Source organism: Phenylobacterium sp. (assembly GCF_965229015.1).
Classification (GTDB): Bacteria; Pseudomonadota; Alphaproteobacteria; order Caulobacterales; family Caulobacteraceae; genus Phenylobacterium.
Genome location: NZ_CBDDIM010000001.1, coordinates 2173233 through 2281736, shown reverse-complemented (window position 1 = coordinate 2281736; position 108504 = coordinate 2173233). Strand labels below are relative to the sequence as shown.

At 69.7% G+C, this 108504-nt stretch carries 111 protein-coding genes and 1 other RNA gene (2 of these 112 running past the window's edge); 51 read left to right on the top strand and 61 right to left on the bottom strand.

Annotated features, from left to right (window positions below; translation table 11 throughout):
- The 8 genes from ACO06I_RS11490 to ACO06I_RS11455 all read left to right on the top strand — a co-directional run.
- Window positions 1-51, top strand: partial view of an NADH:flavin oxidoreductase/NADH oxidase family protein gene (locus tag ACO06I_RS11490; RefSeq protein ID WP_421932704.1) — the 3' portion only. The gene continues 1203 nt to the left of window position 1, outside the view; the window shows 51 of its 1254 coding nt (coding positions 1204-1254); its start codon lies beyond the left edge, outside the window; the stop codon is at window positions 49-51.
- Complete coding sequence (locus ACO06I_RS11485; protein WP_421932703.1) at window positions 51-506, top strand: VOC family protein; 456 nt, start codon at window positions 51-53, stop codon at window positions 504-506. Before ACO06I_RS11490 ends, ACO06I_RS11485 begins: the two co-directional genes overlap by 1 nt.
- Before the next feature lie 36 nt (window positions 507-542).
- Complete coding sequence (locus tag ACO06I_RS11480) at window positions 543-2168, top strand: long-chain fatty acid--CoA ligase (protein ID WP_421932702.1); 1626 nt, start codon at window positions 543-545, stop codon at window positions 2166-2168.
- Window positions 2169-2233: 65 nt separating this feature from the next.
- The gene (locus ACO06I_RS11475; RefSeq protein ID WP_421932701.1) at window positions 2234-3160 is read left to right on the top strand and encodes an alpha/beta fold hydrolase; all 927 of its coding nucleotides are present in this window, start codon (window positions 2234-2236) and stop codon (window positions 3158-3160) included.
- Window positions 3161-3222: 62 nt separating this feature from the next.
- Window positions 3223-3720 carry a hypothetical protein gene (locus ACO06I_RS11470; RefSeq protein ID WP_421932700.1) on the top strand — a complete coding sequence of 166 codons (498 nt, stop codon included), beginning with the start codon at window positions 3223-3225 and terminating at the stop codon, window positions 3718-3720.
- Window positions 3721-3825: 105 nt separating this feature from the next.
- A complete protein-coding gene (locus ACO06I_RS11465; protein WP_421932699.1) occupies window positions 3826-4272 on the top strand; it encodes a hypothetical protein in 447 nt (148 codons plus the stop codon).
- Between the two features lie 161 nt (window positions 4273-4433).
- Window positions 4434-5516: a Zn-dependent alcohol dehydrogenase gene (locus ACO06I_RS11460; RefSeq protein ID WP_421932698.1), complete on the top strand. Its 1083-nt coding sequence runs from the start codon at window positions 4434-4436 to the stop codon at window positions 5514-5516.
- A 165-nt stretch (window positions 5517-5681) separates the two neighbouring features.
- Window positions 5682-5825 (top strand): hypothetical protein, encoded by a 144-nt coding sequence (locus ACO06I_RS11455; protein WP_421932697.1) that lies wholly within the window; start codon window positions 5682-5684, stop codon window positions 5823-5825.
- Here ACO06I_RS11455 and ACO06I_RS11450 read toward each other — a convergent pair.
- The 6 genes from ACO06I_RS11450 to ctrA form a co-directional block, all read right to left on the bottom strand.
- The gene (locus ACO06I_RS11450; RefSeq protein ID WP_421932696.1) at window positions 5822-7351 is read right to left on the bottom strand and encodes a carboxylesterase/lipase family protein; all 1530 of its coding nucleotides are present in this window, start codon (window positions 7349-7351) and stop codon (window positions 5822-5824) included. The genes ACO06I_RS11455 and ACO06I_RS11450 overlap by 4 nt on opposite strands.
- Window positions 7352-7458: 107 nt before the next feature.
- Window positions 7459-8691 (bottom strand): TetR/AcrR family transcriptional regulator, encoded by a 1233-nt coding sequence (locus tag ACO06I_RS11445; protein WP_421932695.1) that lies wholly within the window; start codon window positions 8689-8691, stop codon window positions 7459-7461.
- 59 nt (window positions 8692-8750) lie between these two features.
- The gene (locus tag ACO06I_RS11440; protein WP_421932694.1) at window positions 8751-10136 is read right to left on the bottom strand and encodes a peptidoglycan DD-metalloendopeptidase family protein; all 1386 of its coding nucleotides are present in this window, start codon (window positions 10134-10136) and stop codon (window positions 8751-8753) included.
- 234 nt (window positions 10137-10370) lie between these two features.
- Window positions 10371-10721, bottom strand: coding sequence for an arsenate reductase (glutaredoxin) (gene arsC, locus ACO06I_RS11435; protein WP_421932693.1), 351 nt, complete (start codon window positions 10719-10721; stop codon window positions 10371-10373).
- Window positions 10722-10744: 23 nt separating this feature from the next.
- Window positions 10745-13141 (bottom strand): M20/M25/M40 family metallo-hydrolase, encoded by a 2397-nt coding sequence (locus tag ACO06I_RS11430; RefSeq protein WP_421932692.1) that lies wholly within the window; start codon window positions 13139-13141, stop codon window positions 10745-10747.
- A 165-nt stretch (window positions 13142-13306) separates the two neighbouring features.
- Window positions 13307-14002, bottom strand: a complete 696-nt coding sequence (gene ctrA / locus ACO06I_RS11425) for a response regulator transcription factor CtrA (protein ID WP_293494050.1) — start codon at window positions 14000-14002, stop codon at window positions 13307-13309.
- Window positions 14003-14516: 514 nt separating this feature from the next.
- Here ctrA and ACO06I_RS11420 point away from each other — a divergent pair.
- From ACO06I_RS11420 to ACO06I_RS11395, 6 genes are all read left to right on the top strand, one after another.
- Complete coding sequence (locus ACO06I_RS11420; protein WP_421932691.1) at window positions 14517-14921, top strand: hypothetical protein; 405 nt, start codon at window positions 14517-14519, stop codon at window positions 14919-14921.
- 167 nt (window positions 14922-15088) lie between these two features.
- A complete protein-coding gene (locus tag ACO06I_RS11415; RefSeq protein WP_421932690.1) occupies window positions 15089-17395 on the top strand; it encodes a TonB-dependent receptor in 2307 nt (768 codons plus the stop codon).
- A gap of 65 nt (window positions 17396-17460) precedes the next feature.
- Window positions 17461-18570: an alkaline phosphatase family protein gene (locus ACO06I_RS11410; protein ID WP_421932689.1), complete on the top strand. Its 1110-nt coding sequence runs from the start codon at window positions 17461-17463 to the stop codon at window positions 18568-18570.
- A gap of 68 nt (window positions 18571-18638) precedes the next feature.
- Complete coding sequence (gene fliI, locus ACO06I_RS11405; RefSeq protein WP_421932688.1) at window positions 18639-19976, top strand: flagellar protein export ATPase FliI; 1338 nt, start codon at window positions 18639-18641, stop codon at window positions 19974-19976.
- Window positions 19973-20386, top strand: a complete 414-nt coding sequence (locus ACO06I_RS11400) for a flagellar FliJ family protein (RefSeq protein WP_421932687.1) — start codon at window positions 19973-19975, stop codon at window positions 20384-20386. The genes fliI and ACO06I_RS11400 overlap by 4 nt, the downstream gene beginning before the upstream one ends.
- Window positions 20383-21426, top strand: a complete 1044-nt coding sequence (locus ACO06I_RS11395) for an endo-1,4-beta-xylanase (protein ID WP_421932686.1) — start codon at window positions 20383-20385, stop codon at window positions 21424-21426. The genes ACO06I_RS11400 and ACO06I_RS11395 overlap by 4 nt, the downstream gene beginning before the upstream one ends.
- Before the next feature lies 1 nt (window position 21427).
- Here ACO06I_RS11395 and ACO06I_RS11390 read toward each other — a convergent pair whose 3' ends face one another.
- The 11 genes from ACO06I_RS11390 to ACO06I_RS11340 all read right to left on the bottom strand — a co-directional run bounded on the left by ACO06I_RS11390 (window position 21428) and on the right by ACO06I_RS11340 (window position 33352).
- A complete protein-coding gene (locus tag ACO06I_RS11390; RefSeq protein WP_421932685.1) occupies window positions 21428-21811 on the bottom strand; it encodes a DUF4282 domain-containing protein in 384 nt (127 codons plus the stop codon).
- A 114-nt stretch (window positions 21812-21925) separates the two neighbouring features.
- Window positions 21926-24025 (bottom strand): flagellar biosynthesis protein FlhA, encoded by a 2100-nt coding sequence (gene flhA, locus ACO06I_RS11385; RefSeq protein WP_421932684.1) that lies wholly within the window; start codon window positions 24023-24025, stop codon window positions 21926-21928.
- Between the two features lie 65 nt (window positions 24026-24090).
- On the bottom strand, window positions 24091-25461 hold the full coding sequence (locus tag ACO06I_RS11380) for a sigma-54 interaction domain-containing protein (RefSeq protein ID WP_421932683.1): 1371 nt from the start codon (window positions 25459-25461) through the stop codon (window positions 24091-24093).
- 29 nt (window positions 25462-25490) lie between these two features.
- A complete protein-coding gene (fliN, locus tag ACO06I_RS11375; protein ID WP_421932682.1) occupies window positions 25491-25826 on the bottom strand; it encodes a flagellar motor switch protein FliN in 336 nt (111 codons plus the stop codon).
- Between the two features lie 5 nt (window positions 25827-25831).
- On the bottom strand, window positions 25832-26485 hold the full coding sequence (locus tag ACO06I_RS11370) for a flagellar assembly protein FliH (protein WP_421932681.1): 654 nt from the start codon (window positions 26483-26485) through the stop codon (window positions 25832-25834).
- On the bottom strand, window positions 26485-27516 hold the full coding sequence (gene fliG / locus ACO06I_RS11365; RefSeq protein ID WP_421932680.1) for a flagellar motor switch protein FliG: 1032 nt from the start codon (window positions 27514-27516) through the stop codon (window positions 26485-26487). The genes ACO06I_RS11370 and fliG overlap by 1 nt, the downstream gene beginning before the upstream one ends.
- Complete coding sequence (gene fliF, locus ACO06I_RS11360; protein ID WP_421932679.1) at window positions 27516-29177, bottom strand: flagellar basal-body MS-ring/collar protein FliF; 1662 nt, start codon at window positions 29175-29177, stop codon at window positions 27516-27518. Before fliF ends, fliG begins: the two co-directional genes overlap by 1 nt.
- A 164-nt stretch (window positions 29178-29341) precedes the next feature.
- Window positions 29342-31504, bottom strand: coding sequence for a serine hydrolase domain-containing protein (locus ACO06I_RS11355; protein WP_421932678.1), 2163 nt, complete (start codon window positions 31502-31504; stop codon window positions 29342-29344).
- Between the two features lie 93 nt (window positions 31505-31597).
- Window positions 31598-32377 (bottom strand): C13 family peptidase, encoded by a 780-nt coding sequence (locus tag ACO06I_RS11350; protein WP_421932677.1) that lies wholly within the window; start codon window positions 32375-32377, stop codon window positions 31598-31600.
- 1 nt (window position 32378) lies between these two features.
- Window positions 32379-32849, bottom strand: a complete 471-nt coding sequence (locus ACO06I_RS11345; RefSeq protein WP_421932676.1) for a PaaI family thioesterase — start codon at window positions 32847-32849, stop codon at window positions 32379-32381.
- A gap of 11 nt (window positions 32850-32860) precedes the next feature.
- Window positions 32861-33352 (bottom strand): SspB family protein, encoded by a 492-nt coding sequence (locus ACO06I_RS11340; protein WP_421932675.1) that lies wholly within the window; start codon window positions 33350-33352, stop codon window positions 32861-32863.
- A 166-nt stretch (window positions 33353-33518) separates the two neighbouring features.
- Here ACO06I_RS11340 and ACO06I_RS11335 point away from each other — a divergent pair, with 166 nt between their 5' ends.
- Together ACO06I_RS11335 and ACO06I_RS11330 are read left to right on the top strand one after the other, a co-directional pair.
- Entirely contained in the window at window positions 33519-34889 is a 1371-nt protein-coding gene (locus ACO06I_RS11335; protein WP_421932674.1) for an MBOAT family O-acyltransferase, read from the top strand.
- A gap of 13 nt (window positions 34890-34902) precedes the next feature.
- Window positions 34903-36006, top strand: coding sequence for an alginate O-acetyltransferase AlgX-related protein (locus ACO06I_RS11330; RefSeq protein ID WP_421932673.1), 1104 nt, complete (start codon window positions 34903-34905; stop codon window positions 36004-36006).
- A gap of 14 nt (window positions 36007-36020) precedes the next feature.
- Here the strand turns inward: ACO06I_RS11330 and ssrA are convergent.
- Window positions 36021-36383: a transfer-messenger RNA gene (gene ssrA, locus ACO06I_RS11325) on the bottom strand.
- A gap of 152 nt (window positions 36384-36535) precedes the next feature.
- On the opposite strand from ssrA, the gene ACO06I_RS11320 reads away from it, so the two are divergent.
- Complete coding sequence (locus ACO06I_RS11320; protein WP_421932672.1) at window positions 36536-37114, top strand: inner membrane-spanning protein YciB; 579 nt, start codon at window positions 36536-36538, stop codon at window positions 37112-37114.
- 3 nt (window positions 37115-37117) lie between these two features.
- Here the strand turns inward: ACO06I_RS11320 and ACO06I_RS11315 are convergent, their stop codons facing one another.
- The 4 genes from ACO06I_RS11315 to ACO06I_RS11300 all read right to left on the bottom strand — a co-directional run bounded on the left by ACO06I_RS11315 (window position 37118) and on the right by ACO06I_RS11300 (window position 40892).
- A complete protein-coding gene (locus ACO06I_RS11315) occupies window positions 37118-37783 on the bottom strand; it encodes a TetR/AcrR family transcriptional regulator (RefSeq protein WP_421932671.1) in 666 nt (221 codons plus the stop codon).
- Window positions 37784-38327: 544 nt separating this feature from the next.
- Window positions 38328-38876: an acetolactate synthase small subunit gene (ilvN, locus tag ACO06I_RS11310; RefSeq protein ID WP_421932670.1), complete on the bottom strand. Its 549-nt coding sequence runs from the start codon at window positions 38874-38876 to the stop codon at window positions 38328-38330.
- Window positions 38877-38910: 34 nt separating this feature from the next.
- Window positions 38911-40107, bottom strand: coding sequence for a glycosyltransferase family 4 protein (locus ACO06I_RS11305; protein ID WP_421932669.1), 1197 nt, complete (start codon window positions 40105-40107; stop codon window positions 38911-38913).
- Window positions 40104-40892 (bottom strand): hypothetical protein, encoded by a 789-nt coding sequence (locus ACO06I_RS11300; protein WP_421932668.1) that lies wholly within the window; start codon window positions 40890-40892, stop codon window positions 40104-40106. Before ACO06I_RS11300 ends, ACO06I_RS11305 begins: the two co-directional genes overlap by 4 nt.
- Window positions 40893-41151: 259 nt before the next feature.
- Here ACO06I_RS11300 and ACO06I_RS11295 point away from each other — a divergent pair, with 259 nt between their 5' ends.
- The 4 genes from ACO06I_RS11295 to ACO06I_RS11280 all read left to right on the top strand — a co-directional run bounded on the left by ACO06I_RS11295 (window position 41152) and on the right by ACO06I_RS11280 (window position 43312).
- Window positions 41152-41673, top strand: a complete 522-nt coding sequence (locus ACO06I_RS11295; RefSeq protein WP_421932667.1) for a DUF1993 domain-containing protein — start codon at window positions 41152-41154, stop codon at window positions 41671-41673.
- A gap of 36 nt (window positions 41674-41709) precedes the next feature.
- A complete protein-coding gene (locus ACO06I_RS11290) occupies window positions 41710-42315 on the top strand; it encodes an NUDIX hydrolase (protein ID WP_421932666.1) in 606 nt (201 codons plus the stop codon).
- A gap of 65 nt (window positions 42316-42380) precedes the next feature.
- Entirely contained in the window at window positions 42381-42878 is a 498-nt protein-coding gene (locus ACO06I_RS11285; protein WP_421932665.1) for an FAS1-like dehydratase domain-containing protein, read from the top strand.
- 11 nt (window positions 42879-42889) lie between these two features.
- On the top strand, window positions 42890-43312 hold the full coding sequence (locus ACO06I_RS11280) for a MaoC/PaaZ C-terminal domain-containing protein (RefSeq protein ID WP_421932664.1): 423 nt from the start codon (window positions 42890-42892) through the stop codon (window positions 43310-43312).
- Between the two features lie 41 nt (window positions 43313-43353).
- On the opposite strand, the gene ACO06I_RS11275 is transcribed toward ACO06I_RS11280, so the two are convergent.
- On the bottom strand, window positions 43354-45144 hold the full coding sequence (locus tag ACO06I_RS11275; RefSeq protein WP_421932663.1) for an acetolactate synthase 3 large subunit: 1791 nt from the start codon (window positions 45142-45144) through the stop codon (window positions 43354-43356).
- Window positions 45145-45314: 170 nt separating this feature from the next.
- The gene (miaA, locus tag ACO06I_RS11270) at window positions 45315-46244 is read right to left on the bottom strand and encodes a tRNA (adenosine(37)-N6)-dimethylallyltransferase MiaA (RefSeq protein ID WP_421932662.1); all 930 of its coding nucleotides are present in this window, start codon (window positions 46242-46244) and stop codon (window positions 45315-45317) included.
- Between miaA and serB the strand changes: the two genes are divergently transcribed.
- Together serB and ACO06I_RS11260 are read left to right on the top strand one after the other, a co-directional pair.
- On the top strand, window positions 46243-47136 hold the full coding sequence (gene serB / locus ACO06I_RS11265; RefSeq protein ID WP_421932661.1) for a phosphoserine phosphatase SerB: 894 nt from the start codon (window positions 46243-46245) through the stop codon (window positions 47134-47136). The genes miaA and serB overlap by 2 nt on opposite strands.
- A 49-nt stretch (window positions 47137-47185) precedes the next feature.
- Window positions 47186-47842: an HAD family hydrolase gene (locus ACO06I_RS11260; RefSeq protein ID WP_421932660.1), complete on the top strand. Its 657-nt coding sequence runs from the start codon at window positions 47186-47188 to the stop codon at window positions 47840-47842.
- Here ACO06I_RS11260 and ACO06I_RS11255 read toward each other — a convergent pair.
- Window positions 47839-49440, bottom strand: a complete 1602-nt coding sequence (locus ACO06I_RS11255) for an alpha-amylase family glycosyl hydrolase (protein ID WP_421932659.1) — start codon at window positions 49438-49440, stop codon at window positions 47839-47841. The genes ACO06I_RS11260 and ACO06I_RS11255 overlap by 4 nt on opposite strands.
- A 116-nt stretch (window positions 49441-49556) precedes the next feature.
- Between ACO06I_RS11255 and ACO06I_RS11250 the strand changes: the two genes are divergently transcribed.
- Together ACO06I_RS11250 and ACO06I_RS11245 are read left to right on the top strand one after the other, a co-directional pair.
- Window positions 49557-51626, top strand: coding sequence for a glycoside hydrolase family 65 protein (locus tag ACO06I_RS11250; protein WP_421932658.1), 2070 nt, complete (start codon window positions 49557-49559; stop codon window positions 51624-51626).
- An 83-nt stretch (window positions 51627-51709) separates the two neighbouring features.
- Window positions 51710-52153 (top strand): ArsI/CadI family heavy metal resistance metalloenzyme, encoded by a 444-nt coding sequence (locus tag ACO06I_RS11245; protein ID WP_421932657.1) that lies wholly within the window; start codon window positions 51710-51712, stop codon window positions 52151-52153.
- Here ACO06I_RS11245 and ACO06I_RS11240 read toward each other — a convergent pair whose 3' ends face one another.
- From ACO06I_RS11240 to hflK, 3 genes are read right to left on the bottom strand one after another with little or no spacing between them, the layout of a single operon-like run.
- Entirely contained in the window at window positions 52154-52714 is a 561-nt protein-coding gene (locus ACO06I_RS11240; RefSeq protein ID WP_421932656.1) for an arsinothricin resistance N-acetyltransferase ArsN1 family B, read from the bottom strand.
- 6 nt (window positions 52715-52720) lie between these two features.
- Window positions 52721-53611, bottom strand: coding sequence for a protease modulator HflC (gene hflC / locus ACO06I_RS11235; protein WP_421932655.1), 891 nt, complete (start codon window positions 53609-53611; stop codon window positions 52721-52723).
- Entirely contained in the window at window positions 53608-54801 is a 1194-nt protein-coding gene (gene hflK, locus ACO06I_RS11230) for an FtsH protease activity modulator HflK (protein WP_421932654.1), read from the bottom strand. Before hflK ends, hflC begins: the two co-directional genes overlap by 4 nt.
- A gap of 128 nt (window positions 54802-54929) precedes the next feature.
- Between hflK and ACO06I_RS11225 the strand changes: the two genes are divergently transcribed.
- Window positions 54930-56048, top strand: coding sequence for an Mrp/NBP35 family ATP-binding protein (locus tag ACO06I_RS11225; protein WP_421932653.1), 1119 nt, complete (start codon window positions 54930-54932; stop codon window positions 56046-56048).
- Window positions 56049-56107: 59 nt separating this feature from the next.
- Here the strand turns inward: ACO06I_RS11225 and ACO06I_RS11220 are convergent, their stop codons facing one another.
- The 4 genes from ACO06I_RS11220 to ACO06I_RS11205 form a co-directional block, all read right to left on the bottom strand.
- Window positions 56108-57538, bottom strand: coding sequence for an MFS transporter (locus ACO06I_RS11220; RefSeq protein WP_421932652.1), 1431 nt, complete (start codon window positions 57536-57538; stop codon window positions 56108-56110).
- Between the two features lie 117 nt (window positions 57539-57655).
- Window positions 57656-59059 carry an MFS transporter gene (locus ACO06I_RS11215; RefSeq protein WP_421932651.1) on the bottom strand — a complete coding sequence of 468 codons (1404 nt, stop codon included), beginning with the start codon at window positions 59057-59059 and terminating at the stop codon, window positions 57656-57658.
- Window positions 59060-59147: 88 nt separating this feature from the next.
- Window positions 59148-60572, bottom strand: coding sequence for an MFS transporter (locus ACO06I_RS11210; protein WP_421932650.1), 1425 nt, complete (start codon window positions 60570-60572; stop codon window positions 59148-59150).
- A gap of 179 nt (window positions 60573-60751) precedes the next feature.
- Window positions 60752-61657 carry an SDR family oxidoreductase gene (locus tag ACO06I_RS11205; RefSeq protein WP_421932649.1) on the bottom strand — a complete coding sequence of 302 codons (906 nt, stop codon included), beginning with the start codon at window positions 61655-61657 and terminating at the stop codon, window positions 60752-60754.
- 245 nt (window positions 61658-61902) lie between these two features.
- Between ACO06I_RS11205 and ACO06I_RS11200 the strand changes: the two genes are divergently transcribed.
- From ACO06I_RS11200 to ACO06I_RS11175, 6 genes are all read left to right on the top strand, one after another.
- A complete protein-coding gene (locus ACO06I_RS11200; RefSeq protein ID WP_421932648.1) occupies window positions 61903-63495 on the top strand; it encodes a flavin monoamine oxidase family protein in 1593 nt (530 codons plus the stop codon).
- A 2-nt stretch (window positions 63496-63497) separates the two neighbouring features.
- The gene (locus ACO06I_RS11195; protein WP_421932647.1) at window positions 63498-63905 is read left to right on the top strand and encodes a c-type cytochrome; all 408 of its coding nucleotides are present in this window, start codon (window positions 63498-63500) and stop codon (window positions 63903-63905) included.
- Between the two features lie 120 nt (window positions 63906-64025).
- The gene (gene bla, locus ACO06I_RS11190; RefSeq protein ID WP_421932646.1) at window positions 64026-64871 is read left to right on the top strand and encodes a subclass B3 metallo-beta-lactamase; all 846 of its coding nucleotides are present in this window, start codon (window positions 64026-64028) and stop codon (window positions 64869-64871) included.
- A 122-nt stretch (window positions 64872-64993) separates the two neighbouring features.
- On the top strand, window positions 64994-65389 hold the full coding sequence (locus ACO06I_RS11185) for a cupin domain-containing protein (protein ID WP_421932645.1): 396 nt from the start codon (window positions 64994-64996) through the stop codon (window positions 65387-65389).
- 132 nt (window positions 65390-65521) lie between these two features.
- Complete coding sequence (locus tag ACO06I_RS11180) at window positions 65522-66304, top strand: SDR family NAD(P)-dependent oxidoreductase (RefSeq protein ID WP_421932644.1); 783 nt, start codon at window positions 65522-65524, stop codon at window positions 66302-66304.
- A 228-nt stretch (window positions 66305-66532) separates the two neighbouring features.
- Window positions 66533-67033 carry a hypothetical protein gene (locus ACO06I_RS11175; RefSeq protein ID WP_421932643.1) on the top strand — a complete coding sequence of 167 codons (501 nt, stop codon included), beginning with the start codon at window positions 66533-66535 and terminating at the stop codon, window positions 67031-67033.
- Window positions 67034-67102: 69 nt separating this feature from the next.
- Here the strand turns inward: ACO06I_RS11175 and ACO06I_RS11170 are convergent, their stop codons facing one another.
- The 4 genes from ACO06I_RS11170 to ACO06I_RS11155 all read right to left on the bottom strand — a co-directional run bounded on the left by ACO06I_RS11170 (window position 67103) and on the right by ACO06I_RS11155 (window position 70525).
- A complete protein-coding gene (locus ACO06I_RS11170; RefSeq protein WP_421932642.1) occupies window positions 67103-67561 on the bottom strand; it encodes a hypothetical protein in 459 nt (152 codons plus the stop codon).
- A 113-nt stretch (window positions 67562-67674) separates the two neighbouring features.
- Entirely contained in the window at window positions 67675-68631 is a 957-nt protein-coding gene (locus ACO06I_RS11165) for an HlyD family secretion protein (protein WP_421932641.1), read from the bottom strand.
- Window positions 68632-68636: 5 nt separating this feature from the next.
- On the bottom strand, window positions 68637-69386 hold the full coding sequence (locus tag ACO06I_RS11160) for an ABC transporter ATP-binding protein (RefSeq protein ID WP_421932640.1): 750 nt from the start codon (window positions 69384-69386) through the stop codon (window positions 68637-68639).
- Entirely contained in the window at window positions 69383-70525 is a 1143-nt protein-coding gene (locus ACO06I_RS11155; RefSeq protein ID WP_421932639.1) for an ABC transporter permease, read from the bottom strand. The genes ACO06I_RS11160 and ACO06I_RS11155 overlap by 4 nt, the downstream gene beginning before the upstream one ends.
- A gap of 228 nt (window positions 70526-70753) precedes the next feature.
- Here ACO06I_RS11155 and ACO06I_RS11150 point away from each other — a divergent pair, with 228 nt between their 5' ends.
- On the top strand, window positions 70754-72829 hold the full coding sequence (locus ACO06I_RS11150; RefSeq protein ID WP_421932638.1) for a S46 family peptidase: 2076 nt from the start codon (window positions 70754-70756) through the stop codon (window positions 72827-72829).
- Between the two features lie 192 nt (window positions 72830-73021).
- On the opposite strand, the gene ACO06I_RS11145 is transcribed toward ACO06I_RS11150, so the two are convergent.
- The 4 genes from ACO06I_RS11145 to cysK form a co-directional block, all read right to left on the bottom strand.
- Window positions 73022-73453, bottom strand: coding sequence for a hypothetical protein (locus ACO06I_RS11145; protein ID WP_421932637.1), 432 nt, complete (start codon window positions 73451-73453; stop codon window positions 73022-73024).
- The gene (locus ACO06I_RS11140; protein WP_421932636.1) at window positions 73450-74667 is read right to left on the bottom strand and encodes a hypothetical protein; all 1218 of its coding nucleotides are present in this window, start codon (window positions 74665-74667) and stop codon (window positions 73450-73452) included. Before ACO06I_RS11140 ends, ACO06I_RS11145 begins: the two co-directional genes overlap by 4 nt.
- A gap of 121 nt (window positions 74668-74788) precedes the next feature.
- Window positions 74789-75034, bottom strand: a complete 246-nt coding sequence (locus ACO06I_RS11135) for a hypothetical protein (protein WP_421932635.1) — start codon at window positions 75032-75034, stop codon at window positions 74789-74791.
- Window positions 75035-75169: 135 nt separating this feature from the next.
- Entirely contained in the window at window positions 75170-76213 is a 1044-nt protein-coding gene (gene cysK, locus ACO06I_RS11130; RefSeq protein ID WP_421932634.1) for a cysteine synthase A, read from the bottom strand.
- Between the two features lie 81 nt (window positions 76214-76294).
- On the opposite strand from cysK, the gene ACO06I_RS11125 reads away from it, so the two are divergent.
- Entirely contained in the window at window positions 76295-76660 is a 366-nt protein-coding gene (locus ACO06I_RS11125) for a nuclear transport factor 2 family protein (RefSeq protein ID WP_421932633.1), read from the top strand.
- Window positions 76661-76774: 114 nt separating this feature from the next.
- Here ACO06I_RS11125 and ACO06I_RS11120 read toward each other — a convergent pair whose 3' ends face one another.
- Complete coding sequence (locus tag ACO06I_RS11120) at window positions 76775-77299, bottom strand: GNAT family N-acetyltransferase (protein ID WP_421932632.1); 525 nt, start codon at window positions 77297-77299, stop codon at window positions 76775-76777.
- A 236-nt stretch (window positions 77300-77535) separates the two neighbouring features.
- Here ACO06I_RS11120 and ACO06I_RS11115 point away from each other — a divergent pair, with 236 nt between their 5' ends.
- Window positions 77536-78330, top strand: a complete 795-nt coding sequence (locus ACO06I_RS11115) for an SDR family oxidoreductase (RefSeq protein WP_421932631.1) — start codon at window positions 77536-77538, stop codon at window positions 78328-78330.
- Window positions 78331-78378: 48 nt separating this feature from the next.
- Here the strand turns inward: ACO06I_RS11115 and ACO06I_RS11110 are convergent, their stop codons facing one another.
- A complete protein-coding gene (locus tag ACO06I_RS11110; protein ID WP_421932630.1) occupies window positions 78379-78801 on the bottom strand; it encodes a hypothetical protein in 423 nt (140 codons plus the stop codon).
- A gap of 178 nt (window positions 78802-78979) precedes the next feature.
- On the opposite strand from ACO06I_RS11110, the gene lepB reads away from it, so the two are divergent.
- Window positions 78980-79717: a signal peptidase I gene (gene lepB / locus ACO06I_RS11105; protein ID WP_421932629.1), complete on the top strand. Its 738-nt coding sequence runs from the start codon at window positions 78980-78982 to the stop codon at window positions 79715-79717.
- A 9-nt stretch (window positions 79718-79726) separates the two neighbouring features.
- Here the strand turns inward: lepB and ACO06I_RS11100 are convergent, their stop codons facing one another.
- A complete protein-coding gene (locus tag ACO06I_RS11100; RefSeq protein WP_421932628.1) occupies window positions 79727-80107 on the bottom strand; it encodes a hypothetical protein in 381 nt (126 codons plus the stop codon).
- Between the two features lie 149 nt (window positions 80108-80256).
- Between ACO06I_RS11100 and ACO06I_RS11095 the strand changes: the two genes are divergently transcribed.
- Together ACO06I_RS11095 and ACO06I_RS11090 are read left to right on the top strand one after the other, a co-directional pair.
- Window positions 80257-81366 (top strand): DUF3089 domain-containing protein, encoded by a 1110-nt coding sequence (locus tag ACO06I_RS11095; protein ID WP_421932627.1) that lies wholly within the window; start codon window positions 80257-80259, stop codon window positions 81364-81366.
- Between the two features lie 143 nt (window positions 81367-81509).
- On the top strand, window positions 81510-81875 hold the full coding sequence (locus ACO06I_RS11090) for a DUF2200 domain-containing protein (protein WP_421932626.1): 366 nt from the start codon (window positions 81510-81512) through the stop codon (window positions 81873-81875).
- Between the two features lie 75 nt (window positions 81876-81950).
- On the opposite strand, the gene ACO06I_RS11085 is transcribed toward ACO06I_RS11090, so the two are convergent.
- Complete coding sequence (locus ACO06I_RS11085; RefSeq protein WP_421932625.1) at window positions 81951-82577, bottom strand: glutathione S-transferase family protein; 627 nt, start codon at window positions 82575-82577, stop codon at window positions 81951-81953.
- A gap of 241 nt (window positions 82578-82818) precedes the next feature.
- Here ACO06I_RS11085 and ACO06I_RS11080 point away from each other — a divergent pair, with 241 nt between their 5' ends.
- On the top strand, window positions 82819-83517 hold the full coding sequence (locus tag ACO06I_RS11080) for a glutathione S-transferase family protein (protein WP_421932624.1): 699 nt from the start codon (window positions 82819-82821) through the stop codon (window positions 83515-83517).
- A 243-nt stretch (window positions 83518-83760) separates the two neighbouring features.
- Here the strand turns inward: ACO06I_RS11080 and ACO06I_RS11075 are convergent, their stop codons facing one another.
- The 3 genes from ACO06I_RS11075 to ACO06I_RS11065 form a co-directional block, all read right to left on the bottom strand.
- Entirely contained in the window at window positions 83761-84660 is a 900-nt protein-coding gene (locus ACO06I_RS11075; RefSeq protein ID WP_421932623.1) for an alpha/beta fold hydrolase, read from the bottom strand.
- Window positions 84661-84748: 88 nt separating this feature from the next.
- Complete coding sequence (locus tag ACO06I_RS11070; RefSeq protein WP_421932622.1) at window positions 84749-85240, bottom strand: MarR family winged helix-turn-helix transcriptional regulator; 492 nt, start codon at window positions 85238-85240, stop codon at window positions 84749-84751.
- A complete protein-coding gene (locus ACO06I_RS11065; protein ID WP_421932621.1) occupies window positions 85237-85656 on the bottom strand; it encodes an organic hydroperoxide resistance protein in 420 nt (139 codons plus the stop codon). The genes ACO06I_RS11070 and ACO06I_RS11065 overlap by 4 nt, the downstream gene beginning before the upstream one ends.
- Before the next feature lie 165 nt (window positions 85657-85821).
- Here ACO06I_RS11065 and ACO06I_RS11060 point away from each other — a divergent pair, with 165 nt between their 5' ends.
- Both ACO06I_RS11060 and ACO06I_RS11055 read left to right on the top strand, forming a co-directional pair.
- Window positions 85822-87099 (top strand): NupC/NupG family nucleoside CNT transporter, encoded by a 1278-nt coding sequence (locus ACO06I_RS11060; protein WP_421932620.1) that lies wholly within the window; start codon window positions 85822-85824, stop codon window positions 87097-87099.
- Window positions 87096-87602, top strand: coding sequence for a hypothetical protein (locus ACO06I_RS11055; RefSeq protein ID WP_421932619.1), 507 nt, complete (start codon window positions 87096-87098; stop codon window positions 87600-87602). Before ACO06I_RS11060 ends, ACO06I_RS11055 begins: the two co-directional genes overlap by 4 nt.
- A 54-nt stretch (window positions 87603-87656) precedes the next feature.
- Here ACO06I_RS11055 and ACO06I_RS11050 read toward each other — a convergent pair whose 3' ends face one another.
- The 3 genes from ACO06I_RS11050 to ACO06I_RS11040 are packed head-to-tail and all read right to left on the bottom strand — an operon-like array spanning window position 87657 to window position 89554.
- Window positions 87657-88655: an MsnO8 family LLM class oxidoreductase gene (locus ACO06I_RS11050; RefSeq protein WP_421932618.1), complete on the bottom strand. Its 999-nt coding sequence runs from the start codon at window positions 88653-88655 to the stop codon at window positions 87657-87659.
- Complete coding sequence (locus ACO06I_RS11045) at window positions 88652-89092, bottom strand: GNAT family N-acetyltransferase (protein WP_421932617.1); 441 nt, start codon at window positions 89090-89092, stop codon at window positions 88652-88654. Before ACO06I_RS11045 ends, ACO06I_RS11050 begins: the two co-directional genes overlap by 4 nt.
- Before the next feature lie 3 nt (window positions 89093-89095).
- The gene (locus ACO06I_RS11040; RefSeq protein WP_421932616.1) at window positions 89096-89554 is read right to left on the bottom strand and encodes a PaaI family thioesterase; all 459 of its coding nucleotides are present in this window, start codon (window positions 89552-89554) and stop codon (window positions 89096-89098) included.
- A 108-nt stretch (window positions 89555-89662) separates the two neighbouring features.
- Here ACO06I_RS11040 and pcaF point away from each other — a divergent pair, with 108 nt between their 5' ends.
- The 7 genes from pcaF to ACO06I_RS11005 all read left to right on the top strand — a co-directional run bounded on the left by pcaF (window position 89663) and on the right by ACO06I_RS11005 (window position 95891).
- Window positions 89663-90871 carry a 3-oxoadipyl-CoA thiolase gene (pcaF, locus tag ACO06I_RS11035; RefSeq protein ID WP_421932615.1) on the top strand — a complete coding sequence of 403 codons (1209 nt, stop codon included), beginning with the start codon at window positions 89663-89665 and terminating at the stop codon, window positions 90869-90871.
- A complete protein-coding gene (locus ACO06I_RS11030; protein WP_421932614.1) occupies window positions 90868-91482 on the top strand; it encodes a hypothetical protein in 615 nt (204 codons plus the stop codon). The genes pcaF and ACO06I_RS11030 overlap by 4 nt, the downstream gene beginning before the upstream one ends.
- A 17-nt stretch (window positions 91483-91499) precedes the next feature.
- Window positions 91500-92648, top strand: a complete 1149-nt coding sequence (locus tag ACO06I_RS11025) for an acyl-CoA dehydrogenase family protein (protein WP_421932613.1) — start codon at window positions 91500-91502, stop codon at window positions 92646-92648.
- Between the two features lie 2 nt (window positions 92649-92650).
- Entirely contained in the window at window positions 92651-92965 is a 315-nt protein-coding gene (locus tag ACO06I_RS11020) for a DUF3253 domain-containing protein (RefSeq protein ID WP_421932612.1), read from the top strand.
- Between the two features lie 185 nt (window positions 92966-93150).
- Window positions 93151-93735 (top strand): uracil-DNA glycosylase family protein, encoded by a 585-nt coding sequence (locus ACO06I_RS11015; protein WP_421932611.1) that lies wholly within the window; start codon window positions 93151-93153, stop codon window positions 93733-93735.
- On the top strand, window positions 93732-94754 hold the full coding sequence (locus ACO06I_RS11010; RefSeq protein WP_421932610.1) for an alpha/beta hydrolase: 1023 nt from the start codon (window positions 93732-93734) through the stop codon (window positions 94752-94754). Before ACO06I_RS11015 ends, ACO06I_RS11010 begins: the two co-directional genes overlap by 4 nt.
- A 60-nt stretch (window positions 94755-94814) precedes the next feature.
- Window positions 94815-95891, top strand: a complete 1077-nt coding sequence (locus ACO06I_RS11005) for a Glu/Leu/Phe/Val dehydrogenase dimerization domain-containing protein (protein ID WP_421932609.1) — start codon at window positions 94815-94817, stop codon at window positions 95889-95891.
- Here ACO06I_RS11005 and ACO06I_RS11000 read toward each other — a convergent pair.
- From ACO06I_RS11000 to ACO06I_RS10960, 9 genes are all read right to left on the bottom strand, one after another.
- The gene (locus tag ACO06I_RS11000; protein WP_421932608.1) at window positions 95888-96136 is read right to left on the bottom strand and encodes a hypothetical protein; all 249 of its coding nucleotides are present in this window, start codon (window positions 96134-96136) and stop codon (window positions 95888-95890) included. The genes ACO06I_RS11005 and ACO06I_RS11000 overlap by 4 nt on opposite strands.
- Window positions 96129-96386, bottom strand: a complete 258-nt coding sequence (locus ACO06I_RS10995) for a hypothetical protein (RefSeq protein WP_421932607.1) — start codon at window positions 96384-96386, stop codon at window positions 96129-96131. The genes ACO06I_RS11000 and ACO06I_RS10995 overlap by 8 nt, the downstream gene beginning before the upstream one ends.
- Entirely contained in the window at window positions 96386-97828 is a 1443-nt protein-coding gene (locus ACO06I_RS10990) for a radical SAM protein (protein ID WP_421932606.1), read from the bottom strand. Before ACO06I_RS10990 ends, ACO06I_RS10995 begins: the two co-directional genes overlap by 1 nt.
- Window positions 97734-98504, bottom strand: a complete 771-nt coding sequence (locus ACO06I_RS10985; RefSeq protein WP_421932605.1) for a prolipoprotein diacylglyceryl transferase — start codon at window positions 98502-98504, stop codon at window positions 97734-97736. The genes ACO06I_RS10990 and ACO06I_RS10985 overlap by 95 nt, the downstream gene beginning before the upstream one ends.
- A 19-nt stretch (window positions 98505-98523) precedes the next feature.
- Entirely contained in the window at window positions 98524-99861 is a 1338-nt protein-coding gene (locus ACO06I_RS10980) for an MFS transporter (protein ID WP_421932604.1), read from the bottom strand.
- A 160-nt stretch (window positions 99862-100021) separates the two neighbouring features.
- Window positions 100022-101203: an MFS transporter gene (locus tag ACO06I_RS10975; RefSeq protein ID WP_421932603.1), complete on the bottom strand. Its 1182-nt coding sequence runs from the start codon at window positions 101201-101203 to the stop codon at window positions 100022-100024.
- Window positions 101204-101314: 111 nt separating this feature from the next.
- Window positions 101315-101461 carry a hypothetical protein gene (locus ACO06I_RS10970; RefSeq protein WP_421932602.1) on the bottom strand — a complete coding sequence of 49 codons (147 nt, stop codon included), beginning with the start codon at window positions 101459-101461 and terminating at the stop codon, window positions 101315-101317.
- A 29-nt stretch (window positions 101462-101490) separates the two neighbouring features.
- A complete protein-coding gene (locus ACO06I_RS10965) occupies window positions 101491-102369 on the bottom strand; it encodes a transglutaminase family protein (protein ID WP_421932601.1) in 879 nt (292 codons plus the stop codon).
- A 52-nt stretch (window positions 102370-102421) separates the two neighbouring features.
- Window positions 102422-102703: a hypothetical protein gene (locus ACO06I_RS10960; RefSeq protein WP_421932600.1), complete on the bottom strand. Its 282-nt coding sequence runs from the start codon at window positions 102701-102703 to the stop codon at window positions 102422-102424.
- Between the two features lie 153 nt (window positions 102704-102856).
- On the opposite strand from ACO06I_RS10960, the gene ACO06I_RS10955 reads away from it, so the two are divergent.
- Entirely contained in the window at window positions 102857-105028 is a 2172-nt protein-coding gene (locus ACO06I_RS10955; RefSeq protein WP_421932599.1) for a transglycosylase domain-containing protein, read from the top strand.
- 2 nt (window positions 105029-105030) lie between these two features.
- Here ACO06I_RS10955 and ACO06I_RS10950 read toward each other — a convergent pair whose 3' ends face one another.
- Window positions 105031-105366, bottom strand: a complete 336-nt coding sequence (locus tag ACO06I_RS10950; protein WP_421932598.1) for a GIY-YIG nuclease family protein — start codon at window positions 105364-105366, stop codon at window positions 105031-105033.
- 106 nt (window positions 105367-105472) lie between these two features.
- Here ACO06I_RS10950 and ACO06I_RS10945 point away from each other — a divergent pair, with 106 nt between their 5' ends.
- Both ACO06I_RS10945 and ACO06I_RS10940 read left to right on the top strand, forming a co-directional pair.
- Complete coding sequence (locus ACO06I_RS10945; RefSeq protein ID WP_421932597.1) at window positions 105473-106699, top strand: putative DNA modification/repair radical SAM protein; 1227 nt, start codon at window positions 105473-105475, stop codon at window positions 106697-106699.
- Window positions 106699-108126, top strand: coding sequence for a UdgX family uracil-DNA binding protein (locus ACO06I_RS10940; RefSeq protein ID WP_421932596.1), 1428 nt, complete (start codon window positions 106699-106701; stop codon window positions 108124-108126). The genes ACO06I_RS10945 and ACO06I_RS10940 overlap by 1 nt, the downstream gene beginning before the upstream one ends.
- On the opposite strand, the gene ACO06I_RS10935 is transcribed toward ACO06I_RS10940, so the two are convergent.
- Window positions 108098-108504 carry the end of an MFS transporter gene (locus tag ACO06I_RS10935; RefSeq protein WP_421932595.1) on the bottom strand. It continues 763 nt past the right edge of the window, so the window shows 407 of its 1170 coding nt (coding positions 764-1170); its start codon lies beyond the right edge, outside the window — the gene reads right to left on this strand; the stop codon is at window positions 108098-108100. The two genes, ACO06I_RS10940 and ACO06I_RS10935, sit on opposite strands and share 29 nt — an antisense overlap.

Below are 108504 nucleotides of genomic sequence, written 5' to 3'. Positions count from 1 at the left end.
GCGCAGGTCCTGGCCAGACTGCTGGACCAGCGGGGGCGGAGGGCGGCCTGATGGAGGGCCTGAGACTGGCCCACTATGCGGTGCGGGCCGCCGATCTCGAGGCGTCCCGCCGCTTCTATGTGGAGGTCCTGGGTCTACGCGTCGGGCCACGGCCCGCCTTCGCCTTTCCCGGCCTGTGGCTATATGCAGGCCCGGACGAGTCCAGGTTCGGGGTCGTGCACTTGATCGGCGCTGGGGTTGGCCTTCAGGCCTATCTGGGCGACGGCTCGCCAAGCCAGGACGGAACCGGAGCCATGGACCATGTCGCCTTCCTGGCTGCCGACTGGCCGAGCCAGCGGCGGCGGTGCCGGGGCGCAGGAATCGACTATGTGGAGCGGACGGCGCCGGGACTCGGTCTGCTCCAGGTGTTCCTGCGCGACCCCGACGGCGTGACGGTGGAACTGAACTATCCCGCCGCCGAGACCTTCGCCGCGTCCCCTCTGGCGCGCTCCCGACCTCCGTCCTAGAACCGCCCCAACAACGGTATCGGGGAGGGGACAGCGATGCTGGCCTTGATGATGGACCGGGCGCTGAGCCTTCCGTCCATCCTGGAATATGCGGCGGCCTATCACGGCGACCGGGAGGTGGTGACGCGCACCGTCGAGGGGCCGATCCACCGCTACACCTATGCCGCCGCCCTGGCCCGCGCCAAGCAGATGGCCAAGGCGCTGACGGAGCTGGGGGTCAAGCGCGGCGACCGGGTCGCGACCCTGGCCTGGAGCACCCACCGCCACTTCGAGCTCTACTACGCCGTCAGCGGCATCGGGGCGGTCCTGCACACCATCAATCCCCGTCTTCACCCGGATCAGGTGGCCTGGGTGGCCAACCACGCCGAGGACAGCCTGCTGCTGTTCGACATCACTTTCGGCGAGCTGGTGGGGGAGCTGGCGGCCAAGCTGCCCCTGTTGAAGACCTTCGTGGCCCTGACCGATCGTGAGCACCTGCCCAAGGAGTCGCCGCCCGGGACCCTGGTCTATGAGGAGCTGATCGCCGCCCAGACGCCGGACTTCAGCTGGCCGGAGTTGGACGAACGGACCGCCTCGGGCCTCTGCTACACCTCGGGCACGACGGGGAACCCGAAGGGGGTGCTCTATTCGCACCGGGCCACCGTGCTGCACGCCATGGCCATGGTGCAGCCCGACGCCTTCGACCTGGGCGCCCGCGACGCCGTCCTGCCCTGCGCCCAGATGTACCACGCCAACGCCTGGTGCACGCCCTATGGGGCGCCCCTGGTGGGGGCCAAGCTGATCCTGCCGGGCCGTCATCTTGACGGGCCGTCGATCTGCGAGCTGGCGGTGGCGGAGAAGGCCACCTTCCTGCTGGGGGTGCCCACCATCTGGGTCGGCGTCCTCGACCACCTGGACCAGACCCACCAGAAGCTCACCAGCGTGCGGACCGTGGCGGTCGGGGGCTCGGCGCCCACGGCGGCCCTGATCGGCCGCATCGAGGACCAGATGGGCGCCACGGTGCGTCAGATCTGGGGGATGACCGAGACCAGCCCCATGGGGGTGATCAACACCCCCCTGCCGGCCCACGCTGGCGAGGACCCGGCCATCAGCGTGGCCCGCAAGCTGAAGCAAGGCCGCGGCCTCTGGGGCGTGGAGATGCGCATCCTCGCCGACGATGGGACGCTCCAGCCGCGCGACGGCGCCAGCCCCGGCGCCCTCCAGGTGCGCGGGCCGTGGGTGTCCTCGGCCTATTTCAAGAACGAGGGGGCCCAGGCCTTCACCGATGACGGCTGGTTCGACACCGGGGACATCGCCACGATCGACGCCGAGGGCTATCTGCGGCTCACCGACCGGGCCAAGGATGTCATCAAGTCGGGCGGGGAGTGGATCTCCACCCTCGACCTGGAGGACGCGGTCTCCTCCCACCCCGCCGTGGCCATGGCGGCGGCCATCGGGGTGCCGCACCCCAAATGGGACGAGCGGCCCCTGCTCTTGGTCACCCTGCGCCCCGGCCAGACCGCCGATCCGGAGGTGCTGAAGGCCCACGTCGCCGCCCGGGTCGCCAAGTGGTGGACCCCCGACGAGGTGCGGATCGTCGAGGCCCTGCCCATCGGGCCGACCGGAAAGGTGCTCAAGCGCGAGCTGCGCGAGCAAATAACCGCCGCCGCCCCGCCCAGCTAGAACCGGCCTTGTGATCGCGCGTTCAAGCCCCAGGTAATATTCCAAGACCTGGTGGAGTTCGACACGTGGCGCGCAGACGGCCCAAGGGTGTGCTTGAAATTACGTGGGCGGTGGCGGAGTCGGCGGCCTGGGGCCGGACCGAGCACGTGCCGGTTACCGACGACTATCCGGACCACGTGGTCCGCCGCACGACCTTCAGCGCCGGCGGCGACCTGGGGTGGAGACTGTCGGCCATCGAAAGCCCGCGGGCCAAGCCGGCCCCCTGGAAGATCGTCGTGGTGACGGGCGCGCCGTCCTGGGCGGAGTACTGGGCGCCGGCCATCGCCGCCCTGCCGCAGGATCGCGAGATGGTGGTGGTGGACCGGCCCGGCTATGCCGGCTCCGAGCCCGTCGAATATGTCGGCGACATCCGCCAGCAGGCCCTGGCTCTGAGCCCCCTGCTGCAGGCCCGGCCCGGTCAGAAGATCCTGCTGGTGGGCCAGTCCTACGGCGCGGCCATCGCCACCCTGATGGCGGCCTCCAATCCCGGCAAGGTGGCGGGCCTGGTGCTGCTCTCGGGCTATTACGGCCAGCCCGGGCCGACGGCCGAGTGGCTGCTCAAGGTGGGCGCGCGGATGCTGAAGATCATTCCCCGCGACGTGCGCCACGCCGTCCTGGAGGTCACCAACCAGCCCGACCAGCTCCACGGCATGCATACGGCCCTGCGCAACCTGAAGGTCCCGGTCCACGTCGTGCACGGCGACCAGGACGACTTCGCCCCCATCGAGCTGGCCGAGAAGCTGGTGGCCGAGACCCGCACGCGGCGGCCGATGCGGTTCGAGCGGGTGGCGGGCGCCAACCATTTCCTGAACGACGGGCCCGCCGAGGACCTGCTGGCCACCCTGGAGGGTTGCATCCCACCGCGCTGGGAATTTCGCCTGCGCTGGCCGAAATGGCCGGCGGGCTGGCCCAAACGCCTGGGCCTCTCGAAGCCGGCGTCTCTCCACGCCTGAGGGAACAAGCTACGGTTGTCGGGGGTTTGAGGGGCGGCGGGGCTCTCAAGGAGACGACCGACATGAACACCAAACTGCTTCTCGCCGCTGCGGCGGCCACCCTGATCGCTGTTCCGGCCATGGCGCAGGTCGCCGGAGCCGCCGGCGTGAAGGCTGGCGTCAGCACCCCGGCCGCGGGCGCGACGGCGGGTTCGGCCATGGGCGTTCAGACCAACCTTCCGGCCGCCACCCCGCCGGTGGACACCGGGGCGGTGAACCCGCCCGCGACCTCGGCGACCACCTCCGCCACCGGGTCCGCCAGCCTGGGCGCGGCCACCGGCACGGCCACCAACACCGCCGCCACCGCCGCTGATCTGACCGTCGGGGCGCCGGTCACCGACTCCACCGGCGCGCCTATCGGCACCATCTCCAAGGTGACCAAGGGCAAGACCAACGCCGAGACCATGGTCACCCTCAGCGCCTCGGGCAAGACCGCCACCCTTCCGGCGGCCAGCCTCTCCTTGAGTGGCGGCAACCTGGTTTCCACCCAGACCAAGGCCTCCATCTGGGGCCAGAAGTAGGTTCGACCCGTACATGGGCCCGGCTCCAGCCGGGGCCCATGGCCGGGAACCGCAGGGTTAACCGGTCGTTAGTCAGGGCGTCGGGGGACCTTGGAGAGAACCGACATGTTCAAGACCCTGATCCTGGCCGGCGCTGCGTCGGTCCTTCTCACTGTCCCCGCCCTAGCTCAGGGCGTCGCCGTTCCGGGCGTGCCCGTGAACGGTGAGGTCAGCGCCACCACCGGCGTCGCGCCTCTCACCACGAAGGCCCGCGTGGCCTCAGGCCAATCCACCACCCACGGCGACGCCGCACTCAGCACGCCGGGCGTTCGGGGCGCCCTGGACGCCGCCGCTCTGAGCGCCGACGCCTCCGCCACCATGCCGCGTCCCCTGCGGGTCGGCGACAAGATCCTCGACCGCTACGGCCTGGATGCGGGCCGGGTCACCGAGGTCGGCCCTCGGGTGACCATCATGCGCAAGGGCAAGACCACCACGGTTGCCGCCGCCAGCCTCAAGATGAAATCCAACGGGGTCTATTCCACTCAGCGCCGCACCACGATCTGGAAGCGCTGACATCGGCGGGGCCGTCCCCGGACGGCCCACTTCGCCGAACGCCAATTTCCCTTGGCGCGCGACATCTGAACGGCGATAAGGTTCGCCTCTCGGAAGTCTCGGGCATACCCGGACTTCGATAATCCGCCCGCTTAGACGGGCGCTGTTCGGGGAACGCCAGGATGAAAGCCGCCGTGCTGCGCGAAGTGGGCAAACCGCTTCAAATCGAAGACGTCCAGATCAACAAGCCGGGCCCGCACGAGGTCCTCATCCGCACCAAGGCCGCCGGCCTGTGCCACTCCGACCTGCACTTCATGGAAGGCTCCTATCCCCACCCGCTGCCGGCGGTGCTGGGCCACGAGAGCGCCGGCGTCGTCGAGCAGGTGGGCTCGGAAGTTCGCACGGTGAAGGTGGGCGACCACGTCATCACCTGCCTGTCGGCCTATTGCGGCCACTGCGACCAGTGCCTCACCGGCCACCTCTCGCTCTGCGTCTCGCCTGAGACCAAGCGCGGCGCCGATGAGGAGCCCCGCCTGACCACCCCGGCCGGGCCGATGATCCAGTTCCTGAACCTGTCGTCCTTCGCCGAACACATGTTGATCCACGAGCATGCCTGCGTGGCGATCCGCAAGGACATGCCGCTGGACCGCGCCGCCCTCATCGGCTGCTCGGTGATGACCGGCGTCGGCGCGGCGATCCACACCTCGGGCGTCCGTCCCGGCGAGACCGTGGCCGTCATCGGCTGCGGCGGCGTGGGCCTCTCGGCCATCAACGGCGCGGCCATCGCCGGCGCTGGCCGCATCATCGCCATCGACATGGTGGCCTCCAAGGGCAACCTGGCAATGGAATTCGGCGCCACCGACTTCATCGACGCCTCCCAGACCGACGCGGTCAAGGAAGTGCTCGAAATGACCAAGGGCGGGGTGCACCATTCCTTCGAGGCCATCGGCCTGTCGAAGACCGCCGAGCAGGCCTTCAACATGCTGCGTCGCGGCGGCACCGCCAACATCATCGGCATGATCCCGGTCGGTCAGAGCATCACCCTGATGGGCGCGGCCTTCCTGGGCGAGAAGAAGCTGCAGGGATCGATGATGGGCTCCAACCGCTTCCCGGTCGACATGCCGCGTCTGGTGGACTTCTACATGAACGGCAAGCTGAAGCTCGACCAGATGATCTCCCAGCGCATCAAGCTGGAGCAGGTCAACGAAGGCTTCGCCGACATGAAGCGCGGCGAGCTGGCCCGCTCGGTGATCATCTTCGACTGAACCCCGTCGGAGCGACCAGAACGTCCAAGGCCCTCCCCCGCGGGAGGGCCTTTTTCGTGGCGGAGTTAGGGTTAAATAGTTGTATTCCACAAATAAAATATCGGCGGGCGAAACCTACGCCCGGGACGGGTGTTTGAGTCGGCGTCCCCCTCCGGAGCGTCCCACATGCTTGACGAGACCGACCCTGAGCTGGCGCGCCTGACGTGCATCTGGCGCATACGGTTCGGCGAGCCGCCGCCGATCCTGGCGGAGGCGGCCCTGATCCGTCGAATCCTGGACTCCCTCCCCAGCGACGAGGACGAGGACTAGGCCTGCAGCACCTTGCGGACGCCGGGATTGGGGTCCTGGACGATCTTGCTCTCAACATCGAAGATCATTGTGGCCCGGGTCTGGACGTCATAGGCGGGCCAGGCCGGCAGATCCGGCGCATTGGGGCTTCCGGTGCGGGCGAAGGCCAGCCACGCGCTGGACATCTGGTCGGCCACCACCTGGGGCTCGTCGCCGCGGCCCACGAAGTTGCGGGCGCGCTCGACATTGTCGAACACCAGCGGGATCTCCAGGGCGTGGGGGCACTTGAGCCGCCCCCGCGACACCGGCGTCTCCCAGGTCAGCATGTACATGTAGGCGGGCGCCGCCTGCTGGGCGGCCTTACGTTCGGCCAGCGTGATGGAGCCCAGCCACATCCCGGTGGCGGTCTGGGCGGCGCTGGCCAGGTAGGTCGGTGAATAGTCGGGGTGGACCTTGCGCAGCTCGGCCACCAGGGCGTCGGCCTTGTCGCCGGCGGCGGCCTTGGCGCGCTTGGCCAGGTCTTCCTCGGTCAGCTCCCCGAACTTCGGGTCGCCGATCATGAACAGGGTGCTCTCGTCCTTGTTGGTGCCGATCATCACCGGGACGTCGGCGCTGAGGACCGGCGCGTCGGGGACGAAGGGATCGCGGGGCAGGGCGACGCCGTCCACCACGGGGCTGAAGTTGCGCATGCGGTCCCCGGGGACCTTGACGCTGGCCCGGCTGATCACTTCGGTGGGCAGGGCCGCCAGCGCCGCGGCGTCCTTCACCTCCAGGGCGTCCAGCAGGGTCTGGGCGGTCTTGGCCGCGTCGGCCTTGGCCGCGCCGCGCAGGCCGGGGCCGGACTGGACGATGGCCTTGTGGAACAGGCCCTTGGCGCCGGGCATGCCCATCAGCAGGGAGACCTTCCAGCCGCCGCCGCTCTCGCCGAAGATGGTGACGTTGGCCGGATCACCGCCGAAGGCCTCGATGTTGTCGCGCACCCATTCCAGCACCTGGACGATGTCCAGCATGCCGGCGACCCCGGACTGGGCGTAGTCGGGGCCGAAGGCCTCCCCCAGGTCCAGGTAGCCGAAGACGTTGAGGCGGTGGTTGACGGTGACCGTGACCACGTCGCCCTTCCGCGCCAGGGCGCCGCCGTCGTACATGGCGGCCCCGCCCGACCCGTTGGCGAAGCCGCCGCCGTGCAGCCAGACCATCACCGGCCGCCTGGCCTGATCGAGGCCCGGGGTCCAGACATTGAGGAACAGACAGTCCTCCGAAGAGGCCGGTTCGTCCGGCGCCGGGGGATCGCCGGCCGAGGAGCCGCGCTCGCCCGGCCCCATGCCCGACTGGATGGCCGGGGCGCCATAGCTGACCGCCTCGGCGACCTCGGTCCAGGGCGCGGGCCGGCGCGGCGGCTTGAAGCGATGCTCGCCCGTGGGCGGCGCCCCGTAGCGCAGGCCCTTGAACACCTGCAGCACGTCCTCGACATAGCCCCGCACGGGGCCATTGCTGGTGGAGACCACCGCGGTTCGGGTGAGCGGCGCGCGCGCCAGGTCGTCGGCCATCGTCATTCCTCCATCCGGCCGCCCCCATTCTTGCCCGCGGTACGGACGTGAGGCTGTTCGTCTTGGAGATCAGTCTGCGCCCGGAAGCGCGCCGATGGCAATCACAGTCAGGGGATGAAGACGCCCATGAGGACCGGCCGGGCATAGTCCTCCATCACCCGATCCGTGGAGCCGGGATGGTGGCGAGGGTCCATGGAGTTGGCGCCGTTGAAGGCCACCATAAGCATCTGGGCGGCCAGCAGGGGGTCCACCGGGCGCAGGGTGCCGTCGGCGATCCCGTCGCTGATCTGGCCGGCGAAGGCGTGGGCGATCTGCTGGAATCGCAGCCGCAGGCGGCGGCGCGAGGCGGGTGGGGCGGCGGCCATGGCGTAGTGGCGCAGCATGCGGCCGGCCTCGCCGGAGGCCTGGTGCAGGATCAGGGAGCAGACCGCCAGCCAGACACGGCTCCAGCCGTCCGGGGCCTCGGCGGCGCGGCGCTTGGCTTCGTCGATGAGGTCGAAGGTGCGCTCGAAACAGGCTGCGGCCAGCTCATCCTTGTCGGCGTTGTGGTGGTAGAATGAACCTTTGGTGACGTTCAGCTGGGCCGAGATCTTGTCCACGGAGGCGCCGCGATAGCCCTCGCGGTTGATCAGGTTGGTGGCGGCGATCAGGAAGCGCTCGCGGGTCACCTCGTCGTTCTGCGCCACGGGCGAGCCCAGGGTCAGGACCGGCAGGTCGGGCCAGGGTTGATCGCGGCCGGCGATGCCGTCCAGCATCAGGTCGGCGATGCGGGCGGCGACCCGCGGATAGTCGGCGGGCTCGTAGGAACCCAGCCAGGCGTCGGCCCAGCCGAGCTGGTCGATGATCAGGCGAGCCAGGGCCGTGCGCCGGGGCCGGGTCATCCACGGCATGTCCGGCGTCTTGGCGAAGCGGCCGATGCGGACATAGAGCTCGCGGAAGGCTTCCATCAGCGGCTGCTGCTGGTCGCCCTCGATCAGGCTGATTTCGCTGAAGGGGGCGAGCGGCGGGGCCTCGCCCAGGGCGATCCGCCGGCGCACCTCGAAATAGGCCTCCACGAACCGGCGCAGCCGGGCGGGCGGCTCGGTCTCCAGATAGGCCTCGTCCAGCATCAGGTCGTAGCGCGCGATGGTGTCGCGCAGGACCGCGGCGGCCAGGTCTTCCTTGCGCTTGAAGTAGTAGGTCAGGCTGACCGGGTGCAGGTCCATCCGCTTGGCCACGGCGGCCAGGGTGAAGCCGGAGACCCCGCGGTCGTTGAAGACCGCCGTGGCCGCGGCCATGATCGCCTCGCGCTTGGCGGCGTAGCGGGTGCGGGCCTTTGGCGGGGCGGCGGCTTGCGGCATGGAATCCTCTGCTCCGACAGGACCTTAGGCCTGAGGTTAGAGCTTTGCCGGTCGCCCGCCTAGCGACGCAGGCCCGCGACCTTGATCGGGTCTGTGTCGGCCGCGGCCAGCTTGCGGGTTTCGCTCTTGTCGTCCCTGGCGACCTCGGCGGCCTCGCCGCTGTTCACCAGGTGGTCGATATGGGCCTTCTTGGCGCGGAAGGCGGCCAGCTGGGCGCCGGCCAGGACGGTGCCGGTGGGCACCTTCACGCCGATCGGATTGACCCGCGCGCCCTTGAGCCAGGTCTCGTAGTGCAGGTGAGGACCGGTGGACGCGCCGGTGGAGCCCACATAGGCCACCAGTTGGCCCTGGCGCACGTGCATGCCGGGCTTCAGCCCCTTGGCGTAGCGCGACAGGTGTCCGTAGCCGGTCTCCCAGCCGTTGGAGTGCCGGATGCGCAGCCAGTTGCCGTAACCGCCCCAGCGCCGGGCCTCGACCACCACGCCGTCGCCGGCGGCCAGGACGGGGGTGCCCATGCCGGCGCCGAAGTCGATGCCCTGGTGCATGCGGTTGAAGCCGAGGATCGGGTGGCGGCGCATGCCGAAGGTCGAGGTCATCCGCGCGCCGTCCACCGGGGTGCGCAGCAGGAAGCCCTTGATGTTCTTGCCGGCGTCATCGAGGTACTCGACGTCGCCGCCGGGCATGACGAAGCGGTAGAAGCGGATGCCCTTGATCTCGGCGTATTCCAGGTCGCCGGTCTCCACGGTGCGGCCGCTCTCGGTGACCTTGCGGTCGAAGACCAGTTCGAACTTGTCGCCCGGCTTGATGTCGCGGTCGAAGTCGATCTTGTGGGAGAACAGCTTCACCATCTGGGCGGTGATCGAGGAAGTGGCCCCCAGGCGCGAGGCGCTCTCGTAGAGCGAACCGGTGATGGCGCCCTGGGCGACGGTGGTCTCGTCGCGGATCTTCTCTTCCATCTCCCGCAGGCGCAGGGCGCCGTCGAAGGTGCGCGAGACGGTGACGGCGGTGGCGGGGCCGGTGCGCAGGGACAGGCCGATCAGCCGGGCCGGGCCGCGCTGGCCGCGGGGCCGGGCGACGGCGGCGTCGAAGGCCATGCCGGCCTTGATGTGGACGGTGTCCATGGCCTCGCCCAGGGTCTGGACGGCCTGACGCGCCTCGTCGGGGGCGACGCCGGCGCGGAGGACGGCGTCCTCGAAGGTCTCGCCGGGCTGGATCTTGACGGCGATGTTCTCAGGACGCGCGAAGCCGGGCTGGGCCTCGGCCTGGGTGAAGGCGGTGTGCTGCAGGGCGGCGATGGCGGCGGGATCGAGGGGCGGCGGGGTCGGGGCGGTGGCCTCGGCGGCCGTGAGCTTCCAGCCCAGGGCCAGGGCGGCGAAGCCCGCCACGCCCACCAGCAGGCGGGGGGCGATACGAAGGGTCGGCCGTCGCGGATCGAACTCGTGCATCGTGCCCCCGTTACTAACGACGCTCTAGCCTAGCTTGGCCTTAAGCTAGCTTCAAAATGGCGCATCTGGCAGGTAAGCCAGCAAAACGCAGGCCGCACCATTCTGCCCTGCGCTGGTTAACCGTGAATGAGGACCGTGTGGACCGGTCGTATTGTCACGGGCAGAGGTCATCTTATGAGAATGCGGCGAGAAATCGTCGCCCTCGCATCGCGTTTGCTTATCGGCGCCTCCGACTTACAGAAGACCCAGAACCAACTCCGCGGGACGGCACAGGGCCGCGCCCTTCGGGGTGACCACAATAGGCCGATTCACCAGGATCGGGTCGAGGATCATCGCAGCGAACAGGGCCTCGTCGGAGGCCGCCGGATCGCTCAGGCCCAGTTCGTCGGCCTGGGTGCCGCGCACCCGCAGGATCTCGTGGGCGCCGACTCCCATGGCCTTGGTGAGGGCCGCCAGCTGGTCCCGGGTCCAGCCCTCCTTCAGATACTCCACGACCTTGGGCTCCAGGCCCTTTTCCCGCAGCAGGGCCAGGGTGTTGCGCGAGGTGCCGCAGGCGGGGTTGTGATAGATGGTGATGTCGCTCATGAGCCCCTTTTAGCCCTCCGATCTCACCAGGTGAACCTTTGCTCGCCGGTGACGATGGTCGCGCCCGAGATGTTGTTGGCCGAAACCTTGGGCGGTCGGGCGGGAAGGGGGCGGGCGTCCTTCGGCCAGGCCTCGGTCACGGCGGCGTAGCGGGTGTCGATGACGCCGGGGCCCTTGGCGCGGAAGCCGACGGCCACGCCCTCGGGCGCCGCCTGCCAGCGGACGCGGGTCCACTGGCCGGGCTCGGCCAGGATCTTGGCCGGGCGGCCATTGACCGTGGCGTCGGTGAGGCGGCCGGTGGGGCGCAGGTCCAGGGCGACGGTCCGCGCGCCGGCGGGGGGGATGATCCTGACCTGCAGGGAGCCGTCGATCAGCCGTTCGAGGGCCACTGACGGAGGCGCGGGGGTGACCGGCTTGGCCCAAGCCGACTGGGCGGTCTCGGTCCGCCAGCCCACGGGCGCGTCGTCCTTGACGCTATGGCCGCCGTCGGCCCGCAGCACGCCGCGGGTCCATTCCGGCGGGTTCGGCGCCAGGCTGAAGCGCTTGGCCTGGCCGGTGGCGCCGTCCACCACATAGGCCAGGATGCTGGGCTGGGGATGGCGCGCGCTCCAGGGCGGCAGGACCCGCACCAGGCCCACGGTCAGGAACCCCAGGAGCAGGACCACCAGGGCCACGGTGCGCGGCCGCGTCTCCTCCGGCTCGGCCTGGATCAGGGGCCAGACCAGCAGGGCGGCGAGCCAGGCGAACAGGGCTTGGACCTCCACCCGGTCGATGCCGACGAACACCCCGTGAGCGAAGACCAGCACCCATTGCAAGGCGAGCGCCGCCAGCAGGCCCACCACCACCGTGACCGCCGCGGGCCGCCAGGTCCCCAGGGCGCTCACCGCCCCGGCCAGGGCGGCGAAGGCGAGCGGCCAGGCGATCAGGAAGGCCGCCGTGGGGGCAGCCACCTGCAGGGCCAGGACGGCGGCGAAGGCCAGGCCCAGGGCGCCGGTCCAGGTTCCGGCCACCCCGGCGGGGCGCCCGAAGGCCAGCAGGGCGATGATGGCCGCGGCGCCCCCCAGGCCCAGGCCGATCAGGTTCCAGCCGGACAGGGCGGTGCAGAGCGCCCCGGCCAGCAGGGCCAGGCCTGCGGCGCCCAAGCGCATGCGCCCGCGGCCGACGCTGGCGGCGGCGAACAGGATGGCGCCGATCCCCACCAGCAGCAGGGCCGCCTCCCACAGGCCGGCCTGGGCCAGCAGGGGCTGCTGCTCGTAGAAGCCGAAGCCGGCGCCGGTGGCCCAGCGTGACAGCATGAACAGCACGGCGCTGGTCAGGATCAGATAGAGGGCCGCCCCTACCCCCTTGGCCACGTCGGCCAGGACGAAGGCGTCGGCCCGTCGGGCGCGCCAGACCGCCAGCGCCATCAGGGCCGCGATCCCCGCCAGCACCGCCCAGCCGACCAGGGTCGGATAGGTCAGCAGGTGGCCGCCGAAGGTGTTGGCGTAGACGGCGTCCGGCGCCTTGGCCGGCAGGGTCTTGGCGAAGGCGACCGCGCGGGTGGTGGCCAGGACCTCGTCGCCCAGGTGCTGCAGACTGCCCTGGCTGAGGTTCTCCGGCGTGGAGACCGGGGAGTGGTAGTCGAACTGCCGGGCGATGAAGGCGTAGTTCAGCCCCGGGACCCCGGCCTTGCGCGGCACGGTGAAGTCGGTGTCGTTGGGGAGCTGCTTGTAGAGATAGACGATCAGCGAGCTGGAGGCCGGCGAGGGGGAGGCCCTGCGGAACATCTCCACCACGGCGCCGTTCTCCGGCGCGGTCTCGAACATGTTGGCCCGGCCGCCGCCGCCGCGGGACTCCATGTTGATCACGAAGCCGACGTGTGGGGCCAGGGGATGGGACTGGAAGAAGGCCGTGGCGCCCAGCAGGCCCGCCTCCTCGCCGTCGGTGAGCACCAGGACCACGTCGCGGGCCGGCGTTCCCTGGGTCTTGATGGCGCGGATCACCTCCAGGGCCGCGGAGACCCCGGCGGCGTCGTCGGCGGCCCCGGGGGAGCCGGGCACGCTGTCATAATGGGCCATCAGGGCGAGCGCCGGGGCGGTGCGGTCGGCGCCCGGCAGGACGCCGACGACATTCTCCACCACCCCGCCCAGCACCAGGGGCTCCTTGCCCGGAATCTGCTCGAAGGCGTCGGCTCGCTGCACCTGGGGGCCGAGCCCGAGGGCGGTCATGCGCTGGACCAGGTGGTTGCGGACCGCGAAATTGGCCGGCGAGCCCACGGGGTGGGGCGTCCTGGCGATCACCCGGTCGTCGACCATGGCCCGGCCGGCGGAGAAGGCTCCCGCCGGGGCGTCGAGGCCCAGGGGCCGCGGGGTCATGCCCGCCCACACGGCCACGATCAGGGCGGCCACGAACACGGCGGCCAGGACGATATCTTTTCTCAAGGTCACGCTCCCCAGCGGTCAGGCCGGGGAACGTTAACGGCAGAGGTGGTCCAGGCCAAACCCAAAGCGGCGACCCAGGGTGGCGCCCACACAGAAACGCCCGCCGGTGAGGGCGGGCGCTCTGCCGAATTCCTGGACGTGGAGTGCTTGGCGGCGTTCTTTTGACTAGGCCGCGACAGCGCTCTCTTGGGGGTCGCGCAGCACGTAGCCGCGGCCCCAGACGGTTTCGATGTGGTGCTTGCCGTCGGCGGCCGCGGCCAGCTTCTTGCGCAGCTTGCAGATGAACACGTCGATGATCTTCAACTCGGGCTCGTCCATGCCGCCATAGAGGTGGTTGAGGAACATTTCCTTGGTGAGGGTCGTGCCCTTGCGGAGCGAGAGCAGCTCCAGCATCTGGTATTCCTTGCCGGTCAGGTGAACGCGGCTGGAGTTCACTTCGACGGTCTTGGCGTCGAGGTTGACGGTGATGTCGCCGGTCTTGATGACCGATTGGGCGTGACCCTTGGAGCGGCGGACCACGGCGTGGATGCGGGCCACCAGCTCATCCTTGTGGAAGGGCTTGGTCATGTAGTCGTCGCCGCCGGCGCCGAACGTCTTGACCTTGGTGTCGATCTCGGCCGAGCCCGAGAGGATCATGATCGGGGTGTTGATCTTGCCGACCCGCAGCGTGCGCAGCACGTCCATGCCGCTCATGTCGGGCAGGTTGAGGTCCAGAAGGATCAGGTCGTAGTCGTAGATCTTGCCCAGATCCACGCCCTCTTCACCGAGGTCCGTCGTATAGACGTTGAAGCCTTCCGACTTGAGCATCAACTCGATGCTCTGCGCGGTGGCGCTGTCGTCCTCGATCAACAGTACGCGCATAAAATTCTCCTGAACCGCCCGCGCCTAAGATTGGATTCTTCGGAATCCACGTCGTCCCTCACGGCTAGCTTGCCAGCGAGTTAATTTAAGACCGGTTAATAGTGAAAGGCCTCTGACCGAATCGTTAACTCGATTTCGGAATCACCAGCAAGCGCGGCCTCGGAACCGGGAGTCGCGGCGCTGTTGAATCTTTTGTGATTGGACAGGCTCCACCCTGCTTCGGGCGTCGGGGGCCGATCCGCGCCAGAAGGCCCCGGCGGCGTGGAGGCCGCGGGAAGCCTGAGTCCCTTCAACGGTTTGGGTCCGCCCCGGCGCGCCCGGGGGCCGCCGTCTCGACCTCGCGGCGCGGCGCGGCGCGGCGCGGAAATGCGCGGCGCCTTGTCTTTCGGCCTCCGCCGCGTCCGAACGACGCATCCTTAAGAAAGGGGCTGATCTGGGGGCTTCGGCGGCCGCGTCGACGGAACAGGGAAGCGGCTGGAGAGTTTGCACGGGCGAACCCTTGAAGGACATTCCCATGCCCACGCCGTCCAAGTCCGCCAACGACGCCCTCGCCCTGGCCCCCGTGCTCAATGAGCCCCTCGAGGCGAGCGCCGGCGTCCTGCAGGGCGCCGCGGCCAACGACGCGGTCACCGGCGATCCCCTGGCCGGGGTCGCCCCCGCCGCCAAGCCCACCCTGCGCGAGCAGATCCGCAAGCATCCGATCCTGACCCTGGCCCTCGGCGGCCTGGTGATCGGCGGGATCGCCGCCCTCGCCGGCCGCGGCGCCATCGTCCGCACCGCGCGGCCCATCCTGGTTCGCGCCGCCCGCCCGGCGCTGATCAAGGCCGCCGCCCGCCATCCCTTCAACACCGCCAGGCTCGCCGCGCGCTATCCCAAGGCCGCCGCGCGCATCGCCGCCGGCCTGCGCCGAGCCGGCTGACCTCTCGGCGGCCGCGGCAGCGTGACCTCGGCCGCCGGGCCTGCCCGCCCTTCCTGTCATGGAGCTGTGGGGGGAACGTCACGCTCCTGAAGCTTGGCCGTTAAAAAGCGCTGCTACCCCACCTCGCCGGAACCGCAACGGGCGGTCCCGACCGACTGGGGGCAACCATGAAACGTCATCTTCTCGCCGGCGCCGCGCTGGGCGTCATTCTGTTCGGCTGGACGAACGCCATGGCCGCCGAGGCCGCCGCTGACGCGGTGGAAACGGGCGCGGTGGAGGAGCTTGTCGTCTTTGGCCGCGGCGAGGCCCGGCAGGTCCAGACTGTCGATGGCTCGGACCTCCAGCTCGAGGTGGCCGGCGCCAGCCCGCTGAAGATGGTCGAGAAGCTGCCCAATGTGAACCTGCAGTCGGCCGACCCCTTCGGCGCCTATGAGTGGTCCTCGCGGATCTCCATCCGCGGTTTCGACCGCAACCGCCTCGGCTTCACCCTGGACGACGTGCCGCTGGGGGACATGACCTACGGCAACCACAACGGCCTGCACATCTCCCGCGCCATCGCCGGCGAGAACGTCGGCCAGGCGACCCTGGCCCAGGGCGCGGGCGCCCTGGGGGTCGCCTCGGTGAGCGACCTGGGGGGCTCGCTGCAATTCCGCTCCCGCGATCCCTCGGCCGAGTTCGCGGTCCTGGCCGCGGCCACCGCCGGCTCCAACGACACCTATCGCGGCTTCGTCCGCCTCGACAGCGGCGAGCTGGCCAGCGGCGCGCGCGGCTATCTGAGCTACTCCTACAACACCGCCGGCAAGTGGAAGGGCGACGGCACGCAACGCCAGACCCAGGTCAACTTCAAGGCCGTCCAGCCCATCGGCGAGGGCTCGCTCACCGGCTGGGTCAACTGGTCGACCCGCCAGGAGAACGACTACCAGGACCTGTCCCTGGAGATGATCAGCCGCCTGGGCCTGAGCTGGGACAACTTCGCTCCCAACTACGCCGGCGCCATACAGGTGGCGGAGATCGGCAACAACCGGGGCGACACGGGCGTCACGCCCAGGTTCCCCGCCTATGGGACCGTCTATCCGGGCAAGATCGTCAGCCCGGACGACGCCTATTACGACGCCTCGGGCCTGCGCGACGACCTGATCGGCGCCGTGACCCTGGACATGCCCATCACCGAGGCCCTGCGGGTCAAGGCCACCGCCTATGGCCACACCAACGAGGGCCAGGGCCTGTGGGTCACGCCCTACGTCCCCTCGCCCAACTATGGCGTCGCCGGGGCCACGACCAATGACTCGCCCCTCTCGATCCGCACCACCGAGTACGACATCAACCGTCGCGGCCTGGTGGCCGGCGCCACCCTGACCCTCGGCGGCCATGAGATCGAGGGCGGCTTCTGGTACGAGGACAACGACTTCACCCAGGCCCGGCGCTTCTACGCCCTGAACCGCAGCGCGTTCTCGCGGGACATGCTGGAGATGCAGTCGGGCGCCTTCCGCACCGACTGGGAGTACGACTTCAAGACCACCACGCGGAAGTTCTACCTCTCCGACACCTGGTCGATCAGCGGGGCCCTGGCGGTGAACTTCGGCTTCAAGTCGCTGTCGGTTGAGAACGAGGCCACCACCGTGGTGGGCGCCAACAAGACCGGGACGATCAAGGCCGAGGAGAACTTCCTGCCGCAGATCGGGGTCCGCTACGACCTGACCCCCGACAGCCAGTTCTTCGCCGGCTATTCGGAGAATATGCGGGCCTTCGCCAGCTCGGGCACCTCGGGTCCGTTCTCCACCACCCAGGCCGGTTTCAACGCCATCAAGGACAAGCTGAAGCCGGAACTCTCCCAGACCTTCGAGGCCGGCTGGCGCTACAAGACGCCGGACTTCCAAGGGGTGATCGCCCTCTACCACGTGCAGTTCAAGAACCGCCTGTTCGGCGTCGCCGTGGGCTCGGGCATCCAGGGCAATCCGGCGGTGCTGTCCAATGTCGGGGGGGTGACGGCCAAGGGCTTCGAGGCCGCCGGGGACTGGAACTTCGCCCCCGACTGGTCGCTGTTCGCCTCCTACGCCTACAATGACTCGACCTATGACGAGGACACCCGCGACGGCAACGGCGTCATCGTCGCCCGCACCGCCGGCAAGACCACCGTCGACACGCCGGAGAACCTCTTCAAGGCCGAGCTGAACTACGACAACGGGTCGCTGTTCGGGAAGTTCGGCCTGTCCTATCTGAGCGAGCGCTTCTTCACCTACGAGAACGACCGCGGCGTTCCCTCCCAGACCCTGGCCGAGCTGACCCTGGGCTACCGGTTCTCCGGCTCCCCGATGCTGGAGGGCCTGGAGCTGCAGCTCAACGTCAGCAACCTGTTCGACGAGGCCTATATCTCCACCATCGACTCCAACGGCTTCGCCATTCGCGGCGACAGCCAGACCCTGCTCGCCGGCGCGCCGCGGCAGGTCTTCGTCACGGTCCGCAAGACCTTCTAGTCTATCCCCGAACTGGAGCCGGGCCGCCGCGCCCGGCTCCTCTTTTCGAACTCCGGGAGCCCCCCATGACCCTGCGACGCCTGCTGATCGCGGCCTTCGCCCTGGCCCTCGCCGCCGCCGGCCCGGCCCTGGCCAGGGACCTCGATCATCGCCTGGTGCTGGTGACGGTGGACGGGCTGAGCTGGCAGGAGGTGTTTCGCGGCGCCGACCCGGTCCGCGCCGCCGATAAGACCTTCGTCGAGGACCCCGCGGCCCTGAAGGCGCGGTTCGTGGAGGTCCCCGACCGCCCCCGCGCCCTGACCCCCTTCCTGCACGACGTGGTGGCCCGGCAGGGCGTCCTGCTGGGGGACCGCGACCACGGGGGCTGCGCGGCGGTGACCAACGACATGTGGTTCTCCTATCCCGGCTACAACGAGATCCTCACCGGCCGCGTCGATCCCGCGATCAAGTCCAACGAGCATGGCCTCAGCAAGAACGTCACCGTCCTGGAGTGGCTGAACGGGCGTCCCGAGTTCCGCGGCAAGGTCCGCGCCGTGGCCTCCTGGAACGTCTTCGACGACATCCTGGCGGCCGCCCGCAGCAAGCTGCCGGTCAACGCCGGCTGGGGGACCCCGGCCTCGCGCACGCCGACGGAGGTGACCCTGGCCCGACTGCAGGGCCAGACCCCGCGCCGTTGGGCGGGGGTGCGGTTCGACCTCTTCACCCACGGGTACGCCCTGGAGACCCTGAAGCACGACAAGCCCCGGGTGCTGTTCGTCTCCTACGGCGAGACCGACGACTTCGCCCATGAGGGCCTCTACGACCAGACCCTGATCGCCGCCCGCCGCACCGACGGCTTCCTCGGCGAGCTCTGGGCCGCCCTGCAGGCCGACCCGGCCTATGCCGGCAAGACCACCCTGATCGTCACCACCGACCACGGCCGCGGGACCGACGAGCGGACGATCGCCTGGAAGAGCCACGGCAAGCCGCAATGGCCCGGCTCCGACCAGACCTGGATCGCCGCCATCGGCCCCGGGATCGCGCCCCAGACGGCCCCGTCCAAGGACTGCGCGGGCGCCAACCAGGTGGCCGCCACGGGGCTCCAGGCGCTGGGGCTGGACTGGAAAGCCTTCGACCCCGCCGCGGGCGCGCCGCTGCCGATCTTCAAGGCCGCGGGCAGGGTGTCGCAGCCTTGAATCTTCATCCGAAGTTAAGGCCGCAGGGCGGATTCTGGTGGGGCTGAACCGCGCTCCGGAGTGACCCTTTGCGTAACCTCGTCGCCGCCGTCGAGCGGATCGATCCGCTGACCGTCTGCGGCCGCGTGGCGGCCGTGAACGGCCTGCTGATCGAGGCCCGTGGCGGGCTGACGCGGCTGTCGGTGGGGGCTCGGGCCGAGATCGAGCGCCGGGCCGACAAACCCCTGCAGGCCGAGGTCGTGGGCTTCCGCGAGACCCGCGCCCTGCTGATGCCCTTCGGCCCCGTCGAGGGCGTGGCCCCGGGGGCCGAGATCCGCATCGACCCCATGGGTTCGGCCGTGCGTCCGACGCGGGCCTGGCTCGGCCGGGTCATCGACGCCTTCGGCGAGCCCATCGACGGTCTCGGACCCCTGCCCCAGGGCCCCGTCGGCTACCCCCTGCGCGCCGCCCCGCCCGCCGCCCACGCGCGCGGCCGGGTGGGCGAGCGGCTGGACCTGGGGGTCCGGTCCATGAACGTCTTCACCACCTGCTGCCGCGGCCAGCGCCTCGGCGTCTTCGCCGGCTCCGGCGTCGGCAAGTCGGTGCTGCTCTCCATGCTGGCCAAGGAGGCCGACTGCGACGCCGTCGTGGTGGGGCTGATCGGCGAGCGGGGCCGTGAGGTCCGCGAATTCATCGAGGAGACCCTCGGCGAGGAGGGCCTTAAGCGGGCCATCGTCGTGGTGGCAACCTCCGACGAGCCGGCCCTGAAGCGCCGCCAGGCCGCCTACATGACGCTGGCCATCGCCGAGTTCCTCCGCGACCAGGACCTCGAGGTCCTGTGCATGATGGACAGCGTCACCCGCTTCGCCATGGCCCAGCGCGAGATCGGGCTGGCCGCCGGCGAGCCCCCCACCACCAAGGGCTACACCCCCACCGTCTTCACCGAGCTGCCCAAGCTGCTGGAGCGCGCCGGGCCCGGGCCGGTGCGACCGGACGGCACCACGGCGGGGCCGATCACCGGCATCTTCACCGTGCTGGTGGACGGCGACGACCACAACGAGCCCATCGCCGACGCCGTGCGCGGCATCCTCGACGGCCACATCGTCATGGAGCGCGCCATCGCCGAGCGCGGCCGCTTCCCGGCCATCAATGTGCTGAAGTCCATCAGCCGGACAATGCCCGGCTGCCAGCTGCCGCACGAACGGCAGATCGTCACCAACGCCCGCCAGACCCTCTCGGCCTACGCCAACATGGAGGAGCTGATCCGCATCGGCGCCTACCGCACCGGCGCCGATCCCGCGGTCGACCGGGCCATCGCGCTCAATCCGCAACTGGAAGCCTTCCTTGGCCAGGACAAGGACGAGGCCACGAGCCTCGACGAAAGCTTCGACCTCCTGGCGCAGATATTGATGGGTGAAGCCGCGTGAGTTGGGCCGACAGTCTGATCAAGCTTTCGACCTACGAGGTCGAGATCCTGCAAAAGCGCCTGGGCGAGATCTCCGACCGCCGGATGGCCGCCGAGATGAAGCTGGTGATGCTGGAGGCCGAGGGGGAGGCGGAATCCCTGCGGGCCCGCGCCGACGCCGAGCACGGCTGGTACCAGGTGGGCTTCCTGGAGGGCCTGCGCATGCGCAAGGCCGCCGTCCACGAGGAGATCAAGCTGATCGCCGTCGAGGAGGCCGGCGCGCGCGACGCCCTGTCCCTGGCCTTCGAGGAGCAGAAGAAATACGAGCTGGTGGCCGAGGGCATCGCCCTGACCCGCCGCAAGGAGGTCGCCCGCCAGGAGACCGCCGCCCTCGACGAACTGGGCCTGAGGCGCGCGGCGGGCGCCCGATGAGTCCCGGGCTTCACCGGCGCGCCTTTGTCGGTTCGGCCCTGGCGCTCGGCGCCTGCAACCGCCGGGCCGACGCCCAGCCCGCCCCCATCAGCCTGCCGCCCCTGAAGAGCATCGCCCGCTTCCCGGTGGGCGCCTGTATCCAGGCGGTTCATCTGCAGGACCCCGAACTGGCCCGCCTGGTGGTGGAGCAGGTCTCCCAGCTCACGCCGGAGTGGGAGATGAAGATGGAGTACATCTGCCAGCCGGACGGCTCCTTCCGCTTCGACGGCCCCGACCAGATCGCCGCCTTCGCCAGGACCCACGGCCTGCGCCTCTTCGGCCATACCCTGGTCTGGTACGACCAGCCGCCGGGCGCCTTCGCCAATCTCGACGAGAGCCGGGTGCGGTTCGCCGACGCCTATCGCAACTACATCCTCGCCGTGGTGGGCCGTTATCGCGGCCAGGCGGTGGGCTGGGACGTCGTCAACGAGACCGTCGAGGACGACGGCGGCGGCATCCGCGACAGCCTGTGGGCCCGGAGGCTCGGCAAGCTCGAACACATCGTCCTGGCCTTCCAGCACGCCCGTGAAGCCGACCCCGACGCCGTCCTGTTCCTCAATGATTTCTTCCTCGAGACCCATCCCGAGAAGCGCCGGGCCTTCCTGAAGCTGGCCGAGACCCTGCTGAAGGCGGGCGCCCCGCTGGGGGGGCTGGGCACCCAGACCCACCTGGCCGCCGGCGACCAGAAGGGGCTGATCAAGGCGGCCATCGCCGACCTCGCTTCGCTGGGCCTGCCGATCCACATCTCGGAGATGGACGTCTCCCTGCAGGAGGGTGGCAGCCGCGCCGAGCGCCTGACCCGCCAGGCCGACCTCTATCGCGAGGCCGCCGAGGCCTATTCCGCCCTGCCGGCCCGCCAGCAGTTCGCCTTCACGATGTGGGGGCTGCGCGACCGGGAATCCTGGCGCAAACGCGAGGACGCGTCGGACGCGCCCCTGCTGTTCGATGTGAATGGCCGCCCGAAGGCCGCCGCAGCGGCCTGGGTGCAGGGGTTGGGCTGACCTACCGCTGAGGCGGAGGCGGCGGGGCCCGGACGGAATGCTCGGCGTCCGCCGCCTGGCGGATGGCGTGCAGGTCGTCGCTGAGGCGGAACAGGGCCACATAGAGTTCGCAGAACGACCGCCACAGCAGCACCAGGGCGCCCACCACCAGGAAGCCGCCCACCAGCACGCTGACGGCCAGCAGCACCCCCATGAACAGCTCCTCGCGCAGGGCGACCCCCACCGCGGTGCCGATGAACCCGAAGGCGATCAGGGCGATGACCCCCAGGCCCGCCCAGTAGATCAGGTGAATGACCTGGTTGGTCATCAGCCGCTCGAACGTCAGCAGATCCCAGAACAGGCTCGCGCCGACGCCGCGCCGGGGGTTGGGTTTGGATGGCCGCATGCGATGTCCAAGCTCGGAGCCGACAATCGCCCCGTGGGCGAAACCGCTACCAGTCGAAATGCGCCTCGGCAACGGCCCACGCGCTGTGCGGGGCGCCGGGGCCTGGTTTCAGCCCTAGATCGTCCCGACCGTCTTCAGCCGGGCCTTGGGATGGACCTCGTTCTGGCTCATCACCGGGGTCTGGCCGCGGAAGCGTTCGATGATCGAGCGGACATAGGGGCGGACCTGCGGGCTGGTGAGCAGCACCGGCGAGTCGCCGTTGAGCGCCGCCCGCTCGAAGGCGTCGCGCACGCCGCGGATGAAGTCCTGCAGGCGCGAGGGCGCCAGGGACAGCTGCTTGTCGTCGCCATTGCCCATGAGGGCGTCGGCGAAGGCGTTCTCCCACTCGGCCGACATGGTGATGATCGGCAGGGCGCCGTCCTCGCCGCGATGGGCGAAGGAGAGCTGGCGCGCCAGGCGTCCGCGGACCTGTTCCACCAGCAGGGTGATGGACTGGGTGTGCGGCGCGGCCTCGCCGATGCCCTCCAGGATCGAGGGCAGGTCGCGGATGGAGACCCGCTCCCGTAGCAGGGCCTGCAGCACGCGCTGGATGGTGGTGGCCGAGACCACCTGGGGCACCAGGTCGTCCACCAGCTTCTTCTGGTCGGGCCCCAGGTCCTTGAGCATCTTCTGCAGCTCCGCGTAGGAGAGCAGGTCGGGCATGTTTTCCTTCAGGATCTCGGTCAGGTGGGTGGTGAGCACCGTGGCCGGATCGACGATGGTGTAGCCGCGGAAGGTGGCTTCCTCCCGCAGGCTGTCGTCCACCCAGGTGGCCGGCAGGCCGAAGGCCGGCTCGCGGATGTGCTCGCCGGGCAGCTCCACCTGGCCGCCGCGCGGGTCCATGGCCATCAGCGACCCCAGCCGCACCTCGCCGCCCCCGGCCTCCATCTCCTTGATGCGGATCATGTAGCCCTGGGAGGGCAGGCGCATGTTGTCGAGGATGCGCACCGCCGGCATGACGAAGCCGTAGTCGGTGGCCAGGGTCCGGCGCAGGGCCTTGATCTGGTCGGTGAGGCGGCGGCCCTCCAGGTCGTTGATCAGGGGCAGCAGGCCGTAGCCCAGCTCGATCTTGATCTCGTCGATGGCGAGCGTCTGGCTGATCGGCTCTTCCTGCTCCTCGGCGGTGGGCGCCGATACGGTGAGGGAGTTCTGCTCGGGCGCCTCGGGCTTGGCGTGACCGCGCCGCCAGGCCAGGCCGCCGGCCGCCAGGGAGACGATGGCGAAGGGGATGACCGGCATGCCGGGGATCAGGGCCACGACGCCGGCGGTGGCCGAGACCATGCCCAGCGCCACGGGGTTCATAGCCAGCTGGGTCACCAGGGCCTTGTCGGCCGAGCCGTCTACCCCGGCCTTGGACACCAGGAAGCCGGCGGCGATGGAGATGATCAGGGCCGGCAGCTGGCTGACCAGGCCGTCGCCGATGGTCATGATGGTGTAGGTGGCCGCCGCCTGGGCGATCGGCACGTGGTGCTGGATCACCCCGATCAGGATGCCGCCGATGACGTTGATGGCCACGATGATCAGGCCGGCCACGGCGTCGCCGCGGACGAACTTCGAGGCGCCGTCCATGGCGCCGAAGAAGGTGCTTTCCTGCTCCAGCTCCTTGCGGCGCTTCTTGGCGACGTCCTCGTCGATCAGGCCCGCCGACAGGTCGGCGTCGATGGCCATCTGCTTGCCGGGCATCGAGTCCAGGGTGAAGCGGGCCGCCACCTCGGCGATCCGCCCCGAACCCTTGGTGATGACCACGAAGTTCACGATCACCAGGATGGCGAAGACGATCAGGCCGATGGCGAAACTGCCGCCGGTCATCAACTGGCCGAAGGCCCCGATCACCTTGCCCGCGCCGTGGGCGCCCTCGTGGCCGTGGCCGAGGATCAGGCGCGTGGAGGCCACGTTCAGCGCCAGGCGGAACAGGGTGGTGACCAGCAGCACGGTCGGGAAGGCGGTGAACTCCAGCGGCCGGGTGATCAGCAGGGAGGTCATCAGGATCAGCACGGCGCTGGTGACCGAGAGCGCCAGCAGTCCGTCCAGCATGAAGGCCGGAATGGGCAGGATCAGCAGGACGATGACGCCGATGACGCCGATGGCCAGGGCCACCTCGCCACGCGCGATCCAGCTCCACAGCTCTCCGGGGGAGGGCCGATTGGTGCCGTAACCTGCGGGGACGTCAGCCATGGAAGAGGTCCGAAGCGTCCGTCCTCCGAGCGGGGGGACGGACCGGGAAAACGAAGGTCAGGCGATCAGGCGGCGTTGGCGCCCATGCCCTGGGGCGCGGGGACCGAGACGCCGGCCTCGGTGTATTCCTTCAGCTTGTTGCGCAGCGTCCGGATGGAGATGCCCAGGATGTTGGCCGCGTGGGTGCGATTGCCCAGGCAGTGCTCCAGGGTGTCGATGATCAGCTGCTGCTCCATGGTGGCCACGGTCTGGCCCACGAAGGCCCGGGTGGCCGACTCCGCGGCGGTGGCTGCGGCGTAGGCGGCGCGCGAGCCGGGGTCGGGGGCCGCCAGGGGCTGGCCGTCGGGCAGACGGATGGCGGCCTCGTCGATCTCGGGTCCCACCGCCAGCAGCACCGCGCGGTGCATGGCGTTCTCCAGTTCGCGGACGTTGCCCGGCCAGCGGTGGGCGGCCAGGCGGCGCTTGGCCTCCCCCGACAGCGGGCGCTCGGCCACGCCATTGGCGGCGGCGTATTTCTTGACGAAGAATTCGGCGAGCGCGACCACGTCGCCGGGCCGCTCGCGCAGGGCCGGCAGGCGCAGGTTCACGACATTGAGGCGATAGAGCAGGTCCTCGCGGAAGGTCTGGTCCTTCACGGCCTGGACGAGGTCGCGGTTGGAGGTGGCCAGGATGCGGATGTCCACCTTGACCGGCTTGGAGCCGCCCACCCGGTCGATCTCGCGCTCCTGGATGGCCCGCAGCAGCTTGGCCTGCAGGCGCACGTCCATCTCGCTGATTTCGTCCAGCAGCAGGGTGCCGCCGTTGGCTTCCTCGAACTTGCCGATCCGCCGGGCCACCGCGCCGGTGAAGGCGCCCTTCTCGTGGCCGAACAGCTCGCTCTCCAGCAGGTTCTCCGGAATGGCCGCGCAGTTGACCGAGATGAAGGGCTTGCTGGCGCGGCGCGACTTCTGGTGCACGTAGCGGGCGATGACTTCCTTACCCGAGCCGCTCTCCCCGGTGATCAGGATGGAGGCTTCCGAGCCCGCCACCTGGTCGGCCAGCGCGATCACCGACTGCATGGCCGCGTCGCGGACCACCATGGGCTTGTTGTCGTCGGAGACCGCCGCCAGGACCGCGGCGATCATCTCCGCCTCGGGGGGCAGGGGAATGAACTCCTTGGCGCCCGCGCGGATGGCGTCGCCGGCCCGCTTGGGATCGGCGTCCACCCCGCAGGCCACCACCGGCACCCGGATCCGCTCGGCCTCGTTGGCCGCGATCAGGGCGGCGATGTCCAGGTCGTAGTCCACCAGCAGCAGGTCGGCGCCCTGGCCGGCCCGCAGGGCGTGGGTGGCCGCCGCGATGGTCTCCACGTGGCTGACCTTGGCGCCCGCCGACATCGCCATCTTCACGGCGGTGGACAGTTGTCCGTTCAGTTTTCCGACGACCAGAAGCCGCATGCTCAAATCTCCTCAGACACCCGCCGCCATCAGGCCGCGGTGTCGCCGTCCTTGATGATTTCCGTCATGGTCACGCCCAGGCGTTCGTCGACGATGACGACCTCGCCCCGGGCGACCAGACGGTTGTTGACGTAGATGTCGATGGCTTCGCCCACCTTGCGGTCGAGCTCCAGCACGCTGCCGGAACTCAGCTGCAGCAGCTGGGCCACCGACATGGTGGCGCGGCCCAGCACCGCGGAGATGGACACCGGGACGTCGAAGACCGGAGCCAGGTCGCTGGCGGTCTTGTCCTCCATGTCCATGGACATGTCGGCGAGGGGATCGCCGGCGGCGAATTCGTCGAGTTCGAGTCCGTTCTCGGCCATGGGGATCAGCCTTCACTTCCAGGAATAAGGGGTTCTGCGTGCAGGCCCTCGGCGGCGAGCGCCGCATCGAGGACGGCGGCCACGCGGTCTGCGGCGGCGGCGGGGTCGTAGGCGGCTGAGCCGTCCCCGAAGTCGAGGGTGAAGGCGGCCAGGCCGAAGCCGTCGGCCGGCTTGATATGGATGGCCCCGGCATAGCCGATGCCCTGGGCCACCTCGGCCAGCAGCGGCTCCAGCGCCGCGGCCAGGTCGGGGGCGGCGGCCACCACCAGGCGGGGCGCGGCCTCGATCTCGCGGGCCAGGGACTCGAAGGCCGCCTGGATCGGGGCCTCGGGGAAGCGCAGCAGGGCCGCGTCGGCGATGGCCTTGGCGCAGGCCAGGGCCAGGTGGGCCGAGCCCAGCCGGTGGTCATGGGCGACTTCGGCCAGGGTCGGCAGGGCGGCGCGGGCGGCGTCGGCGATCTGGGCCAGGGCCTGGGCCTGCAGGGCGGCCATCGAGGCCAGGCCGCGGCTCTCGCCCTCGGCCAGGGCCGCCTGGCGCACGGCCTCGACCTCCTCGACGCTGTAGGCGCGCTTGGGCCGGGGCGCGGCGAAGGCCACGTCCCCGGAGCTGTCGAACACCGTGTCGAAACCGAACTTCTCGTGGGGGATGGGATCGGACATCAGTAGATCAGCTCATCGTCGGTGCCGGAGCCGGCCAGCATGATCTCGCCCTTGGCGGCGAGGTCCTTGGCGACCTGGACCATGGCCATCTGGGCCTGATCGACGTCGCGCAGGCGCACCGGACCCATGTTCTCCATGTCCTCGCGCATGATCTTGGCGGCGCGTTCGGACATGTTGGAGAAGAACATTTCCCGCAGGGAGTCCGACGAGCCCTTGAGGGCCAGGCCCAGCTGATTCTTCTCCACGGCCCGCAGCAGGGTCTGGACCCCGCCGGGATCGAGCTTGGAAAGATCCTCGAAGACGAACATCAGGGCCCGGATGCGCTCGGCGCTCTCACGGTTGCGTTCCTCCAGGGCCGCGATGAACCGGGCCTCGGTCTGGCGGTCGAAGGCGTTGAAGATGTCGGCCATCATCTCGTGGCTGTCGCGCTTGGAGGTGCGCGCCAGGTTGGACATGAACTCGGTCCGCAGGGTCTGCTCGATCTTGTCGAGGATCTCGCGCTGCACCGGCTCCATGCGCAGCATGCGGGTGACGCACTCCAGGGCGAAGTCCTCGGGCAGGGCGGCCAGCACGCGCGCGGCGTGGTCGGACTTCACCTTGGACAGCACCACGGCGACCGTCTGGGGGTATTCGTTCTTCAGATAGTTGGCGAGCACCGCCTCGTTCACGTTGCCCAGCTTGTCCCACATGGTGCGACCCGCCGGACCGCGGATCTCCTCCATGAGGGTGTCGACCTTCTCCGGCGGCAGGAAGGCCGCCAGCAGGCGCTGGGTCTGCTCGAAGGAGCCCATGATCGCGCCGGCGCCGGACATGCCGGAGATGAAGTCCACCAGCAGCTGCTCGACCACCGAGGCCGCCACGTTGCCGAGGCCGGCCATGGCCTGGGAGATCTCCTTGATCTCCTCGTCGTCCAGCTGCTGCCAGATGGTGCCGTGGTCCTCGCCGAGCGCCAGCAGGATGACGGCAGCCTTCTCCGGCCCGCTGAGGCGGGCGACGTCGGTGATCGCCTTGCCTTTGGAGCCGACGGCCATCAGGTGGTCTCATGCAGCCAGGTTCGCAGCAGCGACACCGACTCTTCGGGGTGGCTGTCGACGAACTCGGCGACGCGTTTGACGGAGGAGGCCTTCACCTGGCCCTCGATGCGGGCGATGTCGATCCGCGACTCCAGTTCGTTGCCAGGGCCGGGCAGGGCCAGGGGCTGGCCGGTGTTGGGGTCCACCGCCACCTGCATGGGCTGGCCATCGGCGGTGGTGATGATGCGGGTCATCTGCGGGGCGCTGGCCATGGTCAGGGCCGGCAGGCCGCCGCCGCCCCCACCCCCGCCGCCACCGCCGCCGCGCAGCATCGGGCGGACCACGAAGAACATCATGGCGAGCGCGGCGATGGCCATGATGCCCAGCTCGACGGCGCGCATGATGTCGTTCTTGTCGAAGCCCATCAGCGGGTTGGCCGCCGTGGTGCCGTCGGCGTCCACCGGCGCGGGGAAGCGGACATTGACCACGGTGACCTGGTCGCCGCGGGTCTGGTCGTAGCCGACCGCGGTGCGCACCAGCTGCTCGATGCGCTGCATCTCCTGGGCGCTGCGCGGGGTGTAGGCGCCGGGCTTGCCGTCCTTGCCGGGGGCGGTGATCCCGTCCACGGCCACGGCCACCGAGACCCGCTTCAGCTGGCCGGGCTCCTTCACCTCGGTGCGGGTGGTCTTGGAGATCTCGTAGTTGGTGGTGGATTCGGTGCTGCCGCTGTTGGAGACGCTGTTGTCGGCCTCCGAGCCCGTGCCGCCGGGGATGTTGTTGGCCGCCGAGGCTTGGCCGTTGGAGCTGGGCGCGTTTTCCTTGGCGGTCTGTTCGGTGGTGGATTCCGAGCGGATCACCTGGCCGTCCGGATCGAACTTCTCCTCGGCGATGGTGACGCGCGACAGGTCGAGGTCGGCGGTGACGTTGACGCGGGTCTTGCCCGGGCCGACCACGCCCTCCACCAGGGACTTGATGGTCTTGGCGATGCGCGCCTCGACGTCGCTCTTGCGGCCGTCGGCGGCCATGGCGTCGCCGGCCTCGCCGCCCGACAGGGTCTTGGCGTGCTGGTCCACCACGGTCACGCGGTCGGGCTTCAGGTTGGGAACCGCGCCGGCCACCAGGTTCTGCATGGCCCGCACCTGGTCGGCGCCGGGCTCACGCCCGCCGACCCCGATGCTCACCGAGGCCGAGGGTTGCTCGGCCTCTTCCTCGAACAGTTCGCGCTTGGGCAGCACCAGGTGGACGCGGGCCGAGGTGATGCCGTCCAGGGCCTGGATGGTGCGGGCCAGTTCGCCTTCCAGGGCGCGCTGGCGGTTGAGCTGCTGGACGAAGTCGGTCTGGCCCATGGCGTTGCCGCCGTCGAAGATCTCGTAGCCCACCGAGCCGGAGGTCGGCAGGCCCTTGGAGGAAAGCATCAGGCGGGTGGCGCCCACCTGGTCGCGGTCCACCAGGATGGTGGAGCCGTCGCCCTTGACCTCGTACTTCACATTGCCCTGGTCGAGGGCCGCGGTGATGGAGCCCGCCTCTTTGAGATCAAGGTTCGAGTACAGCAGGGCCTTGGGCTGGCCGAGGTTCATGCTCAGCGCGACGGCCGCGGCGACCACCCCGATGCCGATGCCCAGCATGGCGGCGAGACGTCCGATACCGAACCGTTGCAAGGCGGCGACGAAACTGTTCAACGCGAGGCCGCCCCTGTTTCCAAACAGGCGGGCTCTCACAGACTGCGCCCGCCGCTAGGCAGGATTTACCCAGTGCTTGGTAAACGCCGCGTTTACATCTGGCCGACGCTCAACTCAGATCGGGGACTCGATGTCGCACCTCGAACCCCTTGCCGGGTCGGGAATCAGCCGCCCCAGGGGATGATCGGGCCCCAGGGGATCAAGGCGCCCCACAGGCCCAGCACCACGGAATAGGCGGCGTAGAGCAACACCGTGAAGGTGAAGCCCGCCTTGCGCAGCTGGCTCCAGCTGTCGACCCGGCGCCCGCCGCGCCAGACCATGGGCGCCATGCCCAGGGTGGCGGCGGTCAGGAAGGCGGCCACCAGGGCGCAGGCCGAGGCGATCACCAGGGCCCCGCCGGGCCAGCTGTACATGACGTTGGCGATGTCGCCGGTCTTCGACGCCCAGGCGATGAACAGCAGGGTCGCGGTCAGCCACAGGGCCGCCTGGGTGTTCTGGATCAGGCCGGCGAGGCTCTGGATCGAGGTCTCGCGGAACTCGCGGCGGTTGCGCAGCAGGATCCCGCCCAGGGTGGCCGCCGCGGCCAGCAGGCTCAGCCCCGACAGGATCAGCAGGGCGCTGGGGCGGTACCAGAAGCCGACGCGTTCGAAGGTCGTCGCGCCGTTGGCGGGAATCATCCGCACGGCCTTGCCGCCGTCGAGGTCGAAGCTCAGCCGCTCCCCGCCGGTGCTGGCGACGAACTGACCGCTCGCCGGGTCGCCCACGGGAACCCAGCTGCGGGTGGGGCCGCTCAGTCCGGCCGAGGTGACCAGCCGGCCGTCGTCGGTGACGCGCACCGAGACCCCGCTGATCAGGCGTCCCACGAAGGACTCCAGGCCGTAATAGGCCCGGCGGGTCCCCAGATAGTAGCCCTGGTAGATGTCGCGGCTCTCGGCCAGGGCCGGAACGCCCTTGCGCGGGAAGGGCTGGGCCGGGGCGTAGAACTGGGCCACCACCCGGTCGGGCAGGCGCTCGGCCAGGTCGGAGCCGGTGTCGGTGTTGGTGCTGATGAACACCCCAAGCTTCAGGTCGGGGACCACCACCATGTTGGACATGAAGGACAGGGTCGCGCCGGCGTGGCCGAAGCCCCGGTGACCGCCGGGCAGGTCATAGGCGATGAAGCCGTGGCGCCAGCCGTTGATCCCCGGGGCGGTCCGGCGCAGCGGGGTGTTGAAGGCCTGGGCCGTGCGGGGGCCGTAGATCGCCGCCCCGTCGAGGGTCCCGCCGTTCAGCAGCATCTGCATGTAGCGCGCCATGTCGCCGGCGGTGGAGGAGGCCGATCCGGCCGGGGCGACATGGCCGATCAGCTCGTAGGGCCGGGCGCCATAGCCGGTGGCCGTCCAGCGGTAGCCCTGGGAGACGTCGCGCTGCAGCGCCTGGGGCATGACCGCCGGCAGCAGCGGGGTGGCGGGGCGGACCTCGCGGAAGGTGGTGTGGTTCATCGACAGCGGCAGGAGGATCTCCTCCTCGATCAGCCGCTCGAAGGGCTTGCCGGCGACATAGGACACAGCCTCGCCGGCCAGGGCCGCGCCATAGTTGGAATAGCTGGCGAACTGCCCCGGCGCATGCACCCGGCGCGGGCGTTCCTGCCGCAGGTAGCTGCCGAGCGATCGTTCGCGGGCCGGGTTCTTCTCGAACAGCTGGCCCAGGGCGCGGTCCTCGAAGCCGGCCGAATGATCCAGCAGGTTGCGCACCCGGATCGGGGTGCGGAAGCCCTGGTCGCGGATCTGCAGCTGTTCGGGCAGGTAGAGGTTGATCGGCTGGTTCAGGCGGATGCGGTCGGCCTCCACCTCCTTCATCAGGGCGATCCAGGTGAAGGTCTTGGAGATCGAGCCGATGCGGAACAGGGTCGTGTCGGGATCGACCTTGCGGGCCGGCGACAGGCTGGCGAAGCCGTAGCCCTTCTTCAGCACCACCTGGCCGTTCTGGATCACCGCCACCGTGACGCCCGCGATGTGTTCGCGGTCCATGGCGTCCTTCACCACCCCGTCGACATAGGCCTCCAGCTCGGCCGGCGGCAGGCTCTCGCCGCTCGTCAGGCGCGCGCCGGACGGGGCGAGCGGCAGGGCGGGGGCGATGGGGGTCAGGCTGGGCGTCGCCGGGGTCGTGGGCTTGGCCACGATGCGGGTGGCGGGGCGGACGGCGGGCTTGGCCGGGGTCCGCAGCGCCTCGTAGGGAACCGGGCCTTGAGGGGTGGCGGTCGCGGCCGGGGCGGCCGTGTCCTGAGCGGCGGCCGGGGCGGCCAGGAGCAGGAGGATCGCGGCGGCGGCTTTGGCGACGAAATTCATAGGGGATCGGCTTCGGGTGAGGGGCTGGCGTCCCCTTGTAGAGCCCCGGGCGCGGTCTTCAACCCGCCGCCGGCCGCAATTGGGGACAGGTTGTCACCCTTTAGGCGGCGGTCCCTGCGGGAAGGGGTAGAGGGGCAGCATCGGGCGCAGCTGCGGGCCGATCCAGACCTGGGGTTCGGAGGGCGGGGTCATGCCCTCCTTCTTCTCCCGCGCCGCCACGCAGGCCTGGATTCCCCGCCCCAGGCTGGGGAAGTCCTGGGCGCCGGGGGTCGACTGCAGGAAGCACTCGTCGAAGAAGGGATACTTGTTGGCCTCGCCGCAGCCGAAAGAGGTCCGGTCGGGCCGCGCGGCGGTCAGGATCATGCGGTTGGGCTGCGCCAGCTCCGGGATGAAGACGCCGGAGAAGCAGGCCGAGATCACCACCACCGTCGGCCGCTGGCCGCAGGTGCGGTCCAGGATCGCGCCCAGCAGGGGCGGCGGCAGGATGCTCTGGTCCACCAGCACCCCCTGGGGCGCCCCGTGCGAGGAAAAATAGACCAGGCAGCCGCCCTGGGCCTTGGGGGTCAGCTGGGCCAGGGCCTCATAGATGGCCCGGGGCTCGGACTTGCCCGGCCGGATGTCCTTGTAGCGTTCCGGCCGCACCGAGAACTGGCGCAGGTTGGCCTTGTCGAAGCCGATCCGCTCCAGCTCCTGGGAGACGTCGCGGCGGGCGTTGTCGAAGGCCTCGGAGGGACCGCCGGAATGGGCGTGCCAGTCGCCGGCCACCACCACGGCGGCCCAGTCGGCGAAGGGGCCGGCCGCGGCCAGCGCCGGGGTCGTCCAGCCCAGCAGCAGGGCGGTGAGGACGCCGAGGAAGCCGCGGCGCGCGCTCATCCTATTTCTTGTAGTTCTGGAAGGGGGTGGGGACCGCGGTGCCGGTGGCCTTGGCCACCAGCCGCCCTTCGGCGTCGTAGAGCTCGCCCTCGGTGAAGGCGATGGTCCGCCCCCACTTGGCCACCCGGCCGATGGCCTTCAGGGTTCCCGGCAGGGCGGGCCGGTAGAAGGTGGTCTTCATCTCGGCGGTGGGGGCCACATGGGTCATGCCCGAGGCCACCATGCAGGCCGTCGACATGGCCTCGTCCAGCATGGCGCAGAGATAGCCGCCCTGGATCTGCTTCATCGGGTTGAGCAGCAGCTCGGCTCTGGCCTCGAAGGCGACCTCCACCGACTTCTCGGCCTGGCTGACGGCCACCATGCGGAAGCCCAGGGTCTGGGATCCGGTGGGCTGGTTCTTGGAGCGCAGGAAGCGCGCCAGGATCGCCTCGTCGGTCAGGGCCTCGGGTTCCGGGGCTGCGACGTCGGTCATGGGTCAGGCGCTCACTTCTTGCGGAATTGGTCCAGGGAGACGACGTTGGCGGCCTCGGGATCGACATCGCCCTCGGCGGCGGGCGCAGGCGCCTTGTCGCCGCCGGCCGCGGCGGCCTCGCCGGCCGCGGGCGTGCTCTCGAAGGACAGCAGGAACTGGACGCTGGGATCGTAGAACCGCGTCACCGCCGCGTAGGGCACCGACAGCCGCTTGGGCTGGCCGCCGAACTTCAGGGTGACGGAGAAGAAGGTCTCCCCCGGGGCCAGGTCCCAGTACTGGTGCTGCAGGACGATGGTCATCTCGTCGGGGTACTTGCCCAGCAGGTCGGCGGGGCCGGAGACGCCGGGCGCCTCGCTCTTGAAGGTGATGTAGAAATGATGCGCGCCCGGCAGGCCGTCGGGAGCCGCGGCGCGCTTCAGGGCGGCCTTGACCACACCACGCAGCGCTTCCTGAGCCATCGCCTCGTAGTGCATCTGGTCTTGGGCCGGCGGGTCCTGAGCCATGGAGTCTCCGAGGGGCGCTATTCAACTGCCCGAAGGGTAACGCCTCCCGCCGTCCGCGCAAGGCGCAGGCGAGTCAAAACCCACGATGGGGCGTCGGCGCCACGGCCTTGGCGCTCGCGGCGGAACTGCTTATTCGGGTTCTGACCGGGGGCCGCCTTCACCGCACATGCTGTTCGCATCGCCAACCTTCCTGTTCGTCTTCCTGCCCCTGTGCCTGGCGGCCTATTTCGCCGGGCCCTCGGTCAAGGCCAGGAACGCGATCCTGCTGGCCGCCTCCCTGGTCTTCTATGGCTGGGGCGAGCCGGTCTACGTCCTGCTGATGGCGGGCATGACCCTGGTCAACTACGCCGCGGCCCTGGCCATCGACGCCCGCGACGGGGCGGCGCGCCAGCGGGCCCTGGCCCTGGCCGCGGGGATCAATCTGCTGGCCCTGGCGGTGTTCAAGTACGCCGGCTTCATCGCCCTGACCCTGGGCCTTCCGGTCCCGAGGATTCCCCTGCCGCTGGGGATCTCCTTCTTCACCTTCCACTGCCTGTCCTACCTGATCGACACCTATCGGCGGCGGTTCCCGGCCAATCGGGACGTCACCCAGGTGGCGCTCTACATCGCGCTGTTCCCGCAGCTGATCGCCGGACCCATCGTTCGCTACAAGACCATCGCCAAGCGCCTGGCGGTCCGTCGCCACAGCCTGGGCCGCGCCTCGGCGGGGATGCGGATCTTCATCATCGGCCTGGCCCAGAAGCTGCTGATCGCCGACCCCATCGCTCCCCTGGCCGACGCGGTGTTCGACCACGCCAAGGCGCCGGGCCTGATCGAGGCCTGGCTGGGGGCGGGCGCCTACGCCCTGCAGATCTATTTCGACTTCGCCGGCTACTCGACCATGGCCATCGGCCTGGGGGTGATCTTCGGCTTCACCCTGCCGCGGAACTTCCGCACCCCCTACGCCTCGGCCTCCATCACCGAATTCTGGCGGCGCTGGCACATCAGCCTGTCCACCTGGTTCCGCGACTATCTCTACATCCCGCTCGGCGGCAATCGCGGCCCGGCCTGGAAGACCTGGCGCAACCTGATCGTGGTCTTCCTGCTCTGCGGCCTCTGGCACGGGGCGGCCTGGACCTTCGTCCTGTGGGGCGCCTGGCACGGCGTCTTCCTGGTGCTGGAGCGGGCGGGGTTGGGACGCGTGCTGTCCCGCCTGCCGCGGCCGGTCGGCTGGGCCTATGCCCTGGCCGCCGTCACCCTGGGCTGGGTGCTGTTCCGCAGCCCCGACATGGGCCGTGTCCTCGACCTCTGGACCGGCATGGCCGGCCTGCGCGGACTCGGCGGCCTGCAGGCGGCGACCCACGCGGCCCTGCAGCCCCTGCACCTGTGGCTGCTGCCCCTGGCCGGCGCCCTGGCGGTGTTCGGCCTGCCCGGGGGCCTGCGGCGGCTGCGCGGCCTGGCCTGGGCCGACGCCGCCGTCATCGCCCTGCTGCTGGCGCTCTGCCTGCTGAAGGTCGCCTGGGGCGCCTACAGCCCCTTCCTCTATTTCCGGTTCTGAGGGGAGGGACGCCATGCCGCTCATGACCCGCTCCCGCCGACCGCTGATCCTGGCGGTCCTGGCCGTGCTGATCGCCCCGGTGATCGCCCTGCCCCTGGTCCCCTACCGAACGGTGTCCCTGCAGGAGAACCGCCGCCTGGCGCCCGCCCCGGCCCTGCCGCGCACGGCCGGCGAATGGCGTACCCTGCCGCGGGCGATCGACGCCTGGCTGGCCGACCACTTCGGCTTCCGCGATCCGATGATGCGCGCCGCCGCCCGGCTGCAGCGCCGCCTGGGCGGGGAGGGGGACGCGGCGGCCGCCGTGACGGGGCGTCGGGGGCAGATGTTCCTGGTGGAGGGCCTGCTGCGCTCCACCGGCCAGGAGATCGATCCGGCCCGAGCCGCCGACTACGCCGCCTTCGTCTGCGAGGCCAAGGCCAAGCTGGCCGGGGCGACCGTGGTGGCCGGTCTCGCCCCGTCGCCGGCCGAGATCGAGCCCGACCTGGCCCCGGACTGGGCGGGACCGGCGAAATCCCCCACCGAATACGACCTGATCCTGCGCGGCCTGGCCCGCTGCGGCGTCACCACCGTCGACCTTCGCCCCGTGCTGCGGGCGGCCCGCGCGGACGGCCAGGTCTACCGGCGCCTCGATAGCCACTGGAGCCTTCGCGGCTCCCTGGTGGGCTACAACCGGATCGTCGAGGCCATGGGCCAGCCCGGTTGGCGGATCGACCCCAAGGCGCTCTCCTGGACGACCGTCCCCCTCGACAACGGCGACCTGCCGCGCCTGGCCGGCCAGACGCCGGGTATCGAACAGGTGGAGATCCACGACCGCACCGGCCTGCCGCCGGGCGCCGGCCGCGCCCTGCTGCCGGGGCTGGCGGCCCGGGCGGCCCAGCCCTTCGTGGTGGACACCGGCAAGCCGGGCCCCACGGTGTTGATCATTGGCGACAGCTTCACCGCCGATCCCATGCCGCCCTATTTCGCGCCCTTCGTGGGCAAGGTGGCCTGGATCCACGAGGACCGCTGCGCCTTCGACTGGCGGGTGGTGGGCCAGGTGAAGCCCGACTACGTGCTCTTCCTGCCCGCCGCGCGCGAAGCCGTCTGCGCCGGGGCCAGGCCCGCGCACTTCAACTGATCTTGGGAAGGAAAGGTGGAGGGCTTCTGTTGCAAGGCGCCCTCCGGGCCCCGCCTAGCGCTGCTAAGACGCTAGGAGTTTAGGTCGAAATCTATCGGGTCGCTTACGCGGCCAAACGGACTTCTTCAGCGAAGTTATCGTTCGCATTTAGATTAAGGCCCGAAACGGTGGGCCAAGCCGGAAGAAAGCAACACCTTTAGACGTCTGTCGATGCTGATCGGCCCCGCACTTGCCCGCGATAACCGGGGGAAGATTTGGTGGAGCCGCCGGGAATCGCACCCGGGTCCAGTCCGCTTATTATGTGCGCGTTTATCCTCATAGTCGGGCCGAAACCCGACAGGACACATATAGGCGCGATGGGTTCACATTTGAAGAACCGATCGAAAAAAGCCCCCCTTCGCCGCTCACGATGCGCCAACGGCGCGGCGGTTTCGCGGATCGCCGCGCTTTCTGCGCCAGCGGGTTAGGGACCCGGCGCGGAGGTTGGCTAGGCTTGCCCATCGCTGTTCCGCTCCTTAGGGCCTTCACAATGCATCCGCTGCTCTACGCCGCCCGTCCCCTGGTGATGGATTTCCTGGCCACCATCGTCTTCCTGATCCTGGTGGCCCTGAAGGTCGATCCAACCCTGGCCGCCGGCGTGGCCATCGCCATCGGGGTGGGGCAGGTGGCGGTGCTCAAGCTCACCGGCCGGCCTGTGGCGCCCCTGCAGTGGCTGGGCCTGGGCCTGGTCCTGGTGTTCGGCACGGCCAGCCTGCTGACCCACGACATCCGCTTCCTGATGGTCAAGCCGACGGTGATCTACCTGCTGATCGGCGGCGCCATGCTCCAGCGCGGCTGGATGCTGCGCTACATGCCCCCCATCGCCGCGGGCCACGCCGAGGATGTGATGGTGGCGTTCGGCTATGTCTGGGCGGGGCTGATGTTCCTCAGCGCCGTGGCCAACGCGGTGGTGGCCATCGCCTTCACCGACCACTGGGTGGCCTTCATGGCGATCTTCCCGATGGCCTCGAAGATCGCTCTGTTCGCGGTCCAGTACCTTACCACCCGCGCCGTCGTCCGCCGCCGCATCCTGGCGGCCCGCGCCGCGCCGGAGGCGCTACCGGCCTGAGCCTCAGGCGCTCGCGCGGTCGGCCTTGGCCCTGGCCAGGAGGTCCCCGATCAAGGTCTCCTTGTAGCGCTTGAGCAGTGCGAAGGAGCGTTCCACCTGGTCCCGGTCGCCGGTGACCAGCAGCTCCATGGCCAGGCCGCGCATGGCCGCCATGTGCAGGCCGACCATGGCCTCGATGGCCTCGCGGTCCTGGACGCCGATCTCCTGGGCCAGGTCCCACATGCGCTCGCGGCGGTTCTGCTCGATGCTGTTGAACATGTCGGGCAGCTTGGCGGCCAGCACCTGGTCGGAGCGGGCGGCCATCATGATCTCCAGCTTGGCCATGGCCGGCGCCTGGGTCAGCATCCGCCACGTCAGGTCGGTGCGCGACATGAAGTAGGCCAGCTTGTCGTCGTCGTCGTTCAGGGCCGGCGGCTGGCTGGAACGCTCATCGGCGCCCGAGGCGTAGGCCACCACCGCCAGCATCAGGTCCACCTTGGACGGGAACTGATGCAGCATGCCGCCGCGGCTCACCCCGGCGGCCTCGGCGATGGTCGAGAGCGTGGTGGCCGAATAGCCCAGGCGGTTGAGGCAATCGACAGCGGCGTCGATCAGCCGGGCGCGCATGCTGGCGGTGCGCTCGGCCTGGCTGCGCCGGACCTCCGTCGCGGTGACCGCCTTGTCCGTCATGATCCCTGGGTCCCTAGCCTGTCGCCAATCTGGCGGCGTTCCGCAGCGACAGGCAAGCGCGCGGAAAAGGACGCCGGCGCGGGATGCGCGCCGGCGTCAGTGCCCAGACGATCTCTGTGACCGTGTGGGAGGACCTCGGTGATGGGTGAAACTTCGCGCCCGATATCGGAGCGCGACGCCTGCGCGAACCTGCGCAGACGCCGGCGCCGAAGGTGAGCCATGACGCCCGCGACATCCTTGCGGAGCCGCCGGCGCCGAGCCGTCTGAATGTCAAATTCATCCACGTCAAAACTGACCAGAGCAGCTCGATCCATAAGTGGGCCGAGATGCAAATATTTCTAAATCTATCAATAAAAACAAAGACATACTGGCGATGAATGGATCGCCTGCCGTTTCCAAATCCCCGTCTGGGCCAGACCTTCTCCAGACCCCGAGGGGCTTGGCCGGTCGGCCGCGTTTCGTGCAGGGAAATGACCACCCCGAGCGGGCGTCGTCAACAAACAAACCGACCAAACGGTCTGTTTTTCACGAACCTGTGTCAGCCCTAGAAGCGTTCCGCCCCGCGGGTGATGGACAGCACCCCGGTGCGCGACAGCTCCACCAGGCCCAGCGGCCGCATCAGGTCGACGAACTTGTCGATCTTCGACGAAGCGCCGGTCAGCTCGAAGATGAAGCTGTCGATGGTGGTGTCCAGCACCTTGGCGCGGAAGATGTCGGCGATTCGCAGGGCCTCGACCCGGTCGCCGCCGGAGCCCTTCACCTTCACCAGGGCCAGCTCGCGCTCCAGGCCGTTCGGGTCGCGGGAGATGTCCTGCACGTGGCGGGTGGCCACCATCTTCTCGAGCTGGGCCTCGATCTGGGCCAGGACGTGGGGCGTGCCGCGGGTGACGATGGTGACGCGGCTGGTGTGGGCCCGGCGGTCGGTCTCGGCCACCGTCAGGCTCTCGATATTGTAGCCCCGCGCCGCGAACAGCCCGACCAGGCGATGCAGAACGCCGGGCTCGTTGTCCACCAGGATGGCGAAGGTCGCCAGGCTCTCGGCCTCTTCCGAGGGCGTCAGGTCATAGACGGAGGCGGGCTGGGTGTCGGACATGCGGGGTCTCGCGGAAAGCTTCGGCAACGACCTCTCACATGCGCGCGGACGGGGCAACCTCGCCGGGCTCGGGGGCGAGCCCCTCCGGGGTGAGCGCCTCGGGATCGCCGCCCCGCTCGATGCCGGCGCGCGCGTGGGCCAGTTGCTGGTCCAGGCGCCGGATCTGGGCCAGCAGGGCCTGACGCTCGGCCATCCAGGGCCAGTGCGGGCTGGTGCGGCCCCGCGGCAGGGTCTCGCTGAGGAAGGCCAGCATGGCCTGGCGGCGCTCTGCCTCGGTGGGGGGCTGAGCGGCCGCGGCGGCGATGGCCTCGCCATAGAGCGCCTCCAGCCGGTCCAGCATCGGCTCCAGATCGGCGAAGCCGCGCACCCGCTCGCTCACCCGCCCGGCCTCGGCGGCGTCGTAGAGGGCGATCTCGGCGGCGATGGCCTCGACCGTCACCGGATCGACCAGGCTGCGCAGGCCGAAGTTCAAGTCGCGCAGGCGCTCGACATTGTCGGAGGTCACCAGCCCCGCCAGGCCACGGGCGTCGCAGACGATCACGGCGGCCCCGGCGCAGAGGGCCTCCAGCGCCATGCGGGCGGTGGCGAACACCAGATCGTAGCCCACGAGCTCGGCCTCCGGCGTCGCCACCAGCCGGTCGGCGCCATGGCCAAGCACGTCCAGCGTCACGCCCATCTTCCGGCAGGCCGCCTGCAGGATCGGCAGCTGGGCCTTGTTCTTGGTGAAGGCCAGGGCGGTCCGGGGGCGCTTCTTGCCCAGGGCGGCCGGCCGCGCGGGGATGCGCCGCAGGTCCACGGCGTTGTGGAGGATCTCCACCCGCTCGGGGGGGATCTGCTCGATCTGGACCAGCCGGTCGCGGACCGCCTCGTCCACGGCCAGGTAGCGGTGAACCTGCGGGAACTTGACCGGGCGCTCCTGCCAGAAAGGCCAGGCGTGCGACAGGGTCACCACCGGGACCTCCGGAAAATGCAGGATCGCCTCGGCGGTCTGGACATAGTGGTGCCCGTGGATCACGTCCGGCGTCTCGGCGAGCTGACCAAGGTCGGAGATCACCGACACCCCCCGCTCGTGAATCTCCCGGGCCGCGTCCCCCAGGTGCGGCGAGTAGACGATCGGCCGATGTCCGCGGCGCTGGAACCCGAGCGCCAGGTCGCGGACAACGCTCTCGGTGCCGCCGCGTCCGTCGAGCCAGACATTGGTGATCAGGATCTTCAACCCGGGGCCGGTCATGCGGTCACCGCGGCCAGCGCCAGGGCGATGGGCTCGACATGGCTCCACCGCAGCACCGAGGCGTAGAGCCCTCCGGCCACCCGCGCCTCGCCATACTGCTCGTAGAGGGGTTTCTCCCCCGGGGCGGGGCGAAGGTCCCGCAGGGGGAGGGGGGCATGCAGGGTTTCCCGCGCCAGGACCTCGGGGCCGCCCACCGCGATCACCTCGTCCAGGTCGTCGGCGATCTCGGGAAAGGCCTGGGCCAGCCGCAGCTTGCGCGCCACCTCCTCGTCGGTGAGCGTCAGGCGCAGGCGCTCGGGACCCGGCCGACAGATCCCCATGACGGTGGGGACCACGGGATAGTCGAGCACCTCGACAGCGTGACCCAGCCGCGCGGCGGCGTCCTCGGCGGCGAGCCGGACGGTGACGTGCCAGAGGTCGTGGGCGGCGTTATAGAACTGCCAGGAGTCGGTCACCACGCGGCCGATCCCGCGCGCCACGAAGCTGTCGGCCAACTGCCGCGCCAGATCGCGGAAGGGCGCAGCCTCACCGGCCAGGATCCACTCATAGACCTCCCGGTCCAGGTGCTGGCCGAAGACCTCGGCCGGCGTGGCGCCCAGTTCCCGCGCCAGGCCCCGGCTGGCCTCGACCCGGCTGCGCGAGGTCCCGCTGCGGGATCCGGAGGTGAGAATGAAGACAGACGGCCGCGTCTGCTCGATCCATTTCAGCAGCCGCAGCTCATGGCCGGGATGGGCGACGGCCAGGGCCGTCGGACGCGTCTCGGCGTGACCAGAAGGGTTGCTCAAGACACAGAACTCGTCGACGGCGGGGGAGGCGCCGGACCAACCAGCGGGGAGGCGCCTGCCTAGAGGTTAAGTAATTCGATTACCACGCATTTCGGCGTTCTCCCACCCCGAGCCGTCCTGGCCATGGGGCCCCGCTACCAGGGGTCGCGTTTCCCCAGGGCGCGCCCTCTCCGCCGGCCGTCTCCGTCGAAATCTCTGGCCTTCCCCGGCGCCGATGGCGGAGAACAAGCGCGACAACAAACACGGGAGGCCTCGGGCCATGGCGATTTCACTCTACGACGTCAGCGTCACCTCATTCCTCCAGGTCCTGGGGGGCGTGTCGGGCTTCCTGGACCGGGGCCTGTCCCACTTCACGGACAACAACATCGACCCCAACGAGGTCGTCGACGTGCGGCTGTTCCCCGACATGCTGCCCTTCTGGTTCCAGATCTCCTCGGTGGCCCACCATTCCATCGACGCCATCGAGGGCGTGCGGGCCGGGACCTTCTCGCCGGGCGGGGCGTCTCCGCCCCTGACCTACGCCGACCTGCAGAAGCTGGTGGCCGACGCCCAGGCCGGGCTCAAGGCCCTGGATGCGGCCGAGGTCAACGGCTTCGAGGGGCGCGACATGGCCTTCGTCATGGGCGAGCGCCGCATCCCCTTCACCGCCGAGGGCTTCCTGCTGTCCTTCTCCCTGCCCAACCTGCATTTCCACGCCACCACCGCCTACGACATCCTGCGCACCCGGGGCGTGCCGCTCGGCAAGCGCGACTATCTGGGGGCGATGCGCGTCAAGACGTAGGCTTGCCCTGGGGGCCCAGGTCGGCATGCTGGAGGCATGCATGCAGACCGGGCCCGCATCGCCGCCAACCTCGCGGCCTTCCCGCGCATCGCCCTGGAGACGGGCGCGCGCCGGCGGGCCGCCGTGGCCATCGTGCTGTCGTCCCGGGACGGTGAGCTCACCTACCTGCTGACCCGCCGCGCCCTGACCATGCGCCGCGGCGCGGGCAACTACGCCCTGCCGGGCGGCAACCTGGAGCCCGGCGAGGACGCGGTCACCGCCGCCATCCGCGAAACCTCGGAGGAGCTGGGGGTCGCCATCACCCCGTCGGAGGCGCTGGGGATGCTGGACGACTTCGAGACCCTGGGGGGTCACGTGGTGACGCCGGTGGTGTTCTGGAGCGAGGAGACGTTGAGCCTCAATCCCGATCCCACCGAGGTGGACCGCGCCTGGTTCGAGCCTGTCGAGCGCCTGAACCATCCCGACGCGCCGATGAGCGAGGCCCATCCCGACGGCGGCGAGCCGATCCTGCGGATGTTCGCCGACGACAACTGGATCAACCCGCCCACCGCCGCCTGGCTCTATCAATTCCGCGAGGTCGGCCTGCACGGCCGGCTCATCCGCGTGAGCCGGATCGGCCAACCGGAGTGGACGGCGCGCTAGCTGGCCTTAGAGTGGGCGCTATCGGATTTTCAGAGCGGCGAGAGACCGCACAGGAGAGGGAGCCAATGGCCGCCAAGACATTTCCCGTGGAAGCGGGGCACATCCTTATGTTCGCCCGATCGGTCGGCGACGATAACCGCGTCTATTCCGACGCCGACTACGCCAAGACCACCGAGGCCGGCGGCATTATCGCGCCCCCGACCTTCGCCCAGGCCAGCGCCCAGTTCGATCCCGACTACGGCCTGCGCCCCAAGATCGGCCAGCCCTGGTTCGGCTCCGGCAAGAACGCCACCGGCCGCGCACCCGGCGGCGGCGGCGGCGGGGGAGGGGGCGGCGGCGGCCTGCACGCCGAACAGCACTTCGAGTATCACCGTCCCCTGCGCGCCGGCGACGTGCTCACCGCCACGACGACGCCCGGCAAGACCTGGGAGAAGGAAGGCAAGCGCTCCGGCAAGCTGGTCTTCTCCGAGAGCGTCACCGAGTACCGCGACCAGAAGGGCGAACTGGTGATCACCGCGCGCGGCGTCGGTGTCCGCACCGAACGTCCCGTCGAGCAGAAGTAGGGGAGGCTGTCATGGCGCTCAGCGCGAAATCACTGAAGGTGGGCGACGCCCACACCGCCCGTCTGGTGGAAGACCTGAAGCGGACCCAGATCGTCCAGTACGCCGGCGCGTCCGGCGACTACAACCCGCTGCACACCGACGAGATCTTCACCACCCAGGTGGCCGGCTATCCGTCGGTCTTCGCCCACGGCATGCTGACCATGGGCATGACCGGCAAGATGCTCACCGACTATGTCGGCGACGCCCGCCTGACCAAGTACGGCGTGCGCTTCACCAGCCAGGTCTGGCCGGGCGACACCCTGGACGCCACCGCGACCCTGAAGGCGATCACCGAGAAGGACGGCGCCAAGATCGCCGAGTTCGACGTCAAGACGGTCAACCAGTCCGGCGTCGAAGTGCTCAGCGGCTACGCCGAGGCCCGCATCGACGACTAGGACCAAGGGGCGCGGCGGTTCGGCCGCCGCGCCTCTCGGCTCTAGACCAGGCCCTTGCCTTCGTCGTCGATGACCGTGCCCAGGTCGCTGCCGTCGTCGGCCAGGATCATCTCGTTGTGGGCCTTGCCCGACGGGATCATGGGGAAGCAGTTCTCTTCCTTGGTGACCCGGCAGTCGAACAGCACCGGCTTGTTCACCGAGATCATCTCCAGAATCTTGTCGTCCAGCTCGGCCGGCGTCTCGGCCCGGATGCCGACGCCGCCGAAGGCCTCGGCCATCTTCACGAAGTCGGGCAGGCTGGCCGAATAGGAGTGGCTGTAGCGCTCCCCGTGCAGCAGCTGCTGCCACTGGCGCACCATCCCCATCCACTCGTTGTTGAGGATGAAGATCTTGATCGGCAGCTCGTACTGAATGGCCGTGGCGATCTCCTGCATGGTCATCTGCACGCTGGCGTCGCCGGCGATGTCGATGACCAGGGAGTCCGGGTGGGCCATCTGCACGCCGACCGCGGCGGGCAGGCCGTAGCCCATGGTGCCCAGGCCGCCCGAGGTCATCCAGCGGTTGGGCTGCTCGAAGCGGTAGTACTGGGCCGCCCACATCTGGTGCTGGCCGACCTCGGTGGTGATGTAGGTGTCGCGGTCCTTGGTCAGCTCGTACAGCCGCTCCACGGCGTACTGCGGCTTGATCAGGGTGGCGTCCGGCGCGTAGCGGAAGCCCTGGCGGGCGCGCCAGGCGTCGATCTGGGTCCACCAAGCCTTCAGGGCGGCCTTGTCGGTGGACATCTTGCGCGCGGTCCAGACCGCGATCAGGTCCTCCAGCACCGAGCCGGCGTCGCCGACGATGCCGATGTCGGCCTTGACGTTCTTGGAGATCGAGGAGGCGTCGATGTCGATGTGGATCTTCTTCGAGCCTGGCGAGAAGGCGTCCAGCCGGCCGGTGACCCGGTCGTCGAACCGGGCGCCGACGCAGATCATCACGTCGCAGTCGTGCATGGCGTGGTTGGCCTCATAGGCCCCGTGCATGCCCAGCATCCCCAGCCACTGCGGGTCCGAGGCCGGGAAGGCGCCCAGGCCCATCAGGGTGGAGGTCACCGGCGCCCCGGTCAGCTTGGCGAAGTCGCGCAGCAGCTGGGCGGCCTTGGGGCCGGCGTTGATGACGCCGCCGCCGGTATAGAGGATCGGCTTGCGCGCGCCGGCGATCAGGGCCGCGGCCTCGGCGATCTTGCCGGCGTCGCCCTTGGTGCGCGGATTGTACTCGTGGTTGTGCTTGACCGCCTTGGGGCCCTGATAGGCGCCCTTGGAGAACTGCACGTCCTTGGGGATGTCGATGACCACCGGACCCGGACGGCCCGAGGTGGCGATGTGGAAGGCCTCGTGCAGGATGCGCGGCAGCTCCTCGACCGACTTCACCAGATAGTTCTGCTTGGTGATCGAGCGGGTGATGCCGACCGTGTCGCACTCCTGGAAGGCGTCGGTGCCGATCAGGTGGGTGGCGACCTGGCCGGTGATGACCACCATGGGGATGGAGTCCATCAGGGCGTCGACGATGCCGGTGACCGCGTTGGTGGCGCCGGGACCGGAGGTCACCAGGACCACGCCGCACTTGCCGGTGGACCGCGCATAGCCTTCGGCGGCGTGGGTCGCCCCCTGCTCGTGGCGGACCAGGACGTGCTGCAAACGCGGCTCGTCGAACAGGGCGTCGTAAATCGGCAGCACCGCGCCGCCCGGATAGCCGAAGAGCACCTCGACGCCCTGGTCGATCAGGGCGCGGACGACGATCTCGGCGCCGGTCAGGGTTTCGATGTCGGCTTCGATGGTCTGGTGGGCGGTCATTTGGGTAGCGCCTAGTGTGGGGCAATAAAAAAGGCCCTCAAGGGGGCCCGGGCAAGCGACCTTGTCAGGCTGACGTGATCGTCAGCCCGCGACAGGTCGCCGTACAAGTACAAGAATCTCGCGCACGAGCATTCTCCGAAACGAAGGTCCTTGCTGATGCCATGCCCCCGTCAGGCCGTCAAGCCGGGGTTGAGCGCAAGAAACTGCCTCCACTGCGCGTCGGCGTCGGTGGCGGTGATCCGCGGCCAGTCCGCCATCTGGCCCCGCAGCCAGGTGGATTGGCGCTTGGCGTAGCGGCGGGTCTCCTGCTGGGCGGCCGCCAGGGCACGGGCCGGAGTCAGTTCGCCGCGCAGCTGGGCGGCCAGTTCGCGCACCCCCACGGCCTTCAGGATCGGCAGGGCGGGGTCCAGATCGCGCGCCATCAGCTGCGCCACCTCCTCCAGGGCGCCGGCCGCCAGCATGGTCTCCAGCCGCAGGTCGCAACGGTCGTAGAGCCAGCGCCGGTCGGGCTCCAGGGCGACGGCCGCGTAGCTGTCGGCGGGGAGGGCCGGGGTCGTGCGTCCCTGCCAGTCGGAGAGCGAGACCCCGCTGGCGGCGAAGACCTCCCAGGCGCGGACCAGGCGCTGGCGGTCGCCGGGGCTTATCCGGGCCGCGGCGGCCGGATCGGCCTGGGCCAGCCGCGCGCGGAAGCCGGCCTCGCCCATGGCGTCGTAGTCGGCGGCGGCCTGGTCGCGGACCTCCGGCGGTATCGGCGGGATCTCCGCCAGGCCGTGGGTCAGGGCGCGGAAATAGAGGCCTGTCCCGCCCACGACGACGACCGGTCGGCCGCGGCCCGTGATCTCGTTGATCTCCTGCGTGGCCGCCCGCGACCAGGTCCCCACCGACCAGCCGTCGGCGGCGTCCACCGTCCCCACCAGGTGATGCGGGACCCAGGCCTCCTCCTCGCGGGAGGGGCGGGCGGTCACCACCCGCAGGTCGCGATAGATCTGCAGGGCGTCGGCGCCGACGATCTCGGCCCCGGTCTTCTGCGCCAAACGCAGGGCCAGCGCCGACTTGCCGCTTGCCGTGGGCCCGGCGATCAGCCAGATGCGGGGCTCCATGCAGCTCGCCCTTACCCTCGTCAGTCCCACGCCCGAAGCGGCCCAGGCCGGTGTCGACCTCGTCAACGCAGCGCTCGCAGGCGCACGCGCCCGCGTCAAGGAGCCCCGGCTCCTGGGGCCCGGCGCCTATGACCTGTCGGTCGAGGCGCTGGCCCTCGCCCCGGTGCGCATCGCCGTCGCCAACGCGTTGGAGGGTCTACCCGTCGACGCCTGCGTCCAGCACTGGAACGGCCGCCGCAAGCGGCTGCTGATCGCCGACATGGATTCCACCATCATCGGCTGCGAGTGCATCGACGAGCTGGCCGACTTCGCCGGGGTGAAGGACAAGGTCTCGGAGATTACCGAGCGCGCCATGCGCGGCGAGCTCGACTTCGAGTCCGCCCTGCGCGAGCGGGTGGCCATGTTGAAGGGCCTGTCCGTCGACGTCCTGCAGCGCTGCTATGACGAGCGGGTCGAGCTGAACCTGGGGGCGCGGACCCTGGTGCGCACCATGGCCGCCCACGGCGCGCGGGCCTTCCTGGTCTCCGGCGGCTTCTCCTTCTTCACCAGCCGGGTGGCGGAGGCCGCGGGCTTCCACGCCAATCGCGCCAACACCCTGATCGAGGCCAACGGCCTGCTGACCGGCGAGGTGGGTCGCCCCATCCTCGGCCGCGAGGCCAAGCTGGCCGCCCTGCGCGAGGAGACCTCCGCCCTGGGCGTCACCCCGGCTGAGGCGCTCGCCGTCGGCGACGGCGCCAATGACCTGGCCATGATCAACGAGGCGGGCCTGGGCGTCGCTTATCGCGCCAAGCCCATCGTCGCCGCCGAGGCCGACGCCAAGGTCGACCACTCCGACCTCACCGCCCTGCTGCACTTCCAGGGCTATGCGGTGCAGGACTTCGTTACAGACTGACGCGAGGCTTGATTTCGCGCCGGCCGCCGACCTGCGCTATGGCCGGGCCATGAGCCTGCCCCGCATCCCCAAGGCCGTCGTCTTCGACATGGACGGCCTGCTCTGCGACACCGAGGTCGTCTATCGCGACGCCATGATCGCCACGGCCGCCGAGCACGGCCACGACATGCCGCTCTCCCTGTTCAAGAGCATGATCGGCCTGCCGGGTCCCATGAGCGACCGCCAGGTGCTCAACCACTTCGGCGAGGACTTCCCCATCATTCAGTTCAACAGCCGGGTCATGGAGCATGTCGACCGCGCCTGCGAGGAGGGCATCGCCCTGAAGGCCGGGGTGCTGGAGCTGCTGGACACCCTGGACGCTCTCGGCCTGCCGCGCGCCATCGCCACCTCCTCCAGCCACCGGGCGGTGGAGGCGCACCTGGGTCACGCCGGGATCATCCCCCGCTTCCACGCCATCGTCGCCCGCGGCGACTATGTGAACGGCAAACCCAATCCCGATCCCTTCCTCAAGGCCGCCGAGCGTCTGGAGATCGCCCCCCATCTCTGCCTGGCCCTGGAGGACAGCCACAATGGCGTCCGCGCCGCGTCCTCGGCCGGCATGATGACCATCATGGTCCCCGACCTGCTGGACCCCACCGAGGAGATGCACGCCCTCTGCGTCCGCATCGCTTCGGACCTGCACGAGGTGAGGGGGCTGCTCGTCTAATCCAGGGCGACGACCAGGCCCTGATGGGGCGCCAGCCGCAGCATTCCGGAAACAGGACCTGAGGCGGCGCCGTCGGTCGACAACAGCGTCTCACCGCCCGCAACCGGCAGCGCCCCGCCCGTGCCTGCCAGGTCGAGAGCCACCAGCAATCGCCGTCCATCCTGATGGCGCTCGAAGGCCAGCAGGGTGTCGGTGGCCGCGACGAGGCGATAGCCCGCGGAAGCCAGGGCCGGCTCCGCGCGTCGAAGGCGCAGCAGGGCGGCGTAGAGATTGAGGATCGACGCGGGATCCGCCGATTGGCGAGCCACGTTCCGTGTTCGCCAATCCTCGCCCAGGGGCAGCCAGGGCTCAGCGGTGCTGAACCCGGCGTTGGGGCTGGCGTCCCAGGGCATCGGGGTTCGCACCGGGTCACGGCCCAGCCCCCGGCCCGGCAGGTTGATCTCGAAGGGGTCGCGCACCCGCTCGGGCGCTATGGGCACGTCGGTCATCCCCAGCTCATCCCCCTGATAGAGGGTCGGTGTTCCCCGCAGGGTCAGCAGCAGCATGGCCGCAACCCGCGCCTGGGCCGGTCCCAGTCGGCTGGCCAGGCGGGAGCGGTCGTGATTGCCCAGCACCCAGTTGGGCCAGCCATGGGCCGGCAACTTGGCCTCATAGGCCGCCACCAGGTCCGCGACGGCTCGCGGCGTCCAGTCCACGGTCATCAGGTGGAAGTTGAAGGGCAGGTGGAAGCCGTCGGCCGCCCCGCCGTAGTAGGCCATCAGGCGGTCGATCGGCAGATAGGCCTCGCCGATCAGCACCCGGTCGTCGCCATAGCCCTCAGAGACCCTTCGCATGGCCGCGATCGCCTCATGCACCTCGGGCTGATCGACCGTGTGGTCGCGGCGCAACTTTTCGGTCGGCGCCATATCCTCCGACCACTCGGGGTTGGCCGGATTGTCCGCCAGGTCCTGAGCCTCGATCAGGTGATGTATGGCGTCGACGCGGAAGCCGTCCACCCCACGGTCGAACCAGAAACGCAGCACGTTCAGCATGGCCTCGACGACATGCGGATTGCGCCAATTGAGGTCCGGCTGAGAGGCCAGGAAGGCGTGGTAGTAGTACTGGCCGGTGGCCTCGTCCCAGGTCCAGGCCGGGCCTCCGAACTCCGACCGCCAGTTGTTGGGCGGCCCGCCAAGCGGCGCGGGGTCGCGCCAGATATACCAGTCGCGCCGGGGATTGGTGCGCGAAGACCGGCTCTCCTGGAACCACGGGTGCCGATCAGACGTGTGGTTGGGGATGTAGTCGAGGATGATCTTCAGGCCCTTCGCATGGGCTGCGTCCACCAGGGCGCGGAATGTCTTCATGTCGCCGAACAGGGCGTCGATGGCGACATGGTCGGAGACGTCGTAGCCGAAGTCCGCCATCGGCGAACGGAAGATCGGCGACAGCCACAGGGCGTCCACCCCCAGCTCCGCAAGGTAGTCGAGCCGCGAGAGGACGCCCGCCAGGTCACCGACGCCGTCGCCGTTCGAGTCCTGGAAGGAGCGCGGGTAGACCTGGTAGATCACCCCATGTCGCCACCACACGAAGCCGTCCGGACGCGAAGGGCGATGGGTCATGTGGGGCTCCGGTGACGGCAGAGCCCTAGAACAGCAGGCCTGCCCTTCTGTTCCGCCCGACGCCCGACATAGGAACCAAGGTTTACGATCGGGATTGCATGGCGCGGAGGCGCATCATGAGCAAACCCCTCAGCCCACCCCCTGTCGCCGGTTCTGGCCGCCGGGAGCTTCCGGCCTATGTCGCCAACGGCGTCATCGGACTGCGAGTCCGCGACATGCCGTTGGCCGCCGGCATGGCCTTGGTCAGCGGCTACACCGGCGAGCACTATGAGCGCCAGATCGAGGCGGCCGCCGTCGCCCCCTATCCCCTCGCCGCCGACCTCGCCCTCGACGGCGTCTGGCTGTCCGACGCCCCGCATCAGGTCGCCGATCTGGAACAGGCCTACGACTTCGCCTCCGGCGAGCTCACCAGCCGCTTCACCTTCACGGCCTCAGGACGCGTCGCTCGGGTGGAGGTGCTGACCTTCTGCAGCCGCGACGAGCCGACCCTGGTCTGCCAGGAGATCAGCCTCCTCGTCGACGGCGCCTGCGCGATGGGACTTCGCGCCGTCGTCGACGCCGGCGGGTCGGACGGCCGCGCCCTGCGCCACCGGCGCGACACCCCAGGCGAGCCCGAGCCCGCCGTCGACGGTTCCCTGCTCTGGGAATCCGCCGGCGGCTATTCCACCTGCGGCGTGGCCTTCGTCACCGAGCTGCTCGGGGCCGGCGACCAGACTCCCTCCTTCCCGCCCCTGCGCGACCACCGGCTCGTCACCGAATATGGCTTCCGCGCGCGGGCCGGCCGCAAGGTCCGGCTGCGCCAGATCGCCAGCCTGATCCCCACGACCTTGCATCAGGTCCCCGACCAGCAGGCGGTCCGTCTGGCCGCCAAGGCGCGCAAGGACGGCTTCGAGGCCCTGCGCGCCCGCAACCGCGCCATCTGGGACGAACTCTGGAAGGGCCGCATTCGCCTGGTGGGGGCGAGCGCGCGCTGGCAGGCGCTCGCGGACGCGGCCTTCTTCTACCTGAACACCTCGGTGCATTCGTCGTCGCCGGCCTCGACCTCGATCTTCGGTTTGGCGACCTGGCACGACTATCACTACTATTTCGGCCACGTGATGTGGGACATCGAGGCCTTCGCGGTCCCGCCCCTCTCGGTCCTGCAGCCGGAGGCGGCCGAGGCCCTCCTGGGCTACCGCTTCAGGCGCCTTGAGGGGGCCCGCCGCAACGCCCGGGTCTTCGGACGGCGCGGCCTGCAGTTCCCCTGGGAGAGTGGGCCGGTCAGCGGTGAGGAGAACGCGCCCCTGCCGGGGACAGCGGCGTGGCACGAAGACCACGTCTCCCTGGACGTCGCCCGCGCCTTTTCCTTCCACGCCGACGCCACCGGGGACGCGGAGTTCCTGCGCACCCGGGTGTGGCCGGTGCTGTCGGGCGTCGCCGAGTGGCTCACCACCCGGGTGACCCGGACCCGAAGTGGGTACGACATCGCCGCCTCCATGGGCATCGCCGAGCGCGAGCAGCCGGTCAACAACGCGGCCTTCACCAACATGGGCGCGGTCGTGGTGCTGACCGCCGCCACGGCCCTGGCCGAGCGTCTCGGCCGCGCCGCCGATCCGATATGGGCGAAGATCGCCAAGGGGCTGGCCATCCCCACCCGCGGCAGGGCCATCGTCTCCCACGACGCCTATCGCAGCAACGAGGAGAAGGGCGCGACCCCGGACCCTCTGATGGGCCTCTTCCCGTTCGGCTATCCGGCCGACAAGGCCACCGAACAGGCGACCCTGAAACTCTATCTGGAGCTCGCTCAGGACTATGTCGGCAGTCCCATGCTCTCGGCCCTGTACGGAGCCTGGGCGGCCATGGCCGGCGATAGGGCCCTGTCCCTGAAGCTGCTGGAGGACGGCTATGGCAGGTTCTGCGTCGGCCGGTTTCTGCAGATCCTGGAATACCGCCCCGACGTCTTCCCCGAGCAGCCGCAGGCCGGACCATTCTTCGCCAATATCGGCGGCTTCCTGACGGGCCTGCTGTTCGGCTTCCCCGGCCTGAGGGTCGGTCCCGGCGAGCCGGAGACCTGGGCCGAGCGTCCGGTGGTCCTGCCGGAGGGCTGGAGCGCCATCGAGGTTGATCGCCTCTGGATCCGGGGGCGACCCTACCGGCTGACAGCCCGTCAGGGGGCGGAGCGCGCGGAGTTGACCGCGTCGGGCTAGGCGCGCCGCGCCGGCTAGGGCTTGACGGCGACTCTATAATTCCATAATTCTCGAAATATGGAATCAACCATTCGGAGCCAGCCATGAAGCGCCTGCACATCCACGTCGGTGTCGCCGATCTCGACCAGTCGATCGGCTTCTACTCCACCCTGTTCAACACCGCGCCCAGCGTCGTCGAGAGCGACTACGCCAAGTGGATGCTGGAGGACCCGAGGGTGAACTTCGCCATCTCCGCCCGCCAGCGCGCGCCGGGGATCGACCACCTGGGCATCCAGGTCGACAGCCGCGCAGAGCTCGACGAACTGTCGGGCCGGCTGAAGGCGGCCGGCGAGACCACCCTGGATCAGGAGACCGCCACCTGCTGCTACGCCAAGTCCGACAAGGCCTGGGTCAACGACCCGGCCGGGGTGCGCTGGGAGACCTTCTTCACCTTCGGCGGCGCCACCAGCTACGGCGAGGACGAAGCGCCCTCGACGGCCAAGCCGGCGGCCCAGGCCTGCGGCGCGCTGGCCGCGTCCTGCTGCTGATCAGTCGGGCTCGGCCGTGAGGTCGGAGAAGGCGATCGGCTCGGCGGGCTGGCCCTCATCGGTGGCGAGGGCCAGCCGCCACCAACCGACGTCGCGCCAGGCGTCCAGCTTGAAGCCCACCTCGCGATAGACTCCGATGGGGGTGAACCCCATGGCCTCGTGCAGGGCCACGCTGCCCGCGTTGGGCAGGGCGATGCCGGCGAAGGCCGATCTCAGGCCCTGCCGCCTCAGCATGGGGATAAGGGCGCCATAGAGCGCCTGACCGACCCCGGACCGGTGGGCGCCTGCCGCCACATAGACCGTCACGTCGCAGGACCAACGATAGGCGGCCCGCTCGCGATGGGCGCCGGCATAGGCGTAACCCACCACCTCGCCGCCCCGCACGGCGGTCAGCCACGGATGGGTGGCCAGGGTCTCGGCGACCCGGCCGGCCATCACCTCCGGCGACGGCGGCTCCGTCTCGAAGGAGATCGCCGTGTCGGTGACGAAGGGCGCGTAGATGGCGGCGAAGGCCGCGGCGTCCGCCGGCTGCGCGATCCGGATTCCGACAACCTCCGCCATGGGCTCCTATCGCGCGTTGGGTCCGCGTTCGAAGTACTTGAAGAAGGCGCTGTCGGGGGAGAGCACCATCGTCGTGTCGCCCTGGCCCAGCGAGGCCTCATAGGCCTGCATCGACCGGTAGAAGGCCGCGAAGCCGGGATCGCGCCCGAAGCTCTGGGCGAAGATCCGGGTGCGCTGGGCGTCGCCCTCGCCTCGGGTGGTCTCGGCCTCCTCGGTGGCGGTGGCCAGAGTGATGGCCACCTCCTTGTCGGCGCCGGCGATGATCTCGCGCTTCTTCTGCTCGCCCTCGGCGCGCCGCTGGGCGGCCTCCTGCTGGCGGCTGGTCTGCATGCGGCGATAGACGGCCGCCTGGTTGGCGGCGGGCAGGTCGGCGCGCTTGATCCGCACGTCGATGATCTGGATGCCCAGGCGCGAGGAGTTGGCGCGCTTGGCCACGTCCACCTTGGTCTGGGCCATCAGGGCGCCGCGGCGTCCCGAGATGATGTCGCTGGAGGTGGCCGAGCCCAGAATCTGGCGCAGGGACGAGTTCAGCAGTCGCTCGATGCGGTCGTTGGCGGTGCGCTCGTCGCGCAGGGTGCGGTAGTACTGCAGCGGGTTGGAGATGCGGTAGCGGACGAAGGCGTCCACCACCAGGCGCTCCTGGTCGGCGGCGATGACCTCCTCCTGGTCGGCCTCGAGCTTCAGGTTGCGCTTGTCGAGCTTGATGACGTTCTCGAGGAAGGGCGCCTTGATCTTCAGGCCCGGGGCGTTCTCGCCCGGGGCGTTGATCACGCGGACCGGTTCGCCGAAGCGGACCACGATGGCCTGCTGGCGCTGCTCGACGATGAACACGGTGTTGAACAGGACGACCAGGACGCCAAGCGCGATGACGCCCCAGGTGGTGAGGCGGCGGTTCATTGCGGGGCTCCCGGGCTGGGGGTGACGACACGGCCGCCCTCAGCCTGCGGCTCCACGCGCACGGCGGCGGTCTTGGGCCGGAAGACGTCCGGCGGCAGGATGATCGGGGCGCTGGCGCCCTTGCCGTCGATGACCACCTTGTTGGAGCGCGACAGCACCCTCTGCATGGTCTCGATATAGAGGCGATCGCGGGTCACGCCCGGCGCGCGCTTGTACTCGGTGAGGATCTGGCTGAAGCGCGAGGCTTCACCGATGGCTTCCCGCACCGCCTGTTCGCGATAGCCCTGGGCCGACTGGGTCAGCTTGGCGGCGTCCCCCTTGGCCTCGTTGATCACCCGGTTGCGATAGGAGTTGGCCTCGTTGACCGCGCTCTCGGCGTCCTGGCCGGCGTTGGCCACCTCGCGGAAGGCGGCGACCACCTCCTGCGGCGGGTTGGCGCTGCGGATCTGCACCTCGACGACGCTGACGCCGGCGCCCCAGCCGTCCAGGGTCTTCTGCATCAGCTCGGCCGACTGGGTCTGCACCTTGCCGCGGCCGGTGGTCAGGATGTCCTGCAGGGTGGTCTTGCCCACCACCTCGCGCATGGCGCTTTCGGCCACGGCCTTCACGGCGTCTTCCTGGTCGCGGACCGTGAAGACGTACTTGGCGGCGTCGGCGACGCGCCAGGTGACGCTGAAGTCCAGGTTCACGATGTTCTCGTCGCCCGTGAGCATCAGGCTCTCTTCGGGCACGTCGGCGCCGGCCGAGCCGCCGATGTCGATGCGGTTCAGGCTGGTGACCGCCACCTTCTCCACGTGCTCGATGGGGGCGGGCAGGCGGTAGCGCAGGCCCGGCGTCTCCGAGCGCGAATAGGCGCCGAAGGTGGTGACCACCGCCTCCTCGTTGGGCTGGACGATGTAGAGGCCCGACAGCGCCCAGATGGCGAAGCCGGCGCCGGCCACGGCGGCGAGCGCGCCAGGCCGTACGGGATCGCCGGGACCCCGGCCGCCGAACATGCCGCGCAGCTGGGCGACCAGACGGTCAAAGAGGGCGGAGATGTCGGGTCCGTTCGGGCCGCCGGGGCCGCCCGGACGGCGCGGGCCGCCGCCGCCGCGTTGCGGGCCCGGGCTCTTGGGGGGCTGCTTGTCGCCGCCCTCACCAGACGGCGGAGAGCCCCAGGGGCCGGGGTTCGCATTGTCGTTCCAGGGCATGGTCGCGTCGTCTGCTTCTTTTGTCTCGGCGCGGCGGCTGCGTTGGCTGCCTGTCGTCGGGCTTGTAAACCGGCGCTGTCAGCCGGATATGAGGCGCGCGAGCCCGCAAAGCAAGACACACAGGCGTCATGGATAGTCCGACCGCCCCCGAACGCGCCCTCATCCTGGCCGCCCTCGACCAGGTGCTCGACCCCAAGACCGGCAAGGGATTGGTCGCCGCCCGGCTGGTGCACGGCCTCAACCTCGCGCCCGGCCGCGCCGGCTTCGTGCTGGAGGTGGCCGCCGCCGACATCCCGCTCTACGAGCCCACCCGCGCCCAGGCCGAGCGGGCGCTGACCCGCGTCGACGGCGTCGCCCAGGCCCAGGTGCTGTTGACGGTGCAGGCCGACGCCCCGCCGCCCCCGGCGCCCGGCGTCACCCGCGTGGTCAAGGGCGCCCGCGTGACCCAGGATCCCGCCGCCGCCCCGAAGCCGCCGGTGGACGCCGCCCGGCCCGACCATGTCCGCCGCGTCATCGCCGTGGCCAGCGGCAAGGGTGGGGTGGGCAAGTCCACCATCTCGGTCAATCTGGCCGCCGCCTTCGCCGCCATGGGCCTGCGGGTCGGCCTGCTGGACGCCGACATCTATGGGCCGTCGGCGCCGCGCATGCTGGGGATCGACGGCGACCCGGGCTTCGGCCCCGACAAGAAGCTCATCCCGCTCGAGGCCTGGGGGATGAAGGTGATGTCCATCGGCTTCCTGGTGGACGAGGCCGCCCCGATGATCTGGCGCGGGCCCATGGCCTCCTCGGCCGTGCGCCAGATGGCCAACGACGTGGCCTGGGGGACCGAGGCCGAGCCCCTCGACATCCTGGTGGTCGACATGCCGCCGGGCACCGGCGACATCCAGCTGACCCTGGTCCAGAAGATCAAGCTGGACGGGGTGGTGATCGTGTCCACGCCGCAGGAGATCGCCCTGATCGACGCGCGCCGGGCCGTCGCCATGTTCCAGAAGACCGCCACCCCGATCCTCGGGTTCGTGGAGAACATGTCCTACTTCCCCGACCCGGCCACCGGCGCCCGCATCCCGATCTTCGGCGAGGGCGGCGGCAAGGCCGAGGCGGAGAAGCTGGGCCTGCCCCTGCTGGGGGAGATCCCGCTGGATCAGGCCCTGCGCCAGGCCTGCGACGACGGTCGTCCGGTGACGGCCGCCGCGCCCCAGAGCCCGGCGGCCAACGTCTTCAACCAGATCGCCAAGGCGTTGCTCTAAAGCGTGACAGCCTGAAGTGGACGCCGGTTCAGGCGCCCGTCACGCGACAAGCATAGGCCCTACCGGGTGGGCGAGATCGGCGACGGCCCGGAGGTCACCCCCACCAGGGGCTCGTCCTCGACGGCCTCGGTGAAGCCCGCCTCCTGCTCGTCCAGCTGCCGGCGGATGTCGGCGTGGCGATCGCGATCCAGCTTGTAGCCGAAGAAGCAGGCGCCGCCGACCAGCACCAGGGCGATGGGGGCGAAGAGGTAGCAGGTCTCCAGGCCGCGGATCGCCGCCTCGGTGTTGATGGCGCCATCCTTGGCGTTGTAGCCGACGAAGGCCAGCACCGGGAACACGATGGCCACGGTGATGGAGGACCCGAACTTCTGGGTCATGGTGACCAGGGCGTAGAGCAGGCCCGTCTGTTCCTTGCCCGTCTTCAGCCTCAGCTCGTCGCCGACATCGGCCACCATGGCGCGCACCAGCAGGACGAAGGCGCTGGCGCAGAAGCCGACGGCGAACATGCCCACGGCGGTGGGAACGAACAGGCCCTTGGGAATGGCCATCAGCACGGTCTGGGCCACGGCATAGCAGACGCAGGCCACCTGCAGGGTGCGGTGCTTGCCCAGCTTCTGCGCGATGCGGGCCCAGAACGGCGCGCCGAACAGGCCGGCCCCGATATAGGGGATCAGCAGCAGGCTCACCTGGCTGATGGGGAAGCCCTTCGCGTCGTGGAAGAAGAAGATGTAGATCGGCCCGGTCGTGCCGGGACCCAGCACCAGGAACAGGTCGGCGATCACCAGCCGCACCATCGAGGGCTGGGTGAAGACCTGCATATAGTCCTTGAGCTTGGCGTGTTCGGGACGTTCCGACGTCACCTTCTCCGGGGCGAAGAAGATGCTGGCCGCCGCGGTGAAGGGCATCAGGGCGATGATCAGGTAGCCGATCGCCTGCATGCTGGAGCCTTCCCCGGGCTTGATCGCGCCGTGCGTCAGCAGAGGCATCATCAGCAGGGTGACCGAGCCCATCACCGCCACGGCCTGCATCCAGCCGTAGACGCGCGAGCGCTCGTTGTAGCCGGTGGCCAGCGCCGCGGCCCAGGCGGCGTGCGAGAGGCCGGTGATCGAGGTGCCGGTATAGGTCACCAGCAGCCACAGGATCAGGTAGCCCGCGCCGGCGTCGGCCGGCGGATTGAGGATCTTGTAGATCGACAGGATCAGGATCGGCATGCCCAGCGCGTACCAGACCCGGTAGCGGCCGAACCGCGTGCGGGTACGGTCCATGGCGCCGCCGATCACCAGGTCGAAGCCCAGGTCGATGAGCCGCACCAGGGCCACGGCCCCGGCCACGGCGGTCAGCGAGATGCCGATATGGCCGGCGTAGAAGCGCGGCAGGTAGGTGCCCAGGATCAGGGCGAGCATGGCGCCGGGAATGCCGGCGCTGGCGAAGGCGAATATAACCGGGGTCGATAAACGGCCCGCCGCCGGATTGGCGGTTATGGAAGCCACGAGCGTCTCCTCAAAATGACTGGTGCGCCTCTGGGGGCGCTTATCCGGTCAGGAGAGCGTGGCCGGAGCAGCCGCGCAAGCACTTTCCGTCGGGGCGGCGGGGCTCCGGCCCCCGATTCAGGGCCTGCTGGCGTCCGGCAGGTCGACCCCCGAGGTCGTCTGCAGCACCCCGGCCTCGGCGGCCATGGCGTCGCGGAGGTCGAGTTGCCGGCGGACCTCGCCGTGGCGCGCGGCGTCGAGCTTCCAGCCGATGAAGCAGGCCCCGCCGACGAACACCAGGATGACTGGCGCGAACACGTAGCAGAGCTCCAGGCCGCGGATGGCCTCGGGGGTGTTCACGGCGCCTTCGCTGGCGTTGTAACCGACCATGCCCAGCACGGTGAAGCTGATGCCGACGGTGATCGCCCCACCGATCTTCTGAGTTGTGGTGACCAGGGCGTAGAGCAGGCCGGCCCGCTCCTCGCCGGTCTCAAGCCGCACCTCGTCGGCGACGTCGGCCACCATGGCCCGAACAATCAGTACGAAGGCCGAGGAGACGAAGCCCACCGCGAACATGCCGGGGATGGCCAGCGCCATGGTGGCCTTGGGGATGATCATCAGGGCCGACTGGGTTATGGCGTAGCAGACCGAGGTGAGCATCAGGGTGCGATGCTTGCCCAGCTTCTGCGCCAGCCAGCTCCAGAAGATGGCGCCGGCCAGACCCGCGGCGATGTAGAACATCAGCAGGATCGAGGTCTGAGGTCCGGTGTAGCCCCGGGCGTCATGGAAGAAGAACAGGTAGAGGGCCGCCGTGGTGCCCGGACCCAGAGCCATCACGAAGTCGGCGAAGATCAGCCGCATCATCTCCGGGCGGGTGATCAGTTTCCAGTAGTCGGCGAAGCTGGCGTGCTGGCCGGTCGCCTTGGGAGCCACCCGCTCCGGACTGATCCAGATGCAGAGCACGACCGTGATCGGCAGCAGGACGATGCAGAACCAGCCCATGGCGTGGACGCTCTCGGCGAAGCTGCCCTTCACGGCCAGTTGCACGACCAGGATCAGCACCGCGCCGATGACGCCGACGGCGCTGATCACGCCGTAGACCCGGCTGCGGTCATTGTAGTCGGTGGCGAGCGCCGCGCCCCAGGCCGCCTGGGCCAGGGTCACGATGGAGATCCCCAGGTACAGCACCAGCAGCCAGCCGATAACGTAGCCCTCGCTGACCCCCTTGTCGGCCATGAACAGCATGTAGACCGAGGCCATCACCAGGGGCGCGCCCACCACCAGCCACGGACGATAGCGGCCCCAACGCGATGTGGTCCGGTCCATGGCCATGCCCAGCAGCGGGTCCACCGCCAGGTCCAGCAGCCGCACGATGGTGATCGCCGCGCCAACCGCCACCATGGAGAGACCCAGGTGTCCGGCGAAGAACCGGGGCAGGTAGACCCCCATCACCAGGCCGATGGCCGCGATCGGCAAGGCCGTCGAGGCGAACGATAGGGCGACCGGCAGCGATAGCCGCTGGGATGGGGGCGAAACCGCCATGAAGGACCTCCAAATGGGTTGGCGCTAAGGGCGCCGGCTCTAAAAAATGCAGTCTGCGCCGAAATTGGCGCGAGGGAAGAATTTGTCGTCAGCCCTTGTCGGCGATCACGTTGCCCGGCTCGGCGGCGATGCTTTCGATGATGGCGGCCTCGTCATAGAGGGCGTCGCGCTCGTCGAGCTGGCGGCGCACCTCGGCGTGGTTCTTGGCGTCGAGCTTGTAGCCGATGAAGCAGGCGCCCCCGAGCATCACGAAGACGATGGGCCCGATCAGATAGGCCAGCTCCAGATTGTGAATCGCGGTCGGCGTGTTGAGCGCGCCTTCCTTGGCGTTGTAGCCGACCCGGGCCAGCACGGTGAAGGTCAGGAAGATCGAGAAGGCGCCGGCCACCTTGCCGGTCAGGACGGTGAGGGCGTAGATCAGGCCGATCCGCTCCTTGCCGCCCTCCAGCCGCACCTCGTCGCCGATGTCGGCGGTGATCGCCCGGGTCATGACCCCGAAGCCGGCGGCCAGGAAGCCGGCCATGAACATGGCCGGGGTCGCGAACAGCAGGTCGCCCTGGGGCAGGATGCCCACCAGCATCAGCATGATCGAATAGCCGGTGGTGGTGACCATCACCGCTCGGTGCTTGCTGATCTTGTTGGCCAGCCAGCCCACCGACGGCGCGCCGGCGAAGCCGGCCAGGATGTAGACCGCCAGCAGGATGTTGGCCTGGCCGGTGGAGAAGCCCCGGGCGTCCTTGAAATAGAACAGGTAGAGCGCCGCCATCCAGCCCGGGCCGAGCGACAGGCAGAGGTCGGCCAGCAGGATGCGGATCATGTTGGGCCGCGAGATCAGGGCCCAGTAGTCGCTCAGATTGAAGTGCTTGGCGCCCACGTCCACCGTGATGCGTTCGGGCGTGCGCCAGACCACCAGGCCAACGGCGATGGGGGTCAGGCCGATGATGAACCAGCCCATGGCCTGCACGCCCTGGGCGTCGGTCATGCCCCGTTGTTCCAGCACGATGGGGATGACCAGGACCAGGACGGAACCCAGCACGCCGACGGCGGTCATCACCCCGAAGATGCGCGAGCGCTCATGGTACTTGGTGGCGAGCGTCGCGGCCCAGGCCGAGTGCGAGAGCGAAAGGATCGAGGTGCCCAGGTACATGATCAGCAGCCAGCCCATCAGGTAGAGCTTTCCCGACCCCGCGGGGGCCTGGAACAGCATCAGCAGGGCCAGCATCAGGATCGGCGCCCCGATCACGGTCCAGACGCGATAGCGGCCCCAGCGGGTCCGCGTGCGGTCCATGAGCATGCCCAGGGCCGGGTCGAGGGGAATGTCGATGGCCCGCACCGTGGCGAAGACCGCGCCCACCACCGCCAGCTCCACGCCGATGTGGCTGGCGAAGTAGCGCGGCAGGTAGACCGAGATGGCGATGGCCAGGGCCGAGAGCGGCAGGCTGGTGCAGGCGAAGGCGAGAATGGTTGCGAGAGATAGGCGTCCGGAGCTGGCGGCCGTCTGGGCTTGGGTCAAAGTCTCGCATCCTCCGAAGGTGGCTCACCTCTCTCTGGGAGGTCTGAGTCAGGCTGTCAGGTTACGCGCGATCACCCACGGCGAAGCAAGCGGATTCAGCGCGATCGGCATTACAGAATCGAAAGGGCGGCCCTTTGCGGAGCCGCCCTTTGCAACATTTGGCGATGTGGGCGTGTGGCCTAGCCGCCCTGCATCTTGCGGAAGAACTTCCCGCTCTGCTCGCCGCCGTTCAGGTAGGCCTGCTGGCCGGCCGGGTCGGAGATCTTGGCCCAGTTGTCGCGGACCTCCTCCACCGACAGGCCGCCCTCGCCGAGATAGACACCCTCGGTCTCGTAGAGGCGGGTGAGCGCGAAGGCGCCGGCGCCGGCGGTCAGGATCGCGCCGGTGGGGGCCTCCTCCGAGGCCAGGTAGACGACGCCGGGGGTCACGTATTCCGGCTTCAGCTTTTCCAGGATGGCGGGGGGCATCAGGTTCTCGGTCATCCGCGTGGCGGCGACCGGGCTGATGGCGTTGATGTGGATGTTGTTCTTCTGGCCCTCCAGGCGGATCGTGTTCATGAACCCGATGATGCCCAGCTTGGCGGCGCCGTAGTTGGACTGGCCGAAGTTGCCGTACATGCCCGAGGACGAGGTGGTCACGACGATGCGGCCGTAGTTCTGCTCGCGCATGATGTCCCAGACGGCCTTGGTCGGCTTGACCGTGCCCATCAGGTGGACGTTCACCACCAGCTCGAAGTCTTCCATGGTCATCTTGGCGAAGCTCTTGTCGCGCAGGATGCCGGCGTTGGCGATCAGCACGTCGATGCGACCCCAGGCGTCCATGGCCTGCTTGACCATGTGGGCGACGCCGGCGTCGTCGGTGACCGAGGAGCCGTTGGCCAGGGCTTCGCCGCCCATGGCCTTGATCTCTTCCACCACGGCGTCGGCGGCGGCCGAGGAGCCGCCCGAGCCGTCCATCGAGCCGCCCAGGTCGTTCACCACCACCTTGGCCCCGCGCCGCGCCAGCTCCAGCGCGTGCTGCTTGCCCAGGCCGCCGCCGGCGCCGGTGACGATCGCGACTTTGCCGTCGAAGCGGATGTCCGCCATGGAAGTCTCTCCAAACAAGGGTTCGAATTTCGCGCGGTTTGTGCGGCGCGGGATGGGCAAGGTCAAGCGTCCAGCGCGCCGGCCGCCGCCGGATCCAACTGCCCGATCCCTGGCCATTTTCGCGCCGCGACCGTCAAAGCGCAGGCAGCCCGATCAAAAGCCGCGCCCGCCCACACTGTCGGTTGGCGCCGGCGCGGCGGGGTTCGTACCCACAGGCTCGGTCGAGGTCAGGGGAGGGCGCCCACTTGGAACAGACAGGTCAGAGGACGACGCGGCGGCAGCTGCTGTCCACCATCGGCATGCTGGGGGGCTCGGCCCTCATGTACAACATGATGACCACCCTCGGTTACGCCGCCGAGACCCAGTTCAAGGGGCCGCCCAACCTGTCGGGCGCCAAGAAGGGCGCCTCGGTCATCGTCCTGGGGGCGGGCCTGGCCGGCATGCTGGCGGCCTATGAGCTCACCAAGGCCGGCTATAAGGTCAAGGTGCTGGAATACCAGGGCCGCGCGGGGGGCCGGAACTGGTCCCTCTATGGCGGCGACACCCTCATCGAGATGGGCGGGGCGACCCAGAAGGTGGGCTTCGCGCAGGGCAATTATCTGAACCCGGGTCCCTGGCGCATCCCGCACCACCACCGGACCCTGCTGCACTACTGCAAGGCCTTCAATGTCGAGCTGCAGCCCTTCATCCAGTTCAACCACAACGCCTATGTGCACAACACCGACGCCTTCGGCGGCAAGCCGCAGCGCTTCAAGGCCCTGGCCGCCGACTTCGAGGGCAACGTGGCCGAGCTGCTGGGCAAGGCCCTTGACCAGAAGAGCCTCGACGCCAGCGTCACGGCCGAGGACCGCGACCGCCTGAAGGAGGCCCTGCGCGAGTGGGGCATGCTGGACGGGGACATGAGGTACGCCAAGAACCTGCGCTCCTCGGAGCACCGCGGCTTCGACCGCCCGCCGGGCGGCGGGGTCAATGGCGCGCCGACCCCGTCTGACGTCTTCGCCCTGAAGGACGTCTTGGACTCCAAAATCTGGCGCAACATGGCGTTCTTCATGAACGACGAGTTCCAGACCACCATGTTCCAGCCGGTGGGGGGCATGGGCATGATCGGCAAGGCCTTCGCCCGCGAGGTCCAGCCCCTGATCACCTACAACGCCAAGGTCACCAAGATCGACCAGGGCAAGAAGGGCGTCGCCGTCACCTATGCCGACACCGGAACCGGCGCAGTCACCGAGGCCAAGGCCGACTGGTGCGTCTGCACCATCCCGCTGACGGTGCTGAGCCAGATCGAGAACAACATGTCGGCGAAGATGAACGCCGCCATCGCCGCGGTGCCCTATTCCAACTCGGTGAAGATCGGCCTGGAGATGGGCCGCCGGTTCTGGGAGGAGGACTCGGCCATCTATGGCGGCCACTCCTTCACCAACCAGGAGATCAGCCTGGTCTCCTACCCCAACAACAACTTCCTCAAGGACGGTCCCGCCGTCCTGCTGGGCGCCTTCGCCAGCGGCATGGGCGGCTACCACCTGGCCGGCATGACCCCGGAGGAGCGCATCGAGGCGGCCTTGGCGCAGGGGTCGGTCTTCCACCCGGAGAGCTACCGCAAGGAGTTCCGCAACGGCGCCTCGGTGGCCTGGAACCGCGTTCCCTGGATCCTCGGCTGCTGCGCCCGCTGGACCGAGGAGACCCGGGCCGCCCACTACCAGACCCTGGTGGCCATGGACGACCGCGTGGTCCTGGCCGGGGAGCACGCCTCCTATGTCGGCTGCTGGATGGAGGGCGCCCTGCTGTCGTCCATCGACGCCATCACCCGCCTGCACAAGCGCGCCCTGGAGGCCTGACCATGACGTCCAAGCTCGCCCTCGTTGCGGCCGCCGCCGCCCTGCTGCTCGCCGCCCCGGCCCTCGCCGACGAACCCGGCCCCGGCGGCTCCAAGCCGCCTGTCCCCGTCGCCGGCCAGCAGGTCTATCAGATGGTCTGCCAGACCTGTCACATGGCCGACGGCAAGGGCGCCGTGGGCGCCGGCGCCTTCCCGTCCCTGGCCGGCAATCCCAAGCTCAAGGTCGCGGCCTATCCCATCGTCATGGTCACCAAGGGACGCGGCGCCATGCCCTGGTTCAGCGACCTGCTGAGCCCGGCCCAGACCGCGGCGGTGATCACCTATGTCCGCACCAATTTCGGCAACGCCTATCCCGAGCCGGTGACCGCCGAGGATGTGAAGCGCCTCTCGCCCCCCGCCGCCGGTCACTGATCTCTCCCGCCCCGGCGAGGGCGCGTGCGCCATCCACTGGAATTTGACCGGCCGGACGTCGACAGACGCCCGCCGCGCGGCCAGACTTCGCCGCGCCCCCTCCTCGCCGGAAAGCCCCTGATGAAGACGATCCTGCTCGCCGCCGCCCTAGCCCTGGCCGCCGCCCCCGCCCTGGCCCAGAACGCGGCCTGGGCGCAGCCTGCCGCGCCGTACAGGATCATCGGCGAGACCTATCAGGTGGGCACGGCGGGCCTCAGCGCCCTGCTGATCAAGACCCCGAAGGGCGCCGTGCTCATCGATGTCGGCCTGCCGCAGAACGCCGCCCTGGTGGAGGCCAATATCGCCGCCCTCGGGGTGAAGCTCAGCGACGTCAAGCTGTTGCTCACCAGCCACGCCCACTTCGATCACGCCGGCGGCCTGGCGAAACTGAAGGCCGACACCGGGGCGAGCCTGGTCTCCACCGAGGGCGAGCGCTACGCCCTGGAGAAGGGGGTCTATCCGGGCTCCGAAACCACCAAGAGCTTCGACTTCCCGCCGGTGAAGCTCGACCGCGTGGTCAAGGACGGCGAGAGCGTCGAGCTGGGCGGGCTGAAGCTCACCGCCCACCTGACGCCCGGCCATACCAAGGGCTGCACCAGCTGGTCCTGGCCGGTGGTCGACAGGGACGGGAGCCGCCACACCGCCCTCTATTTCTGCAGCGCCAGCGTCGCGGCCAACCGCCTGGTCCCCGAGCAGTATCCCGGCATCGTCGCCGACTACCGCCACACCTTCGCCATCGCCCGGTCCCTGCCCGGCGACGTCTTCCTGGCCCCGCACCCGGAGTTCTTCGACGCCCCGGCCAAGCAGGCCCGCCTGGGAAAACCCGGTCCCAACCCCTTCATCGACCGCGCCGGCTATATCGCCCTGATCGACGCCCAGCAGGCCGACTTCGAAAAGCAGCTCGCCCGGCAGCAGGCCAAGCGTTGAGTCCCGGCGCTCCCGGTTTGACCGGCGTCATTTCGCCCGGTCGCCGGAGCCGCCAATGATCCCGCGCGTCCTGGATCCTCCAGGACGCGGACGGCGTGGCCGCGCCGGGGAAGGGAACGCCGATGAAGGGCTTTGTCGCAGACATCGAGGAACTGACAGAGGACAACAAGGACTTCCGTCGCGTGCTCTATACGGGCAAGCACCTGCAGCTGGTGCTGATGGCGCTGAAGCCCGGCGAGGACATCGGCGAGGAGGTCCACCCGGACCACGACCAGTTCTTCCGGGTCGAGAAGGGCAAGGGCGAGGTCTGGATCGACGGCGTGCGCACCAAGATCAAGGGCGATGACGCGATCATCGTGCCCGCCGGCGCCAAGCACAACGTCGTCAACACCGGCGACAAGTCCCTCAAGCTCTACACCATCTATGGCCCCCCCGATCACAAGGATGGGATTGTCCGCGCCACCAAGGCCGAGGCCGAGGCCACTGAGGAGCACTTCGACGGGACCACCACCGAATAGGCTTCCCAAGGTGGTCGCGGCCCCGCGACGCGAGCCCCGCGCATCGGCGCGGGGCGCTCTGATCTTCGGTAGACTTCCCCACCGTCGGCTCGTGAAACTGCCGGCGCAAAAGCAAAGACAGGGAAAGACACCATGGATCTCACCAACGCCTCGGCCCTGGTCACCGGCGGCGCCGGCGGCTTCGGCAGCGCCACGGCCCGCCGCCTCGCCCAGCGGGGCATGAAGGTGGTGATCGCCGACGTGGCCGACGCCCGCGGCGAGGCCCTGGCCAAGGAGCTCGGCAACGGTTCGGTCTATGTGCGCACCGACATCATGGACGAGGAGTCCATCGCCCGGGCCGTCCAGGCCGCCGTGGACCTCGGCCCCCTGCGCGCCGCCGTGGTGGTGCATGGCGGACCGCCGGCGCCCGGCGCCACCGGCGCGGCCCGCACGGTCAATCGCGAGGGCAAGCGCATCCCGCTGGCCCACTTCGCCCACACGGTGGGCGTCTATCTCAACAGCGCCTTCGCCGTCACCAGCCAGGCCGCCGAGGCCATGGCCAAGAACGAGCCGCTCGCCTCCAACCAGCGCGGCGTGGTGATCAACACCGCCTCCATCGCCGGTTACGAGGGCCAGCCCGGCCAGGCGGCCTATTCGGCGGCCAAGGGCGGCATCATCGGCATGACCCTGACCATCGCCCGCGACCTGGCGCCCATCGGCATCCGGGCCATGGCCATCGCGCCGGGCACCTTCCTGACGCTCGCCTATTCCGCCCGCATGACCGACGAGGAGGCCCAGGCCAAATGGGGCCCCATGGTCCCCAACCCCCACCGCATGGGCGATCCCGACGAATACGCCCAGCTCGCCGTCCAGATCTGCGAGAACGACTTCCTCAACGGCACGACCATCCGCCTGGACGGCGCGCAGCGGTTCTAGGGGCACGGGCTCAGCTCCCCAGCCATACGCCGTCATCCCGGGCGACCCGCAGGGGAGACCCGGGACCCAGGGGGATTGATCGCGGCCCCTGAGTCCCGGCTCTCCGCTTCGCTGCGGCCGGGATGACGCGGGTTTGGCTGAGGGGCGACGACGGGCAAGCGGCGGATAGGTGGAGCGCAATCCCCGCCACGATTTACAGTTGCGCTTGGCGGCTGCTAGCCTCGCCCCATGCTCGCGCTCCTGAACCTCCTGGCGATCCTGGCCTCCGGTCTCGCCGGCCCGCCCCCCGACCGGGGCCCGTGGTTGGCGATCCGCCCCGCGGAGTTCGTGACGGTCGAGATCCATCCCGACGGCGGCTGGCGAGTGCTGGACCGCGGGCCGGCGGAGCCCGCCGACGACAGGGCCGAGCAGGCGATGTCTGGCCTGCTGGGCGGTGCGCCCACCCCTCCGAAGGCCGAGCTTCCCACCGCGCGGCCAGACACGGTGCGCTTCGTCCTGAAGCCCACCGCCCGAGGCATGATGTTGCTCGTCTCCAACGGCTATGGGCGGCGCCTGGAGTATCGCGGCGTCCTGCGCCGCCAAGCCGAGGGCCGCCCCGAACCCAGCAGCGTCTGCCCGGTGCTCGGTCGCCTTCAGGGCATAGAGGACTGGCCCTATCCCTTCGCCGAACTGGATGTCGGCGCCTTCCAGCTGGTGGAAGAGACGCGCCAGCCGATGGTGTGTCGCTGAGGTCCGGCGACGTTGCGGGCTTTGGCTGGTCCGTAATTTCCGACGTCAGCAAGGGATGGAAAGCGGACGTTAGAACCAGCGCCTCAGCCATTGTGGCCTGGACCGCCTTTTCAGCCGCCGCGCGATCCTGGGGGCTATGCGATCGTAGCTGCCCCAAGTGTCAGGGACATCATAGAGGCTTGCGGCTTGCGGAAATTCCTTCTCGTAGTCGGCAAGGTAGTCGTTGGGATCGGATGCCAGTTCGCCTCCAGCGCCGTAGTACGCACGGGCGAATGCATTGCCTTCGTCGGTCAGATCCTCGTCGGTGAATTTCTCGTCACAAGCGGCGATGAACCACTGCGTCGGTGTGATGGTGCGGGCCTTCAGCTTGGCCAGAAGGTCTTCGCCATCGACAGTGTGTAGGTCGCCTGCCATTCCGTTCAGCGCGCACCATGCGACGAACATCGCGATGTGCGTTGCTCCGGCCTCGTTCGGCAGGTGGGGGGGGAAGTCGCCGCCATAGTGCCATGATGCGTCGTCGTATTTCATGCGCCCGCCCCCCGTGGGTCTGCGCTCGTTAGCAGACTTCCCAAGGTCGCACATGGGTCGAAAGCCGACCTCAACCAACTCCACCCATAGCGTGTCCTAAGTCGCCGCCCGCGCTACCGCGCCGCCATCTCCGTCCCGCGCAGGAACTTCACCAGCACGCGCTGGCCGATCAGGAACGGCGCGCCGTCGGCGCTGACCACCACCTCGACGACCCGGTCGTCGGTGCGTTCGCTGGGGTCGTCGGAGACCAGCTTGCGGGCGCCGAACACCGCGGCCTGGCGCAGGACCGTCCCGCGATAGACCTTGGAGGGGTCGCTCTCCGGGGCGATCTGCACGGTCTGGCCGATGCGGACGAAGGGCAGGGCGCCCTCGGCGATCTCGGCGCGGACGATGTGCGGGGCCTCGGGCTCCAGGTCGAACATGGTCGAGACGTTCAGGGTCGAGGCGCCGGCGCCGGGATTGGCGTAGCGCCGGGCGATGCGGCCGTCGGCGGGGGCCCGCACGATGGCCAGCTCCTGGTTGTAGCGGGCCTGGGCCAGGTTGGCCTCGGCGGTGGCGATGGCGGCGCGCTGGGCCTCCAGGGTGGCCTCGGCCTCGCGGATCTTGTCCTGGGCCTGGTCGAGCCGCTGGCCGGCCACGAAGTTGGTGGCCACCAGACCCTGCAGCCGGGCGCGCTCGCGCCGGGCGGTGGTGAGCTGGACCTCCGTCATCGCCAGCTGGGCGCGGGCCTGGCGCACGGCGGCGGCGGCCTCGGCGGCGGCCAGGCGCGGCTCGTCGTCCTCCTGGCGGGCCAGGACCTGGCCCTTGCTGACCCGGTCGCCCTCCTTGACCAGCACCTCGCGCACGATGCCGGCGCGGCGCGCGGCCACCTGGATCATGCCGCCCTCGACGTCGGCCTTGCCGTTGGCGATGGCCACATAGGGGCTCTTGGGCGCCTTGGCGGCGGCCACCTTGGCGGCCTCGGCCTTCTGGGCCTTGGCCTTGCCGCTCATCATCAGCCCCCCGCCCACGGCGAGGGCGATGACCAGGACGACGAGCCAGACGACGTGGCGGCGGAGGAAAGCGAACATGGTCTTCAGGCTCCGATGAGCTCAGGGGTCCGGGTCGGGGCCGGCGTCGTGCGCCGGTCGTCCAGGATGGTCCCGTCTTCGATGTGGATGATGCGGTCGGCATAGGCCTCGAGCCGTGGGTCGTGGGTGACGCAGATCACGGCGGCTCCATGGCTCTTGGCGGCCCGCTGCAGCAGCTGGATGACCACCTGGCCGTTCTCTCCGTCGAGGGCGCTGGTGGGCTCGTCGGCGAACAGCAGGTGCGGCTCCTTGGCCAGCGCGCGGGCGATGGCCACCCGCTGCTTCTCGCCGCCGGACAGCTCGGCGGGCCGCTGGTGCATGCGGTTGGCCAGGCCCACCTCGCCCAGCGCGATCTCGGCGCGGGCCCGGGCCTCGGTGGGGGAGAAGCCCTTGTACTTCAGGATGATGGCCACCTGCTGCAGGGCGGTGAGCGCCCCGAACAGGTTGAAGCCCTGGAAGATGAAGCCGCAGTGGTCCAGGCGGAACTTGTCGATCTGGCCCGGGCGCAGCTTCCACAGGTCCTCGCCCATGGCGCTCACCCCGCCGCCGTCCGGCTTCAGCAGGCCCGACAGGGTCGCCACCAGGGTCGACTTGCCCGAGCCCGAGGGGCCCATGACCATGGTCACGTCCCCGTGCAGGGCGTCGAAGTCCACGGCCTTCAGCACCTCGATGTGGGTGCGGCCGGTCTTGAACCGCTTGGTCAGGCCCTTGGCCACCAGGGCGTGGGCGCCGGGAACACCGGAGGTCTGACTCATCGCAGCAGGTCCGCAGGTTGGCTCTTCTTCAGGATGCCGAGCGCCATCAGGCCCGAGGCCAGCGAGATCACCAGCAGCAGGATGGCGACCCCGATCACCCAGGGCAGGGGGAAGCCCATGGGCAGGCCGCCGCTCTTGGCCAGCAGGGAGATCAGGAAGGTCAGCAGGGCCGTGGCCCCCAGGCCGACGATCCCCACCCAGAAGGACAGCTCGATGACGATCAGGCGCAGGGAGCCCATGGAGACCCCCAGCGCGCGCAGGCTGGCGAACTCCTTGATGTTGGCCAGGATCGCTCCGCGCAGGGTCTGGGAGGTGATCCCCACCCCGATCAGGAAGCCCAGGAAGACCGAGAAGCCCAGCATGACCCCGATGATCTGCTCCTTCATCAGGGCGCCCTCATTGGCCTTGGAAAGCTCGGCCCGGGTCCAGGCGCGATAGGCGCCCCTGGCGTTGGCGTTGAGGGCGTCGCGCACCACGTCGGCGCGGCTGGAATCGCGGATTTGCACCATCAGCGGCCCGGTCTTGTCGCTCTTCTCCCCCATGCCCAGCAGCCGCATGGTGTCGCGGGAGATCACCACCGAGGGCTGGTTGATGTCGGGATAGCCGTCGAGGACGGCGCGCACCTTGACCGACTTGCCGTTGATGGCCGCCCCGTCCCCGGGCTTGACCCCCAGGCGGGCGAGCGCCGTGCGGTCGATGGCCACGGCGTAGGGCTCCTGCAGGGCCAGGCGCACGCTCTCGGGATAGTCCACCGGCAGGGTCACCGCGCCCTGGCGGGTGTCGACCATATTGACCTGGACATAGGTGGTGATGGCCTTCTTGCCGTCGGTGGGCCGGTTGTTCCAGCGCGCGCCGTCGCCGTCGAAGCTGGCCACCTCCACCACCTCGGGGTTCATGTAGATCTGCGGCTGGATGCGGCGGGGCAGGCCCGAGGGGCCGGAATTGATCAGGCTCTCGGACTTGGCCGGCAGGATCATGATGTCGGCCCGCGACCGGTCGATGGTCGCCGTGGCGCCCTTCACGATGCCGGTGAACATCCCCACCTGGGCCAGGATCAGCAGGCCCGAAAAGGCAAGCGCGATCACGGCCGCCAGGTAGCGGCGCCATTCGTAGACGAGCGTGGCCAAGGCCAGTGACATCGGGTCCCTCCAACAACCGCAGCATGTGTGCGAGGGGCGGGGCGGAACCTAGTTAAAACCCTGTAAGGCGGCCTTTCCGAGGCGCTAATCGCATGAATTATAAGTAACTTTCCGGGCCGGCTCGGCTAAGCCCTTGATCGCAATAGGCTCTAGCCAGGGCGGTGTTACATTGTTACAGATTCCGCCGCGTGGCCTCCCCCGGCGCCACCAAACCTCATCGGGATATTCATGCTTCGAAAGACCCTGGGCCGAGCCGTCGCGCTCGCCGCCGCCTTCGCCGTCTCCGCCGCCCCGGCCCTCGCCGACGAAGGCATGTGGACCTTCGACAACTTCCCTGCCGCCAAGGTGCAGGGCGCCTATGGCGTGAAGATCGACCAGAAGTGGCTCGACCGGGTGCAGGCGGCTTCGGTGCGCCTCACCAGCGGCTGCTCGGCCTCCCTGGTCTCCAAGGACGGCCTGGTCTTCACCAACCACCACTGCGTGGTCGACTGCGCCCAGAGCCTGTCGGACGGCAAGACCGACTATGTGAGGGACGGCTTCCTCACCGCCGCGCGGACCGAGGAGAAGAAGTGCCCCGGCATGCAGGCCGAGGTGCTGGTGGGCGTCACCGACCTGACCGCCGACATCGCCAGGGCCACCGCCGGGAAGACCGGCCTCGACTTCGTCAAGGCCCGCGACGCCGCCAGGGGCGCGGCCGAGACCGTGGCCTGCGGCGGTGACCCGGCCTTCCGCTGCCAGCTCGTCACCCTCTACCGGGGCGGCCAGTACAAGCTCTACAAGTACCGCAAGTACGCCGACGTCCGCCTGGTCTTCGCCCCCGAATTCGCCACCGCCTTCTTCGGCGGCGACCCGGACAACTTCAACTTCCCGCGCTTCAATCTCGATACCGCCTTCGTGCGCCTCTACGAGGACGGCAAGCCGATCTCCTCGCCCCAGCACCTGATCTGGCAGAGCCGCGCCCCCAAGGCCGGCGAGGTCACCTTCGTCTCCGGCAATCCCGGCGGCACCGACCGCATGCTCACGGTCGCCCAGCTGGAGACCCAGCGCGACCTGGCCCTGCCGGTCGGCCAGCTGCAGCGCTCGGAGCTGCGCGGCCGGCTGATCGAGTTCTCCGGCCGCGACGCGGAGTCCAAGCGCATCGCCACCGATCCCCTGTTCGGCGTCGAGAACAGCTTCAAGGTCTATTACGGCCGCCAGTTCGCCCTCAACGACCGGGCCTTCATGGACGCCAAGCGCGCCGCCGAGGCCGACCTGCGGGCCAAGGTCGCCGCCGACCCCAGGCTGGCCGCCGACATCGGCGACCCCTGGGGCGAGATCGCCAAGGCCCAGACCGCCTATGGCGACCGCTACCTGCGCTACCGGCAGCTTGAGCAGGCCGCCGGTTCGCTGTCCGAGACCTTCACCTATGCCCGCGAGCTGGTCCGCGCCGCCCAGGAGCGCGCCAAGCCCTCGGCCGAGCGCCTGCCGGAATATGGCGACGCGGGTCTGGCCCTGATGGCCAAGGAGATCCTCGACGAGCAGCCGGTCGATCCCACTCTGGAGCAGCTCTACCTGGCCTTCTGGCTGTCGAAGACCCGCGAATACCTCACCACCGACGACGCCGCGGTGAAGCTGCTGCTGGGCAAGGAGAGCCCCGAGGGCCTGGCCGCCCGCCTGGTGGCCGGCACGAAGCTGGGCGACCCCGCCGAGCGCAAGCGCCTCTGGGAGGGCGGCCTGGCCGCCATCGCGGCCTCCGACGACCCGATGATCCAGCTGGCCCTGCGCCTGGACCCCGCCGCCCGCGCCGTCCGCACCGCCTGGGAGACCGAGGTCTCCGGCCCCACCGACCGGGCCGCCGAGCGCATCGCCCGCGCCCGCTTCGCCGCCTATGGCGACGCGGTCTATCCCGACGCCACCTTCACCCTGCGCCTCTCCTACGGAAAGGTCGCCGGCTGGACATACCGGGGCGTGACCATCCCGCCCTTCACCACCTTCGCCGGCCTCTATGAGCGGGCCACTGGCGCCGACCCCTACAAACTGGCCCCCCGCTGGGAGGCCGCCAAGGGCAAGCTGAACCCCGACACCGTCTTCGACTTCGTCACCACCAACGACATCATCGGCGGCAATTCCGGCTCCCCGGTCATCAACGCCAAGGCCGAGATCCTCGGCGCCGCCTTCGACGGCAACATCCACTCCCTGGGCGGCGACTACGGCTACGACGGCGCCATCAACCGCACGGTGGTGGTGGCCACCTCAGCGGCGACGGAAGCCCTGGAGAAGGTCTACGGCCAGACGGCCCTGGTGAAGGAACTCACCCGCAAATAACCCCACCTCTCCACCGTCATCCCCGGGCTTGTCCCGGGGACTCATGATCTCCGGCTCGCCACAGGTCGCGCGGGGGACGCCACATCAGCTTGCTGAACCTCAGAGACCATGGGGGGCCGGGACAGGCCCGGCCATGACGATCATGGTTGGGGGGTTATCGCGGCCAAGGGGGATGCAGCTTCGCTGGGCGCCTTAGTCGTCTAGCTTCACCGGCGATGCGGCCCCCGGCGACCTGGATGAGTCGTCGACGTACCATCTGACGTGGTGAAAGCGCGGATGGCGTCCCAGCGCCTCGCCCAATCGTGTCATGACATCGATGTAGATGGCGTTCGGTGGCCGCTTGAGGATCTTGTCCATCAGGGTTCGGGACACGTCGTCACAGCTAAAGAGAAAAGTGTCCAACGCCGTCACCTGACACCAGAACCGGCGCTCGGACGCATAGAAATCAAATCCCCAGCCGTGTTCGTCATACTCTGGCGGCGAGACCCTGAAGCCAAATCCCTTCAATATGTCGACGATCGCTTCCGTCACGGCTCGCCCCCCGAACTGAAGGACCCCGTCATCGTCCTCTATTCCGTCCTCGGGGAAGTCGCTGGTGAACTCTGCCAAGGGCAGGATTCTCATCGCCGGTTCTCCGCGTCAAAACCATCATAGGTAACGGCGCCAGCGCCGATCCCGGCGCTACCGACCGCGGCCTTCAAAGGGGCCGGTGCGCCGTACCACGCGCGCTCCAGCCCATCATATTCCTCGAGCCCAAGCTTACTGCCCCGCCAGCCACCGGTTCGTTCGAACTTGGGCATCCTGGCGCCATAAAATCGCGGATCGACCTTGTAGTGGAGCTCGTAGAAGTCACCCCTGCTGATGCTTCTCGGTTCCAAGACGTTGAAAGGGCTCTCAATGAACCATTCTGGAGGCTCCTGGCCTACGATGGTCTTGGGCCGCGGCAGCGGGCCAATCTTCTCCGGAAACTTGTAGGCGCGCGCCACGTTGTGATGCCCCATACCCTCGTAAGGTTCCGCCAGGTATTCGGCTTGGATCGGGTCGAAGCCTTGCTTGAGCCGCTTGGCGATCTGAGCTTCTTTGGACATATAGCCCAAGCCAGCAAGCTCCTTGAGCACTGCGCCCCCATAGAGCGTTGATCCAACGTCGAACGCGAGTTCCCCCTGGTTCTTCCCGATCTCATAGCCGCGCTTCCACTCCCCGCCGATCGTGTCAGCCTTCGGGGTCGCGGACGGATCGAGATTGATCCGGGCCTGTCGATAAGCCGCGGCGGCGTCACCGGCGACGCTGCGGGGGTTCGAGATGCCGGTGCGCACGTAGTCCACGGCTCGCCCACCGGCGTCGAGCACGTGATTCCACGCGGCCTCTCCAGGCGGGGATGTGAAGGAATCGGCGGGGTTGAGGAGGCGAGCTCCGAAGGCGGCGCTTTCACCCAGGTCTCGGACCGTATTCCGAGCGCCTCGAAATACGCCGGCGACTTGACCCGCCGGCTGGGCGACCATCCTGACGGCGGTCTTCCCGGCGTAATCCAGCACGCCGGAGTCCTTGGTAGGTGTGCTAGTCGGCGCAGACCTCTTGGTTGGGATTGGCACCGCGCGCCCTTGTTGGGTCGGCGGCGACCTGCCGTGTCTCAGGAGGTTCGCGCCAAGCGCCAGCACATCGCTGGGTCGCATCGCGGCGATATTCTCGCCTGACCTGGTGGCGCGTTCCCAGGCTTCCCGCCCGGCGGCCTCGGCATCTCGCTTCAGCCGATAGGCGTCGGCGTTCCGCTGCGCCATCCAGTCTTCGACATTGTCTAAAACACCCGCGCGTCGCTGCGCGGGCTGCCGTTCAGCCATGGAGCATCCTCACCTCAATTCAGGGAAATGATTGCTCAGCGCCGCTGAGTTCGACCTGAACTAAGGGCCACTTCGCACAAATTGGCAAGAACAAAAGAAGAACATATTGGGCGCCCGCCGCCTACCGCAACCCCGCCGCCCGCGCCTCGCCGCGATCCTTCGCCCAGCGGAACACCAGCAGCGCCACGATCGCCACGCGCAGGCCCCATAGCAGCAGGTCGCTCGTCCCCGCCGGCGCCAACAGGCTCACCGGAAGGCCCGCCAGCAGCAGCGACCTCACGCTCCAGCGCCGCCACAGGCGCGCCCGATAGCCCGCCCGCCACGCCGCGTGCTCGGCGTCGTCCTCGGTGGTTGAGCCGGTCAGCACGCCCGCAGGCACAGCAATCCGCTCCGCCGCCACAGGTGCAGCCCCCCGCGCCACCGGCGACGGCGCGTAACTCGGAACCTGGCGGCGTCCAAAGCTCATGGGCGGCAGGCTAGGCCCGCCGCCCTGAACGTCCCGTTAGTCCGGCTTGCCGATGGGCGTGGAGTCGAAGATCGCCTGTTCGTCCGGGGTCATCTCCACCGGCACGTCGGCGAACAGCGGGGTCGAGAGATACCGCTCGCCGGTGTCGGGCAGCATGCAGAGGATGTTGGCCCCCTTGGGCGCGGCGGCCGCGATCTTCAGGGCCCCGGCGAAGGTGGCGCCCGAGGTGATGCCCACGAACACCCCCTCCTGGTCGGCCAGCTTCTTGCTCATGGCCATGGAGTCCGGCCCGGAGATCGGCAGGATCTGATCGATCAGCGACATGGCCACGGCGTCCCCGGTCAGCTTGGGGATGAAGTCCGGCGTCCAGCCCTGCATGGGGTGGGGCTTCCAGGCCGGGTGGCCGGCCGCCGCGCTGCCGTCGGGATTGCGCGCCTGTTCGGCTCCGCTCCCCAGCAGCTGGGCGTCCTCGGGCTCGCAGACGATGATCTTGGTCTTGGGGCTCTTGTCCTTCAGCACCCGGGCCACGCCCTTGAGCGTCCCGCCGGTGCCGTAGCCGGTGACCCAGTAGTCGAGGGTCTCGCCCTCGAAGTCCTCCAGGATCTCCAGGGCGGTGGTCCTGGAGTGCATGTCCGGATTGGCTTCGTTCTCGAACTGGCGGGTCAGGAACCAGCCGTGCTTCTCGGCCAGCTCCACGGCCTTGGCCACCATGCCGGTCCCGCGCAGCGCGGCGGGGGTGGTGATGACCTTGGCGCCCAGGAACCGCATCAGCTTGCGCCGCTCCACCGAGAAGCTCTCGGCCATGGTGACGACTAAGGGGTAGCCCTTCTGGGCGCAGACCATGGCCAAGCCGATGCCGGTGTTGCCGCTGGTGGCCTCGATCACCGTCTGGCCGGGCTTCAGCGCCCCGGACTTCTCGGCCGCCTCGATGACGCCGAGCGCCAGGCGGTCCTTCACCGAGCCCAGGGGGTTGAAGGCCTCGACCTTGACCCACAGGTTCACGCCGGGCGGCCCCAGCTTGTTGATCCGCACCACCGGCGTGCGGCCGATGGTTTCGAGGATGGACTGGTATCTGGCCATGGGAAGTCTCCGCTCTTGCGCCGGGCGCGTCGGGGCTCAACCTATGGCGCATCCCCGCCACCGCAACCCCGGAGTGCGATCATGCCCAGCCGCGCCGCCGTCGAGGCCTTCGTCGCCCAGGTGCTTTCCGGCGCCCACGACCAGGCCATCCTCGACCACTATGCCGAAGACGCCTGGATGCAGGAGAACCAGGGCGAGCCGCGCCGCGGCCGCGACGCCCTGGCCGAGAGCGAACGCAAGACGCTGGCGCGCGTGAAGGGGGTGCGCACCGAGATTCTCGGCCCCGCCCTCATCGACGGCGACACCGTCGCCATCCGCTGGCGCTTCACCTTCACCCCGATGGAGGGCCCCGACCGCGCGCTTGAGGAGGTGGCCTGGCAGACCTGGCGCGGCGACAAGATCGCCACCGAGACCTTCTTCTACGATCCCAAGCAGATGGCGGGCTAACCCCCACCGTCATCCCGGCCGCAGCGAAGCGGAGAGCCGGGACCCAGGGGCCGAGATCAATCCCCCTGGGTCCCGGGTCTCCCTGCGGTCGCCCGGGATGACGTGGTTGGGTGATCAGTCGAAGGCCACCCCCATCGTCGTGGTGGCCTCCTCATGCCAGTCCTTGCGGGTGCGGCTGTAGATCAGGCAGTCGGCCGGATCGCCGGCCCCGAAGCCGGAACTGCGCAACAGCCCCTCGCGGGTGAAGCCGCAGCGCTCGGCCAGTTTCCACGAGGCGGTGTTCCAGGCCTCGATCACCAGTTGCTGGCGGTAGAGCCCCGGCCGCTGGTCGAACAGCAGGTCGGAGAAGGCCCGCACCGCCGGCGCCGCCAGGCCGCGGCCCCGGTCGGCCGGATCGTGCAGGATGTAGCCCAGCTCGAACCCGTGGATGCAGGGGGCGGACCGGTAGAACTGGCAGGTGCCCACCAGCCGCCCTTCGGCGACGATGGCCACGGCGCCGGCGTCCTCCGTCCAGAAGCCGGTGGCGGCGAAGGTCTCCGCCAGCCGGCCGGGATCGGTCATGGGTTCGGTGATGGAGACGGTGAAGGGATAGCGGGCGATCTGCGCCAGGTCGGCGGCTTCGATACGGCGGATGGTCATGGAGGCTCTCTGGACATGAAGGGACGCAGCCCGCCAGCGGCGGGCGGGGAGGGCGCTCTAGGCGCCGATGTCCAGGGTCAGGCCATGGGGGGAGGCTAGCGGAGAACGCGGGGGCGTCAACGGCCCCCAACCTCTCCCGCAAGCGGGAGAGGAGGAGGCCCCCCGACGCGGCGTCACCCTTTCTCCCCTCTTCGCCGCGCCCTAAGCTCGGCGCCAACGAAATGAGAGGAAACCCCATGGCCCAAGACACCCAACTCGTCGGCAAGACCTGCTTCGTCGCCGGCGCCTCCAGCGGCATCAATCTCGGCATCGCCAAGCGCTTCGCCGCGGCCGGCGGCAATGTCGTCATCATCAGCCGCAGCGAGGAGAAGATTCAGGCCGCCGCCAAGGAGGTCTCCACCTTCGGCAAGCCCTGCATCGGCATCGCCGCCGACGTCCGCGACTACGCCGCCGTCGAGGCCGCGCTCAAGCGCACCCACACCGAGTTCGGCGACATCGACATCGTGCTCTCCGGGGCGGCGGGCAACTTCGTGGCCCCGGCGCTGGGCATGAGCGCCAACGGCTTCAAGACCGTGGTGGACATCGACCTGATCGGCACCTTCAACGTCCTGCGCGCCTCCTTCGAGTTCCTGCGCCGTCCGGGGGCCAGCCTGATCTCCATCACCGCCGGTCAGGGCGAGCGGGCCTCGATGTTCCAGGCCCACGTCTGCGCCGCCAAGGCCGGGATCAACATGCTCACCAAGTGCCTGGCCCTGGAGTGGGGTCCCGCCGGCGTCCGCGTCAACGCTGTCTCGCCGGGCCCCATCGCCGACACCGAGGGCATGGCCCGCCTGGCCTCGACCCCGGAGGCCGAGGAGCGGGTGAAGAGCCGCAACCCGATGCGCCGCTACGGCACCAAGGACGAGATCGCCGACATGTGCCTGTTCCTGTCCTCGGACCAGGCCAAGTACGTCAACGGCGCCATCATCCCCGTCGACGGCGGCTCCGGCTGCGGCGACGCGGCGGGCAATGCGCTCGCCAACTACGCCTGAGGCCGGCGCCTCCCCCGGGAGCGCGCCGCGCGCCGGGGGAGCACCCTGCTATCGTCCCTTCGTCCCCGCCACCCCGCCGATCCAGGCGCAGGGCAGGGCGGTGGCCGCGAGCGCGATGGGATACCAGCGCGGCCCCAGGTTCAGGTTCCAGGTGGCCGCGACCCCCAGGGTGGCGACCGCGGTTCCGATCGCCCCCAGGATCATCGCGTGGGCCATCGGCCGCGAGGGCGCCAGGCGGGCGGCGATATAGCTGCCCAGGGCGCCGAACACGCAGCGGTAGGACAGGGCCAGCAGGTTGTCCCCCACCTCGTTCATCGGCTCGCGCCCCGGCGGATAGACCCCCAGCGCCTGGAACGCCGAGTCCGCCGCGACGGACAGCACCGCCACCGCGGCGAACCCCGCCAGCAGGGCCACCACGCTCTGAAGCCAGGCGTGCAGCTTCGTCGTCCCGTCGGTTGTTTCGAGTGTCATGCCTGTCCCCTCCCGTCTCCCATGTCCCAAGGACGATGGGGAGACCGCCGATCCGACAACCTGCGCGAGCTTTTGTCGAGTGTCAGGACACAAATTCGCCGCGTCCGGACAGGACTTCGGTTGCGTCCCGCCCGCCGCCCGGCCAGGCAGGCTCAACCCGACCCCAGCCAGGACCGCCATGTCAGCCAAGCCCAGCCCCCGCGACGAATGGATCGAGATCGTCCGCACCGTCGCCTACGCCCTGCTGATCGCGCTGGTGCTGCGGGTCGGCCTGTTCCAGCCCTTCACCATCCCCTCGGCCTCCATGGAGCCGGCCCTGAGGCAGGGCGACTACGTCATCGTCTCCAAGTTCGACTATGGCTGGAGCCGCTACTCCATCCCCTTCGGCCCGCCCCTGCCGGCCGGCCGGCTGTTCGGCAAGGCTCCGGCTCGCGGCGACGTGGTGGTGTTCAAGCTGCCGCGCGAGCCGAAGATCGACTACATCAAGCGGGTCGTCGGCCTGCCCGGCGACCGCATCCGCATCTCGGGCGGCGCGGTCTTCGTCAACGGCAAGGCCCTGCCGCGCAAGCCCCTGGCGCCGGGCCAGGACACCGCCGGCGTCCCGGTCGCGCGCGATCTGGAAACCCAGGCCTCGGGCCGCGCCTATGTCACCTACGACCAGGGACCCGGCCACCAGGGCGACGACACCGAGACCTATGTGGTGCCGCAGGGCCGCTACTTCATGATGGGGGACAACCGCGACAACTCCCTCGACAGCCGCTGGCCCGCCGAGCTCGGCGTCGGCCTGGTCCCGGCCGACAACCTGGTGGGCCACGCCCGGATGATCCTCGTCTCCTGGCGGCCCGGCGCCTCGATCCTCAAGCCCTGGACCTGGCTGAACCTCGACCTGTCGCGGAGTTTCAAGGCGGTGGGGTGAGCCGCGAACTCAGCGTCGCGCGCCGGCTCCGTATTCGGCGAAGCTCACCACCCCGTCGCCGTTGGCGTCCAGGCGCCGGAATTCCGCGAGGCTGACGGCCCGGTCGCCGTCGGCGTCCAGGCGTTCGAACTCGGCGGCCAGGCTCGGCCGCGCCAGGGAGGGCAGGGCCGCGGCCCCCACGGCGGCGGCCACCAGGGCGCCGGCCGCCAGCCGCCAGACCCGGCGTGCGTCGCCCGGCGGCGGCGCGGCGGCCAGGTCCTGCTCGATGAAGCCGCGCAGGGCCTCGCTGGCCGAACGGCCCTGGGCCTGGCAGCGGGCCATGAAGGCCTGCTTGGTGGGATGGGGCAGGCGGATCTCCAGGGAGTCGCTCTTCTTCAGTCGCTCGGACATGGTCATGACGGACGTGACGCGGCCGGTCGCCGCCACCCCAGCCAAGCCCATTTCGCGCTCGGGCGACAGCGGAAACCTGCACCTCGCCTTGCGATGAGAAATTACACGTGTAATCTCGTCTCCACGCGGCGGTCGCGGGGAGAACGGCGATGCGGACGATCCTGGCCCTGCTGAGCCTCCTGGCGCTCGCCGCCCCCGCCCCCGCCGCGGCCCAGGCGCCCCTCGACTACAGCCAGCCGGCAAGCTGGGTCTGCCGCCCCGACGCCCCCTGCCGCGAGGACCTCACCGCCACCGTGCTGGAGGCCGACGGCGGGCGGCGGATCGAGGCCTTCGCCCCCGCCGCCGATCCGCCGGTGGACTGCTTCTACGTCTATCCCACCGTCTCCAACGGCCCGGGGATCAGCGCGCCGGCGGCGGTCACGCAGGACGAGCGCCGCGCCGTGCGCCAGCAGGTGGCCCGCCTGGCCTCGGTCTGCCGCCTCTATGTCCCGCTCTATCGTCAGATCACCGTGACCTCGATGCTGGACCGCGCCCTGCCGCCGGAGCCGGAGGCCGGCCCCCGCGCCCAGGCCGACGTCCTCGCCGCCTGGAGGCATTATCTCGGCCACGACAACCAGGGTCGCGGCGTCGTCCTGATCGGCCACAGCCAAGGCGCGGCCATGATCATCGAGCTGATGAAACGCGAGATCGACGGAACGCCCCTGCAGAGCCGCCTGGTCTCCGCCATCACGCCCGGCTTCTTCGTCCTGGCCCCGGCGGGGCAGGACGTCGGCGGGACCTTCAAGGCCATCCCCGCTTGCCGCCGCGCGGGCCAGACCGGCTGCGTCCTCGCCTGGAACAGCTATCGCGCCCAGGCGCCGATCCCGGAGGCGATGGTCATCCCCTTCCGCGACGGCCTGGAGCCCCTCTGCATCAACCCTGCGTCCTTGGCGGGCGGGGCAGGGAACCTGAAGCCCTATTTCTCGGCGACGGGCGAGACCATCATCCCCCAACTCACCGCGCCCCAGGGCCCGTGGACGAAGGGATCGGAACCCGACACCCCCTTCGTCACCCTGCCGGGCCTGCGGGCCGAATGCCGCCACGACGCCCACGGCGTCTGGCTGGCGGTGACGGGGCAGGGGGCCTTCACCGGCGACTGGATGGCGGGCGGCAATCCCGACCCCACCATGGGCCTGCACCTGCTGGACCTGAACCTGGTCCAGGGCAACCTGGTGGACCTCATCGCCGCCCAGGCCGCCGCCTACGCCGCGGGGCGCTAGCCTCGCGGCCAGCCCGGCGACCCAGGGCCTTGTCTCCGACCCGTGGGCCAATGCAGCAGGGGCGGCCTTGAACCGGGGGCGGGGGTTTGCTTTGCTGACGCCCGGGCGCCAGAGCCCCGCGCCCGACTGCGCCAGGAGACGGGATGACCCAGCACCGCGCCTACCGAATGAGCGTCGCCAAGGTCCATGCGGCCCTGGTGGCCAAGGCCGAGCGCAAGGGCCGCACCCGGGCCGAGGTCGACCAGATCATCGGCTGGCTGACCGGTTACGACCATGAGGGGCTCGCGGCCCAGCTGGCCAACAACACCGACTACGAGACCTTCTTCGCCCAGGCCCCGGCCCTCAATCCGGCCCGCGCCGACATCCGCGGCGCGGTCTGCGGCGTCCGCGTCGAGGAGATCGCCGAGCCGGTGATGCGCGAGATCCGCTACCTCGACAAGCTCATCGACGAACTCGCCAAGGGCAAGGCCATGGACAAGATCCTCAACCGCCAGCCCGCCAAGGTCTGAGGTTCGCGCCTTCAAGCCGGCTTCCCTTCCCAGGGCGTGGACCGCTCGTCCCTCCATTCGCGGGGGATGCGGGGATCAGGTGCTCACCCCTTCGTGCGAACGCGCCATGGCGCGCTTGTAGGCGTCGCGGCCGGTGGTGCGGGCGAGGTAGGCCTGCTCGGCGTCGCCGAGGGTGATCCCGCAGTTCCGTTGGCCCAGGTTCAGGGCGTAGGTCACCGAGATGTCGGCGGCCGTGAACGTCTCGCCGGCAAGATAGGGCGAGACGGCAAGCCGTTGGCTGACCAGCTTCAGCCGCTTCTGGAACGACCGCAGACACCAGGTCGCGCCCCAGTTCTCCCGCTCGCCCTCGGGTGCGATGAAGCGGCTGACGACGACGGGCATCATCAGGGTCGCGAGGCCGGCCTCGCCCAGGTGCAGAAATTGCTGATAGGCGGGAAAGGTCGGATCCTGCGGCGCGGGCGCCAGCGGCGTCGGCCCGTAGCGGGCCATCAGGTACTCCATGATCGCGATCGACTCGACCATGGCGACGTCGCCGTCCTGGATCGCCGGGATGTAGTCGGCGGGGTTGATCGCCAGGAACTCGGGGTCCTGCTCGGGCGCCAGCATGTCCACCTGCCGCACGCGGTAGGGAAGGCCCATCTCCTCCAGCACCCAGACGACCCGGATCGATCGCGAGGTCTGTCCGCCCCAAACGGTGATCATGCGCCGGCCCTTTCCTGGTGTGACTGAGGATCGAGCCTAGCCAACCCCATATGCCCGTGGCGCTCAAGCCATACGCGAAGCTTGGCTTCAGCGATGTCCGCTCGCCACCCGTCTGCGACTTCCCGAAGTCCGTTTCCGGCGATCATCGTTCATCCGCGCATTGTCCCCCCGGCCGATCGCCGTTACCCCTAGGTCCATTCAAACGCCCGTTCGCGGGCGCCCATTGGTCAGGACCCCTTTCATGAAGCTCTATTCCGGCGACCTCTCGCCCTATTCCGCCAAGGTGCGGATGCAGATCTACGCCAAGGGGATCTCCGACATCGAGATCACCCTGCCGCCCGGCTTCATGACCGGGGAGTTCCACAAGACCTCGCCGCTCGCCCGCATCCCGGTCCTCGACCTGGGGAACGGCGACCTGATCCCGGAATCCGAGGTCATCTCCGAATATCTGGAGGAGATCTATCCGCAGAACCCCATGCTGGGATCGACCCCGCGGGAGACCGCCGCCATCCGCACGGTGTCGCGCATCGCCGACATCTACCTGATGAACAACATGTTCATGCTCTCGGGCCAGGGCCGCGCCTCGACCCGCAGCGCCGACATCGTCAAGCTGCTGAGCGGCCAGGTGATCCGCGGGATCAAGGCCCTGGAGCACTACATCGGGACCGACGGCTTCGCGGTCTCCGGCCGCCTGACGCTTGCCGACTGCACCCTGGTCCCGGCCCTGTTCCTCGTGGAGAACGTCATCGGCACGGTGGAGGTGGAAAACCCCATCCCCGCCGCCCCCAAGGTCGCCGCCTACTGGGCCGCCATCCAGAAGAACGAGCACGCCGCGGCCACCCTGGTCGAGCTCCACCGCGGCCTCGTCGAACGCCGCGAACTCATCGCCAAGATGGCCGCCAAGGAAAAGGCCAAGGCGGCCGAGAAGGCCGGGGCCTAACTCCGACGCGCGCGGGTTCCTTCTCCCCTTGCGAGCCGGGTTGGATGGGGGATGGGACCTGCCCGGCAAACCCACTCCGTCATCCCGGCCGCAGCGAAGCGGAGAGCCGGGACCCAGGGGCCCAGCCTGCGGCCCCTGGGTCCCGGATCGGCCTCGCGGCCGTCCGGGATGACGATGTTTGGTTGAGGGCGAAGCGCGTCTCCTCGTTCGACCGGACACCTTCGCCCGCGAGGGGGAGAAGGATCACCCCGCCAACGGCCGCACATGCGCCACCAGCAGCCCCGCCGTCTCCGGCAGCAGATAGGCCGCGTGCCCGCCGCCCTCCACCGGGACAAACCGCGCCCCGATCTCGCGGGCATAGGCCGCCACCACCGAGCTCACCGAATAGAGGTCGGCCGCCCCCTGCAGGAACACCAGCGGCGTCGCCACCGGTCCCAGGTCGCGGGCCCGGAACCTCATCAGCTCGCCCCGCACCGCTTCATAGGCCGCCATCGCCAGCGCCCTCTGGTCGATCTCGGGCGCGCCCTCTGGCGGCGCGAAAAGGGCCGGATCGGCCGCGGCCTGCTCGGCCGGCGTCAGGGCCCCGGCATATTTGGACTTCACCGCGTCGGCGGCCGCGTCCGCATAGGGCGGCGGCCCCAGGGCCTCCAGCTCCGCCAGCGCCGCGGCGTCCCCCCGGTCCCGCGCCGCGGCCAGCACGAGGTCGTAGCTCAGGGCGTCCTGGGCCCCCCAGTCCGTGAACTGCCCGGTCCCGGCATAGATGCCGATCAGGTCGGGGCGCCGGGCCGCCATCGACAGCCCCACCACCGAGCCCCCCGACACCCCCAGCACCGCCACCCTGGCCACCCCCAGCCGCGCCCGCACCGCCTGCGCTACCGCCAGGCCGTCGGTGACCAGGCGTTCCAGGCTCAGCGCCATCGGCCCCGTCGACCCCGCCCCCGGCTGGTCCCACTGGACCACCGTGAAGGCGGCCTCCCAGGAGGCGAACAGCCGGGGCATGCGGCTGAAGGCCACCCCAGGCCCCGACAGCACCAGCAGGGGCGGGCCCCGCCCGCTCAGGGTCACCCACTGGGGCACCCCGCCGATATCGATGAAACCGCTGTCGTGGCGCGCGTCATCGCGCGGCCCCTGGGAAGGCGTCATGGCTTTGATCCGGAATCTGGAAGGAACGGGCGGCGCGCGGGCCAGCCCATCTGCGAAGATTGTCAGCCGCGAGGGGGGCCGCGCAAGCCTATTCGCCGGTCCCGCGCAGCTTGCGGGCCAGGTCCTGCAGGCTGGCCCGCAGGGCGACGATCTCCTCGCCCGGCAGGTCGAGGGCGCAGGCGAGCGCGAAGGGCACCCCGGCGGCGTCGTCCTGCAGATGACGGCCCTGGTCGGTCAGGTCCACCTGCACCCGCCGTTCGTCGGCGCGGTCCCGCGTGCGGGTCACCAGGCCGGCGGCCTCCATGCGCTTCAGCAGCGGGGTGAGGGTGCCGCTGTCGAGACCCAGCGCCTCGCCCAGGTCGCTCACCGTGCGCGGGGCCTTTTCCCACAGGGCCATCATGGCCAGGTACTGGGGATAGGTCAGGCCGAGCGGCTCCAGCAGCGGCCGGTAGGCCCGGGTCACCAGCCCGCTCGCCGCATAGAGGGCGAAGCAGAGCTGGTTCTCGAGACGCAGTTGTTGCGCGACACCCTGACGGTCACGTGTCGGCGCTGGTCGGTCTTGGGTGGTCTTGGGACTCATTGCGCCCTTACGGTTATCCCAACATCGACATTGCCGCGAACCGCATTCGAATAGGGGCAGACCTGGTGGGCCTGGGCCACCAGAGCCTCGGCGGCGGCCTGGTCGAGCCCCTGCGTCTCCACGTCCAGGCCCACCCCCAGGCGGAATCCGCCCTCGGCGCGCGGATGCAGCTCCACCGTCGAGGTGACCGCGGCGGCCGTCAGGCCGAGCTTCTGCTGGCCGGCGATGAAGCGCACGGCGTTCTCGAAACAGGCGGCGTAGCCGGCGGCGAACAGCTGCTCGGGATTGGTCGCCCCGCCCTTGCCGCCCATCTCCTTGGGCAGGGCCAGGTCGACCTTCAGCAGGCCGTCAGTGGTCTCGACATGGCCGGCGCGGCCGCCGACGGCGCGGGCCTGGGTGGAATAGAGGGCGGTCATGGGGCTATCTCCGTTTTCAATGTTACACAATTATATTGTATACAACTTAAATAGGTCAAGCCCGGTCTTCCGTCCACGGCCGCCGACACGTCTTGCCTCGGCGCCCGCCTTCCCCTCAATTGCCCCCGTGGGGTTGAGTCCGCCCACGCCGGGGGCCCAAGCCGCATGTTCCGTCCCGAAAACGCCCAGAGCCTGGTCGGTGTCGCCCTGACCCTGGCGGTCTGCTGGGCCATGTCGGAGGACCGCCGGCGCTTCCCCTGGAAGCTGGCGCTCGGGGCCATCCTCGTCCAGGTCGCCCTGGTGCTGCTGTTGTTTGGCCTGCCCGCCGCCCAGGGGGTGATCGCGGCCCTCAACGACGGGGTCGACGGCCTGGCCGCCGCCACCGCCCAGGGCACCCAGTTCGTCTTCGGCTACATGGGCGGCGGGGCCCAGCCCTACGCCGTCACCAACCCCGGCGGCCTCTTCGTCTTCGCCTTCCAGGTCCTGCCGCTGATCCTGGTGATCTCGGCCCTGTCGGCCCTGCTCTGGCACTGGCAGATCCTCAAGTGGATCACGCGGGGCTTCGGCTTCGTCTTCCAGAAGACCATGGGCCTGGGCGGCGCCTCGGCCCTGGCCGTGGCCGCCAACATCTTCCTGGGCATGATCGAAAGCCCCATCGTCATCCGCGCCTTCCTGGACAAGCTGACCCGCTCGGAGCTGTTCCTGATGATCGTGGTGGGCCTGGCCACCGTCGCCGGCTCCACCATGGTCGCCTACGCCACCATCCTGAAGGCGGTGCTGCCCAACGCCGCGGCCCACGTCCTGGTGGCCTCGATCATCTCGGCCCCGGCCGGCGTCCTGCTGGCCCGCATCATGGTGCCGGAGAAGCCCGGCCAGGGCGGCTTCTACGCGGATTACAATTCTCTCTTGAAGTATGACAGCGCGATCGACGCCATCTCCAAGGGCACCATGGACGGCCTGTCGGTGGTGCTGAACATCTCGGCCATCCTCATCGTCTTCGTGGCCTTCGTGGCCATCGGCAACGGCCTGCTCTCGGTGTTCCCGGACGTGATGGGCGCGCCGCTCACCATCGAGCGCATCCTGGGCGTGGTCTTCGCCCCCCTGGCCTGGACCCTGGGCATCCACGCCGACGAGGCGCTCAAGGCGGGCTACCTGCTCGGCGTGAAGCTGATGCTGACCGAGTTCATCGCCTTCATCCAGCTGGGCGCCATCCCCGCCGCCGAGATGACCGAGCGGACCCGGATGATCATGACCTACGCCCTGTGCGGCTTCGCCAATGTCGGCTCGGTGGGGATCACAGTCTCGGGCATGGGCATCCTGATGCCCGAGCGCCGCAACGAGATCATCGGCATGGTCTGGAAGGCGCTCGTCGCGGGCTTCCTGGCCACCTGCATGACCGCCGCCATCGTCGGCGCCATGCCCCGCGAACTGTTCGGCCAATGAGGGCGCTGGTCCTCGCCCTGGCCCTGGCGGTCGCCCCCGTCGCGGCCTTCGCCCAGTCGCTGACCGTGGTCTCCGCCGACGGCAAGACCAAGGTCCTCGCCCCCGCCGACCTCGCCGACCTGCCCCGCGCCGAGGTGAAGGTCACCCTGGAGACCGGGGCGAAGACCTATGAGGGCCCGATACTGGCCTATGTCCTGCGGGCCGGCGGCCTGCCGGTGGGCCCCAGGCTGCACGGCGATCCCCTGCGGGCCTATGTGGTGATGACCGGCAGGGACGGCTTCCAGGCGGTCTATTCGCTGGCCGAGCTGGACAAGGACTTCCACAACGACGTGGTGATCCTCGCCGACCATGTCGACGGTAAGCCCCTGGACGATAAGGAGGCCCCCTGGCGCCTGGCCTCCAGCGGCGACAAGAAGGGCTGGCGCAGTGTCTTCGGCCTGGCCCGCATCGAGGCCCGCATGGCCGATGCGCCCAAGGCGCCGGCCATGGACCACGCGCACTAGCGGAGCGTGACAGCCGGAAGTGGACGCCGGTTCCGGCGCCCGTCACGCGACCACTTATGAAGGCTTGATCAGCTCCAGGGACCGGATGCGGCTCTGCAGGTCAGGGCCCACCGCCATCACGAACACCTCGTCGGCCCCGGTGGTTCGCGCCTTGTCGTCCAGGCGCGCCTGCACGCTCGCCGCGTCGCCGACGATGCCGCGCGCCAGCACCCCGGCCAGCCGCGGATCGCCCGCCCGCTCGGCCAGGAAGGCCTGGGCCTCGGGGATGGAGGTGAACCGCCGCCGCTCGCCGTCGAGGGTGGCCAGGTTGCCGGCCCGCATGGGCGCGGCCAGCCGCTCGGCCTCGGCGGCGGTCTCGGCGGCCAGGGCGATCGTCGCCACCCCGGCCCACGGCGTCTGGCGGAAGGCCGAGGGCGCGAAGGCCTGGCGATAGGCCGCCACCGCCGGCCCGCCGTCGGCGCGGGCGATGAACTCGGCGAACACCATGCCCACCCCCACCTGACCCGCGAAGGTGGCGCTCTCCACCGAGGTGCAGAGCAGGAAGAGGTCGGGGTGCGAGGGGCCCTTGGGGTTGGCGTGGATCTCCCGGGCGGGGTGGGCGTCGGTGATCGGCTCGACATCGGCGGCGTCCAGCAGCCAGGCCGAGAGCAGCGCGAAATATTGCGGGAAGGCCTCCGAACCGGAGGTGCGCAGGGCCGCGCCGGTGCGGGGATCGGTGCCGAGCGCGCGGCCGACGCCCAGGTCGATGCGGCCGGGCGCCAGGGCCTCCAGCTCCATGAACACCTCGGCCACCTTCAGCGGCGAGTAGTTCACCAGCATCACCCCGCCCGAGCCCAGCCGGATCGTCGAGGTGATCTGGCTGGCCGCGGCGATCAGGATCTCCGGGGCCGGCGAGCCCAGCCCGCCGATATTGTGGTGCTCGGCCACCCAGAAGCGGTGATAGCCCAGCCGCTCGGCGGCCTTGGCCACCTCCAAGCTCTCGCGCACGGCTTGCGCCTGGGTGTTGGTCCCGCTGACCGGCGAGAGATCGAGGACCGAGAGGGCGTAGGTCATCTGGCGCTCCATCGCGCGCGGGAGACGACCATCTCCTCGGCGTCGTCCTCGAACTCGCCGGAGGGCACGAACCCCTCGCGGGCGTAGACAGAGCGGGCCCGGTCGTTGCCGGCCCGGACGTGCAGATCGACAGCCTCAGCCCCGGTGTTGGCGAAGGCCCAGTCCACGACGGCGCGCAGCAGGGTCGTGCCCAGGCCGCCGCCGGGCCTGGCCACCGCGATCCGCCGCAATCGCACCGTGGGCTGGTCGAACTTCTGGAAGATCACGAAGCCGGTCAGCTCGGCGCCGTCGCGCCATCCGAGGTAGCGAGCGGCGGGCGAGGCCATCTCGGCGGCGTGTTCCTCGGGCGACCACTGACCGATGAAGGCGTCATAGCCCGGCAGCCGCTCGATGCGCAGCAGGTCGGAAATGTCGCCGGGGGTCAGCGGGACCAGCATGGGTCAGGTCCTCGGCGCGGTCTTCTTCAGCACGGCGGAGAAGCTCAGCACCGGCTCGCCCTCGACCGCCATGATCCCGCGCACGAACACCATGCTGCGGCCGGCCTTCACCACCTCGCCAGTGCATTCCAGCAGGCAGCCGGGGGGCACCGCGCCGACGAACTCGCTGTTGAAGGTGGCGGTCACGCTGCGGCTGTCCTTCAGGGCGTCGCGGGCGATCACGAACAGGCAGTAGTCGGCGAAGGTCATGAGCGCCCCACCGTGCATGAAGCCGCCGCCGTTCATGTGCTTGGGCTCGGGGCGCATGGCGCAGACCGGCCGGCCGTCCTCGCCCATCCGGTAGTAGAAGGGCCCGGCGTGATCCTCGAAGGGGTCGTTGCCGTACATGGACCATCCGGCCCACTCACCTTCCTGCACCACGGCGTGCACCCAGGGATTGGTCTCGGTTTCGGTCCCGTCCATCGTCGCCCCCTTGTACGCCGGAAGCGTTTGCCCGCCGCCGATCCAAACACTAGTTTGCGGCCGCGAAGACGCGCCGCCGCAAGGCGACCTAAGTGGCGGAGAGAGATGATGCAAGGCCGGACTGTCTATCTGTGCGGGGGCCTGCGCAGCCCGATCGGCCGCTATGCCGGGGCGCTCGGCAAGGTCCGCGCCGACGACCTGGCCGCCCATCCGCTGAAGGCCCTGATGGCCGCCTATCCCAAGCTCGACTGGGGCCAGGTCGACGAGGTCATCTACGGGAACGTCAACCAGGCCGGCGAGGACAACCGCAATGTCGCCCGCATGGCCCTGCTGCTGGCGGGCCTGCCCTCGACCATTCCCGGCCTGACCGTCAACCGCCTCTGCGCCTCGGGCCTGGACGCTGTGATCGCCGGCGCCCGGACGATCGCCGTGGGGGAGGCCGACCTGATCATCGCCGGCGGGGTGGAGAGCATGAGCCGCGCCCCCTTCGTCATGGCCAAGCCCGACACCGCCTTCTCCCGCGCCCCGGAGATGTACGACACCACCATCGGCTGGCGCTTCGTGAACCCGCAGATGAAGAAGGAATACGGCGTCGACGCCATGCCGGAGACGGCCGAGAACGTCGCCACCGACTACCAGATCAACCGCGAGGACCAGGACGCCTTCGCTCAGCGCAGCCAGGCCCGCGTCGGCGCCGCCCGCGCCAAGGGGTTCTTCGAGGGCGAGATCGCGCCCCTGACGATCAAGGATCGCAAGGGCGACGTCGTCGTCTCCGAGGACGAGCATCCGCGCCCCGACACCACCCTGGCCGCCCTGCAGGCCCTCAAGCCCATCGTCCGCGAGGGCGGCACGGTGACCGCCGGCAACGCCTCGGGGGTCAATGACGGCGCCGCGGCCCTGCTGCTGGCCTCGGCCGAGATGGTCCAGAAGCTCGGCCTCGAACCGCTCGCCCGCATCGAGGGCGGGGCCTCCGGTGGCGTCGCCCCGCGCATCATGGGGGTCGGTCCCATCCCGGCGGTGGAGAAGCTCTGCGCCCGGCTGGGGATCAGCCCGCGGGACTTCGACGTCGTGGAGCTCAACGAGGCCTTCGCCGCCCAGGCCCTGGCCTGCACCCGCGCCTGGGGCCTCGCCGATGACGCCAGCCACGTGAACGCCCACGGCGGCGCCATCGCCATCGGCCATCCCCTCGGCGCCTCGGGCGCCCGCCTGGCGCTCACCGCGGCCCGCAGCCTGCACCAGTCCGGCGGCGAGCGGGCGCTCGCCACCATGTGCGTCGGTGTTGGCCAAGGCTCGGCCCTGGCGCTGGCCAAGGCATGATCCGTCCGCTGATCCTCACCGCCGTCCTCGCCCTGGCCCCTCCCGCCTTCGCCCAGGACGCCCCGGTCAAGACCGCGCCGGCGGCGTCTCCGCCCCTGGCGGGCGGCCCGGCGCCCTCGAGCGGGACCGCCGCCGCGCGGCCCACCGGTCGGCCGCCCCTGGTGGCCGCCCTGATGGCGGCCGGCTTCGACCCCCACTCCAAGCTGATCGGCGAGAGCGTCCAGGTGATGTTCGGCCAGCGGGCCACCCTTCATCTGGCCGACGGCAAGCCGGTCCTGGACGCCGTGGAGATCGGCCGCCTCGACATGGCCCTGCCCGAGGGGACCCCCGACACCTACAAGCCCCTGGAGCCCGGCAAGGTCGCCTTCGCCGTCGACTCCTCGCCGGAGAAGCGGCAGTCCTTCCTGAAGATCTGGAACGGCCTGGGCCACGCCGTGGGCTACGAGGCCGAGCTCACCGCCATCCGCGGCGGCCAGCTGGCCAAGCGCAAGGCCCAGGTCTGCGCCGTGCCCGGCGGCAGCTCCAACTACGAGATCTGGTCGGACCCGGTGCTCGCCGTCACCCTGTCCCAGATCGCCGAAATCGCCGACGACAAGATCACCTGCAAGTAAGCCCCGAGAGAGACATCATGGCCCTCGACCTGGAAACCCGCGACCAGCTCATCGACACGGTGCGCCGGTTCGTCTCCGAACGCCTGCGGCCCCTGGAGGCCAAGGTCTCCGAGGAAGACGCAATGCCCCCGGAGCTGGTGACCGAGATGAAGGAGCTGGGCCTGTTCGGCCTCTCCATCCCCGCCGAGTACGGCGGCCTGGACCTCTCCATGGAGGACGAGTGCCTGGTGGCCGTGGAGCTGGGCCGCACCAGCCCGGCCTTCCGTTCCACCTTCGGCACCAATGTCGGCATCGGCAGCCAGGGCCTGGTGATGTTCGGGACTGAGGCGCAGAAGGCCAAGTACCTGCCGGGCATCGCCTCGGGCGACATCATCACCTCCTTCGCGCTCACCGAGCCGGAGGCGGGGTCTGACTCCGCGGCGGTCCAGACGCGCGCCGTGCTGGATGGCGACTGCTACGTGCTGAACGGCGCCAAGCGCTACATCACCAACGCCAACAAGGCCGACCTCTTCACGGTGATGACCCGGACCGACGCCACCAAGCCGGGCGCCGGCGGGGTCTCGGCCTTCCTGGTGGAGCGCAACCTGCCCGGCCTCACGGTCGGCAAGCCCGAGAAGAAGATGGGCCAACAGGGGGCCCACATCTGCGACGTGAACTTCGACAATGTCCGGGTGCCGGTGGAGAACCGCCTGGGCCGGGAAGGGGAGGGCTTCAAGGTCGCCATGCAGGTCCTCGACCGCGGCCGCCTGCACATCTCGGCGGTCTGCGTCGGCGTCGCCGAGCGCCTGCTCACCGACTGCGTGGCCTACGCCAACGAGCGCAAGCAGTTCGGCCAGCCCATCGCCGCCTTCCAGCTGATCCAGGGCATGATCGCCGACTGCAAGACCGAGACCCTGGTGGCCAAGGCCATGGTCATGGAGACCGCCCGCAAGCGCGACGCCGGCGAGAGCGTCACCATGGAGGCCGCCGCCGCCAAGTACTTCGCCTCGGAGATGGTGGGCCGGGTGGCCGACCGGGCGGTGCAGATCTTCGGCGGCGCGGGCTACGTCGCCGACTACGGGATCGAGCGCTTCTACCGCGACGTGCGCATCTTCCGGATCTATGAAGGCACCAGCCAGATCCAGCAGGTGGTCATCGCCCGCGAAACCCTGAAACGAGGCGGCTGACCATGAGCATCGACATGGAGGCCGTGATCCTCGAGATCGTCGGCAAGCTCCCCGCCGGCAAGTCGGTGTCCTCTGAGGAGGTGGCCCGCGCCGCCGAGCCCGAGCGCTGGCAGCGCCTGACCGGCCACGTCCGCGCCACCGCCCGCGGCCTGGCCCGCCAGGGCCGCATCACCGTCCTGCGCCACAACAAGCCCGCCGACCCCGACACCTTCAAGGGCGTCTACCGCCTGCGCCTGCCCACCGACGACGAGCGCGCAGCGGCCTTGGCCAAGGCCGCTGAGGGGCCGACGGTGGAAACACCAGAGAGCGAAGACTAGCCCCCAATTCCTCCCCCTCCGGGGGAGGGGGACCGCGAAGCGGTGGAGGGGGTTAGGGCTTCGCCACATCGCCGGCCCAACCCCCCTCCGTCTCGCGGCCTGCGGCCACGATCCACCTCCCCCGAACCGCGCTGCGCGCTGGGGGAGGAATTGGCGTTTGCGGCTTGAGACACCAGATACCCCCCATGTCCCTCGACGCCGTCCTCGCCGACATCGCCGCCTGCCGGGCCTGCGCAGGCGAGCTGCCGCACGCGCCGCGGCCGGTGGTGATGGTCAAGCCCCAGACCCGCCTGCTGATCTGCGGCCAGGCGCCCGGCCGCCGGGTGCATGAGAGCGGCCTGCCCTTCACCGATCCCTCCGGCGACCGCCTACGGACCTGGATGGGGATCGACGCCGAGACCTTCTACGGCCGGCCGGAGATCGGGGTGGCGGCCATGGCCTTCTGCTTTCCGGGGACCAGTCCCAAGGGCGGGGACTATCCCCCGCCGCCCCGCTGCGCCCGGCTCTGGCGGCCGCAGCTGATGGCGGCCCTCCCGGATATGGAGCTGACCCTGCTGGTGGGAAGCCATGCGCAGGGATGGGCCCTGGGCGACCGCGCCAAGGCGAACATGACGCAGACCGTGCGGGCATGGCGGGACTACCTGCCGCGCTACCTGCCCATGCCCCACCCGTCCTGGCGCAACACCGGCTGGCTGAAGCGGAACCCCTGGTTCGAGGCGGAGGTTACGCCCTATCTTCGCCAAAGGGTCCAAGCCATTCTAGAGTCGTGAAGCGCCTCCTCGTCGCCCTCGCCGCCCTGATGCTCTCGGCCTGCACCCCGCTGATGGTGCAGCAGGCCGGCATGCCGCCGGCCGCCTTCTCGGGACCTCGGCTGGAGGGCGATCAGTTCGTCAGCTTCGACGGGACGCGCCTGGGCCTCACCACCTGGGCCGCCAACACGCCGGAGCCCTGGGCGGTGATCATCGGCGTCCACGGCATGAACGACTATTCCAACGCCTTCCACCTGGCCGCGCCCTGGTGGGCGAGCCAGGGGGTGACCACCTACGCCTACGACCAGCGCGGCTTCGGCCGCTCCCCCAACCGCGGGGTCTGGGGCGGGGACGAGCTGATGGTGGAGGATCTGCGCACCATGGCCGCCGTGGTCCGCGCCAAGCACCCCAAGGCCATCGTCGTGGTGGCCGGCGAAAGCATGGGCGGCGCCGTCACGGTGCAGGCCTTCGCCTCCGACCGTCCCCCCACCGCCGATCGTGTGGTGCTGCTCTCGCCGGCGGTCTGGGGCTGGTCGACCCAGCCCCTGCCCTACAAAACCACCCTGTGGTTCGCCGCCCGGCTGACGGGATCGAAGGTCTATACGCCCCCGGAATGGCTCACCAAGCGTGTGGCGCCCACCGACAACCGCGAGGAGCTCGTCGCCATGGGCCGCGATCCGCTGATGGTCTGGGGCGCGCGCTCCGACACCCTCTACGGCCTGGTGGCGATGATGGAGCGGGCCTGGCGGGAGACCGGCCAGATCAAGGTCCCGGCCCTCTATCTCTACGGCGCCCATGACGAGATCATCCCCAAGCGCCCGGCCTTCGAGGCCGCCAGCCGCCTGAAGCCGGGGGACCGCACCGCCTATTACGCCCAGGGCTGGCACCTGATGACCCGCGACCGCCAGGGCCCCAAGGTCTGGGCCGATATCCTCAGCTATGTCCGCGATCCCGACCAGCCCCTGCCGTCGGGCGCCCCGCCCATCCCCCGGCCGCGCCACCCGCGCGGCGGTCCCGCCACCACATCGGCGGGGTTGTGAGATGGGTCGCGGGGGCGTAGAGCCGGGTAAATCCTTCCCCACTTCGAGCCAGTTCTCAGCATGACCCTGTTCGATCACCCCGCCTTCGAGGGCCATGAGAGCGTCAACGCGTTCTTTGACGAGAAAACCGGCCTCAAGTGCATCATCGCGGTCCACTCCACCGCCCTGGGTCCGGCGGCGGGGGGCTGCCGCATGTGGCCCTATGCCAGCGCCGACCTGGCCCTGGAGGACGCCCTGCGGCTCTCCCGCGCCATGTCCTACAAGAACGCCATGGCCGACATCCCCCTGGGCGGCGGCAAGGCCGTGATCATCGGCGACAGCCGCACCCAGAAGACCCCGGCCCTGTTCGAGGCCTTCGGCCGCGCGGTGGACTCCCTGGGGGGCCGCTACTGGACCGCCGAGGACGTCGGCGTCTCGGTGGCCGACCTGACCCACGCGCGGCGCCAGACCCGCTATGTGGCGGGCCTTGAGGGCCACCCGGCCGCCTCTGGCGATCCGTCGCCGGTGACCGCCGAGGGGATCTTCCGGGGCGTGAGGCTCAGCGTCCGCAGGGCGCTGAACCGTGACCTGGACGGCGTCACCGTGGCGATCCAGGGGGTCGGCCATGTCGGCGCCTACCTGGCCGACAAGCTGCACGCCGCCGGCGCCCGGCTGATCCTCACCGACACCAACGTCGAGGCCCTGCGCGCGGTGGCCGAGCGCACCGGCGCCAAGGTGGTCAGCCCCGCCGACATCTTCGAGGCCGACGCCGACGTCTTCGCCCCCTGCGCGCTGGGCGGCGCCATCAACGCCGAGACCCTGCCGCGCCTGCGGGCCGGAATCATCGCCGGCGGCGCCAACAATCAGCTGGCCAGCCCGGAGATCGGACGCGCCCTGTTCGAGCGCGGCATGCTCTATGCGCCGGACTACGTGATCAACGGCGGCGGCATCATCAACGTCGCCGCCGAGATCGCCGCCCTGGAGGCCGGGACCAGCTTCGACCCCGCCTGGGTCGCCGCCAAGCTCGACCGCCTGATGGAGACCCTCGACGAGGTCCTGTCCCGCGCGGCGGCCGAGCGCCGCCCCACCCACGAGGTCGCCAACGAAATGGCCAAGGCCCGCATCGCCGCCGCGGCCCAGGCCAAGCTCGCGGCCTAGGACCCCTTCCGGCTGGAGCCGAGGTTCAGGCTCGAAACGACCATCGCAAGGCCAGCGAAGGTCGGAAGCCCTCCGAACATGAGCAGGATCGGCGTCGCCTCGAGGTTGCCCGACCCCAGCATCGGCAGCCCGAGGGCGACGGTGCAGGACCCGCACAGGGTGGCCATCATGATCCCGATCCCGAAGAGGATGGGATCGCGAATGCGCGGCTGGCGCGCGGATCCCCGGTTCGGATCCTCAGACATCGGGCCTTGGCTTCCGTAGCGCCTTGCCGCCGAAGTAGAGGCCGACGCCGAACAGGATCGGCACGAGGCCGGCGGCCAGGGCGACGATCAGGATGACGATGCCGTATCCGTCGTCGCCGCCCTGGATCGCGGCGACCAGGCCCACCCCCGCATAGCCCAGGGTGCAGAGACCGGAGAGGGCCGCCATCAGGCCGCCCACCGCCATCAGGGCCGTGCCGAACAGGCGCCTCGCTGACCGCGGCTCGCTCATCAGAGTCTCCCCTGTCCGCGCGCCAGGGCGGCCGCGCCCTCGGCGCCCGGGCGATAGAAGGTGTTGTAGGTGTCGAAGGGGATGATCCGCCCGTCCGGCTGCACGAAGTGGACGCAGGAGCGCTTCACGGTCCCGAGGTCGAAATTGTATCGGTCCAGGAACTGCGAGATCACCACCCGGAAGGTGTGCTCATAGCCCAGGTCCTGAGGCACGGCCGCTTCAGGCAGGCAGCAGAGCAGGGCGCCCAGCTTGTCGGAGGTGTCGCCCTGGGCCGTCGACAGCGACAGCAGATCGAACACCTTCTGCTGCAGCTCGGGATAGGCCTCGAAGGTGACGGTGTTGGGGGCCGCGGCCACGAACAGTTCGCGCGGCAGCATGGCGGTCACCGGCTCGACCCGGTCGCCGCTGCGCAGGCCATAGCCGATGCAGATCTGGTCGGGATTGCAGGGCAGGGGGATCAGGTCCTCCAGGGCGAAGACGCCGGCCTTGGCGATCTCCCGGCGGATCTCGGTGAGCACGATGCGGTGGGTCTTGGGATCGAAACCGTCGTTGCGGCCGGCGTCCTGGATCGGCTGGAAGGTCACCCCGCGCACGCAGCGCCATTGCAGGGCGTGGCGCACGATGTCGGCCACCTCGTGGTCGTTGACCCCCTTCTTCAGCGTCACCACCAGGGTGGTGGAGATGTTGTTGCGCTCCAGCGCCGCCAGGGCCTGCTGGCGCACGTCGCGCAGGTCGGCGCCGCGCAGCTCCATCAGGGCGTCGCGCTGCAGGCTGTCGAACTGCAGATAGACCTCGAACCGGGGCATGAAGGCCGCCAGCTTCTCGGCGAAGCCGGCTTCGCGGGCGATGCGAATGCCGTTTGTGTTGATCATCAGGTGGCGGATCGGCCGGGCCCGCGCGGCGGCCAGGATCTCGAAGAACTGCGGGTGCAGGGTCGGCTCGCCGCCGGAGATCTGCACCAGGTCCGGCTCGCCTTCTGACGCCACCAGGATGTCGAACATCTTCTCGATCTCGGCGAGCGGCCGGTGCGCCTCTCGCTTGACCGAGGACTCGGCGAAACAGACCGGGCAGGAGAGGTTGCAGGCCTCGTTGACCTCGACGATGGCCAGGCAGGAGTGCTGCTCATGGTCGGGGCAGAGGCCGCAGTCGAAGGGGCAGCCATGATCGGTGCGGGTCTGGACGTTCAGCGGCCGGTCCCCGGGCTTCAGCCAGTCCTTCTGCGCCTTCCAGTAGCCGAGGTCGTCGCTGATCAGGGTCTTCTGCACCCCGTGCTCGCGGCAGCGCTTCAGATAGAAGACGTTCTGCCCCTCGGAGATGATCTTGGCCGGGACCAGGGCCAGACAGGTCTCACACAGGCTGGTGGTCTGACCCTGGAACAGATAGGGCGCGCTCTTGCGCGAGACGCTCTGCGCGTCGGTCGCGCTGATAGTAGACCCATCCATAGGCGACCAACCCCAGACACAGAATATGGAAGAGGTTAAACGGCCCCAGCAACCTGGGATAGGGCTTTAGGAACTCCCAGGCGAAGCGCTGCAGGCCGTACCAGCCGCACATGACGTAGAAGCCGCGCGTCATGGCCCATGACCTGCGCCGCGCCAGGCCCTCCAGATAGACCGCCAGGAACAGGGCCATGGCCGCGCTCTCGTAGAGCTGCACCGGATGGCGGCCGATGCCGTCGCCCAGGTCCACGGCCCAGGGGCGCGCGGTGGGCGTCCCATAGGTCCCGTCGGCGAGGCCCGCGAACAGGCAGCCGAACCTCCCGATCACGACGCCCAGGGCGAAGGGGCCGACGAAGACCCCGCCGGTCGAGCCGGTGACGCCTCTCGCGAGCTTGTAGATCTCCACCCCCAGGATGGCCCCGGCCAGGGCGCCGACGACGCTGTGGGACAGGGCCGGGTGGGCGCCTTGCAGGCTGTTGACCGAGCCCAGCAGCCAGGCGGCGGGAATGGCCCCGGCGGCGAGGGCCACGAAGTAACCGCCATCCACCTTGCGGGCCAGCCGGTCGGCGGTCTCCCGCATCCGCCAACGATAGAGCGCGACGCTGAAGGCCAGGCCCGAGAGCCAGGCGGTCAGGTCGAACGCGGTGTGCGCCCAGGGGGCGGTGGGAACCTCGATCATCCTGGCCCCACCGGCTCGCCTAGAGCCGCGCCAGCCGCGCGGTTCGGGGTTCCTGGACGAAGACCAGCAGGGTGGCCAGGGCCAGGACCAGGAAGCCGATGGAGGTTCCGAACACCGCGGGATAGCCGAGCTGGTCGGCCATCACCCCGGCCACCAGCGGGCCGATCGAGGCCATGATCCCCTCGGCCATGGAGGAGATGGCGATGCGCATTGGCATCTCCTCGCGGCTGCCGAACTCCAGGATCATGGTCTGGGCGGCCATCATGTAGCCGGACTGCGAGCCGCCCAGCCCGAAGAAGGCCAGGAAGAAGGCCCAGGGCTGGTGCACGGTCATCAGCAGGATGGTGGACGCCACCGAGATGGCCATCGACAGGATCAACACCAGCTTGAATCCGGTCTTGTCGCCCATATAGCCCCAGACCAGGTTGGAGATGGCGTCGGCGCCGATGAAGCACAGGCCCAGGACCCCCAGGAACGTGCCCGCCCCGACGGCCCCGTGGACGTCGCCGCTCACCGTCATCAGGTGGGTGACATAGATGGCGTAGAAGGGGGTCGCGGCCCGGCCCGCTGTGCCGGCCATCTGCATGACCAGGAACCAGGCGTAGCTCTTGTCGCCGAGGATGAGGCGCGGGAAGTCCTTCAGGCGGTCGCGGAACCCCGAGCGCGCGGGCAGGTTCGGCGGCTCGGGCTCCTTGAGCAGCAATTGCAGGGCCCATAGGCCGCAGGTGGTGAGGAAGGCCGACAGCGCGAAGGTGGTGGAGTAGCCGTTGCCAAACAGGTCGGCCTTGATGATGTATTTGCCCGCCGCATAGGCGAGCGCCGCGGCGATCAGGGATCCTGTGGCGTTGCGCCAGGCCTGCAGCCGCCCGCGGCGGCTGAGCGGGATGACCTTGGCCATCAGGAAGCCGAACACCACCCGCTGCGTGCCCATGAACAGGCCGAACAGGAACATCAGCACCATCATGGCGATGACCAGGGGCTGGCCGTGCAGGAACCAGCCGGCCAGCGCCATGCCGACGATCTGGACGCGGGCCAGGCCGCCCATCCAGATGGCGGCAGGCATCACCTTCTTGCGGTGCTCGATCTGGGTGGCGCCGAACACCGGCGAGATCACGCTGCCGAGCTGCTGCAGGCCGAGCGCCAGGCCCACCAGGGCGTTCGAGCCGGAAATCAGGTGCAGGTAGGCGGGCAGGAAGGTCGGTGCGTTCACCAGCCGGAAGCCGGTCATGCCCAGCATGCCGTGCAGGTAGTTGCCGATATAGTTGCGCTTCAGATTGTCCCAGACGAACTTCTCATAGGCGGCTTCCTTGTCCGCCATTGTCTCGCCTTCGGGGGCGCCGGCCTCGCCGGTCGTCACCAGATCGTCCCTAATGATTTTCTCTTCCAATGCGTCCCGCCCGCGCGCGCAGGGGAGTGAAAAGCCGCGCAGGGCTCTCCCTTCATAAACGGATAAATTCAATCCCTTCGGTCTAGCAGAGTCCCCCAGCAGGGAAACCCCAAACCCTGGCGACGCGACATCACGTTCCGTCGGCGGGCCGGCGCAGCAGCATCAGGGCGCCGAAGGCCAGGACCGAGCCCGCCGCCATCACCGCCAGGGCCAGGTTGGCCGAGCGGTCGATCATCAGGGCGAAGACGAAGGGCGACAGCGCCTGCAGCAGCCGGGCCGGCACGTTCAGCACGCCGAGCCTGCGGCCGTAGTTGCGCGATCCGAACAGCGCCAGCGGCAGGGCGCCGCGCACGATGGTGAAGAGCCCGTTGCCCGCGCCGTAGAGGATGGTGAAGGGGGCCGCGGCGACGCCACCCAGCGCGATCAGCAGCACCGCGCCGATGGGGAACAGGGAGACCGCCACCCGTCCCGAGACCAGGGGGTGGATGCGGCGCACCAGGGCGAACTCCGCCAGCCGCGCGGCCACCTGGGCCGGCCCCACCAGGGCCGCGGCGCCGACGGCCGCGGCCGGGCTGACCCCCAGGGCGCCCAGCAGGGGCGGCAGGTGCGCCGACATGGCCGAGCCGATGGCCGCCAGCACCGCGAAGGCCGTGGCCATCAGGATCATCTTGGAAAGGTCGCCGGGAACCGCGGCGTCGCTCACCGGGACGGCGTCGGCCGCGGGCTCGGGCTTCGGCGCCGGGGCGCGGGGCAGGCTCAGGTGCAGGGGCAGGGCGATCAGCAGGTTCAGGGCCGCCCAGGCCAGGCAGGCGCCGCGCCAGCCCACCTGATGCTCCAGCCAGGCGGTCAGCGGCCAGCCGATGGTGCTGGCGAAGCCGGCGATCAGGGTGACCCCGGTGATCGAGCGCCGCGCGTCGGCGCCGAACCAGCCCACCAGGCCGGCGAAGGCGATGTCGTAGAGCCCCGCCGACATGCCGAACCCGATAACGAACCAGGCGGCGATCAGCACGGCGGGGGTCTGGGCGATCGCCAGGCCCACCAGGCCCGCCGCGAACAGCAGGCTGGCGGCGGTGAGCGGCAGGCGCCCGCCGCGATGGTCCACCAGCTTGCCGATGCGGGGCCCCGTCACCGCCTGCAGCAGCAGGGCGGCGGAAAAGGCCAGGAAGACGCCCGAGGTGGACATCCCCACATCGGCCGCCATGGGCTTGGCCAGGGTCGCGGGCAGGTAGGTGCTGCACGCGTAGCCGATGGTCTGGGTCACCCCCAGAGTCAGGACCGCGCGGCGCGGGGTGAAGGTGGCGCGGTCAGTCAATGGCTCCGGGCTCCCCTCGCCAGATGGCGTCGGGGCCTAGCCTAGCCGGAGTCGCGTGCTCCGTGAGCGGAGCAGACGCGGCGCTTCAGATCCCGGGCGGCTCGAGCCGACCTAATGCCCCGGCCGCGGCTGGAAGGAGCGCGGCTCCTTGGCCTTGACGGGCTTGGCCTCCGGGGTCCGCCCGTGCTGCGGCGTGGGCGCGGACTTGGGGAAGCTGAAGTTGAGGGATGGGTCTTGCTGGTCGAAGCCTCGTGTCATGGGCTGTTCCTCCCGTACGCCACTGTCGCTCACGCCACGGCCATCTGTGTTTCAGCCGGGCGCACATCTACGTGAATCGAAAGCTCGCTCCGGCCCGGATCCCCCAGGATCACCCCGCTGACCGGAGTGGCCTCGGCCGGCGTGCGGCTGACCGCCACCGGGATCAGGTCGGCGGATTCGGCCAGGCCGTTGGTGGGGTCGAACTCCATCCAGCCGAGGTCCGGCAGGAAGACCTCGCACCAGGCGTGCGTCGCCCCGGCGCCCCGGACGCTGGAATGGCGCGGCGAGTAGAGATAGCCGGTGACGAAGCGCGCGGCGTAGCCCAGCCGCCGCAGGGCCTCCACCATCAGCCAGGCGAAGTCGCGGCAGGTGCCTGAGCCGATGGTGACGGTGAAGGCGGGGGTCTGCACCCCCTCCTCATCGCGCCGGCGATAGTCGAAGTGCTGGTGGATGTAGCGGTTCAGCCGCTGCAGGAAATCCAGCGCCGGCTCATAGGTCCCGCCCGCCTGGGCCCGCACCCAGTCCAGCAGCATGCCGTTGGGGTCGTCGGTGGCCGGGTCGATGAAGGGGTCCAGCACCGTGCGGTCGCCGCGGTCGTAGACGATGGGCATGGCGGTGTGGGGATTGTCGATTCGCAGCGGCGCCAGGGGGGCGGGGAAGCGCTCGATGGTGAGCTCGCTGACCACCGACAGTTCAGTCGACCGGCCCTGGGGGGTCATCAGGCAGACGCAGTTGCCCAGGGCGTCATAGACCCAGCGGGTCGAGGCCTGCTGCGAGAAGGTGAGGTGTGCCTCCACCACGCGGGTCGCGTGGCTGTCGCGCGGACGCAGCAGCAGGCGGTGCAGGCCAAAACCCACCGGCCGCTCGTAGAGGTAGCGAGTCTCGTGACGGATTGTGAGCCGGGCCATCGTTCGCGTCGAACGAGCGGAGGCGGCCGAGGTTCCGGCCGCCGCAGCGCGACTAGGGCTTCGTCGCCCCACCCGACCCGTCACCAGCCCCCTGGCCGCCGGTCGTGCCGACGCCGGCGCCTTCCGCGGCGGGGGAGGTGGCCTGCATGGGCGGCGGGGAGCCGTCCGCGGGAACCGCGCCGGTGACGCCGGCGTCCGGGGCGGTCTGCGCGCCGGTTCCCGCCACGGCGTCGGTGTCGGGCATGGCCGCGCCGGTGGCGTTGGGTTTGCCGTTGCAGGCGGAGACGGAGAACGCCAGGGCCGAAGCGGCCGCCAGGGTCAGGATCAGTCGCATGGGAGCTCCTTGGGTGCGTTGAAGCTGCAACGACCGGCGCGCCGCACCGTTCCGCGGACGCTCGCCGCCCCTCTGCGGCCACGCTTGGCGCGCCGCGCGCATGTGGTATGGACGCCGCTCCCCTGGGCCTCGCGCCCCTGGACGCCCCTGCGAATGACCGACCCCGAAGCCGAACCGCCCAAGCCGACGCCCGACGCGCCGGATCCCGCGGAGACTCACGATCCGGCGCCTGAGATCGGACCGGGCAGGACTCCGGGCGCCGATCCTGAACCCGAGACCGAGGTGGACCTTGAGGCCGGCCCGGACCCGGAGGTCGAGTCCATCCCCGACCCCGAGGCTGAACCGGCCGCAGACGCCGGGCTTCAGCCGGAGCCCGTCGCACCTAGCGTCGCCGACGCCGCCGACGGCCCCCCGCCGATCTGGATGCGCCGGCCCTGGCAGATCGCCGCCGCCGCCGCGGCGGTGGTCCTCGCCCTCATGGCGTGGCTGATCTGGTCCCTGCCCCTGGGCCGGGCGCTCGAGCCCCTGAGCGACTCCAGCCTGATCCTGGTGGCGTCGGACGGACGGCCGATCGCCAGCCGCGGCTCCTACAAGGAGGCGCCCGTCGAGGTCGCCAAGCTGCCGAAATACGTGCCCGGCGCCTTCATCGCCATCGAGGACCGGCGCTTCTACAGCCACCTGGGGATCGATCCGAAGGCGATCCTGCGGGCCCTGAACGCCAACGCCAAGGCCGGCGGCGTCTCCGAGGGCGGCTCCACCATCACCCAGCAGCTGGCCAAGAACGCCTTCCTGTCCAGCGACCGCACCCTGCGCCGCAAGGCGCAGGAGGCGCTGATCGCCCTCTATCTGGAAGCCCGGCTTTCCAAGGACGAGATCCTCTCGCGCTATCTCTCCTCGGTCTATTTCGGCCAGGGCGCCTTTGGGCTGCGCTCCGCCGCCCGGCAGTATTTCGACAAGACGCCCGAGACCCTGACGATCGGCGAGGCCGCCATGCTGGCCGGGATGGTCAAGGCGCCCTCGCGCCTGGCCCCCACCGAGAACTTCGCCGGCGCCAAGGCCCGCATGCGGGTCGTGCTGGGCGCGATGGTCGACACCAAGGTGATCACCCAGGCGCAGGCCCGCCAGGCGATCCGCACCATCCGGGTCGACGTCGGCCGCAAGAAGCTGCCCACCGGCTCCTACTTCGCCGACTGGGTCATCCCCCAGGCGAAGGAGGCGATCGAGGCCAGCTACGGCGAGACCGTGGTCAAGACCACCCTGGACAGCAACCTCCAGGCCCAGGCCGAGAAGATCCTCGCCCGCGCCCTGGACCGCGACGGCAAGGTGCTGAACGCCAGCCAGGGCGCCCTGGTCGCCATGCGCACCGATGGCCGGGTCGTCGCCATGGTGGGCGGCCGCGACTACAAGGTCAGCCAGTTCAACCGCGCCGACGCCGCCCGCCAGCCGGGCTCGGCCTTCAAGCTGTTCGTCTACCTCGCCGCCCTGCGCGAGGGCTGGACCCCCACCAGCCCGATCCTCGACGCCCCCGTCGAGGTCTCCGGCTGGAGGCCGAAGAACCACGAGGTCAAGTACGCCGGCCGCATGGTGCCGCTGATCACCGCCTTCGCCGGCTCCTCCAACGTGGCCGCCGTGCGCCTGGCCAAGGAGATCGGTCGCGACAAGATCGTCCGCACCGCCCGCGACCTCGGCGTCACCGAGCCGATCCCCAACGACCTGACCCTGGCGCTCGGCACCGGGCCCATGAGCCTCGTGCAACTGACCGCCGCCTATGCCGCCATCGACGCGGGCGAGGCGCCGGTGATCGCCCATGGCCTGGCCAACTGGCGCAAGCCCCCGGGCGTGCACAAACTGTCGAAGAAGGAACTGGCCGGCATGCGCGACCTGCTGCGCTCGGCCACCCAGCGCGGCACCGGCATCGAGGCCGCCATCCCCGGCGCCTTCGGCAAGACCGGCACCACCCAGGATTATCGCGACGCCCTGTTCGTCGGCTATGTCGGCGATCTGGTGGTGGGCGTCTGGGTCGGCAACGACAACAACGCCTCCATGAACGGCGTCGTGGGCGGCGGCCTGCCCGCCAAGATCTGGAAGGAGTTCGCCTCCTACGCCGTGGCCCGCAGCGCCCCCAGGGCCGCCCTGGTGGAGGCCCCGCCCGTGGAGACCGAGGACCTTGCCATCCCCGAACTTCCGGTCGACGGCGCCCTGCCGGAGGGGGCCGAAGCCCCCACCGCGGAAAGTCCGCCCGGCGTCCCCGCGCCGCCAACGGCTCCGGCGGCGGAGGTTGCTCCAGCCGCGCCAGCGCCGGCTACGGACGTCCCCAAGACCTAAGCTCACCCCCAACCCCGCTCATCCCCGCGAAAGCGGGGACCCAGGCTTTTTTGTTCAGACCAACTCTCCGGCCCTATCCACCCATCCCGGATTGAACCGTCGATCAGCTCGAGCTTCCAGGCCCGGTTCCATTTCTTCATCTGCCGCTCGCGGCGGAAGGCCCCCTCGCGCGTCTCGAACACCTCATAGTGGACCAGGATCGAGACGTTGTACTTGGCGGTGAAGCCGGGCCGCTGCTTCTCCCGATGCTCCCAGCTTCGTCGCGACAGGCTGTCGGTCGACCCGATGTAGAGCGTGCCGTTGCGCTGGCTGGCGACGATGTAGGTGTAGAAACTCATCGACTTAAAAACCTGGGTCCCCGCTTTCGCGGGGATGAGCGGAATTTTGAAGCGTCACAATAGTTCAAAACTGTACAGAACAAAACAAGAACCCTAGGGTCGGTCCATGGCCACCCTGACCCTGAAGCGCAAACTCGAGATCCTCTCCGACGCCGCCAAGTACGACGCCTCCTGCGCCTCGTCGGGGACGGTGACGCGGGACTCCGTGGGCGGGAAGGGGGTGGGGTCCACCGACGGGGGCATGGGCATCTGCCACGCCTATGCGCCGGACGGCCGCTGCATCAGCCTGCTGAAGATCCTGCTGACCAATTTCTGCGTCTATGACTGCGCCTATTGCGTGAACCGGGTGTCCTCCAACACCCCGCGCGCCCGGTTCAGCGTGGCCGAGGTCGTCGACCTGACCCTCTCCTTCTACAAGCGCAACTATATCGAGGGCCTGTTCCTCTCGTCGGGCATCATCCGCAGCGGCGACTACACCATGGAGCAGATGGTCCGCGTGGCGAAAGCCCTGCGCCTGGACCACGACTTCCGCGGCTACATCCACCTCAAGGTGATCCCCGAGGCCTCGCCGGCCCTGGTCAACGAAGCCGCCCTCTACGCCGACCGCATCTCCATCAATGTCGAGCTGCCCCGCGACGCCAGCCTGGCCGACCTCGCCCCGGAGAAGGACGCCGCCGGCATCAGGAAGGCCATGGGCCGCGTCCGCCTCGGCATCGACCAGACCACGGAAAAGGTTCGGAAAACCAAGCCGCCCAGCTTCGCCCCGGCCGGCCAGTCGACCCAGATGATCGTCGGCGCCGACGCCGCCACCGACGGCGAGATCCTGGCCAGGAGCGCCGGCCTCTACGGCGCCTACGGCATGCGCCGGGTCTACTACTCGGCCTACAGCCCGATCCCCGACACGACCTCCAGGCTGCCCCCGGTGCGCCCGCCCCTGATGCGCGAGCACCGCCTCTACCAGGCCGACTGGCTGATGCGCTTCTACGGCTTCACCCACGACGAGATCACCGTTGAGGGTGTCGATCTGGACCTCGACATCGACCCCAAGCTGGCCTGGGCCCTGCGCAATCGCGGCGACTTCCCGGTCGACCTGAACACCGCCGAGCGCGAGGCTATGCTGCGGGTCCCGGGCCTGGGGGTGCGCAGCGTCGAGCGCATAATCGACATCCGCCGCCACAAGCGCCTCGCCCTGGAGGACGTGAAGCGCCTGACCCGCCGGCTCGACAAGCTGAAGCCCTTCATCGTCACCGCCGACTGGCGGCCCGGCGCATTGACCGACAAGGCCGACCTGCGGGCGCGCCTGGCCCCGCCGCAACAGCTGAGCCTGTTCTGATGCGCGTGGTGCGGCTGGCCTCCGAGATCGACTTCGCCGGCTGGCGCGAGGCCGCGCGCACCCTGCGCGGCCAGGGCGTGGCCCCCGACACGGTGATCTGGACCGTGGACGGGGAGGGCGACCTGTTCGCCGATCCCGAACCCCTGGCGGCGCCCGCCCCCGGCGGCTTCACCGTCAGCCGCGAGTTCCTGGAACTGGCCGAGGACGTCATCCTGCACCGGTCGGCCGAGCGGTTCGCCCTGCTTTACCGGCTGCTCTGGCGCCTGGCCGCCGAGCCCAACCTGCTGCGCATCGCCACCGACCCCGACGTCGCCCGCGCCAACGACCTGGCCCGCCAGGTCAGCAAGGCGGCCCACAAGATGAAGGCCTTCGTCCGTTTCCGGACCGTCAGCCCCGATCCGGAGACCTACGCCGCCTGGTTCGAGCCGGCCCACCGGGTGACCGAGGCCGTCGCCCCCTTCTTCGCCCGCCGCTTCGCCAACATGGCCTGGTCGATCCTGACGCCGGATGTCTGCGTCCACTGGAACGGCGCGCAGCTGGCGGTGACCCCCGGCGCCGATCCCGCCGATGCTCCGGGCGAGGACGCCTTGGAGGACTATTGGCGCACCTACTACGCCTCGATCTTCAATCCGGCCCGCCTGAAGGTCGAGGCCATGACCAAGGAGATGCCCAAGCGCTACTGGCGGAACCTGCCCGAAGCGCGCCTCATTCCAGATCTGATCGCCGCCGCCGAAGGCCGGACAAACCTCATGGTCGCCAAGCCGCCCACCGAACCCTCCCGCCGCGTCATCCGCGCCGTGGCGCGCGCCAGCCGCGACGCGGCCTATGACGGCATGGCGCCCCAGAGCCTGGAGGAGGTGGCCGCGGGGGTGGACGCTTGCCGCCGCTGCCCGCTCTATCGCGAGGCGACCCAGGGCGTTTCCGGCGAAGGCCCCGCCCACGCCCGCCTGATGCTGGTGGGGGAGCAGCCCGGCGACCAGGAGGACCTGGCCGGCCGCCCCTTCGTCGGTCCCGCCGGCCAGGTGCTGGACAGGGCCCTGGCCGAGGTCGGCGCGCCGCGGGCCGAGACCTATGTCACCAACGCCGTGAAGCACTTCAAGCACGAGCTGCGGGGCAAGCGCCGCATCCACCAGACCCCCAACCCCTCCGAGGTCACCGCCTGCCGCTGGTGGCTGGACGCCGAGCGCCGGCTGGTCCGGCCCCGGGTGGTGGTGGCCCTGGGGGCGACCGCGGCCCTCTCGGTGTTCGGCAAGGCCATGCCGATCGGCAAGAACCGGGGCGTCGCCCTCCAGCTTCCGGACCAGTCCCAGGGCGTGGTGACCTACCATCCCTCCTACCTGCTGCGGATTCCCGACGCCGAGGCGAAGGCGGCGGCCTACGCCCTGTTCGTGCAGGATCTCAGATTCGCGTGGGGGCTGGCGGCCTGAGCCGGATCCAGGCCAAGGCGCCCACCCCGATCAGGGCGATCGCTCCGCCGCAGGCCAGGAAGGCCATGCGATAGGAGGCGCCCTGGGCCAGGGCGCCGAAGGCCATCAGCATGCCGGTCATGGTCACCTGGCCCGAGAAGCTCTTCACCGCGGCGATGGTGGCCCGGGTCTCGGTGGGGATGGCGTCGTGCAGCCGGGCGTCGAAATTGACATCGACGATCTTGAACAGGCCGCACAGGGGCACGATCAGGGCCACGGACCAGGGCCGCATGGATCCCGCCGCCGCCAGCAGCAGCAGGCCGATCAGGGCGAACAGGCCGAAGAAGACCGGGGTCGCCGCCCCCCGCAGCCGATGGGCCCAGAGGGCGCCGCCGGCCT

What these genes read in the sequence shown, in the direction of transcription:
- lepB (WP_421932629.1), top strand. Translation starts at nt 78,980, where the DNA reads ATGTCAGCCAAGCCCAGCCCCCGCGACGAATGGATCGAGATCGTCCGC.
- ACO06I_RS11225 (WP_421932653.1), top strand. Translation starts at nt 54,930, where the DNA reads ATGGATAGTCCGACCGCCCCCGAACGCGCCCTCATCCTGGCCGCCCTC.
- ACO06I_RS11055 (WP_421932619.1), top strand. Translation starts at nt 87,096, where the DNA reads ATGAGGGCGCTGGTCCTCGCCCTGGCCCTGGCGGTCGCCCCCGTCGCG.
- cysK (WP_421932634.1), bottom strand. Translation starts at nt 76,213, where the DNA reads ATGGCCAGATACCAGTCCATCCTCGAAACCATCGGCCGCACGCCGGTG.
- ACO06I_RS11160 (WP_421932640.1), bottom strand. Translation starts at nt 69,386, where the DNA reads ATGAGTCAGACCTCCGGTGTTCCCGGCGCCCACGCCCTGGTGGCCAAG.
- ACO06I_RS11295 (WP_421932667.1), top strand. Translation starts at nt 41,152, where the DNA reads ATGGCGATTTCACTCTACGACGTCAGCGTCACCTCATTCCTCCAGGTC.
- ACO06I_RS11145 (WP_421932637.1), bottom strand. Translation starts at nt 73,453, where the DNA reads ATGAGAATCCTGCCCTTGGCAGAGTTCACCAGCGACTTCCCCGAGGAC.
- ACO06I_RS11255 (WP_421932659.1), bottom strand. Translation starts at nt 49,440, where the DNA reads ATGACCCATCGCCCTTCGCGTCCGGACGGCTTCGTGTGGTGGCGACAT.
- ACO06I_RS10995 (WP_421932607.1), bottom strand. Translation starts at nt 96,386, where the DNA reads ATGAGCGAGCCGCGGTCAGCGAGGCGCCTGTTCGGCACGGCCCTGATG.
- ACO06I_RS11100 (WP_421932628.1), bottom strand. Translation starts at nt 80,107, where the DNA reads ATGTCCGAGCGACTGAAGAAGAGCGACTCCCTGGAGATCCGCCTGCCC.
- ACO06I_RS11450 (WP_421932696.1), bottom strand. Translation starts at nt 7,351, where the DNA reads ATGGCCGACGACCTGGCGCGCGCGCCGCTCACCCGAACCGCGGTGGTC.
- ACO06I_RS11165 (WP_421932641.1), bottom strand. Translation starts at nt 68,631, where the DNA reads ATGTTCGCTTTCCTCCGCCGCCACGTCGTCTGGCTCGTCGTCCTGGTC.
- ACO06I_RS11110 (WP_421932630.1), bottom strand. Translation starts at nt 78,801, where the DNA reads ATGACACTCGAAACAACCGACGGGACGACGAAGCTGCACGCCTGGCTT.
- hflC (WP_421932655.1), bottom strand. Translation starts at nt 53,611, where the DNA reads ATGAACCGCCGCCTCACCACCTGGGGCGTCATCGCGCTTGGCGTCCTG.
- ACO06I_RS11290 (WP_421932666.1), top strand. Translation starts at nt 41,710, where the DNA reads ATGCATGCAGACCGGGCCCGCATCGCCGCCAACCTCGCGGCCTTCCCG.
- ACO06I_RS11085 (WP_421932625.1), bottom strand. Translation starts at nt 82,577, where the DNA reads ATGATCACCGTTTGGGGCGGACAGACCTCGCGATCGATCCGGGTCGTC.
- ACO06I_RS11340 (WP_421932675.1), bottom strand. Translation starts at nt 33,352, where the DNA reads ATGGCTCAGGACCCGCCGGCCCAAGACCAGATGCACTACGAGGCGATG.
- ACO06I_RS11095 (WP_421932627.1), top strand. Translation starts at nt 80,257, where the DNA reads ATGCGGACGATCCTGGCCCTGCTGAGCCTCCTGGCGCTCGCCGCCCCC.
- ACO06I_RS11025 (WP_421932613.1), top strand. Translation starts at nt 91,500, where the DNA reads ATGGCCCTCGACCTGGAAACCCGCGACCAGCTCATCGACACGGTGCGC.
- ACO06I_RS11005 (WP_421932609.1), top strand. Translation starts at nt 94,815, where the DNA reads ATGACCCTGTTCGATCACCCCGCCTTCGAGGGCCATGAGAGCGTCAAC.
- ACO06I_RS10970 (WP_421932602.1), bottom strand. Translation starts at nt 101,461, where the DNA reads ATGACACGAGGCTTCGACCAGCAAGACCCATCCCTCAACTTCAGCTTC.
- ctrA (WP_293494050.1), bottom strand. Translation starts at nt 14,002, where the DNA reads ATGCGCGTACTGTTGATCGAGGACGACAGCGCCACCGCGCAGAGCATC.
- ilvN (WP_421932670.1), bottom strand. Translation starts at nt 38,876, where the DNA reads ATGTCCGACACCCAGCCCGCCTCCGTCTATGACCTGACGCCCTCGGAA.
- ACO06I_RS11115 (WP_421932631.1), top strand. Translation starts at nt 77,536, where the DNA reads ATGGCCCAAGACACCCAACTCGTCGGCAAGACCTGCTTCGTCGCCGGC.
- ACO06I_RS11020 (WP_421932612.1), top strand. Translation starts at nt 92,651, where the DNA reads ATGAGCATCGACATGGAGGCCGTGATCCTCGAGATCGTCGGCAAGCTC.
- ACO06I_RS11065 (WP_421932621.1), bottom strand. Translation starts at nt 85,656, where the DNA reads ATGACCGCCCTCTATTCCACCCAGGCCCGCGCCGTCGGCGGCCGCGCC.
- ACO06I_RS11485 (WP_421932703.1), top strand. Translation starts at nt 51, where the DNA reads ATGGAGGGCCTGAGACTGGCCCACTATGCGGTGCGGGCCGCCGATCTC.
- ACO06I_RS11050 (WP_421932618.1), bottom strand. Translation starts at nt 88,655, where the DNA reads ATGACCTACGCCCTCTCGGTCCTCGATCTCTCGCCGGTCAGCGGGACC.
- miaA (WP_421932662.1), bottom strand. Translation starts at nt 46,244, where the DNA reads ATGGAGCCCCGCATCTGGCTGATCGCCGGGCCCACGGCAAGCGGCAAG.
- ACO06I_RS11080 (WP_421932624.1), top strand. Translation starts at nt 82,819, where the DNA reads ATGAAGCTCTATTCCGGCGACCTCTCGCCCTATTCCGCCAAGGTGCGG.
- ACO06I_RS11240 (WP_421932656.1), bottom strand. Translation starts at nt 52,714, where the DNA reads ATGGCGGAGGTTGTCGGAATCCGGATCGCGCAGCCGGCGGACGCCGCG.
- flhA (WP_421932684.1), bottom strand. Translation starts at nt 24,025, where the DNA reads ATGGCTGACGTCCCCGCAGGTTACGGCACCAATCGGCCCTCCCCCGGA.
- ACO06I_RS11275 (WP_421932663.1), bottom strand. Translation starts at nt 45,144, where the DNA reads ATGACCGCCCACCAGACCATCGAAGCCGACATCGAAACCCTGACCGGC.
- ACO06I_RS11465 (WP_421932699.1), top strand. Translation starts at nt 3,826, where the DNA reads ATGTTCAAGACCCTGATCCTGGCCGGCGCTGCGTCGGTCCTTCTCACT.
- ACO06I_RS10955 (WP_421932599.1), top strand. Translation starts at nt 102,857, where the DNA reads ATGACCGACCCCGAAGCCGAACCGCCCAAGCCGACGCCCGACGCGCCG.
- ACO06I_RS11410 (WP_421932689.1), top strand. Translation starts at nt 17,461, where the DNA reads ATGACCCTGCGACGCCTGCTGATCGCGGCCTTCGCCCTGGCCCTCGCC.
- ACO06I_RS11395 (WP_421932686.1), top strand. Translation starts at nt 20,383, where the DNA reads ATGAGTCCCGGGCTTCACCGGCGCGCCTTTGTCGGTTCGGCCCTGGCG.
- ACO06I_RS11330 (WP_421932673.1), top strand. Translation starts at nt 34,903, where the DNA reads ATGCCGCTCATGACCCGCTCCCGCCGACCGCTGATCCTGGCGGTCCTG.
- ACO06I_RS11415 (WP_421932690.1), top strand. Translation starts at nt 15,089, where the DNA reads ATGAAACGTCATCTTCTCGCCGGCGCCGCGCTGGGCGTCATTCTGTTC.
- ACO06I_RS11350 (WP_421932677.1), bottom strand. Translation starts at nt 32,377, where the DNA reads ATGAGCGCGCGCCGCGGCTTCCTCGGCGTCCTCACCGCCCTGCTGCTG.
- ACO06I_RS11335 (WP_421932674.1), top strand. Translation starts at nt 33,519, where the DNA reads ATGCTGTTCGCATCGCCAACCTTCCTGTTCGTCTTCCTGCCCCTGTGC.
- ACO06I_RS11470 (WP_421932700.1), top strand. Translation starts at nt 3,223, where the DNA reads ATGAACACCAAACTGCTTCTCGCCGCTGCGGCGGCCACCCTGATCGCT.
- ACO06I_RS11370 (WP_421932681.1), bottom strand. Translation starts at nt 26,485, where the DNA reads ATGTCCGATCCCATCCCCCACGAGAAGTTCGGTTTCGACACGGTGTTC.
- ACO06I_RS11215 (WP_421932651.1), bottom strand. Translation starts at nt 59,059, where the DNA reads ATGGCGGTTTCGCCCCCATCCCAGCGGCTATCGCTGCCGGTCGCCCTA.
- ACO06I_RS10945 (WP_421932597.1), top strand. Translation starts at nt 105,473, where the DNA reads ATGGCCACCCTGACCCTGAAGCGCAAACTCGAGATCCTCTCCGACGCC.
- fliN (WP_421932682.1), bottom strand. Translation starts at nt 25,826, where the DNA reads ATGGCCGAGAACGGACTCGAACTCGACGAATTCGCCGCCGGCGATCCC.
- ACO06I_RS10965 (WP_421932601.1), bottom strand. Translation starts at nt 102,369, where the DNA reads ATGGCCCGGCTCACAATCCGTCACGAGACTCGCTACCTCTACGAGCGG.
- ACO06I_RS11390 (WP_421932685.1), bottom strand. Translation starts at nt 21,811, where the DNA reads ATGCGGCCATCCAAACCCAACCCCCGGCGCGGCGTCGGCGCGAGCCTG.
- ACO06I_RS11150 (WP_421932638.1), top strand. Translation starts at nt 70,754, where the DNA reads ATGCTTCGAAAGACCCTGGGCCGAGCCGTCGCGCTCGCCGCCGCCTTC.
- arsC (WP_421932693.1), bottom strand. Translation starts at nt 10,721, where the DNA reads ATGAGCGACATCACCATCTATCACAACCCCGCCTGCGGCACCTCGCGC.
- ACO06I_RS10990 (WP_421932606.1), bottom strand. Translation starts at nt 97,828, where the DNA reads ATGGATGGGTCTACTATCAGCGCGACCGACGCGCAGAGCGTCTCGCGC.
- ACO06I_RS11075 (WP_421932623.1), bottom strand. Translation starts at nt 84,660, where the DNA reads ATGACGCCTTCCCAGGGGCCGCGCGATGACGCGCGCCACGACAGCGGT.
- ACO06I_RS11070 (WP_421932622.1), bottom strand. Translation starts at nt 85,240, where the DNA reads ATGAGTCCCAAGACCACCCAAGACCGACCAGCGCCGACACGTGACCGT.
- ACO06I_RS11185 (WP_421932645.1), top strand. Translation starts at nt 64,994, where the DNA reads ATGAAGGGCTTTGTCGCAGACATCGAGGAACTGACAGAGGACAACAAG.
- ACO06I_RS11015 (WP_421932611.1), top strand. Translation starts at nt 93,151, where the DNA reads ATGTCCCTCGACGCCGTCCTCGCCGACATCGCCGCCTGCCGGGCCTGC.
- ACO06I_RS11345 (WP_421932676.1), bottom strand. Translation starts at nt 32,849, where the DNA reads ATGACCGACGTCGCAGCCCCGGAACCCGAGGCCCTGACCGACGAGGCG.
- ACO06I_RS11180 (WP_421932644.1), top strand. Translation starts at nt 65,522, where the DNA reads ATGGATCTCACCAACGCCTCGGCCCTGGTCACCGGCGGCGCCGGCGGC.
- ACO06I_RS11170 (WP_421932642.1), bottom strand. Translation starts at nt 67,561, where the DNA reads ATGAAATACGACGACGCATCATGGCACTATGGCGGCGACTTCCCCCCC.
- ACO06I_RS11440 (WP_421932694.1), bottom strand. Translation starts at nt 10,136, where the DNA reads ATGCACGAGTTCGATCCGCGACGGCCGACCCTTCGTATCGCCCCCCGC.
- ACO06I_RS11040 (WP_421932616.1), bottom strand. Translation starts at nt 89,554, where the DNA reads ATGGACGGGACCGAAACCGAGACCAATCCCTGGGTGCACGCCGTGGTG.
- ACO06I_RS11245 (WP_421932657.1), top strand. Translation starts at nt 51,710, where the DNA reads ATGAAGCGCCTGCACATCCACGTCGGTGTCGCCGATCTCGACCAGTCG.
- ACO06I_RS11455 (WP_421932697.1), top strand. Translation starts at nt 5,682, where the DNA reads ATGCTTGACGAGACCGACCCTGAGCTGGCGCGCCTGACGTGCATCTGG.
- ACO06I_RS11280 (WP_421932664.1), top strand. Translation starts at nt 42,890, where the DNA reads ATGGCGCTCAGCGCGAAATCACTGAAGGTGGGCGACGCCCACACCGCC.
- hflK (WP_421932654.1), bottom strand. Translation starts at nt 54,801, where the DNA reads ATGCCCTGGAACGACAATGCGAACCCCGGCCCCTGGGGCTCTCCGCCG.
- ACO06I_RS11380 (WP_421932683.1), bottom strand. Translation starts at nt 25,461, where the DNA reads ATGCGGCTTCTGGTCGTCGGAAAACTGAACGGACAACTGTCCACCGCC.
- ACO06I_RS11125 (WP_421932633.1), top strand. Translation starts at nt 76,295, where the DNA reads ATGCCCAGCCGCGCCGCCGTCGAGGCCTTCGTCGCCCAGGTGCTTTCC.
- ACO06I_RS11140 (WP_421932636.1), bottom strand. Translation starts at nt 74,667, where the DNA reads ATGGCTGAACGGCAGCCCGCGCAGCGACGCGCGGGTGTTTTAGACAAT.
- ACO06I_RS11305 (WP_421932669.1), bottom strand. Translation starts at nt 40,107, where the DNA reads ATGACCGGCCCCGGGTTGAAGATCCTGATCACCAATGTCTGGCTCGAC.
- ACO06I_RS11315 (WP_421932671.1), bottom strand. Translation starts at nt 37,783, where the DNA reads ATGACGGACAAGGCGGTCACCGCGACGGAGGTCCGGCGCAGCCAGGCC.
- ACO06I_RS11460 (WP_421932698.1), top strand. Translation starts at nt 4,434, where the DNA reads ATGAAAGCCGCCGTGCTGCGCGAAGTGGGCAAACCGCTTCAAATCGAA.
- ACO06I_RS11205 (WP_421932649.1), bottom strand. Translation starts at nt 61,657, where the DNA reads ATGGCGGACATCCGCTTCGACGGCAAAGTCGCGATCGTCACCGGCGCC.
- ACO06I_RS11030 (WP_421932614.1), top strand. Translation starts at nt 90,868, where the DNA reads ATGATCCGTCCGCTGATCCTCACCGCCGTCCTCGCCCTGGCCCCTCCC.
- ACO06I_RS11175 (WP_421932643.1), top strand. Translation starts at nt 66,533, where the DNA reads ATGCTCGCGCTCCTGAACCTCCTGGCGATCCTGGCCTCCGGTCTCGCC.
- ACO06I_RS11000 (WP_421932608.1), bottom strand. Translation starts at nt 96,136, where the DNA reads ATGTCTGAGGATCCGAACCGGGGATCCGCGCGCCAGCCGCGCATTCGC.
- ACO06I_RS11420 (WP_421932691.1), top strand. Translation starts at nt 14,517, where the DNA reads ATGCCCACGCCGTCCAAGTCCGCCAACGACGCCCTCGCCCTGGCCCCC.
- ACO06I_RS11045 (WP_421932617.1), bottom strand. Translation starts at nt 89,092, where the DNA reads ATGCTGGTCCCGCTGACCCCCGGCGACATTTCCGACCTGCTGCGCATC.
- fliG (WP_421932680.1), bottom strand. Translation starts at nt 27,516, where the DNA reads ATGGCCGTCGGCTCCAAAGGCAAGGCGATCACCGACGTCGCCCGCCTC.
- ACO06I_RS11155 (WP_421932639.1), bottom strand. Translation starts at nt 70,525, where the DNA reads ATGTCACTGGCCTTGGCCACGCTCGTCTACGAATGGCGCCGCTACCTG.
- ACO06I_RS11320 (WP_421932672.1), top strand. Translation starts at nt 36,536, where the DNA reads ATGCATCCGCTGCTCTACGCCGCCCGTCCCCTGGTGATGGATTTCCTG.
- ACO06I_RS11260 (WP_421932660.1), top strand. Translation starts at nt 47,186, where the DNA reads ATGAGCCTGCCCCGCATCCCCAAGGCCGTCGTCTTCGACATGGACGGC.
- ACO06I_RS10960 (WP_421932600.1), bottom strand. Translation starts at nt 102,703, where the DNA reads ATGCGACTGATCCTGACCCTGGCGGCCGCTTCGGCCCTGGCGTTCTCC.
- ACO06I_RS10985 (WP_421932605.1), bottom strand. Translation starts at nt 98,504, where the DNA reads ATGATCGAGGTTCCCACCGCCCCCTGGGCGCACACCGCGTTCGACCTG.
- ACO06I_RS11285 (WP_421932665.1), top strand. Translation starts at nt 42,381, where the DNA reads ATGGCCGCCAAGACATTTCCCGTGGAAGCGGGGCACATCCTTATGTTC.
- ACO06I_RS11060 (WP_421932620.1), top strand. Translation starts at nt 85,822, where the DNA reads ATGTTCCGTCCCGAAAACGCCCAGAGCCTGGTCGGTGTCGCCCTGACC.
- ACO06I_RS11195 (WP_421932647.1), top strand. Translation starts at nt 63,498, where the DNA reads ATGACGTCCAAGCTCGCCCTCGTTGCGGCCGCCGCCGCCCTGCTGCTC.
- ACO06I_RS10950 (WP_421932598.1), bottom strand. Translation starts at nt 105,366, where the DNA reads ATGAGTTTCTACACCTACATCGTCGCCAGCCAGCGCAACGGCACGCTC.
- ACO06I_RS11250 (WP_421932658.1), top strand. Translation starts at nt 49,557, where the DNA reads ATGAGCAAACCCCTCAGCCCACCCCCTGTCGCCGGTTCTGGCCGCCGG.
- ACO06I_RS11445 (WP_421932695.1), bottom strand. Translation starts at nt 8,691, where the DNA reads ATGCCGCAAGCCGCCGCCCCGCCAAAGGCCCGCACCCGCTACGCCGCC.
- bla (WP_421932646.1), top strand. Translation starts at nt 64,026, where the DNA reads ATGAAGACGATCCTGCTCGCCGCCGCCCTAGCCCTGGCCGCCGCCCCC.
- ACO06I_RS11480 (WP_421932702.1), top strand. Translation starts at nt 543, where the DNA reads ATGCTGGCCTTGATGATGGACCGGGCGCTGAGCCTTCCGTCCATCCTG.
- ACO06I_RS10940 (WP_421932596.1), top strand. Translation starts at nt 106,699, where the DNA reads ATGCGCGTGGTGCGGCTGGCCTCCGAGATCGACTTCGCCGGCTGGCGC.
- ACO06I_RS11355 (WP_421932678.1), bottom strand. Translation starts at nt 31,504, where the DNA reads ATGAATTTCGTCGCCAAAGCCGCCGCCGCGATCCTCCTGCTCCTGGCC.
- serB (WP_421932661.1), top strand. Translation starts at nt 46,243, where the DNA reads ATGCAGCTCGCCCTTACCCTCGTCAGTCCCACGCCCGAAGCGGCCCAG.
- ACO06I_RS11090 (WP_421932626.1), top strand. Translation starts at nt 81,510, where the DNA reads ATGACCCAGCACCGCGCCTACCGAATGAGCGTCGCCAAGGTCCATGCG.
- ACO06I_RS11120 (WP_421932632.1), bottom strand. Translation starts at nt 77,299, where the DNA reads ATGACCATCCGCCGTATCGAAGCCGCCGACCTGGCGCAGATCGCCCGC.
- pcaF (WP_421932615.1), top strand. Translation starts at nt 89,663, where the DNA reads ATGCAAGGCCGGACTGTCTATCTGTGCGGGGGCCTGCGCAGCCCGATC.